Source organism: Devosia sp. XK-2 (genome assembly GCF_037113415.1).
Lineage (GTDB): Bacteria > Pseudomonadota > Alphaproteobacteria > Rhizobiales > Devosiaceae > Devosia.
The window spans coordinates 2372158-2483658 of record NZ_CP146608.1 but is presented as its reverse complement, the minus strand read 5'-3'; the positions used below and the strand labels follow the sequence as shown (position 1 = coordinate 2483658).

113 protein-coding genes and 1 pseudogene (2 of these 114 cut by a window edge) are annotated in these 111501 nt (G+C 61.9%); 46 read left to right on the top strand and 68 right to left on the bottom strand.

Annotated elements, in window-relative coordinates; genetic code table 11:
• The 5 genes from V8Z65_RS12145 to V8Z65_RS12125 form a co-directional block, all read right to left on the bottom strand.
• Window positions 1–379, bottom strand: partial view of an ABC-2 family transporter protein gene (locus tag V8Z65_RS12145; RefSeq protein ID WP_338720375.1) — the beginning only. The gene continues 419 nt to the left of window position 1, outside the view; the window shows 379 of its 798 coding nt (coding positions 1–379); it begins with the start codon at window positions 377–379; its stop codon lies off the left edge, out of view.
• On the bottom strand, window positions 376–1380 hold the full coding sequence (locus V8Z65_RS12140) for an ATP-binding cassette domain-containing protein (RefSeq protein ID WP_338720373.1): 1005 nt from the start codon (window positions 1378–1380) through the stop codon (window positions 376–378). The genes V8Z65_RS12145 and V8Z65_RS12140 overlap by 4 nt, the downstream gene beginning before the upstream one ends.
• Window positions 1381–1490: 110 nt before the next feature.
• Window positions 1491–1844: a YciI family protein gene (locus tag V8Z65_RS12135; RefSeq protein WP_338720371.1), complete on the bottom strand. Its 354-nt coding sequence runs from the start codon at window positions 1842–1844 to the stop codon at window positions 1491–1493.
• 78 nt (window positions 1845–1922) lie between these two features.
• Window positions 1923–3815, bottom strand: a complete 1893-nt coding sequence (uvrC, locus tag V8Z65_RS12130; RefSeq protein ID WP_338720369.1) for an excinuclease ABC subunit UvrC — start codon at window positions 3813–3815, stop codon at window positions 1923–1925.
• Window positions 3812–4600 (bottom strand): SDR family oxidoreductase, encoded by a 789-nt coding sequence (locus V8Z65_RS12125; RefSeq protein ID WP_338720367.1) that lies wholly within the window; start codon window positions 4598–4600, stop codon window positions 3812–3814. Before V8Z65_RS12125 ends, uvrC begins: the two co-directional genes overlap by 4 nt.
• A 180-nt stretch (window positions 4601–4780) precedes the next feature.
• Between V8Z65_RS12125 and V8Z65_RS12120 the strand changes: the two genes are divergently transcribed.
• Window positions 4781–5101, top strand: coding sequence for a hypothetical protein (locus V8Z65_RS12120; RefSeq protein WP_338720365.1), 321 nt, complete (start codon window positions 4781–4783; stop codon window positions 5099–5101).
• Between the two features lie 63 nt (window positions 5102–5164).
• Window positions 5165–6088 carry a DMT family transporter gene (locus V8Z65_RS12115; protein WP_338720364.1) on the top strand — a complete coding sequence of 308 codons (924 nt, stop codon included), beginning with the start codon at window positions 5165–5167 and terminating at the stop codon, window positions 6086–6088.
• Between the two features lie 67 nt (window positions 6089–6155).
• Here V8Z65_RS12115 and V8Z65_RS12110 read toward each other — a convergent pair whose 3' ends face one another.
• Together V8Z65_RS12110 and V8Z65_RS12105 are read right to left on the bottom strand one after the other, a co-directional pair.
• Window positions 6156–6611: an SH3 domain-containing protein gene (locus V8Z65_RS12110; protein ID WP_338720361.1), complete on the bottom strand. Its 456-nt coding sequence runs from the start codon at window positions 6609–6611 to the stop codon at window positions 6156–6158.
• A 125-nt stretch (window positions 6612–6736) separates the two neighbouring features.
• A complete protein-coding gene (locus tag V8Z65_RS12105) occupies window positions 6737–7159 on the bottom strand; it encodes a hypothetical protein (RefSeq protein WP_338720359.1) in 423 nt (140 codons plus the stop codon).
• A 147-nt stretch (window positions 7160–7306) separates the two neighbouring features.
• On the opposite strand from V8Z65_RS12105, the gene V8Z65_RS12100 reads away from it, so the two are divergent.
• From V8Z65_RS12100 to hemH, 3 genes are all read left to right on the top strand, one after another.
• The gene (locus V8Z65_RS12100; RefSeq protein WP_338720357.1) at window positions 7307–8206 is read left to right on the top strand and encodes a LysR family transcriptional regulator; all 900 of its coding nucleotides are present in this window, start codon (window positions 7307–7309) and stop codon (window positions 8204–8206) included.
• 9 nt (window positions 8207–8215) lie between these two features.
• Window positions 8216–9856: a DUF1007 family protein gene (locus tag V8Z65_RS12095; protein ID WP_338720355.1), complete on the top strand. Its 1641-nt coding sequence runs from the start codon at window positions 8216–8218 to the stop codon at window positions 9854–9856.
• 161 nt (window positions 9857–10017) lie between these two features.
• Window positions 10018–11040: a ferrochelatase gene (gene hemH, locus V8Z65_RS12090; protein WP_338720353.1), complete on the top strand. Its 1023-nt coding sequence runs from the start codon at window positions 10018–10020 to the stop codon at window positions 11038–11040.
• A gap of 170 nt (window positions 11041–11210) precedes the next feature.
• Here hemH and V8Z65_RS12085 read toward each other — a convergent pair whose 3' ends face one another.
• The 5 genes from V8Z65_RS12085 to V8Z65_RS12065 all read right to left on the bottom strand — a co-directional run bounded on the left by V8Z65_RS12085 (window position 11211) and on the right by V8Z65_RS12065 (window position 15464).
• Window positions 11211–11579 carry a hypothetical protein gene (locus tag V8Z65_RS12085; RefSeq protein ID WP_338720351.1) on the bottom strand — a complete coding sequence of 123 codons (369 nt, stop codon included), beginning with the start codon at window positions 11577–11579 and terminating at the stop codon, window positions 11211–11213.
• Between the two features lie 728 nt (window positions 11580–12307).
• Window positions 12308–12658, bottom strand: coding sequence for a hypothetical protein (locus V8Z65_RS12080; protein ID WP_338720349.1), 351 nt, complete (start codon window positions 12656–12658; stop codon window positions 12308–12310).
• 218 nt (window positions 12659–12876) lie between these two features.
• Entirely contained in the window at window positions 12877–13167 is a 291-nt protein-coding gene (locus tag V8Z65_RS12075; protein ID WP_338720347.1) for a hypothetical protein, read from the bottom strand.
• Between the two features lie 100 nt (window positions 13168–13267).
• The gene (locus V8Z65_RS12070; protein ID WP_338720345.1) at window positions 13268–13921 is read right to left on the bottom strand and encodes an E2 domain-containing protein; all 654 of its coding nucleotides are present in this window, start codon (window positions 13919–13921) and stop codon (window positions 13268–13270) included.
• Window positions 13914–15464, bottom strand: coding sequence for a guanylate cyclase (locus V8Z65_RS12065; protein WP_338720343.1), 1551 nt, complete (start codon window positions 15462–15464; stop codon window positions 13914–13916). Before V8Z65_RS12065 ends, V8Z65_RS12070 begins: the two co-directional genes overlap by 8 nt.
• Window positions 15465–15510: 46 nt before the next feature.
• On the opposite strand from V8Z65_RS12065, the gene V8Z65_RS12060 reads away from it, so the two are divergent.
• Window positions 15511–16239 (top strand): Pycsar system effector family protein, encoded by a 729-nt coding sequence (locus tag V8Z65_RS12060; protein ID WP_338720341.1) that lies wholly within the window; start codon window positions 15511–15513, stop codon window positions 16237–16239.
• 148 nt (window positions 16240–16387) lie between these two features.
• Here V8Z65_RS12060 and uvrB read toward each other — a convergent pair.
• The 3 genes and pseudogenes from uvrB to V8Z65_RS12045 all read right to left on the bottom strand — a co-directional run.
• Window positions 16388–18736: pseudogene (gene uvrB, locus V8Z65_RS12055) on the bottom strand (excinuclease ABC subunit UvrB); the annotation flags it as partial.
• A 360-nt stretch (window positions 18737–19096) separates the two neighbouring features.
• A complete protein-coding gene (locus V8Z65_RS12050; RefSeq protein ID WP_338720339.1) occupies window positions 19097–19771 on the bottom strand; it encodes a spermidine synthase in 675 nt (224 codons plus the stop codon).
• Window positions 19771–23238: a DNA methyltransferase gene (locus V8Z65_RS12045; RefSeq protein ID WP_338720337.1), complete on the bottom strand. Its 3468-nt coding sequence runs from the start codon at window positions 23236–23238 to the stop codon at window positions 19771–19773. Before V8Z65_RS12045 ends, V8Z65_RS12050 begins: the two co-directional genes overlap by 1 nt.
• A gap of 165 nt (window positions 23239–23403) precedes the next feature.
• On the opposite strand from V8Z65_RS12045, the gene V8Z65_RS12040 reads away from it, so the two are divergent.
• A complete protein-coding gene (locus V8Z65_RS12040; protein WP_338720335.1) occupies window positions 23404–23775 on the top strand; it encodes a DoxX family protein in 372 nt (123 codons plus the stop codon).
• Window positions 23776–23839: 64 nt separating this feature from the next.
• Here V8Z65_RS12040 and V8Z65_RS12035 read toward each other — a convergent pair whose 3' ends face one another.
• From V8Z65_RS12035 to V8Z65_RS12010, 6 genes are all read right to left on the bottom strand, one after another.
• Window positions 23840–24214 carry a hypothetical protein gene (locus V8Z65_RS12035; RefSeq protein ID WP_338720333.1) on the bottom strand — a complete coding sequence of 125 codons (375 nt, stop codon included), beginning with the start codon at window positions 24212–24214 and terminating at the stop codon, window positions 23840–23842.
• A 156-nt stretch (window positions 24215–24370) separates the two neighbouring features.
• Window positions 24371–25024, bottom strand: a complete 654-nt coding sequence (locus V8Z65_RS12030; protein ID WP_338720331.1) for an SH3 domain-containing protein — start codon at window positions 25022–25024, stop codon at window positions 24371–24373.
• Window positions 25025–25200: 176 nt separating this feature from the next.
• On the bottom strand, window positions 25201–25773 hold the full coding sequence (locus V8Z65_RS12025; RefSeq protein WP_338720329.1) for a peptidase inhibitor family I36 protein: 573 nt from the start codon (window positions 25771–25773) through the stop codon (window positions 25201–25203).
• A 108-nt stretch (window positions 25774–25881) separates the two neighbouring features.
• Complete coding sequence (locus V8Z65_RS12020) at window positions 25882–26538, bottom strand: SH3 domain-containing protein (protein ID WP_338720327.1); 657 nt, start codon at window positions 26536–26538, stop codon at window positions 25882–25884.
• Between the two features lie 224 nt (window positions 26539–26762).
• Window positions 26763–27152 (bottom strand): acyl-CoA thioesterase, encoded by a 390-nt coding sequence (locus V8Z65_RS12015; RefSeq protein WP_338720325.1) that lies wholly within the window; start codon window positions 27150–27152, stop codon window positions 26763–26765.
• A gap of 3 nt (window positions 27153–27155) precedes the next feature.
• On the bottom strand, window positions 27156–27749 hold the full coding sequence (locus tag V8Z65_RS12010; RefSeq protein ID WP_338720323.1) for a thymidine kinase: 594 nt from the start codon (window positions 27747–27749) through the stop codon (window positions 27156–27158).
• 355 nt (window positions 27750–28104) lie between these two features.
• Here V8Z65_RS12010 and V8Z65_RS12005 point away from each other — a divergent pair, with 355 nt between their 5' ends.
• Both V8Z65_RS12005 and V8Z65_RS12000 read left to right on the top strand, forming a co-directional pair.
• Entirely contained in the window at window positions 28105–28494 is a 390-nt protein-coding gene (locus V8Z65_RS12005; RefSeq protein ID WP_338720321.1) for a hypothetical protein, read from the top strand.
• Window positions 28491–28871, top strand: coding sequence for a hypothetical protein (locus V8Z65_RS12000; RefSeq protein WP_338720319.1), 381 nt, complete (start codon window positions 28491–28493; stop codon window positions 28869–28871). Before V8Z65_RS12005 ends, V8Z65_RS12000 begins: the two co-directional genes overlap by 4 nt.
• A 114-nt stretch (window positions 28872–28985) precedes the next feature.
• Here V8Z65_RS12000 and V8Z65_RS11995 read toward each other — a convergent pair whose 3' ends face one another.
• The 5 genes from V8Z65_RS11995 to V8Z65_RS11975 form a co-directional block, all read right to left on the bottom strand.
• The gene (locus V8Z65_RS11995) at window positions 28986–29891 is read right to left on the bottom strand and encodes a DMT family transporter (protein WP_338720317.1); all 906 of its coding nucleotides are present in this window, start codon (window positions 29889–29891) and stop codon (window positions 28986–28988) included.
• 156 nt (window positions 29892–30047) lie between these two features.
• Entirely contained in the window at window positions 30048–31280 is a 1233-nt protein-coding gene (locus V8Z65_RS11990) for an aminotransferase class V-fold PLP-dependent enzyme (RefSeq protein WP_338720315.1), read from the bottom strand.
• Between the two features lie 184 nt (window positions 31281–31464).
• On the bottom strand, window positions 31465–32091 hold the full coding sequence (locus V8Z65_RS11985) for a Spy/CpxP family protein refolding chaperone (protein ID WP_338720313.1): 627 nt from the start codon (window positions 32089–32091) through the stop codon (window positions 31465–31467).
• Between the two features lie 169 nt (window positions 32092–32260).
• Window positions 32261–32689 (bottom strand): CBS domain-containing protein, encoded by a 429-nt coding sequence (locus V8Z65_RS11980; protein WP_338720311.1) that lies wholly within the window; start codon window positions 32687–32689, stop codon window positions 32261–32263.
• A 131-nt stretch (window positions 32690–32820) separates the two neighbouring features.
• Window positions 32821–33078, bottom strand: a complete 258-nt coding sequence (locus tag V8Z65_RS11975; protein ID WP_338720309.1) for a hypothetical protein — start codon at window positions 33076–33078, stop codon at window positions 32821–32823.
• Between the two features lie 186 nt (window positions 33079–33264).
• Here V8Z65_RS11975 and V8Z65_RS11970 point away from each other — a divergent pair, with 186 nt between their 5' ends.
• Window positions 33265–33681, top strand: coding sequence for a DUF4864 domain-containing protein (locus tag V8Z65_RS11970; protein ID WP_338720307.1), 417 nt, complete (start codon window positions 33265–33267; stop codon window positions 33679–33681).
• A 75-nt stretch (window positions 33682–33756) separates the two neighbouring features.
• On the opposite strand, the gene V8Z65_RS11965 is transcribed toward V8Z65_RS11970, so the two are convergent.
• Window positions 33757–33957, bottom strand: coding sequence for a hypothetical protein (locus tag V8Z65_RS11965; protein WP_338720305.1), 201 nt, complete (start codon window positions 33955–33957; stop codon window positions 33757–33759).
• 158 nt (window positions 33958–34115) lie between these two features.
• On the opposite strand from V8Z65_RS11965, the gene V8Z65_RS11960 reads away from it, so the two are divergent.
• Window positions 34116–35177 carry a LacI family DNA-binding transcriptional regulator gene (locus V8Z65_RS11960; protein ID WP_338720303.1) on the top strand — a complete coding sequence of 354 codons (1062 nt, stop codon included), beginning with the start codon at window positions 34116–34118 and terminating at the stop codon, window positions 35175–35177.
• A gap of 60 nt (window positions 35178–35237) precedes the next feature.
• Complete coding sequence (locus tag V8Z65_RS11955) at window positions 35238–36440, top strand: pyridoxal phosphate-dependent aminotransferase (RefSeq protein ID WP_338720301.1); 1203 nt, start codon at window positions 35238–35240, stop codon at window positions 36438–36440.
• A 1181-nt stretch (window positions 36441–37621) separates the two neighbouring features.
• Here V8Z65_RS11955 and V8Z65_RS11950 read toward each other — a convergent pair.
• Window positions 37622–38329 carry an HAD family hydrolase gene (locus V8Z65_RS11950; RefSeq protein WP_338720299.1) on the bottom strand — a complete coding sequence of 236 codons (708 nt, stop codon included), beginning with the start codon at window positions 38327–38329 and terminating at the stop codon, window positions 37622–37624.
• A gap of 42 nt (window positions 38330–38371) precedes the next feature.
• Between V8Z65_RS11950 and V8Z65_RS11945 the strand changes: the two genes are divergently transcribed.
• Window positions 38372–38623 carry a hypothetical protein gene (locus V8Z65_RS11945; protein WP_338720297.1) on the top strand — a complete coding sequence of 84 codons (252 nt, stop codon included), beginning with the start codon at window positions 38372–38374 and terminating at the stop codon, window positions 38621–38623.
• Between the two features lie 10 nt (window positions 38624–38633).
• Here the strand turns inward: V8Z65_RS11945 and V8Z65_RS11940 are convergent, their stop codons facing one another.
• From V8Z65_RS11940 to greA (V8Z65_RS11930), 3 genes are all read right to left on the bottom strand, one after another.
• Window positions 38634–39527: a LysR family transcriptional regulator gene (locus V8Z65_RS11940; RefSeq protein WP_338720295.1), complete on the bottom strand. Its 894-nt coding sequence runs from the start codon at window positions 39525–39527 to the stop codon at window positions 38634–38636.
• 116 nt (window positions 39528–39643) lie between these two features.
• A complete protein-coding gene (gene trxB / locus V8Z65_RS11935; protein ID WP_338720292.1) occupies window positions 39644–40594 on the bottom strand; it encodes a thioredoxin-disulfide reductase in 951 nt (316 codons plus the stop codon).
• Window positions 40595–40751: 157 nt separating this feature from the next.
• Window positions 40752–41225: a transcription elongation factor GreA gene (gene greA, locus V8Z65_RS11930; protein ID WP_338720290.1), complete on the bottom strand. Its 474-nt coding sequence runs from the start codon at window positions 41223–41225 to the stop codon at window positions 40752–40754.
• Window positions 41226–41596: 371 nt separating this feature from the next.
• Between greA (V8Z65_RS11930) and V8Z65_RS11925 the strand changes: the two genes are divergently transcribed.
• Window positions 41597–42730, top strand: a complete 1134-nt coding sequence (locus V8Z65_RS11925; RefSeq protein ID WP_338720288.1) for a PQQ-dependent sugar dehydrogenase — start codon at window positions 41597–41599, stop codon at window positions 42728–42730.
• A 55-nt stretch (window positions 42731–42785) separates the two neighbouring features.
• On the opposite strand, the gene V8Z65_RS11920 is transcribed toward V8Z65_RS11925, so the two are convergent.
• The gene (locus V8Z65_RS11920; protein WP_092421346.1) at window positions 42786–42995 is read right to left on the bottom strand and encodes a cold-shock protein; all 210 of its coding nucleotides are present in this window, start codon (window positions 42993–42995) and stop codon (window positions 42786–42788) included.
• Between the two features lie 511 nt (window positions 42996–43506).
• On the opposite strand from V8Z65_RS11920, the gene V8Z65_RS11915 reads away from it, so the two are divergent.
• On the top strand, window positions 43507–44484 hold the full coding sequence (locus V8Z65_RS11915; RefSeq protein WP_338720283.1) for a methyltransferase: 978 nt from the start codon (window positions 43507–43509) through the stop codon (window positions 44482–44484).
• Window positions 44485–44488: 4 nt separating this feature from the next.
• On the opposite strand, the gene V8Z65_RS11910 is transcribed toward V8Z65_RS11915, so the two are convergent.
• Window positions 44489–45409 carry a DMT family transporter gene (locus V8Z65_RS11910; protein ID WP_338720281.1) on the bottom strand — a complete coding sequence of 307 codons (921 nt, stop codon included), beginning with the start codon at window positions 45407–45409 and terminating at the stop codon, window positions 44489–44491.
• 79 nt (window positions 45410–45488) lie between these two features.
• On the opposite strand from V8Z65_RS11910, the gene V8Z65_RS11905 reads away from it, so the two are divergent.
• A complete protein-coding gene (locus V8Z65_RS11905; protein WP_338720279.1) occupies window positions 45489–46052 on the top strand; it encodes a MarR family winged helix-turn-helix transcriptional regulator in 564 nt (187 codons plus the stop codon).
• The gene (gene ltaE, locus V8Z65_RS11900; protein WP_338720277.1) at window positions 46049–47071 is read left to right on the top strand and encodes a low-specificity L-threonine aldolase; all 1023 of its coding nucleotides are present in this window, start codon (window positions 46049–46051) and stop codon (window positions 47069–47071) included. The genes V8Z65_RS11905 and ltaE overlap by 4 nt, the downstream gene beginning before the upstream one ends.
• Window positions 47072–47128: 57 nt before the next feature.
• Here ltaE and V8Z65_RS11895 read toward each other — a convergent pair whose 3' ends face one another.
• Window positions 47129–48055 carry a hypothetical protein gene (locus V8Z65_RS11895; RefSeq protein WP_338720275.1) on the bottom strand — a complete coding sequence of 309 codons (927 nt, stop codon included), beginning with the start codon at window positions 48053–48055 and terminating at the stop codon, window positions 47129–47131.
• Between the two features lie 130 nt (window positions 48056–48185).
• On the opposite strand from V8Z65_RS11895, the gene V8Z65_RS11890 reads away from it, so the two are divergent.
• On the top strand, window positions 48186–49001 hold the full coding sequence (locus V8Z65_RS11890) for an SDR family NAD(P)-dependent oxidoreductase (RefSeq protein ID WP_338720273.1): 816 nt from the start codon (window positions 48186–48188) through the stop codon (window positions 48999–49001).
• 9 nt (window positions 49002–49010) lie between these two features.
• The gene (locus V8Z65_RS11885) at window positions 49011–49604 is read left to right on the top strand and encodes a TetR/AcrR family transcriptional regulator (RefSeq protein ID WP_338720271.1); all 594 of its coding nucleotides are present in this window, start codon (window positions 49011–49013) and stop codon (window positions 49602–49604) included.
• 141 nt (window positions 49605–49745) lie between these two features.
• Here V8Z65_RS11885 and catB read toward each other — a convergent pair whose 3' ends face one another.
• The gene (gene catB / locus V8Z65_RS11880; RefSeq protein WP_338720269.1) at window positions 49746–50363 is read right to left on the bottom strand and encodes a type B chloramphenicol O-acetyltransferase; all 618 of its coding nucleotides are present in this window, start codon (window positions 50361–50363) and stop codon (window positions 49746–49748) included.
• A 292-nt stretch (window positions 50364–50655) separates the two neighbouring features.
• Window positions 50656–53967: a carbamoyl-phosphate synthase large subunit gene (carB, locus tag V8Z65_RS11875; RefSeq protein WP_338720267.1), complete on the bottom strand. Its 3312-nt coding sequence runs from the start codon at window positions 53965–53967 to the stop codon at window positions 50656–50658.
• 301 nt (window positions 53968–54268) lie between these two features.
• Between carB and V8Z65_RS11870 the strand changes: the two genes are divergently transcribed.
• Both V8Z65_RS11870 and V8Z65_RS11865 read left to right on the top strand, forming a co-directional pair.
• The gene (locus V8Z65_RS11870) at window positions 54269–55042 is read left to right on the top strand and encodes a hypothetical protein (RefSeq protein ID WP_338720265.1); all 774 of its coding nucleotides are present in this window, start codon (window positions 54269–54271) and stop codon (window positions 55040–55042) included.
• A 40-nt stretch (window positions 55043–55082) separates the two neighbouring features.
• Window positions 55083–56111 (top strand): hypothetical protein, encoded by a 1029-nt coding sequence (locus V8Z65_RS11865; protein WP_338720263.1) that lies wholly within the window; start codon window positions 55083–55085, stop codon window positions 56109–56111.
• Between the two features lie 64 nt (window positions 56112–56175).
• Here the strand turns inward: V8Z65_RS11865 and greA (V8Z65_RS11860) are convergent, their stop codons facing one another.
• From greA (V8Z65_RS11860) to V8Z65_RS11835, 6 genes are all read right to left on the bottom strand, one after another.
• Window positions 56176–56658, bottom strand: coding sequence for a transcription elongation factor GreA (gene greA, locus V8Z65_RS11860; RefSeq protein WP_338720261.1), 483 nt, complete (start codon window positions 56656–56658; stop codon window positions 56176–56178).
• A gap of 172 nt (window positions 56659–56830) precedes the next feature.
• The gene (locus V8Z65_RS11855; RefSeq protein ID WP_338720259.1) at window positions 56831–57718 is read right to left on the bottom strand and encodes a PAS domain-containing protein; all 888 of its coding nucleotides are present in this window, start codon (window positions 57716–57718) and stop codon (window positions 56831–56833) included.
• 206 nt (window positions 57719–57924) lie between these two features.
• Window positions 57925–58275: a DUF2200 domain-containing protein gene (locus tag V8Z65_RS11850; protein WP_338720257.1), complete on the bottom strand. Its 351-nt coding sequence runs from the start codon at window positions 58273–58275 to the stop codon at window positions 57925–57927.
• 105 nt (window positions 58276–58380) lie between these two features.
• Window positions 58381–58581, bottom strand: coding sequence for a CsbD family protein (locus V8Z65_RS11845; RefSeq protein ID WP_338720254.1), 201 nt, complete (start codon window positions 58579–58581; stop codon window positions 58381–58383).
• A 69-nt stretch (window positions 58582–58650) separates the two neighbouring features.
• Window positions 58651–59271: a VTT domain-containing protein gene (locus V8Z65_RS11840; protein ID WP_338720251.1), complete on the bottom strand. Its 621-nt coding sequence runs from the start codon at window positions 59269–59271 to the stop codon at window positions 58651–58653.
• Window positions 59272–59393: 122 nt separating this feature from the next.
• On the bottom strand, window positions 59394–60503 hold the full coding sequence (locus V8Z65_RS11835) for a class I SAM-dependent RNA methyltransferase (protein WP_338720247.1): 1110 nt from the start codon (window positions 60501–60503) through the stop codon (window positions 59394–59396).
• A 136-nt stretch (window positions 60504–60639) separates the two neighbouring features.
• Here V8Z65_RS11835 and yghU point away from each other — a divergent pair, with 136 nt between their 5' ends.
• The 5 genes from yghU to V8Z65_RS11810 all read left to right on the top strand — a co-directional run bounded on the left by yghU (window position 60640) and on the right by V8Z65_RS11810 (window position 65228).
• Window positions 60640–61506, top strand: coding sequence for a glutathione-dependent disulfide-bond oxidoreductase (gene yghU / locus V8Z65_RS11830; protein ID WP_338724017.1), 867 nt, complete (start codon window positions 60640–60642; stop codon window positions 61504–61506).
• Between the two features lie 185 nt (window positions 61507–61691).
• A complete protein-coding gene (locus tag V8Z65_RS11825; protein ID WP_338720245.1) occupies window positions 61692–62090 on the top strand; it encodes a YciI family protein in 399 nt (132 codons plus the stop codon).
• A gap of 123 nt (window positions 62091–62213) precedes the next feature.
• On the top strand, window positions 62214–63077 hold the full coding sequence (gene motA / locus V8Z65_RS11820; protein ID WP_338720243.1) for a flagellar motor stator protein MotA: 864 nt from the start codon (window positions 62214–62216) through the stop codon (window positions 63075–63077).
• A gap of 25 nt (window positions 63078–63102) precedes the next feature.
• Complete coding sequence (locus tag V8Z65_RS11815) at window positions 63103–64023, top strand: flagellar motor protein MotB (protein ID WP_338720241.1); 921 nt, start codon at window positions 63103–63105, stop codon at window positions 64021–64023.
• A 158-nt stretch (window positions 64024–64181) separates the two neighbouring features.
• Window positions 64182–65228, top strand: coding sequence for a FecR family protein (locus V8Z65_RS11810; RefSeq protein ID WP_338720239.1), 1047 nt, complete (start codon window positions 64182–64184; stop codon window positions 65226–65228).
• Here the strand turns inward: V8Z65_RS11810 and V8Z65_RS11805 are convergent, their stop codons facing one another.
• The gene (locus tag V8Z65_RS11805) at window positions 65229–67529 is read right to left on the bottom strand and encodes an EAL domain-containing protein (protein ID WP_338720237.1); all 2301 of its coding nucleotides are present in this window, start codon (window positions 67527–67529) and stop codon (window positions 65229–65231) included. It abuts the gene before it with no gap.
• A gap of 160 nt (window positions 67530–67689) precedes the next feature.
• Between V8Z65_RS11805 and V8Z65_RS11800 the strand changes: the two genes are divergently transcribed.
• Window positions 67690–67863, top strand: coding sequence for a DUF1328 domain-containing protein (locus tag V8Z65_RS11800; RefSeq protein WP_338720235.1), 174 nt, complete (start codon window positions 67690–67692; stop codon window positions 67861–67863).
• A 31-nt stretch (window positions 67864–67894) separates the two neighbouring features.
• On the opposite strand, the gene V8Z65_RS11795 is transcribed toward V8Z65_RS11800, so the two are convergent.
• From V8Z65_RS11795 to V8Z65_RS11780, 4 genes are all read right to left on the bottom strand, one after another.
• Entirely contained in the window at window positions 67895–68362 is a 468-nt protein-coding gene (locus tag V8Z65_RS11795; protein ID WP_338720233.1) for a GNAT family N-acetyltransferase, read from the bottom strand.
• Between the two features lie 81 nt (window positions 68363–68443).
• Window positions 68444–69985, bottom strand: coding sequence for a permease (locus V8Z65_RS11790; RefSeq protein ID WP_338720231.1), 1542 nt, complete (start codon window positions 69983–69985; stop codon window positions 68444–68446).
• Window positions 69982–70734 (bottom strand): ABC transporter ATP-binding protein, encoded by a 753-nt coding sequence (locus V8Z65_RS11785; RefSeq protein ID WP_338720229.1) that lies wholly within the window; start codon window positions 70732–70734, stop codon window positions 69982–69984. Before V8Z65_RS11785 ends, V8Z65_RS11790 begins: the two co-directional genes overlap by 4 nt.
• Before the next feature lie 77 nt (window positions 70735–70811).
• On the bottom strand, window positions 70812–71264 hold the full coding sequence (locus V8Z65_RS11780; RefSeq protein ID WP_338720227.1) for an organic hydroperoxide resistance protein: 453 nt from the start codon (window positions 71262–71264) through the stop codon (window positions 70812–70814).
• Between the two features lie 104 nt (window positions 71265–71368).
• Between V8Z65_RS11780 and V8Z65_RS11775 the strand changes: the two genes are divergently transcribed.
• Both V8Z65_RS11775 and V8Z65_RS11770 read left to right on the top strand, forming a co-directional pair.
• Entirely contained in the window at window positions 71369–71809 is a 441-nt protein-coding gene (locus V8Z65_RS11775) for a MarR family transcriptional regulator (RefSeq protein ID WP_338720225.1), read from the top strand.
• Between the two features lie 91 nt (window positions 71810–71900).
• Window positions 71901–72116, top strand: a complete 216-nt coding sequence (locus V8Z65_RS11770) for a hypothetical protein (protein WP_338720223.1) — start codon at window positions 71901–71903, stop codon at window positions 72114–72116.
• Between the two features lie 3 nt (window positions 72117–72119).
• Here the strand turns inward: V8Z65_RS11770 and V8Z65_RS11765 are convergent, their stop codons facing one another.
• The 3 genes from V8Z65_RS11765 to V8Z65_RS11755 all read right to left on the bottom strand — a co-directional run bounded on the left by V8Z65_RS11765 (window position 72120) and on the right by V8Z65_RS11755 (window position 76303).
• On the bottom strand, window positions 72120–73097 hold the full coding sequence (locus V8Z65_RS11765) for a ribonuclease (RefSeq protein ID WP_338720221.1): 978 nt from the start codon (window positions 73095–73097) through the stop codon (window positions 72120–72122).
• 65 nt (window positions 73098–73162) lie between these two features.
• Window positions 73163–75148: a bifunctional 2',3'-cyclic-nucleotide 2'-phosphodiesterase/3'-nucleotidase gene (locus V8Z65_RS11760; protein ID WP_338720219.1), complete on the bottom strand. Its 1986-nt coding sequence runs from the start codon at window positions 75146–75148 to the stop codon at window positions 73163–73165.
• A 246-nt stretch (window positions 75149–75394) separates the two neighbouring features.
• Window positions 75395–76303, bottom strand: a complete 909-nt coding sequence (locus tag V8Z65_RS11755) for a sugar kinase (RefSeq protein ID WP_338720217.1) — start codon at window positions 76301–76303, stop codon at window positions 75395–75397.
• Window positions 76304–76434: 131 nt separating this feature from the next.
• On the opposite strand from V8Z65_RS11755, the gene V8Z65_RS11750 reads away from it, so the two are divergent.
• The 3 genes from V8Z65_RS11750 (at window position 76435) to V8Z65_RS11740 (ending at window position 79520) form a co-directional block, all read left to right on the top strand.
• The gene (locus tag V8Z65_RS11750) at window positions 76435–77907 is read left to right on the top strand and encodes a mannitol dehydrogenase family protein (RefSeq protein WP_338720216.1); all 1473 of its coding nucleotides are present in this window, start codon (window positions 76435–76437) and stop codon (window positions 77905–77907) included.
• A gap of 129 nt (window positions 77908–78036) precedes the next feature.
• Window positions 78037–78963, top strand: a complete 927-nt coding sequence (locus tag V8Z65_RS11745) for a neutral zinc metallopeptidase (RefSeq protein WP_338720214.1) — start codon at window positions 78037–78039, stop codon at window positions 78961–78963.
• A 50-nt stretch (window positions 78964–79013) separates the two neighbouring features.
• Entirely contained in the window at window positions 79014–79520 is a 507-nt protein-coding gene (locus V8Z65_RS11740; protein WP_338720212.1) for a cupin domain-containing protein, read from the top strand.
• Between the two features lie 21 nt (window positions 79521–79541).
• Here V8Z65_RS11740 and V8Z65_RS11735 read toward each other — a convergent pair whose 3' ends face one another.
• Window positions 79542–80447 carry an NADP-dependent oxidoreductase gene (locus tag V8Z65_RS11735; RefSeq protein WP_338720210.1) on the bottom strand — a complete coding sequence of 302 codons (906 nt, stop codon included), beginning with the start codon at window positions 80445–80447 and terminating at the stop codon, window positions 79542–79544.
• A gap of 5 nt (window positions 80448–80452) precedes the next feature.
• Window positions 80453–81664, bottom strand: a complete 1212-nt coding sequence (carA, locus tag V8Z65_RS11730; protein WP_338720208.1) for a glutamine-hydrolyzing carbamoyl-phosphate synthase small subunit — start codon at window positions 81662–81664, stop codon at window positions 80453–80455.
• Between the two features lie 190 nt (window positions 81665–81854).
• On the opposite strand from carA, the gene V8Z65_RS11725 reads away from it, so the two are divergent.
• Window positions 81855–82307 carry a GatB/YqeY domain-containing protein gene (locus V8Z65_RS11725; protein WP_338720205.1) on the top strand — a complete coding sequence of 151 codons (453 nt, stop codon included), beginning with the start codon at window positions 81855–81857 and terminating at the stop codon, window positions 82305–82307.
• A gap of 111 nt (window positions 82308–82418) precedes the next feature.
• Here V8Z65_RS11725 and V8Z65_RS11720 read toward each other — a convergent pair whose 3' ends face one another.
• Window positions 82419–83615, bottom strand: coding sequence for a GGDEF domain-containing protein (locus V8Z65_RS11720; RefSeq protein WP_338720203.1), 1197 nt, complete (start codon window positions 83613–83615; stop codon window positions 82419–82421).
• Window positions 83616–83669: 54 nt separating this feature from the next.
• On the bottom strand, window positions 83670–84860 hold the full coding sequence (locus tag V8Z65_RS11715; protein ID WP_338720201.1) for an MFS transporter: 1191 nt from the start codon (window positions 84858–84860) through the stop codon (window positions 83670–83672).
• Window positions 84861–85041: 181 nt separating this feature from the next.
• Here V8Z65_RS11715 and V8Z65_RS11710 point away from each other — a divergent pair, with 181 nt between their 5' ends.
• Both V8Z65_RS11710 and V8Z65_RS11705 read left to right on the top strand, forming a co-directional pair.
• Window positions 85042–85602 (top strand): DUF308 domain-containing protein, encoded by a 561-nt coding sequence (locus V8Z65_RS11710; RefSeq protein WP_338720199.1) that lies wholly within the window; start codon window positions 85042–85044, stop codon window positions 85600–85602.
• Between the two features lie 24 nt (window positions 85603–85626).
• Window positions 85627–86679 carry an endo-1,4-beta-xylanase gene (locus V8Z65_RS11705; RefSeq protein WP_338720197.1) on the top strand — a complete coding sequence of 351 codons (1053 nt, stop codon included), beginning with the start codon at window positions 85627–85629 and terminating at the stop codon, window positions 86677–86679.
• Here V8Z65_RS11705 and V8Z65_RS11700 read toward each other — a convergent pair.
• Window positions 86670–87044 (bottom strand): hypothetical protein, encoded by a 375-nt coding sequence (locus V8Z65_RS11700; RefSeq protein ID WP_338720195.1) that lies wholly within the window; start codon window positions 87042–87044, stop codon window positions 86670–86672. The two genes, V8Z65_RS11705 and V8Z65_RS11700, sit on opposite strands and share 10 nt — an antisense overlap.
• A gap of 76 nt (window positions 87045–87120) precedes the next feature.
• On the opposite strand from V8Z65_RS11700, the gene dnaG reads away from it, so the two are divergent.
• The 6 genes from dnaG to queF all read left to right on the top strand — a co-directional run bounded on the left by dnaG (window position 87121) and on the right by queF (window position 92655).
• Window positions 87121–89061: a DNA primase gene (gene dnaG, locus V8Z65_RS11695; RefSeq protein WP_338720193.1), complete on the top strand. Its 1941-nt coding sequence runs from the start codon at window positions 87121–87123 to the stop codon at window positions 89059–89061.
• Window positions 89062–89248: 187 nt separating this feature from the next.
• Window positions 89249–91300 carry an RNA polymerase sigma factor RpoD gene (gene rpoD, locus V8Z65_RS11690; RefSeq protein ID WP_338720191.1) on the top strand — a complete coding sequence of 684 codons (2052 nt, stop codon included), beginning with the start codon at window positions 89249–89251 and terminating at the stop codon, window positions 91298–91300.
• A gap of 11 nt (window positions 91301–91311) precedes the next feature.
• Window positions 91312–91617, top strand: coding sequence for a hypothetical protein (locus tag V8Z65_RS11685; protein ID WP_338720189.1), 306 nt, complete (start codon window positions 91312–91314; stop codon window positions 91615–91617).
• The gene (locus V8Z65_RS11680; RefSeq protein WP_338720187.1) at window positions 91617–91904 is read left to right on the top strand and encodes an HlyU family transcriptional regulator; all 288 of its coding nucleotides are present in this window, start codon (window positions 91617–91619) and stop codon (window positions 91902–91904) included. The genes V8Z65_RS11685 and V8Z65_RS11680 overlap by 1 nt, the downstream gene beginning before the upstream one ends.
• A 73-nt stretch (window positions 91905–91977) precedes the next feature.
• Window positions 91978–92199 carry a hypothetical protein gene (locus V8Z65_RS11675; protein WP_338720185.1) on the top strand — a complete coding sequence of 74 codons (222 nt, stop codon included), beginning with the start codon at window positions 91978–91980 and terminating at the stop codon, window positions 92197–92199.
• A gap of 3 nt (window positions 92200–92202) precedes the next feature.
• Window positions 92203–92655 (top strand): preQ(1) synthase, encoded by a 453-nt coding sequence (queF, locus tag V8Z65_RS11670; RefSeq protein WP_338720183.1) that lies wholly within the window; start codon window positions 92203–92205, stop codon window positions 92653–92655.
• Between the two features lie 124 nt (window positions 92656–92779).
• On the opposite strand, the gene V8Z65_RS11665 is transcribed toward queF, so the two are convergent.
• Together V8Z65_RS11665 and V8Z65_RS11660 are read right to left on the bottom strand one after the other, a co-directional pair.
• Complete coding sequence (locus tag V8Z65_RS11665) at window positions 92780–93418, bottom strand: glutamine cyclotransferase (RefSeq protein WP_338720181.1); 639 nt, start codon at window positions 93416–93418, stop codon at window positions 92780–92782.
• 39 nt (window positions 93419–93457) lie between these two features.
• Entirely contained in the window at window positions 93458–94675 is a 1218-nt protein-coding gene (locus tag V8Z65_RS11660; RefSeq protein ID WP_338720179.1) for a helix-turn-helix domain-containing protein, read from the bottom strand.
• Between the two features lie 111 nt (window positions 94676–94786).
• Between V8Z65_RS11660 and V8Z65_RS11655 the strand changes: the two genes are divergently transcribed.
• On the top strand, window positions 94787–95233 hold the full coding sequence (locus V8Z65_RS11655) for an SRPBCC domain-containing protein (protein WP_338720177.1): 447 nt from the start codon (window positions 94787–94789) through the stop codon (window positions 95231–95233).
• 284 nt (window positions 95234–95517) lie between these two features.
• On the opposite strand, the gene V8Z65_RS11650 is transcribed toward V8Z65_RS11655, so the two are convergent.
• From V8Z65_RS11650 to V8Z65_RS11640, 3 genes are all read right to left on the bottom strand, one after another.
• Window positions 95518–96204 (bottom strand): tellurite resistance TerB family protein, encoded by a 687-nt coding sequence (locus V8Z65_RS11650; protein ID WP_338720175.1) that lies wholly within the window; start codon window positions 96202–96204, stop codon window positions 95518–95520.
• A gap of 149 nt (window positions 96205–96353) precedes the next feature.
• On the bottom strand, window positions 96354–96758 hold the full coding sequence (locus V8Z65_RS11645; RefSeq protein ID WP_338720173.1) for a hypothetical protein: 405 nt from the start codon (window positions 96756–96758) through the stop codon (window positions 96354–96356).
• Between the two features lie 251 nt (window positions 96759–97009).
• The gene (locus V8Z65_RS11640; RefSeq protein WP_338720171.1) at window positions 97010–99172 is read right to left on the bottom strand and encodes an OmpA family protein; all 2163 of its coding nucleotides are present in this window, start codon (window positions 99170–99172) and stop codon (window positions 97010–97012) included.
• A gap of 255 nt (window positions 99173–99427) precedes the next feature.
• On the opposite strand from V8Z65_RS11640, the gene V8Z65_RS11635 reads away from it, so the two are divergent.
• Window positions 99428–99847 carry a secondary thiamine-phosphate synthase enzyme YjbQ gene (locus V8Z65_RS11635; RefSeq protein ID WP_338720170.1) on the top strand — a complete coding sequence of 140 codons (420 nt, stop codon included), beginning with the start codon at window positions 99428–99430 and terminating at the stop codon, window positions 99845–99847.
• Between the two features lie 2 nt (window positions 99848–99849).
• The gene (locus tag V8Z65_RS11630; protein ID WP_338720169.1) at window positions 99850–100680 is read left to right on the top strand and encodes a sulfite exporter TauE/SafE family protein; all 831 of its coding nucleotides are present in this window, start codon (window positions 99850–99852) and stop codon (window positions 100678–100680) included.
• 434 nt (window positions 100681–101114) lie between these two features.
• On the opposite strand, the gene V8Z65_RS11625 is transcribed toward V8Z65_RS11630, so the two are convergent.
• Window positions 101115–101831 carry an SIMPL domain-containing protein gene (locus V8Z65_RS11625; RefSeq protein ID WP_338720167.1) on the bottom strand — a complete coding sequence of 239 codons (717 nt, stop codon included), beginning with the start codon at window positions 101829–101831 and terminating at the stop codon, window positions 101115–101117.
• A gap of 191 nt (window positions 101832–102022) precedes the next feature.
• Between V8Z65_RS11625 and V8Z65_RS11620 the strand changes: the two genes are divergently transcribed.
• Window positions 102023–103168 (top strand): fumarylacetoacetate hydrolase family protein, encoded by a 1146-nt coding sequence (locus V8Z65_RS11620; protein WP_338720165.1) that lies wholly within the window; start codon window positions 102023–102025, stop codon window positions 103166–103168.
• A 45-nt stretch (window positions 103169–103213) separates the two neighbouring features.
• A complete protein-coding gene (locus V8Z65_RS11615) occupies window positions 103214–104653 on the top strand; it encodes an aldehyde dehydrogenase family protein (protein WP_338720163.1) in 1440 nt (479 codons plus the stop codon).
• Window positions 104654–104725: 72 nt separating this feature from the next.
• Here V8Z65_RS11615 and phoB read toward each other — a convergent pair whose 3' ends face one another.
• The 7 genes from phoB to V8Z65_RS11580 all read right to left on the bottom strand — a co-directional run.
• The gene (phoB, locus tag V8Z65_RS11610; RefSeq protein ID WP_338720161.1) at window positions 104726–105427 is read right to left on the bottom strand and encodes a phosphate regulon transcriptional regulator PhoB; all 702 of its coding nucleotides are present in this window, start codon (window positions 105425–105427) and stop codon (window positions 104726–104728) included.
• A gap of 156 nt (window positions 105428–105583) precedes the next feature.
• The gene (gene phoU / locus V8Z65_RS11605; RefSeq protein ID WP_338720159.1) at window positions 105584–106294 is read right to left on the bottom strand and encodes a phosphate signaling complex protein PhoU; all 711 of its coding nucleotides are present in this window, start codon (window positions 106292–106294) and stop codon (window positions 105584–105586) included.
• A gap of 27 nt (window positions 106295–106321) precedes the next feature.
• Window positions 106322–107104, bottom strand: coding sequence for a phosphate ABC transporter ATP-binding protein PstB (pstB, locus tag V8Z65_RS11600; RefSeq protein WP_338724016.1), 783 nt, complete (start codon window positions 107102–107104; stop codon window positions 106322–106324).
• Between the two features lie 66 nt (window positions 107105–107170).
• Entirely contained in the window at window positions 107171–108541 is a 1371-nt protein-coding gene (gene pstA, locus V8Z65_RS11595; protein WP_338720157.1) for a phosphate ABC transporter permease PstA, read from the bottom strand.
• Window positions 108541–109923 carry a phosphate ABC transporter permease subunit PstC gene (pstC, locus tag V8Z65_RS11590; RefSeq protein ID WP_338720155.1) on the bottom strand — a complete coding sequence of 461 codons (1383 nt, stop codon included), beginning with the start codon at window positions 109921–109923 and terminating at the stop codon, window positions 108541–108543. Before pstC ends, pstA begins: the two co-directional genes overlap by 1 nt.
• 78 nt (window positions 109924–110001) lie before the next feature.
• Window positions 110002–111039: a substrate-binding domain-containing protein gene (locus V8Z65_RS11585; protein ID WP_338720152.1), complete on the bottom strand. Its 1038-nt coding sequence runs from the start codon at window positions 111037–111039 to the stop codon at window positions 110002–110004.
• A 355-nt stretch (window positions 111040–111394) separates the two neighbouring features.
• Window positions 111395–111501, bottom strand: partial view of an IclR family transcriptional regulator gene (locus tag V8Z65_RS11580; RefSeq protein WP_338720150.1) — the 3' end only. 649 nt of this gene lie beyond the right edge of the window; 107 of the gene's 756 nt are visible here — the last part of the coding sequence; the start codon falls outside the window, past its right edge; its stop codon occupies window positions 111395–111397.

Below are 111501 nucleotides of genomic sequence, written 5' to 3'. Positions count from 1 at the left end.
TGATGGCGACGGGCACGGTGATAGTCAGCTGTTCGAAGGCGTTATTGCCCAGCTGATTGAAGAACAGCAAGGCCGGGTAGTGCAGCGGTTTGAGCAGAAATGTGGTGACATCGCCGGTACGGATGGCGTCGCCAACCTCGCGGATATAGCGGGTAGTGTTCCAGTTGAGCAGTGGGCCGGCGATGAGCACATAGGTCACCATGTCGGGCAGGGTGACGCCGTCGACCGTACCTCTACCCAAAAAAGCCGCTGTCCAGACCGCGATGAAGGCGAAGGTGGCGACCAGTTCGCCGAAAAAACTGGACCAGACCTGATTGCGATAGGCGAGGCGCGAGGTGAAGGCGGTTGCCGTAAAGGCGGGGTAAGCATTCACTCTCATGGCGCCGCACCGGCCAGGTTGGGCTTATTCTGGTAGAAGGTGCGGATGACCTCCTCGATGTCGGGTTCCTCGAGCTTGACGTCCTTAAGGCCGTGGCCGCGGCCAAGCTCGGCGAGAACATCCAGTAGCGAGACATTCTCGTCTTCGAGCAGGAAGTGTTTGGCGCTGCCTTCGTCGGCCACCAGGGTTGCTGAAGCGAGACTGATCGGGCCAGGGTCGGCAGCGAATTCCAGCATGAGCCGGCGGCGCGAGCCAAGCGTGGTGCGCAGGCGCTTCAGCTCGCCGTCAAAGAGCAGCTTGCCATCGTCTACCATGATCAGGCGCGGGCAGATTTCCTCGATGTCGACGAGGTCGTGGGTGGTGAGGATGATGGTGGTGCCGCGCTGGCGATTGATCTCGGCGAGGAATTTGCGAACGACATCCTTGGCGACGACGTCCAAGCCTATGGTCGGCTCGTCGAGGAACAGAATTTTTGGGTCGTGCAGCAGCGCCATGGCGATCTCGGCACGCATGCGCTGGCCCAGGGAGAGCTGGCGCACGGGCCGCTCGATATAGGAGGCCATGTCCAGCATCTGGGTGAGATAGGCCAGGTTATCGGCGAAGCGGGGCTCGGGAATGTCGTAGATGTGACGGTTGAGATCGTAGCTGTCGCGCACTGGCAGGTCCCACCAGAGCTGGCTGCGCTGGCCGAAGACGACACCGATCTCGCTCGCATTGATCATGCGGTGGCTATGGGGTTCGCGGCCCAGCACCGAGAGCGCGCCGGCCGTGGGCGTCAGGATGCCGGTCATCATCTTGATCATGGTCGATTTGCCGGCGCCGTTGGGGCCGAGATAGCCGACCGCCTCGCCCGGCTCAATGGCAAAGCTGATGCCGTCGACGGCCCGGATTTCGGTATAGTCGCGCGAGAACAGGCTCTTTAGCGCGCCGCCAAAGCCGGACTGGCGCTTGAGCTGGCGAAAGGTCTTGCCCACGCCAGAGGCGGAAATGATCGGTGGCATCGGGTTGCTCCCCTTGGGAAAGGGAAGCTAGAGCGATTCTTTGTCATGGGGGAGGTCGCACTGGGCATGGGGCGCCTATTGTTGCGTCTTATTTGCAGGCGCCCCGCTATTCAGCCAGCCATATTGAACTGTTGCAGATGAAGGATGGTGACTTCGCCGTCCCATTGGGGCCAATGCTTGCGGTGCAGATCGATGAAGCGCTGGGTCCATTCGACGATTTCGGCGTCGCTGTCGAGCTCATAAATGGCGTAACCGCCGACCATTTCCTTGGCTTCGGCAAAGGGGCCATCGGTGACCATGTGACCCTTGCGGGTGGTGACGGTGCCGGCGAGGGCCATGCCCCCGGTTTCGGTCATTTTCGCGCCGGCCTCCATGCCGAGCTGAACGATGGCGGCCATGAGCTCGGGGGGCGGCTGGATGGCCGTCTCGGGATTGAGAGTCTTGACCATGGTGATGAATTTCATCGGACGCTCCTGTGTTATGCCGATGCGACGAGCGGGCTGGGCGGATTTCGACGCGCCAAGGATCGTGGCGTGACGCAACTAGGTCCGGTTGAAATGATCGTAGATCAATTGTGCCATGGCAGCTGAGATTGTCGGTACGGCCTGCAGGTCGGCCAGGGAGGCGCGGGAGACGGCCTTGGCGGAGCCGAAATGGTTGAGGAGCGCGCGCTTGCGCGCGGGGCCGATGCCGTCGATCTCGTCGAGCGGGTTCTTCACCACATCCTTCTTGCGGCGGGCGCGGTGGGTGCCGATGGCGAAGCGGTGGGCTTCGTCGCGCAGGCGCTGCACGTAGTAAAGGACCGGGTCGCGGTGCGGCAGCATGAAGGCGTCGCGGCCTTCGATGAAGAATTTCTCGCGCCCCGCGTCACGCTCTTCGCCCTTGGCAATGCCGATGAAGGTGACCTCGCGCGGCAGGTTCAATTCGGCAATGACCTCGCGCACGGCATTGAGCTGGCCGGCGCCACCGTCGATGAAGACGACGTCCGGCCAATCAGGCATGCCGGTCTGCTCGTCTTCGGCGTCGGTCTCGCTTTCAGTGGCGAGCCGGGAAAAGCGGCGCGTCAGCACTTCGCGCATCATGCCGAAGTCATCGCCCGGGGTGATGTCGGTCGATTTGATATTGAAGGTCCGATAGTGCTTTTTGGAAAAGCCTTCCTCACCCGCCACGATCATGGCGCCGACCGCATTGGTGCCGGAGATGTGGGAATTGTCGTAGACTTCGATACGGCGCGGCGTCTCTTCCAGGCCGAAGATTTCGGCAACGCCTTCGAGCAGGGTGCGGTTGGACGCGCCTTCGGCCAATTGGCGGCCCAGCGCTTCCTTTGCATTGTTGAGGGCGTGATTGACCAAATCGCGCTTTTCGCCGCGCTGGGGTATTTCAATGCGCACCTTGCGGCCAGCGCGAGACGAAAGGGCCTCCTCGATCAGCGCCGGTTCGGCCATGTCGTGGCTGAGCAGGACCAGTTTTGGCGGCGTGCGATCCTCATAGAACTGGACCAGGAAGGCTTCGAGCACTTCGGCATCGCTGAGGCTGTCATCGGCCTTGGGGCGGAAGGCGTGATTGCCCCAGTTCTGAAAGGCGCGGAAGAAGAAGACCTGCACGCAGAACTGACCGCCTTCGTGATGGATGGCGAAGACGTCGGCTTCCTCGACCGAGCGGGCCGTGGCGTCGCCCTGCGACTGGATCAGTGCCAGGGCCGAAAGACGGTCGCGAATAAGGGCAGCGCGCTCGAAATCGAGGTCTTCGGCCGCCTTGTTCATGTCGGCTTGCAGGTGATTGCGCACAGCGTCGGATTTTCCGGACAGGAATTGCCGGGCGTCCTCAACCAGCTCGGCATAGCCCTCAAGGCTGATCTCGCGGGTGCAGGGGCCGGCGCAGCGCTTGATCTGATATTGGAGGCAGGGACGGGTGCGGGCGGCGTAGAAACTGTCAGAGCAATTGCGCAAGAGGAAGGCCTTTTGCAGGCTGGCAATGGTGCGGCTGACGGCGACTGCCGAGGCGAAGGGGCCGAAATAGTGGCCCTTGCGGCGGCGCGAACCGCGATGCTTGGTGAGTTCGGGCGCCTCGTGATCGCCGGTAATCAGAATATAGGGAAAGCTCTTGTCGTCGCGCAGAAGCACGTTGAAGCGCGGGCGCAGGCGCTTGATGAGATTGGCTTCGAGCAGCAGCGCCTCGGACTCGGTCTCGGTGCGGACGAATTCCATTGAGACCGTGGCCGCGATCATGCGCTGGATGCGGACCGGCAGACCTTCGGGGCGGGTATAGTTGGTGACGCGGGATTTGAGCGAACGCGCCTTGCCCACATAGATCACGCCGCCTTCGGCATCGAGCATGCGATAGACACCCGGGGCGGCCGGCAAGGTGCGCACAAAGGCGCGAATGACCTCGGGGCCGGAGGGCAGGGGGCTGGATGTGTCGGAGGTGTCAGTCATGATCGTGGTGTCGGGCCCCGTCGCGCGGGGTAGCTGAGATGCTGCCCACCATCGAGCGCCAGCATCTGGCCGGTATAGGACGGCATGGAGAGGATAGCCAATACACCCTTGGCGATGGCCTCGGGGCCAGCATTGCGGCCCAGGGGCAGGCCGGCGACTGCCTGGTCGAATTCGGCCTGGCTCTGGCGGGCATTGGGCAGGACCGGTCCGGGACCGATGGCGTTGACGCGTATGGTCGGGGCCAGAGACTGTGCCAGAATCTGGGTTGCCGTCCACAGCACCGATTTTGAAAGGAAATAGCTGAAATAGGCCGGGCTGGGCCGCAGGACGCGCTCATCGACAATATTGACGATATTGCCTTCGAGGCCGGCGGGAAGCTGGGCGGCAAAGTCGCGAGCCAGGAAAATAGGGGCCTCGGCATGGATGGCAAAATGCGTGTCCCACAGCGCCTCGTCGACATCCTGCGCACTGTCTGGCTCGAAGGCGGAGGCATTGTTGATCAGGGTGGTCAAGGGGCCGAAATGTGCTGCCGCATCGGCCATGAGCCGGGCGCGTTGGGGGCGCTGGGTCAGGTCGGCCTGTATCGTCTCGGCGCGGCCGCCCGAGGCCCGAATCTCGTCTCGCACCGCTTCGGCGCCGCTCCGGTCGGACCGGAAGTGGATCACCACGGCGTGGCCGGCTTGGGCCAATGCGGTCGCGATAGCCGCGCCAATGCGGTCGCCGGCGCCAGTGACAAGCGCGACGGCCTGGGGCTGAATCGGGGAATGAGGACGAGAATTGGACATTGCGCAGACCATAGGCCGGAAGGGGTTGCGTCATCAATCGGTTGCAGGGGCCGCATCGGGCGTAATTGTGCCAAGAGACAATCTCTGGCAGCAGGGTTTTTTGCCTTGCCAGAATTTGTAACAGGCGTAGCCTCATCATGTGGCAGGACGGGAGGTTCTGCGCAATTAGAGGGGGAAATTATGGACGTGATCTTGCCCATCCTGGTGCAATTGATCGCTGGCGGCGCCGGCGGCAATGTTATCGGACAATTGGCAAAACAGCTCAACCTCGGCACTGCCGGCAATTCCATTGTCGGCGCGATTGGCGGGCTGGCAGGGACCTGGCTGGCCGGCATGATTCCGGGCCTGGATTCGCTGGTGGGTGCGGCGGCCGGTGCTGCCGGAACGACCGGTGGACTGGACTTTGGTGCTCTGGCCGGGCAGGGCGCGACCGGCCTGGTCGGCGGCGGGCTCCTGACAGCCATTGCCGGTCTGATCAAGTCGAGCATGTCAAAGGCCTGATCGGGGCAGAATTTCCGGCGCCTCGCGGCGCGTTCTGCGGGGCGCTATCGAACCGAGTTTTTCATGTCCGTCTCTCCTGTTTCGCAGGCGACCGATCAGGTCGGTCGTGCCATTGCACTTACCCTGCTCACGATTGGCGTCTTTGGTGTTCAGGACGTGGTGGCCAAGATCCTGATGCAGGATTATTCGCCGTTCCAGATCACCATGATGCGCTATTGGGGCTTTGCCGTTTTTGCGCTGGCGCTGGTGGCGCGGCAAGCGCCATTGCGGCGGGCACTGCAAACGCGCGCACCGCGCCTGCAAGTGCTGCGCGGCGTGCTGCTGATGGCCGATATCTGGTGCTTCGCACTGGCCCTGCAGGTGGTGGCGCTGGGGGATTTGCAGGCTATCGTTATTCTCTATCCGCTGTTGGTGACGGTGTTTGCCATTCCCTTGCTGGGTGAGACGGTTGGCCTGTTTCGCTTTGCGGCGGTGGGTGCCGGTTTTGCCGGGGCGCTGATAATCATGCGGCCCGGCGGCGTGCCGATGGATTTGGGAGCGCTGTTCGCCCTGGCCTCGGCCGCTTTCTATGCGCTTTACATCGTGGTGACGCGCAAGGTGGCGGCGCTCGACAGTGCGGCGACCAGCATGACCTATTCGGCGCTGGTGGGCCTGGTGCTGTCGAGTGGTGTCGGATTGTTTTTCTGGCAGCCCATGGGATGGGCAGATTTTGCACTGGTGCTGGTGGTGATGGCGACGACCTGTGCCGGGCATGGTGTGATGACCGTTGCCCTGACCATGGCGCCAGCGAGCGTTTTGCAGCCGTTCAATTATTTCTCGCTGCCCTGGGCGATTGTGCTCAGCATCGTAGTGTTCGGGCAGTGGATCGACCCTCTGTCCCTCTTGGGTGCGAGCGTGATCGTGGCTGCGGGCCTGGTGGTCATGGCGCGGGAGAGCGTGAGGCGGGTGCCGAAGGTGGCCGAGGAAGCGGTGCCGAATGCGGATTGAGGGCGGGTAGCCGTGCCAAAAGGACAGCGCCGCCCGGAGGCGGCGCTTGCAGTGTATGGGCTGCGGATCAGGTGCCGATGCAGAAATATCCGTTGGGGCCGTTAAAGCACATGCTGGCGCTCGGATTGCTCGGATAGATGGGCAGCGGGCGGGGGCGCGGGTTCCAATGCGGCGGGCGCGGCGGATAAGGGGTCCAATGGGGCGGACGGGGCGGGCGCGGGCGTTCCCAGTAATCGTCATCCCAGTCATTGTCCCAGCTCGGGCGGCCGCTGCTGAGATAATTGGCCGAAACCCAGCCATCGGGGCCGCGCTTTTCGACATAGCACCAGCTACCACGGCAATATTGGACATCGACCTGCTCGCCGCGGCGCAACGTATCCACGACGCGGAAGCCGGTGCCGGGGCCCGAGCGCACATTGACATTGCCCGTGGCGATGGCGGACGCGGCCGATGCGGCCATGGTGGTCGCGAGCACGGCCACGGTGGCAACGCCGGCGGCCATGAGTTTGTTCTTAAGGGTCATGCGGGGACTCCTTCCTGATGGGGTGGCAATCAAGCCTTGGCCTCACTTAAGCGTATCGCGCCTGAACCCAAGCTGAACGACGTGTTAAGCCTTAAGGGGCCCGGCGTCGCCGCACCGGACGGGCGCTACAGGCGGAGCAATTCCACGAAGCGGCCGAGCGCTTCGGCCAGCTTCTTGCGCTGCTTGGTCTTGAGTTCGCCCATCAGCGCTTCCTCAAGCTGTGCCCAATGATCCGCCAGGGCGTTGCGAACGCGCACGCCGCGCGCGGTCAGCGCCAGGCCCGGTTCCAATTCGGGCCCAACGGCCTGGCGCGTGATGAAGTCGCGGCTGGCGAGGCGTTCGAGCCGCGGGGTCAGCATCTCGATCGGCAGGTCCAGTTCCGCGGCCAGATCGGCTTCCGTTGTTCCGGAACGCCCGAGCACGAACAGGACGGCATCGTCGCCGGGTTCGAGGCCCTTCTCGACCAGGGGCAGCAGCAGCGCCTTATGCGCAAGTTGGCCCGCTTCGATGAGCCGGTATAGCGTTGAGCGGGAAGAGGGTCTGGACATGGGCAGGAAAATAGTCCGATCTCCTTGTCGCCGTCGATTGGGCTTTCCATCCTATCGTTAATCGCTCAACGACCAAGAGCCGTTATTGTTCACCCAATGCAGATGAGTTATGCGTCCATTGGTCAGCTCTGAGCAAACGGACGCTTCATGTCGCAGGACCTTTCCCGTATCCGCGCTTTTGTGCAGGTTTTCGACGCGGGTGGATTTTCGGCCGCGGCACGCCAGCATGGCCGCTCCAAGGCCTTGCTGAGCAAATATGTGACCGATCTGGAAGATTATCTGGGCGTGCGGCTGATGAATCGCACGACGCGCAAGCTGAGCCTGACCGAGGCCGGCGAGGCCTATTATCGCGAGGCTTCGGGCCTGCTGCAGCAATTGGACGACCTGGACGCCAATATTGCGGAGCAAACGGCCGAACCGCGCGGCCTGCTGCGCGTCTCGGCGCCGCGCAATTTCGGCGAGAGCACCCTGGCTCCGGCCATATTTGCCTATCTCAGCAAATATCCCAAGGTGACGCTCGATCTCAGGCTCGAGGACCGCTATGTCGACCTGGTCGATGAGGGGATCGACGTGGCCTTGCGCATCTCGACCATGGCCGATTCCTCGCTGATTGCGCGCAAGATCTCGGATATGCATGTCGTGGTGGGAGGGTCGCCCGCACTGTTGAAGCGGGTGGGGACGCCCACCCATCCCGAAGACCTCAGACACATGCCCTGCCTCGTAGACGTCAATCTGCAGGGTCAGTCGAACTGGCGCTTCACCGAAGAGGGGAAGACCATTTCGGTGCCGGTCAGTGGGCCGCTGCGAGTCAATTCGCCGCTGGCCGCGCGCACGGCGGCCGTGATGGGCCTCGGTTTTGTCGTATTGCCATCTTATCTCGCCGAACCGGTTATCCAGACCGGCGAACTCGTGCCGGTGCTGGCCGATTATCTGCCAGTGGGGCAGACGCTGCAGGCCGTCTATCCGCACAGGCGGCATCTGGCGGGCAAAGTGCGGGCATTGATAGACCATCTGGTGGAGTGGTTCGCCGCCCACCCAATCCATTAGGGGCCCAGATTGCCAGGTTTTTGGGGGCGTGCGGCCATTGCCGCCTTGGCGGCAGCACTTTTCGCGCAGCCGGTATTGGCGCATCCACATATTCTGATCGATGCCAAGACGGTCGTGCGTTTCGACGATGCCGGCCGGGTGGCCGGTCTGCACCATAGCTGGACCTTCGATACCGCGTTTTCGGTGTGGATGGTGCAGGGCCTGGACACCAATGGCGACGGCGAGGTGACGCCGGACGAAATGCAGGACCTTGCCGACGAGAACATGGCCGGGCTCGTCGATTTCGGCTTTTACACCTATGCCGGCGACGGCATGACATTTGCGCCGGCGGGCGACCAGGGCATGGCCTACCGGGACAATCGGGTGACGCTGGATTTTTCCATCGACGCGATTGCGCCCCAGCCGGTGGGCGAGCGGTTCGAACTGGGTGTTTACGACCCGGAATATTACGTCGCGATCACGGTCAATGACCCGGCCGATGTGACGCTGGAAAACGCGCCCGAGGGATGCGCGGTGCGGCTCGAGCCGCCGGTGCCGATGGCGCCAGAGGTAGAGCAGCGGCTTTACGCGCTGGGGCCCGAAGTGCTCGAACTGCCCCCCGATCTCGCGGCGGCCATGCGGGGCACGCAGGGCCTGGTCGTGGTGACCTGCGGTGCAGCGGCGGCACCGGCAACGGCCATGGAGGCGGTGACGGATGTGGCGCGCGCCCGGCCCACGGCGCCCTTTGGCGGTCCGCCGCCCGAAGTGGGGCTCAACCTGCCGCGCAGCGGATTTTTCGGATGGCTGCAACAGCAGCAGCGCGATTTCTATGCGGCCCTGACCAATGCGCTGGACGCCTTGCGCAGCGACTGGACGGCCTTTTGGGTGCTGGGCGGGCTGAGCTTTCTCTATGGCATTCTGCATGCAGCCGGGCCGGGGCATGGCAAGGTGGTCATCTCCTCCTATGTGCTGGCCAATGAGAGCCAGTTGCGGCGCGGTATCGCGCTGAGCGGGTTGTCGGCGCTGATGCAATCGGTGGTGGCGATCGGTTTCGTGCTGGTGCTGGCTGGCCTGTTGAACCTGACCAGTACGGCGCTGGGCGATGCGGCGCATTGGGTGGGTGTGGTGTCCTATGCGCTGGTGGCGCTGCTGGGGCTGTGGCTTGTCCTGCGCAAAATATTGGGTTGGGGGCATCACCATCATCACACCAATCTGGCGCACAAGGCGCGTGAGCATCTCCATGGTCATGACGGCCCGGACTTGCACGATCATGCCCAACACCATCACCCGCATGACGACCATGACCACGAACACGACCACAATATGCACCATGCCATTGGACCCGGGGATATCCGCGGCAATTGGCGGGAGCAGCTGGGCGTGGTGCTGGCCGTGGGGTTGAGGCCCTGTTCGGGGGCGTTGGTGGTGCTGGTTTTCGCTCTGTCGCAGGGGTTGCTGGCGGCCGGTATTGCCGCGGTGCTGCTGATGGGGCTGGGCACGGCGATCACGGTTGCCGCATTAGCGACGCTGGCGGTGACGGCGAAGGGGCTTGCGGGGCGCATTGGCGGGGCGGACAGCGCCATTGCCGGGGCGATCTTGTGGTGGGCGGAACTGGTGGGGGCGGTCTGCGTGCTGGGCTTTGGTGTGCTGCTGCTGATGGCCAGCCTTTAGGTCTCCATTCGGTCGCGCTGCCGAACCGCAGAACCGGCACCACTTTTGCGGGCAGCGATCTGGACTGGATCACCAATGCGGCGCGACCCATAGCCGCTTTGCGCTGCGGGCTGAAATGGGTAAGGTGCCGGCCAAACTGGAACATTTCCAAACTGGTCCCAATGTCCGCTCAGCTGCCGCCGAACCATCCGCCCGTACCCAAGCAGAAAATCGGGGTGCTGCTGCTCAATCTGGGAACGCCGGACGCGACCGATTACTGGAGTGTGCGGCGGTATCTGAAGGAATTTCTTTCCGATCCGCGGGTGATCGAAACACCCAAATGGCTCTGGTGGCCGATCCTCAATCTGGTCATCCTTTCGGTCAGGCCGCAAAAGGCGGGGCATGCCTATGCCCAGATATGGGACCGGGAGAAGAATGAGAGCCCCTTGCGGGTGATCACCAGGGAACAGACGGAGAGCCTGGCACAGCGTCTCAAGGGCGAGGATGTCGTGGTGGAATTTGCCATGCGCTATGGCAATCCTTCGACCCAGAGTGTGCTGGAGAAGATGCAGCAGGCGGGGTGCCAGAAGATGTTGCTGGTGCCGCTTTATCCGCAATATTCGGCGACCACGACTGCGACGGCCAATGACAAGGCCTTTGATGCGCTCAAGACCATGCGGTGGCAGCCGGCGGTGCGGACGGCGCCGGCTTATTTTGATGACCCGGGCTATATCAAGGCGCTGGGTGAGTCGATCCGGGAGGGCGTGGCCAAGCTCGATTTCGAGCCGGATGTGGTGATCACATCCTATCACGGCATGCCGGTCGAATACCTCAAGAAGGGCGACCCCTATCACTGCCAGTGCCTCAAGACGACGCGGCTATTGCGCGACTATCTCGGCTGGGAGCAGGACAAGCTGATGGTGACCTTCCAGAGCCGGTTCGGGCCTGCCGAATGGCTGCAGCCCTATACCGACAAGACGCTGGAAGCGCTGCCGGGCAAGGGCATCAAGAAGGTGGCCATTCTTGCCCCGGCCTTCTCGGCGGACTGTATCGAGACGCTGGAAGAGATCGCCATGGGGGGCAAGGATACATTCATGGAAGCGGGCGGGGAGAAGTTCGCCTATATTCCGTGCCTCAATGCCTCGCCGGGCGGCATGGACTTTGTGGAGGCCATGGTGCGGCGCGAATTGAGCGGGTGGCTTTAGGCGCCAGCCATGGCCCCTGCGCCCCCTCGCCCCTCAGGGGAGAGGGTTGGGGTGAGGGGTGAGAGCCCCTCGGCAAGGCCGCAAATCTGAACCCCTCATCCGGCCCTTCGGGCCACCTTCTCCCCTCAGGGGCGAAGGGAAGGCGACCATCCTGCCAGCCATCACTCCCGCTACCACCCCGGGCCGACAAAATCGGGCGGGGTGACGTTGACCAGGCCGCGGCCGACAATATAGCTGCGCTCGACCCAGCCATAATCGGGGATGCGGCACCAGGTGGCGGCGCCATTGGGCCAGAGGGTGTGGCCGGCATCGCCGATCCAGGAGCCGCGGTCACTGTCGCTATCGGTCTGGGTGCAATAGTCGATGGGGATTTCCTGGCCGTCGCGCAAATGGCCGATAATGGCAAAGCGGCTGTCGGGCCCCTCATGCACGGCGATATTGCCGCCCGAGACGCGGGCGGTGATGGTGAGGGCGACAGCCGGCGCGGCGAGGGCGGCGGTAGCGACAAGCGCCAGGGCGAAGGGGGCGAGGGCGCGCATGGGGGCCTCCGAGACTGTTTGCACCTTGATGCGCGGGGTGCGTGGCGGTTTCAAGGCTTCGAACTGTGCCGAAGGCAAATTCGCTCCGGTGGCGCGAATTTCGGTGAGAAGGCCATGAGCGCTCTGCGCGAATGGCGTGCAAAATTGTCGCCCGGCCCGAAGGCGTCGCGAGGACACGGTGAAAAGCGGCTTTCGCCCCGATAGTTTTTAGAAGAGGCGAAAGCCGCTTCCCACGCCCGGGATTTCGGACGCATGCATCGAGCGGCCCCGTTTTGCGGTTGCCCATCCCCGCAGGCGCGGTGCCAGACCGTCCCGGATGCCGAACATCCTTCGCCGCCTGACGCCGGGCCCTTGGCTGGGCGGCCGGTGGTCAGCATACACGCCTCCGCCCGGTCGACACCGAGCGGCCCAGTCTCCCCGCCCGATGCTTCGTGGGCACCGCGTGTTACCGGCGGGAACGAGGGCATTATGGTGCGGGTTTTTTGGGGCGGGGATAAGTTTTTATGCAAGAGGCGGGGGCAAGATTCTATTGCATCTCCAAGCTGTCACCCCGGCCCCCGGGTCGCGTTGCGCCCGAGGTGAACTCCAGCCGGGGCCCATCTTGAGGTGCCGCGATGGGTACCACTCGTCCGTCTGCTTGCATTGCACCACCTCAGGATGGGTCCCGGGTCAAGCCCGGGATGACATCGCGTTTGGTGTCATTTCGGTGCAGGACCGAGACATTCTCCCTAGTCCACCAGCCAGCGATCCTCCCGCTCCGACCAATTGGCCGAATGGGCCTCGCGGAAGTGGGAGAGGGCCAGGCGCGCTTCATCGAGGCTTTGCGCCAGCTGGGCCTGATCGGCACTGTCGGGCAGTGGGCGCTGGAGGGCGCGGCTGCCCGCTTCGCGCGAGACCAGCCGATAGAGATCGACTCGCAAGAGGCGGATCAATTCGACCAGCAGCGGCGAGGGCGGTGTGGCCGGGGGCATATTGCGCAACTGGGCCTGGAGCTGGGTGATCTCGATATCGAGATGCCGCCAGGCGTCGAGCTGGTGAAAGGATATGCGGCTATGCCTGAACCGCCGGACATTGAGCATAAGAGGTCTCCCAAAGGGTTTGGGGAGAGTCTTGCGCGCGCAAACGGGGGCGGGGATTAGTTTTTGTGCTCAGTGCTCCCACATACACAGATTGTCACCCTCGGGCTTGACCCGAGGGCGCTGCACTTCCTCTGCCCTGACTTGTCCGTAGCCCCAAAAGTGCAGTCTCCTCGGGTCAAGCCCGAGGATGACGCGCGGTGGGGTGGATAGGCTTGTGGCTAATACCGCACCCCGCGCCGGGCCACGATCTGCGCGATCCGCTCGCTGTCGCTGGCGTTTAAGTACCGCCCGCGTTCGAGGATTTCGAGGACGTATTCGTCGTAAGTCAGCCCGATCAGCGCGGCGCGCTGGGCGCGGATTTTGGCGATATCGAAGGGCGCGTCGAAGGCGCGCTTCTTCGCCGCCGCCCACTCGAAATAGCGGCCAATGCCATTCCTGCCCCAGGGCGGGGTGTAGCTGTCATCATCATCAAGCGGCGGGCCGCCATTGGAGAGGAGAGAGGTGGTCATGCTGGGAGTTTGGCGCCGGACGAGCACGGCGTCCAACGAAGGATTTTTATTGGGGGGATTGGGCGGGGTTATGCGGTCTGCTCTTGTCGCAGCAAGAAGTTTAGCTTTCACCTGCCTGTATGTTTCTGTTGAGCGGGCAGCCGTCCATAGTTTGGCAGCATGTGTAAGCAATGCATGCTCCAAACCGCTCGTCTGCCTCCCTGCGTCGCTTTTCGAGTTGGAGCAACTCGAAAAGCTCCGGGGATTGGTCCATCCGCGCAGGTGGCCAGGGAGCCCCATGCTCGACGTGTTCTCTGTACTCTACCAGTAGTCCTAATCGTTCGGCGACCGCTTCAGCCTCTAATTGGATCTCTGCTGCGTCACCATGTGACAGTCCACGATTTGGTGGCCAACGACGTGCCAAATGCGCAACATCCTGACACCGCAGGTAGCCCAAGAGTAGTTCCCACCACTTTCCTGCACTTTGCGAATTGGTGACACTCCATGGAGCATCAAGCCCAATGCAGAATGTGCCATCGGTGTTCATGTGCCGCATCAGACAGTTATCTGGCAGAAGTCTCTGCGCGTAATGCTCCCGGGCGAATACGCCGTTATGCCAACCTTTATTAACTTCAATACTGACTTGATACTGACGTAAAGGCTGTCCGCTGAGGTGTTTTCCAGCGGTTGAAATCTCTAAACTTGATTGGGAGAGGCGATTAATTGTCGCCCAATTAGGCACAGCGGCAGCAAGCAATTTGATAGTTTCACTCAATGTGCGCCCTTGGCTCTTCCGTCTCTAATGTGGAAGGTACAGCTGCCGTTGGTACGTTGGCCACAGCCACATCATAAGTCATGTCGACAACGGCCCGTGACCTGAAATAACTTTTTACTGCTGCGTTTCCGGCCTCATACAGCTTGTCACCAATAGCAGTAGTGACTCCGTCAGATACGCTTTGCCGTTCTTCGGCCGAAATTGACGACTTACTAACCGATGTTCTCACGCTCCGGTCGCCCCTCACTCCGATTCTGCTGATTGGTGAAGTTCCTAGTTCAATCCCAATAGCAAGCCCGAGACCGTCGATGCCCGGAAGGACTTCTCTTGCTAGGTTAAAGGAAGACCTCAACGCTCCAGCCAGGTGAATACTTGAGGTAACGGTAGCCTGTTCGCTAATCTTTCCCGAAGATCCTTCGGCAATAATTGAGTGAAGGCAGTCTCCAATAAATCGTACTTTTCGGCCACCAAAATCGTCGCGAACAACAGCGGCCATCTCACCCCTTATTACGTGCAAGTTTCTCACCGCCGTGCCTACGTCAAGCATACTGCGCATGCAAGACTGAATGTAGGAGGTGTACCCGTCGATATCAGCGAACAACGTCGCCATGGGCATTCTTATACTGTGACTTGGGAACAGATCCGCATAATCAATGGTTCTAAGTGGCGGCTCATGCTCGTAGAAATTAAAACTCAAATTTGTACTTCTGGTAGATCGGTCAGCCGCGATGTCCGAGCGCCAACTTTCCAATATTCTGCTTGACGCAGTGTAAGCTTGCCCCCCCGCTATGACGCTTGAAACCTCACTGGCATTGAACGATCGGGCGCCCCGTCTCGAGTACGACTCATTCATAGTGACGGGTCTGCCAGTAAGCGCAGCAATAACTTGAGCGACATGAGTGGAGACGAAGACGCCGGGCTCATCACCATCGGCCAACTTTGCCGCAAAGTTAGCTGGATTGCCCAAGAACAAGGGCTCATGTTCTCCAGCTCTGCCGTTATTGATAGCTACGCAAATGCCAGAATCTATTCCAATGCGGTAGCGACTGGCTAAGCCGCCTCCAAATTCCTCCGTTGCAGCTGCCGCTACAGTACGAATTTGCTCGGCTAGTTCCAGAGCGCGACGGACCCGTTCCGCTTCGTTGTCTGACGGCTCAGTCACGATGGCGTGGAGCCGGTGGCCATGAAAATCCACCCTTTGCGCGCCGACGTCTTCTACGGCGCGATCGCAGGCACTGTAGTGAAAATGGAGAAAGCGAAGGGCTCGGGCGTGTGAAGTCTCTGTCTCGCGTTCGAGATCAGTTAAGCTCGCGTCAAAATCCAAGAGGTTGATGTAAACGTGAACGCCATCAACCAAAATGGCTTCGTTCCGCGCTAGATCAAACAACGGTCGCTGTGCCGAGAGCCCCTGAGTCCGTCGTTCCTCGTTGAGGGTCTGAAATCTTGGCAGGTATTCCTCGCGGTAACTCTGCACATTAACCTCAGGAGCAGTTCGATTTAGCCTGACGATACGAGATAGGGCATTGTCATAGTTCCAGGGCAAGACGCTCACCTTGATAATTTGTAGGGTTCACCTTACGTTCGCTAAAGTGTTACGCGTAACCCGTTGTGATCGCAAGCAACCAGCGTTTTTTGGGGATAATTACTTGGGGACAGCATCGAATAACAGAAGGCGGGAGGCCTCTGACCAGCACGATTTATCGGCTGCGGAAGCCGAAAAAGCGATTGCCCAAGCGGAGGCAGAGGCTGAAGCTCTTCGCATTTCAAAGGCAACCGCGCGTGCTGAACTCGTTCTATCTGGTCTATTAGAATGGGTAGGCAAGACTGATGGGCGAACAGGGTTTCTGTTTGCTGTTAACACGGCCCTAGGCGGTATAGCGTTAACAAATCTCGCCAGCTCAAGATGGTCAATCTTTGAGGTGTTGGTATTTTTTTCGTATTTCGTTCTGTTTGCATTAGCTGCCGTACACTTGATATTGGTTCAGTACCCGAATGTGGCAAGCCCCAATCGGTCAATGCTTTTTTTCGCAACTATCGCTGGCAATGCTTCAGATGATTTTATTGAGCGTTTTTCGTCCATGACAGATGACGATTATCTGCGCGACGTTCTCCACCAGTGTCACGTCAACTCGCTTGTCGTTACAAAAAAATTTCAGCGAATACACAAAGCGACCAGATACCTAATTGCCTCATCATTTTTATGGTTGCTAATCATCGCTGTTCCAACGTTCAATGGCGAGCCAGCAAGGCAGTTTCTTAGTACAGTGTTCGCTTCGCCAATGCTTGGCGCTGTGACCGCCGATGGGCCAGCACAGTGACTTATTTCGGAGTATTATTCGTCTATTCCAGCTGATTGTTCGTTGGTCTTTGCCAAAGGAAAGTGCAGAGCCCTCGGGTCAAGCCCGAGGGTGACGTGCGGTGGGTGTGGGGAGCCCGGGACTAGCTGACCTCCCCCTCCAGCGCATCCAGTTCCATCTCCCTAAGGCGCTTGACCTCATCCCGCAACCTTGCCGCCTTTTCAAACTCAAGGTTCGTTGCGGCTTCCCGCATCTCGCGTTCCAGGTCCTTGATGACCGTGGCGAGATTGTCGCCGGTGACCGTCTTTTCCTTGCCGTCCTTGCCTTTGCCGATGCTGACCGTGACGTGGTCTTTTTCGTAGACGCTGTCGACAATGTCGTTGATGCGGGCTTTCACGCTCTGAGGCGTGATGCCGTTGGCTTCGTTATAGGCGATCTGTTTTTCGCGGCGGCGGTTGGTTTCGGCCAAAGCGCGTTCCATCGAGCCGGTCATGTTGTCGGCATAGAGGATCACCTTGCCGTCGACGTTACGGGCGGCGCGGCCGATGGTCTGGATCAGGGAGGTTTCGGAGCGCAGGAACCCTTCCTTGTCGGCGTCGAGAATGGCGACGAGGCCGCATTCGGGGATGTCGAGGCCTTCGCGGAGGAGGTTGATGCCCACCAGCACGTCGAAGGCGCCGAGGCGCAGGTCGCGGATGATTTCGATGCGCTCGATGGTGTCGACGTCCGAATGCATGTAGCGCACGCGAATGCCCTGTTCGTGCATATATTCGGTGAGGTCCTCGGCCATTTTCTTGGTGAGGACGGTGCAGAGCGTGCGGTAGCCGGCCTTGATGGTCTGGCGGATCTCGTCGATGACGTCGTCGACCTGATGGGTGGCCGGGCGGATCTCCACCGGGGGATCAATCAGCCCGGTGGGGCGGATGACCTGTTCGGCAAAGACGCCGCCGGTCTGGTCCATTTCCCAGGAGCCGGGCGTGGCCGAGACATAGACCGATTGCGGGCGCATGGCGTTCCACTCCTCGAAGCGGAGGGGACGATTGTCCATGCAGGAGGGGAGGCGGAAGCCATATTCGGCCAGGGTCGCCTTGCGGCGCAGGTCGCCGCGATACATGGCGCCAAGCTGGCCGATGGTGACATGGCTTTCGTCGACAAAGACCAGCGCGTCATCGGGGAGATATTCGAACAGGGTCGGGGGCGGCTCGCCGGGCTTGCGGCCGGAAAAGTAGCGCGAATAGTTCTCGATGCCGGCGCAGGAGCCGGTGGCTTCCATCATTTCGAGATCGAAGAGGGTGCGCTGTTCGAGGCGCTGGGCTTCGAGGAAGCGGCCGGCGCCGTTGAGTTCCTGCAGACGCGCGGCGAGATCGGCGCGGATCGTCTTAATGGCCTGGTTCATCGTCGTCCGAGGGGTGACGTGATGGCTGTTGGCATAGATGCGGATGAAGGTGAGGTCGGCGCTTTTCTTGCCGGTGAGGGGATCGAATTCGGTGATCGACTCGATCTCGTTGCCGAAGAGGGAGACGCGCCAGGCGGCGGCCTCATAGTGGGCCGGAAATATCTCAACCGTGTCACCGCGCACGCGAAAAGTGCCGCGGACGAAGCCGGTATCGCCGCGCTTGTATTGCAGGGCGACGAGCTTGGCGAGCAGCTGGCGCTGGTCGATCTGCTGGCCCTTCTGCACGTCGATGGTCATGGCGGTGTAGTCTTCCACCGAGCCGATGCCGTAAATGCAGGAGACCGAGGCGACGATGATGACGTCGTCGCGTTCGAGGATCGCGCGCGTGGCCGAGTGGCGCATGCGGTCGATCTGCTCGTTGATGGTGGATTCCTTCTCGATATAGGTATCGGTGCGCGGGACGTAGGCCTCGGGCTGGTAATAGTCGTAATAGGAGACGAAATATTCGACCGCATTGTCGGGGAAGAAGCCCTTGAACTCGGAATAGAGCTGGGCGGCGAGGGTCTTGTTGGGGGCCAGGATCAGGGCCGGGCGCTGGGTCTGCGCGATGACCTGGGCGGCGGTGAAGGTTTTACCACTGCCGGTGACGCCGAGCAGGACCTGGTCGGTCTCGCCATTTTCGACGCCTTCCACCAGTTCGGCAATGGCTGTCGGCTGGTCGCCGCGCGGCTCATAATCGGTATTGAGGCGGAAGGGTTTGCTCTCGCCGGATTTGGCGGGGCGCTCGGGGCGATGCGGCACCCAGGGGGCGGAGCCTTCCACTTCCTTGCGGCCGTGGAGAATGATCTGCTCGAGCGCTTTCACCGTGGCGGTGACGCCGACAGTGGTGGCGTTCGAGACGTCCTCGTTCTTCCTGGCCTTGTTCTTCTTCACCGAGGCGTCGAGGGCCTCGCGCAGCTTGGCCTGGGTCCCGGGATCAGCGGCGGCGGTGCGGGAAATATCGCGGGCGGTCAGCGGTTTGCTGGGGACATGGCCGAAACCGGCCTGCGGGGCTTCGCCCATGCCATCGAAATCGACGCGGTCGACCGAGTTGATCTTGGTCTTGCCAGTCTTTTTCGCCATGCCGGTGGCGGTGTCATGGCTCGACTTGGTGGTGCGGCGTTTTTCGAGCGGCGTTTTGGGCTCCGCCTTGGCCTTCTCGGCCGCCTCGGCACGATCGAGGGCGCGCTTGTTCTTCATGCGCTCGGCATAAAGCGGCTTGCTCGCGGCAATGTCCTCGGCCTTTTCGATCTCGGCGAAGAACTCGTCGATGGAGAATTCGGCTTTACCGGGGCGTGTCGATTTGGGGGCCATGGCGCGCTCGTGGGATCAGCAAACTGGGGCGGTACAGATGAACCCATAGATGGGGGCTCTGTCACGCAATGTCAGCAGGGAAATGGATCACGGTTGTTAGCATGGCGCGAACGGAATGGGAACAGGGCGTTACCGACCTGCCTTGGTGGCGAACCAGAGGGTGTGGCGGTCGCCCTTGCCATTGTTGCGGGCGCGGACCGTCAGCTGGTCGACCTGCATTCCGGTTTGCTTGAGCCGTTTGGTGAAACGATCGTCGGGGTGGGAGGACCAGATCGCCAGATGTCCGCCCGGGGCCAGCGCTGCCTTGGCAGCGGCGAGACCGGCGGCATTGTAGAGGCGGTCATTGGCGGGTCGAAACAGTCCATCGGGGCCGTTGTCGACATCGAGCAGGATGGCGTCGAATGGCTTGCCGGCGCCGATGGCCGTCGCGACATCGCCCAGGTGAATGCGGACGCGGGGATCGTCCAGACTATCGCCATGCAGCGGCAGGAGGGGACCGCGCGCCCACTCAACGATGTCGGGCACCAGTTCGGCGACGGTGATCTCGCTATCGGCGGCGAAGCATTTGAGGGCCGCTCGCAGGGTGAAGCCGAGACCCAGCCCGCCGATGAGAATGCGGGCCTTCGGGCGCGATCCGACGCGGGCGGCGGATAGGTTGGCGAGCTGTTCTTCGGAATTGCTCATGCGGCTGTTCATCAGGGTGATCGTGCCTGACATGACGGAAAATTCGGTGCCGCGCTGCATCAGCGTCATCGGCCCGCCGCCGGGCATGGTGGTTTCGCCGAGTTTCTGCCAGGGGATCATCAGGCTACCTGTCGCAGTTGGAAGGTCTTGCCGCCGTCAAGCGAGGCGAGGTCGCCGAAGCGGACGAAGGCGTGCAGGGTGAGCGCAATTTCCTTTTCGACCGATTTGCCCTTGCGGAAGCGGGCGGCGATGTCGGCGGGGGAAACCGGGCCGGTGGCGCTGGCCAGAATGGCGAAGATAGCGGCGGTGCGGCGGCGCTCGTCGGTCGGGAAAGCGGGCTTGCCCTTGTCGGCGGGCGCGACGAGATCGAGCTGGCCCTTTTCAGCCTTTTGCGCGGGTGTGCCAAAGCGCGGGCGCTGATAATCGGGGCGCAGCCAGCGGACATGGCCGGCCGCTTCCTCAGCGGCGCGCGCCTTGTTGAGGGCAACGAGGCGGGTGAGGAGGTCGTCGTCCGACAGGCCCTGTGGCCAGCCATAGGCGGCGAGCACGGCGGCGTCGAGTTCCTCGTGCAATTCGCGGAGGATAAGGACAAGGGCGCGGGATTTGACATCGTCTTCGCGCGGGGTGAGGGCGGGAGCCGGAGCGGATGGGCCTTCACCCCTCACCCGCCCTTCGGGCACCCTCTCCCCTGAGGGGCGAGGGGAAGAGGGACCGACGTCTGCCTTGAGCTTTTCGAGGACGTTGTACATTTCGGTCAGGGTGATGTCGGGATGCTCCGCCTGGACGCGCTTGCGGTGGGCGTCGAGGGCTTCGGCAAGGCGGGCGATCTCGGCCTTCTGGACCCCATCAGGATCGGGGAAGGGGAAGGGGTCGAAGCAGCGGGATTTTGAATAGCGCGGGTCATTGCCGACGCCAAGCCAGCCGCCGGCGCGCAGGGCCCAAGTGACGTGGATGCGCGAGGACAGAGCACCAAGGTGGAAGGCGTCGTCGGAGCCGATTGCCACGACCATGTGGTCAGGCGTCGTCGAAGCTTCTAAAAATTGAAACAGTCGATGCTTTGCGGTTTCCGTCGTTCCGATAAATCGACGTATCCCAGCACGGAAGGCACGGATCTCTGGACGTTGGCGGCCAAATAGCCACCAGCGTTCTCTAAAGGCGCGATCTCGGTTAGCGTCACGTTCCGGCTTCACCGTTTCGAGCACATACTGGTATGTCGCTGGCACCTCCAGCCGAAGCCGTTCAGGTTCCGATCCGAAGAAATCTATCACGTAGCGGCCCCGGCCGCCTCGGACCAGCTCGCCGCCATTCACGAATGGCTTTATGTACTTGCCGGCGGGATGGCCATCTGTGGCCACAAGGTGTTCTGCAGTCGCCTTGTCGAGAACGAAGCCCTGGCCCGCCAACATCATGCCGTTGCAGGCCATGCCGTTGTTGGCGGCAAGTGCATGGACAGCAGTGAGGTCCGCACCGATGGTAAGGTCGGCATTTATGGAGCCGCTCTTCTCGCCCAGCCTGATATCAGGAGTATCGGTATCAAGTCCACTTTCGGCCTGCACTTCCAGCAGCTTGCCCTCGGAAGTTCCGGCCAGAGCCATAGTCATGGCAATCCTGACTGCTGCAGCGTCCCGGCTAGCCTTGGTCCAAGGGTGGTCTCCGATGGCGTACCCAATGCTGATGGGTTTTTGAGCGCCGAGATGCCGTTCGACTACCCTGCGATTGAAGACCTGAGTGATCGAGTTCGTCGTAACAAGTCCAAAGCGGCGCAGGATGGTGTTCTTGGCGGTGAGCAATGTGGCCGCATGGTCCCACCAGAACATGACAAAGTCGGCACTCTTGTTCATTTTTGGGTGTGCGGCCCAGAGCGCCGCAAGGTAGGCGTCGCCGAATGCGGTGCGCATTGGTTCGCCTTTCCCGAGGAAAGGCGGGTTGCCGACGATGAAATCGGCCATGGGCCAATCGGGCTTGCGCGGATTGGGATAGGTCTCCTTGCCATCCACCACTTTGGGCAGCGGATAGCCGTCCCAGGTCAACACGGCGTCGCGGCATTCGATATTGTGGAAGGCGCGGAGAATAGGCTCGGCGGGGTGTTCGCTGGTGGCGCGATAGTGGATTTGCAGATAGCCGATCCAGAGCACCAGTTCGGCAATGGCGGCGGCGCGAGGATTGACCTCGATGCCCAAAAACTGGTGCGGGTCGACGGTGTGACCGGCCAGCGCCAGGCTGGCCTGGCCGCCCATGGAGACAAGGGCGTCAATGACCTCGTCTTCGAGCTGCTTGATCAGCTCCATGGCGACATAGAGGAAATTGCCGGTACCGCAGGCGGGGTCGAGCACTCGGGTGAGGCAGAGCTGGTCGTGAAAATCGGTGATGGTCTGGATGGCTTCGTTGCGCTTGCCCTCGGCCATGAGTTTTTCGGCGCTGACGGCGGCATCGCGCCAGTCGGCCCGCAACGGCTCCAGGATCGTGGGGATGACCAGGCGTTCGACATAGGCGCGGGGCGTGTAATGGGCGCCGAGCTTTGAGCGTTCCTTCGGGTTGAGCGCACCTTCGAGCAGAGAGCCGAAAATCGCCGGCTCGACATCACGCCATTCCTTGCCGGCGGCCATGAGCAGTTCGCCGATTTCTTCCTTCTCAAGATCGAGCACGACGGGATTGCGGAAAAATTCGCCGTTGAACCTTTTCACCTGCGCCTCGATGGCAAAGGCGAAGGCTCCGGTATTCATGGCCTCCCAAAGCTGGCTGACCATGGGTTTGAATTTCTGCGGATCGTCGGCGCATTTTTGCAGAACGCCATGGAAGCTGCCCTTGGGCAACAGCTCGACATCTTCGGCAAACATGGTGAAGAGGCAGCGCATGAGAAAATGCGCCACCAATTCAGGATCAAGCCCGCGCCCTTCGAGTAAGCGCGTGACATTGGCCAGGCGCCCGGCCACTTCGCGGGTGGCGCGAGCGGCCTTCTTGGTCGGGTCGAGGGCGGCGGGATCGGTCCAGATCAGCCTGAGGCGCTCGCGGATGTCGTCGCGGCGCAGGTCTTCGAGATAGATGCGAAAGCCCTGGCGATCGGGGAACTGGGTGTAGTTGCGACCCTTGCCGGTGAAATCGGCAAAAATCTCGAAGGCATGACCCACATCGCAGACCAAGATAAAGGGCGGCCATTCGTGGTTTTCGGGCAGGGCGCGGGCATAATCCTCGGCCTGGCGCCGTGCATTGAGCATGAGAATGTCCCAGTTGCGATCAGCTGACCTAACGCCTTGTTTTAAAACGTTAATTTGCGGGGGGGGGGGGTCAAAAGCCAAATCGGGTGTCTTGGGGCCGCCTTTTTGGCGCGACTGCTTGGCTTCGAGCACGAAGTGTCCGCGCTTGTAGAGATCGATGCGGCCATGGCCGACCTTGTCGCCGGCCTCGCGGAAGGACACGACACGCTCGAACACATAGTCGTTGTGCTGATGCTCGGCGGAGGCAGGTTGCGGCGGCGCGACATCGAGAACGGCGCAAAGTTCGGTGAGAAAGAGGGCGTAGTTGGCGCGCTCGGCACCGCCGGTCTGGCCCTGCCAACGCGCGATAAACTGTTCGACTGGTGATGACACGCCCGCCCCCTTGTCGGTGCAACCTAGAGCATTTTTTCTCTGGGTTGAAACATGGAAATCCACCTAGTGCTCGATTTACCAGGCGTGCGAACGGTTGGTCGAAATCGGCATTCTGCGGTCGTCGTTATGTCATTGGGCGAGTGGTTCGCCATAGGGGACATAAAAATGAAAATTGCGGGTTGGGGTTTGAGTGCGCTGATCGGACTGTTTCTGGCGATTGCCTCGGCGACGCCGAAATTCATGGGGATCGAGGCGGCGACCAGCGCCATGGAAGTGGTTGGTTGGCCGATGAAATATCTGGTGCTGATCGGCTGTATCGAGGTGGGATGCGTGATCCTGTTTCTCTTTCCGCGCACGGCACTGCTGGGCGCGGTGCTGACAACGGGGCTGCTGGGCGGGTCGCTGGCGGCCAATTTGCGGGTCGATAATCCGCTGTTCAGCCACACGCTGTTTTCGATCTATCTGGGCATTGCCATTTGGGTGGCGCTGTGGCTGCGCGAGGAAAAGCTGCGGGCGGTTTTCCCGGTGGTGCGCTGAACGGGCTCCAGGAGGCCGGGCGGGATGCGGGCGCGCTGGACAAAACCGGTCCAGCGCGCTGGTTTCAGGTGCGTGCCGGCATGAAGATGATGACGGCGAAGAGCAGCACGCCGGCAAAGGTGACAAGCGAGCTGATGGCGACGACGGGCTCGATGCCGGGATTGCCACTGAGCATCACATAGAGCGAAATGCCCATGGTCAGGACGCCGAGCACATAGATGCCATATTGCAGCCTGGGCAGCAGGCCGGTTGCCTTGGCCGGGTTAAGCGCCAGATAGGCGCCGAACAGGGCGCTGGTGACCCAGCCGAGCAGGTTGATATGGGCATGCGCGCCCACGACGGCATGATTGCCGCTGACGGACATGTGAATGCCCAGGCTGATACCGGCTATCAGGAACAGAATGGCCGTGCGGAAATAGAGATTTGCCAAGCTTGGCATGTGGAAAGTCCCCCCCTTTAGGTGACGCGAGGCGCCGGTGCGGCGATTCTGCGCACGCCTGGAGATTAGCGCGGCCTTTTGTGTGTCGGAAGCTGCATAAAGGGGCAAAGGCGCCACCCCTTGGGATGGCGCCTGAGCTGAAAATGCTGGTGCTGATCAGAAGACCTGATAGCTGGTGACATTGTTGTTGTAGGTCGAGAGCGAGCCCTTGTCGGTCGAGATGGTTGCGCACAGGCCGACATAGTTGGGCTGCTTGCAGATCACTACCTGAGCGCCGCCATAGACCTTGATCGATTCAATGGCATTGTCCCAATTGCCGGCAATGTCCGGATTCTGCTGGCCGGGTGTGGCGCAGAAGCTGGCACCTGCGAAATGCTTGTCCTTGAAGAAACACACTTTGGGCGTTTCAGGAGCTGGCGGGGCAGGGGGTGCCGGCGGCGGCGCATCGCCGATGCCGAAGGAGAAGCTGGGGCCGCCCGGGCCGACAGTGACGCCGAAATTGAGCGGAATGTCGGAACTGCTGCCGCCGCTGCCACCGCCCGAGGGCGGATTGGCGGGGGCGAGATAGCTCTTGGCGACCCAGCCATCGGTGTTCGAGGCGCGGTCGACAAAGCACCAGGAGCCCTGGCACTGCTTGACGTCGACATATTCGCCGGTGCTCAGAACGCCGACCTTGGCATAGCCGGTGCCGGGACCGGTGCGGACATTGACATTGCCGGTGGCGACACCGGGAGCCGCCGAAGCGGCCAGAGTGGTCAGAAGAGTGACGGCGGCCAGGGTGGCGCCGAAAAGCTTGCGATTACTGGACATGGGGTTTCCCTCAGATTTGCTTTGGCGCCCGAGTGTGCGGTGCGCTTTCTGAGGGGGATTAGGCGCTTTTCGCGCTGAACCGGCGCTGAATGTGGCGTTTAGGCGGCACAGTCGCGGGCCCCGGATTGAGGGCGTTTGGGCGGGCGCAACCTGAACGGGATGAGCCGATCCGGCCCTTAGTAGAGCCGGATCGACGAGAGATTGCGGCGCAGATATTGGGTGAGCACAGGCTGGCTCTCGGCAATACGCTCGCAATAGGACTGGAAGAAGCGATCCCGACAAATGGCGGCGCTTGTGGGGGTTATGACCCTGATCGAAGAGATGCGATTGTCCCAGCCCCATGCGGCCATATCGCGGAACACTTCGCCGCTGCTGGCGCAGAAGGAGCGGCCCGTATAGTGCGTGCCTTCGTAGAAGCACATCTCACCACCAGCCAGATCGGGCCAATGATTGTCGGGGTCGAGAATGGGCCAATATGGATCCTTGCCAAAATCGATCGCCGCCATTCTGGTCCAGCCGCGGCCGCCGGAGCCATCGACATTGCACCAGAGCCTTTGGCAGCGAAGGACTTTTATGGCCTGATCACCCGCGATTTCGCCGGTGACAGCATAGGCATCGCCCGGGCCGTTGCGGAGCACCAGAGTTGTGCGGCTCCAGCCATGAGAGCCGGATTCAGAATGGGCATTGGCGGGAAGGGCCGGGAGCAGGGCAGCAATCAGAGCAAGAACAAGGGCAAGAAGCGGGCGCATGGCAATTCCACCGTTGTAAGCTGAAAGGAGGTTAGCCTGCCTTTGAAGATGTTGCAAAGTAAAGCGCCGCCCGTTGCCGAGCGGCGCCTTTTTGTTGCTGAAAGTCTATTATCGCACGCGGACCGAGGCGATGTAGTCGTCGAAATCGCCCAGCGAGGAGGCGCCGGTGGTATAGGTGCGGCAGGAGCGGAAGCCGGGCTGCGAGCAGACCTGTACTTCCAGGCCATCGGGATTGTCGAAAGAGGAAATCCGGTCGGTCCAGCCGCGCAGATCGCGAACCGCTTCGCCCTGTTCCATGCAGAAGCTGTCGCCGCGGAAGCGGGTGCGGTCGTAGAAGCACACATCCTCGTAAACGGGCTGGATCACCGGGGGACGCGGGGGACGCGGCTGGGGCTGGTTGCCAACGCCGATGCTGATCTGTGGGCCATCGGGGCCGCCAATGGTGAAGCCGAAGGAGATGCCGGGATTGGATGGATTGACCGGGCGGCCACCGGCGCTGAGATAGCTGGCGGAGACCCAGCCATCAGGGCCGGGCTTGACCACATAGCACCAGGAGGCCTGGCAGCGCTGCACATCCACCTGTTCGCCACGGCGCAGGGTGTCGACAACCGCGTAGCCAGTGCCCGGGCCGGAGCGCACATTGACATTGCTGGTGGCGGTGCCGGGAGCGGCCTGGGCGGCGGGCAGGAAGACGACGACGGCGGCGGCGGCCACGGCAATGCCGGTGGCCAGATTGAGAAGATTTTTGCGGGTCTGACGGTGCATGACATGTTCCCTCCGGCTCGGCCTTGCCGGTCCCGGACATCCGGGACGACGCTGTTCGGCGGCCGCGCCATTTTGTTTGTGACTCCAGAAACGAAGTCCTGGCGCAAAGAGTTCCGGTGGTGTCCTGGAGAAAGCGCTAGTATTGCATGCTCCAGGCGCCATCTGCGCGCCGGGAACATTTATGCAAACGCTGGCTGAACGCAATCTGAACGCGATGGCGTGGTTTATTGGGCGGGTATGGCCCGCTTTTTTCCGGTTTCGTCCAGCGAGACATAGACGAAGCGCGCCTCGGTGACTTTGGTGCGATCATCGAGCCGGTTGCGGCGCACCCAGGCTTCGAGACCCACAGTGATGGAGGTGGTGCCGACCCGTTCGATGGTGGCATAGACACAGAGCACGTCGCCGACCTTGACCGGGGCAATGAAGGTCATGGCCTCCACGGCCACGGTCACCACTCGGCCCTTGACCCGTTCGACCGCGGCGATGGCGCCGGCAATATCCATCTGGCTCATGACCCAGCCGCCGAAAATGTCGCCGGCCGGATTGGTGTCTGCGGGCATGGCCAAGGTGCGGATGGTCAGGGCGCCGGTGGGCTCGGTCGCGTCATTCTGCATGGTTCAGGGTCCTTTTACCGGCCAGCGGCCAAACGCTTCTTCCCAGTGTTCGCGACAGAGCGAGACATAGTCGGCTTTTTCGGGAGCCACGGTATTACCATCGGTCTGCACCCGTCCATTGGCATCCCGGCGTACGACCATAGTCGCCTTGGCGCCGCACCAGCAGATGGTGCGGATCTCGCGCAGGCTATCGGCGATGGCCAGAAGCTCGACGGCACCGGGGAAGGGGCGGCCGAGAAAGTCGGTGCGCAGACCATAGCACATGACCGGGATATTGAGCCGGTCGGCGACGCGCGCCAATTGCCAGACATGTTCGCGGGTGAGGCACTGAACCTCATCGAGAAACACGCAATCGATCTTGGATTCGAGCGCATAATCGTGGATGCGGACATAGAGATCGACATCGTCGTCATAAAGTTCGGCGGGCTCGGATATGCCCAGGCGCGAGCTGATGACCCCCGGTTTACCGCCGGCATAGGCGGCGCAGGTGAAAAGCAGTACCCGCATGCCGCGTTCGCGGTAATTATAGGCAGCCTGGAGCAGCAAGGTAGACTTGCCGGCATTCATCGCCGCATAGGAAAAATAGAGCTTGGCCATGGTCGCGCCTGAAACAGGGGCTTCACTTTTGGCGCAGGGACGGGGCCGGTGCGAGGCAAAATAGAGCGCGGTCCACAAAAAAAGGCCGCCCTGAGGCGGCCAGGACCGATCCTGTCGGTCGGGAAAGCCGGGGGTTGGCGGTCCGGGCCTTCCGATGCCGGCGCGGCGTTGGGGACGCGGGGCCGACAATCCTGGCCAATGGGGGGAGCCGGGATAGGCGGACCCTAGTAAGGCAAGATGACAGCGGCGTGACGTGCTTGTTACAAGTGCCGTTTTATTGCCTGGACCTGTTGTTCAGCTTGGGTTCAGGTGCCGGGAACCAGGCTATAGGGGCCAGATGTGCAAAAGGTCGACCATGTTCAGTATACCCCGTTTGTTCGCCGCCCTTGTTCTTGCAATTGTGCCGGCTGTGCCCGCCATGGCCTCGCCCGATGGCATCTGGGAGCTGGAAACGCGCGATACGCGGTTTTCGCTCGAAATGTGCGGGGATGGAACGCGGCTTTGCGGTGAATTGGTGTGGCTTTCGGACGCTGACTATAACGAGCAGTACAAGCCCTACCTCAACCGCCCCATGGCCGATGCTCTGGCCCCTTCCGGCCCGGGGCAATGGAAGGGCACGCTGCATCTGTTCGGCCACAAACTGAGCGGCACGATCACCCAGCGCAGCGAGAACCAGATGACCCTGTCGGGTTGCGCGTTCCTGGTGGTTTGCAAGACCTATCAGATGTATCGGCACGCACCGTGATCCGGCTATTATCGGGCTTCGCGCTCGCGTTTCTGGCCGCAACACAGGCAATGGCCTCGCCGGTCGGGCTGTGGGAAATCGAAATGCGGGATTCGCGCTATGAGGTGACCCTGTGCGGGGACGGCACGGAACTTTGCGCCGAGCTGGTCTGGCTGGGCAATGGGGCCGATAATGCGGAAAACCTGCCCTATCTCAATACCATGCTGATCGACCATGCCCGGCAGACGCGGCCGGGGCAGTGGAAGGGTGACCTGCACATCTATGGGCAAAGCGCGGCGGGGACGATTACCCAGGTCAGCGCCGACCAGATCACGCTCAAGGGTTGCGTGGCCTTTGTGATCTGCAAGAGCTACCAGATGTACCGGTATGGCGAGTAGAAATCGCCAGTTGTTCTGATGACCCCAGTGCCGGCCTGGCACGGATCCCCTCACCCTGACCCCTCCCCAGAGGGGCGAGGGCGCGCAGGAGCGCGAGAGCTTTGATCTACCCCCTTAATTGACGGTACGCGGCACGTGGACCTTGCGGCGAGCCCAAAGCGGGGGAATGGCCTCGACCAGGAGGATGGCGGCGAAGATGAGGGCGGCGCCGGCATAGCCGACCAGAGGCAGGCGCTCGCCAAGGACCACAGCGGCGCCGAGAGCTGCAAAGAGGCTTTCTGCCGACAGGATGATCGCCGCATTGGCTGCAGGCACATGTTGCTGACCGATGGCCTGGAGGGTGAACCCCACAGCTGTGGAAAGCACGGCGGCATAGGCGATTTCGAGCCAGCCGGCGGCAATGCCTGCAAAGGTGGGCGCCTCGGTGGGCAGGGCGATGATGCTGGCAGCGATACCGGCGACGAGGAAGCTGACGGAGGACACGAAGATGGGCAGGCCGGTCATCCTGGCGACATGGCCGAGCAGGATGACATGCATGGCCCAGAACATGGCGCTGCAGACGATGAGCCAATCCCCGGCATTGAAGCTGTCGAGGCCCCCGCCATTGAGGAAATAGATGCCGACCAACGCCATGGGCACGCCGACAAAGATGATCGGATGCGGGCGGGTGCGGAACAGGAGGAAACCCAGCAAAGGCACGAAGAAAACATAGAGTCCGGTGAGAAAACCACCATTGGTAGCGGTGGTGGTGGCCAGGCCCGCCTGTTGCAGCCATGAGCCTAGGAAGAAGACCGTGCTCATGGCCAGAATGAAGAACCAATGGGTGCCGGTGAGGCGAATGGCCTTGCGGCGCAATTCATGCAGGGCGAGCGGCAGGATGAGCAGACCGCCGATGAGGAAACGGACGCCGGCAAAGGTCAGCGGCCCCATGGCGTCCATGGCCGATTTCTGGGCGATGAAGGCAAAGCCCCAGAACATGGTGCAGAGCAGGAGGACAAGGGAGGCGAGAGGACGAGACATGGGGGCTAACTCTTTGGAACTTGGCGGACTCTGACCGGGCCGCCCTCGGGCTTGACCCGAGGGCCTCTGGCGATCTGCGCCAAGGTTTCGGCGTCCGCTGAGACTGGCCCTCGGGTCAAGCCCGAGGGCGGTGTCGTGGTTATGACAGCGCCGGTGTCAGAGTTCGGCATCCAACGCGGTGATGAGCTGCTGGATTTCTGCGGGCGTGGTGTAGTGCACGAAGGAGAGGCGGAGGACGCCGTGATTGTGGGGATCGATGTCCAGCGCCTCGAGCAGACGCACCGCATAGAAATTGCCGCCGGAGGCCATGACACCGTGTTTGGCGAGGCGTCGCGCCAGGTCGATACCGGGTTCGGCATGCAGCACTGAAATGGTCGGGGCCCGTTTCTGCGGATCGGATGGGCCGATGATGCGCAAGTCGTTGCGGACTCGCAGATAATCGAGCAATGGGGCGGCAAGCGCAATTTCCTGCGCGCGCATGGCGGCATGGGCGCGGCGGAACGGATCCACACCCTGAACGGTGGCCGGGGCAAGGGCGGCGACCTGTTCGAGATAGTCGACAATGCCGGCGCTGGCGGCGATCTGGGCATGATCAGGACCTGCCGGTGTCAGGCGATAGCGCAGCTTGGCGTCGTTGAAATAGTGCCCCTGATTGGGCAAGGCGCGCGCCAGTTCGGGGCGAACGGCGATGATGCCCTGATGGGGGCCATAGGTCTTATAGGCCGAGAAAAAGTAGATATCGGCACCGAGCGCCTTGAGGTCCGGCAAGCCGTGGGGCGCATAGCTGACGCCATCAACGGCAAGGACCGCGCCCACAGCATGGGCGCGGCTGGCGATGTCGGCAATTGGATTGATATCGCCCACAATATTGGAGCAATGTGGCGCGGCGACCAGCTTGACCCTGTCATCGAGCAGCGCGTCGAGTGCATCGAGCGACAGGCGGGCGGTCTCGGTATCCACCCGCCATTCGCGCACTTCGATGCCGCGGTCGGCCAGGCGGCGCCAATTGCCCGTATTGGCTTCATGATCCTGGTTGGTGACGATGACGGCATCGCCGGGCTTGAGCCAATCGGCAAAGGCCTTGCCCAGCACATAGGTATTGGCGGAGCTGGAGGGGCCGATATGGATCCAGTCGGCGGGCACATTGAGGGCCTGGGCCAGCCGCTCATAGGCATGGTCCATGGCCTGCCCGGCCGCCTCGGAGGCAGCATAGACGCCATAGGGTTGCACCTTGGTGGCGCGATAATAGTGATCGAGAATGTCGAGCGTGGCCTGGGCCGTATAGGAGCCACCGGCATTTTCAAAGAAAGCCTGGCCGGCAAGGCTGGGCTCGGCGAAGGCCGGGAACAGGGCGCGGATGCGCGTGGGGTCGAGGGGAAGAGTGGTCATGGATTGCCCGCAGGGAAATGTCTCTCCTGTCGTATTCGAGGTGCGGGCAAAAGCAAACCCCGGCTGTTGAGAGCCGGGGTCGGTGGCGGTCGCCGGTTTGGGGGCGAGGGCGAACGCCACTGGGACGGCCTGCCGACGAAGGGGCAGCAGGCCGGGTCTGAAGGCCGGTATCGGAGCGCCGGGATTAGCGGTTGCCCTGGCCCATGGGGCGCTGGCCGTCATGCTGGCCAAAGCCGCCCTGGTGCTTGCCCATGCCGACCATGCGGTCGCCGTGCTGCGCCGCCAATTCCGCCTTCTGATCGTCGGTCAGGCTGTCGAAGAAGGCGGTGAAGGCCGGTTGCACAGCTTCAAGCGCGGCGAGGCGCGCCGTCTCGATGGCGATGCGATTGTCGAAGCGCTCCGAAATGTCGGGACGCTCGGCGGTGTCGCCAGCGGCCGGGCGGGCGGGGCGGAGCCCTTCAGTGGCAGCATCGAATGCGGCGGCGGCGGCCAGGGCATCGGACTTGAGGGCTTCGAGCAGTACGGTCTGCTCGTCCGTCAGGTCGATGGCATGGCTGAGGCGGACAGCGGCAATCTCGATGGCTTCGGCGCCGCGCTCAATATTAAACAGGCCGCGTTCGCCGCCGCCCTGGCGCATGCCCGGGCCGTTGCGGAAGCCGCGCTCGGTGCCGTCGGCCGGGCCCATTGGCTGCTTTTGCGCCGCCGGGCCAGCGCCGGCGCCCGCATTCTGGGCCATGGCCGGAGCGAGGGCACCGAGGCCAATGGAGGCCGCAATCAGGGCCACGATGGCGGTGGTGGAAATCGTCTTCATGGTCATTCATCCTTTGCATGGGATATCGCCGGTAACCGGCATGGATGTGACCTTAGGGAAGCTCAACTTTTCGCGACCTTGCGGGCGCATGAAGAGTTGGAGAGGTTGGTAAGGTGGCAAGGGCCGGGGCCTGCGCCGGGCCCGGCCCTGTCACAAGGGGCAATCGATGTCAGCTCGCAATATATTCGCGCAGGGCCTCGGCTTCGTGTTCGACCTCGGCGATCTTGAGCTTGACCACGTCGCCAATGGAAATGATGCCGGTCAATATGCCGTTTTCGGCAATCGGCATATGGCGGATGCGGCGCCTGGTCATGACTTCCATGACCTGATCGATGGTCGTGGTGCGCTCGGCGGTGACGACGCCTTTGGTCATGCAATCGGCAATGGAAAGGGCGAGCGCTCCGGAGGGGTGTTTGCCAAGCTGGCGCACGATATCGCGCTCGGAAAGAATGCCGACGATGCGTTTCTTGTCATCGGTGATGACCACGGCACCGATATTGTGCGCATTGAGCAGGTTGACGGCGTCGGCCAAAGTGCCGGTCGGGGGCAGGGTGTAAACGGAGACCCCCTTGGTCTGCAGGATGGTATCGACATGCATGGGTCAGTCCTCCTGAAAGAGAAGGCGAGTGTGAACCCGCCGCCACCGGTCGGCAATAGGCCGAAAGTCAAAAAGAAACGGCCGGCACAGGGCCGGCCAGTTGGTCGTCAGGGGGAAACAATGTCAGTGGCTTAGCGCTGGCTGTCCTGGGTCGCCCAATCGGTTTGACGGGCGGGACGGGTAGCAGTCTGAGCCGGTACGGGGCCGCGCCAGACAAAACGCGCGACCTCGAATAGCAGGGCAAGGAGCAGAAGCGTCAGCGGCACCATGAAAACCGCGATCTGGGTATCAGGCTGGGCGGCAATATTGGCGGCCTGGACCGGCGCGACACCGATCAACAGAGCGCCAATGGCCACCAGGGCGGTGCCTATGGCACCGAAAACAGCCATGAGCCTGAAACTTTTGCGCCTGGGGGACGTAGATATTTGCATGGGATCGACGTCTTATCCTCGCTTCTAATGGTCGTATGAAAGCAGATAAAAACGGTTCGACTATGAAGTGAAGGCGGTCAGGACGGGACTATTTGAGGGCAGAAGTGTGGCGGGCGGCGCCCGCTGGAAGCGAGGAGACGGCCAATGCGCGTACTCTGGACCCTTATTTTGAGCGTGATGCTCCTCTTGCCCGTGGCGGCGCAGGACGCCCAATATCCATGGCGTGAAACGGTGACAGGGCAGATCCTGGCCTTGCGCAGTGCGGATGGCGAAACCGCGCTGTCTTTTGCCGGGGCCGCGTTCCGGGCCAATTATCAAAGCAATCCGCAGCAATTCGCCGATGATGTGGTGCGGTCCGGTTATGGACCTATCGGACAATCGCGATCGCATAGCTTTGGCGCGTTTCGGGAATTGGCGCCGGGCGTGGTGTTGCAGGAGGTCGAGTTCATCGGGGCCGATGGACGCGTATGGGAAGCGGTCTATCAGCTCGCCGATGAACGCGATGAGGGCTGGCGGGTGCAGGGCGTGGTGCTGCGCAGTACGTCGGGGCTGGGCATTTAGGTTCTTGTTTTATCGCGTGTCCGGACCGGACAGGTGGCAATCCGCCTATTCCAGAAGTGCTCTGGCGCGCGGCCATCAGCCCTGGAAGACGTGGCGGGCCCGGTGGAGCGCCGCCTTGGCAGAACCCCTATTTGCCCTGGCCGGCCAGAACCGCAGCCAGGTGAATATGCCCAGACCGCCGCGGGTGCGCCGATGCCTTTCGACAGCAGTTTCGATATCGGGTTCGTAGAAGGATTGATGGAAGGCGTCCTTGAACAGGTAGCTGGCGGGGATCATTTTTCGACTCCGTGACTCTCCGGTGAAGTTGAATCGATTCAATTGCTGAACATGATCGCTCTTGAATCGGTTCAAAAATGAAGGTTCGGGGTCGTGCTGTCAAGATTAATTGAACCGATACAAAAAATTTGTTATCTGCCGGTCATGGAGAGCGAAAAATGACCAGTCCGGGTGGCCCGGTGAGGTTGCGGGATGTCGCGCGGGCGGCCGGGGTGTCACAGGGGACGGCGTCCAATGTGTTCAACCGGCCTGATGTGGTGCGGCCCGAAGTGCGCGAGCGTGTGCATGAGGCGGCCAGCAAACTCGGCTATGCCGGGCCCAGCCTGACGGGCCGCCTGCTTCGCGCGGGAAAGGTCAATGCCATTGGCGTCGCCACGGCCGAGCCGCTGACCTATTTTTTCGCGGATCAATGGGCCCGGACAGCCATGCTTGCCTTGTCGGCGGCCTGTGACCGGCGCGGGGCGGGGCTCTCGCTGGTTTCGAGCGGCAATGACGAGCGCATGGCCTGGAATATCCAGAGCGCGCTGGTCGATGGGCTGGTGCTTTTATGCGCCGAAGAGGGCCGGGCGCTGGTTGGCGAGACGGAGAAGCGCGAATTGCCCTTTGTTGCGCTCGGCATGGAGGAAGGGCTGGGCGATGCGCCGGGCATTGCCATCGACAATCACGGCGGGGCGGAAGCGGCCGCCAACCATCTGGTGGGCCTGGGGCATAAACGCGTGGCGATCCTGGGTATTGGCGAAATGTGGAACGGACATCTGCCTGCGCCCGAGCAGGTGCTGGAAACGCCCTATCTGACCGTGCGGGACCGGGTGTTGGGCTATTGGGCCGGCCTGGAGCGGGGCGGGATCGACCGGCGCGACATTCCCTATGCCGATACCGACAGTACGCATGAAGGGGTCTGGGCGGCCATGGAGCAGCTTTTTGCGCTTCCGGCGCCGCCGACGGCCATTCTGGGGATGTCGGATCGCGTGGCGCTGTTCGCCATGGGGTGGCTGACCAGCCGGGGATTGCGTGTGCCCCAGGATGTGTCGGTTATCGGATTTGATGGGGTGCCGGAGTCGGCTGACGCGGTGCCGGCGCTCAGCACGGTGCAACAGCCGTTCGAGACCATGGCGGAACTGGCCGTGGCGGCCATTCTGGATGGTGAGCCGATCGATCCGGAGGCGGTTCTGCCGCTGCCACTGATCCTGCGCGACAGCACGGGACCGGCGCCGCAATAAGGGACCTTTCGCAAGGATCGCCGATATTCTAAACCCTTGTCGCACTTGTTGGAGGCGATGATGGGTTTTCTGTCCGATGCATTGGGGCGCGTGGCGCCGTCGGCGACTGTGGCAATCAGCCAGAAGGCGCGGGTCATGGCGGCCGAGGGCAAAGACATTATCGCCCTTTCGGCCGGGGAGCCGGATTTCGATACGCCCGAGCATGTGCGCGACGCCGCCAAACGCGCCATGGACGAAGGCAAGACGCGCTATACCAATGTCGACGGCATTGCCGAGCTCAAGGAAGCAGTGGCAGCCAAGTTCCGGCGTGACAATGGGCTCGAGGTGACGGCGGCGGATTGCTTCGTCGGCTCTGGTGGCAAGCAGATCATTTTCAACGCGCTGATGGCGACGCTCAATCCGGGTGACGAGGTGGTCGTGCCGGTGCCCTATTGGGTGAGTTATCCGGAAATCGTGCGGCTCTGCGGGGCTGAGCCGGTCTTTGCGGTGGCCGATGCGTCCACCGGGTTCAAGTTGACGCCGGCGGCGCTGGAAGCGGCCATCTCGCCCAAGACCAAGTGGCTCATTCTCAATACGCCATCAAATCCGACCGGGGCGGCCTATTCGGCTGAGGAACTCAAAGGGCTGGCCGAGGTGCTGATGCGGCATAGCCACGTGCACATTCTCACCGACGACATTTATGAAGCGCTGGTCTATGACGGCAGGACCTTTGCCACCATCGCCCAGGTGGAGCCCCGGCTGCAGGCCAGGACCCTCACCATGAACGGAGTTTCCAAGTCGCATGCCATGACCGGCTGGCGCATCGGCTATTGCACGGGGCCGAAGGAATTGCTGGCCGCGATGGTGAAGCTGCAGAGCCAGTCGACCACCAATCCCAGCTCGATCTCGCAATGGGCGGCGGTCGAGGCGCTGAACGGTCCGCAGGACTTCCTCAAGGACTGGCGCGAGGTATTCCAGGCGCGGCGCGACATGGTGGTGGCCGGGCTCAACGCCAATACCGGGCTCGATTGCCTGACTCCGGAGGGGGCATTTTATGTGTTTCCGTCCTGCCAGCGCTTGCTGGGCAAGACCAGCACGGGCGGCACCAAGCTGGTGACCGACGAGGATTTCGTGCTGGCGCTGCTGGAGGAAACTGGGGTGGCGCTGGTGCATGGCACCGCGTTCGGCCTGCCGGGGCATTTCCGCCTGAGCTATGCGGCGAGCAATGCGGAGCTGGAAGAGGCAGTGAAGCGCATTCAGGGGTTTTGCGCGGGCATTCACTAGCCCCGAGCCGCTCAGGGCCATCCCAGAAAAGAAAAAGGCCCCGCCCGAGGGGATGGGCGGGGCCGTTCGGTCTTTGGCAGGGCCGCTGACCTTGGAGGGGCGGGTCACCACGAACGCCGCCGTTGGGCGCAATATCCAATAGAGGCGAGGCCAGCACAAACGCGCAATCGGAAGTGCTGCTATGCAGATTCGCGGGCCGTCGGCGGGCAAAAAAAGAGGCTCCAACCGAAGTTGGAGCCTGATGATAGGGCCGAAGCCAAATCGCAAGTGATGGCCCAGATGCAAGGGAGGAGGATTTGCACCAGACCGGTGGATCGTCGCCGCGGGAGGAGGATGCGGTTTCGATCCGGTGTCGACTAACGCGGGTCCGAGGGAGGAGGATACGGAGCGGCGTCCTGTCGACGCTTTGAATATAGGATTTGACCTTTTGGTCAGCAATGCATTCCGCATCATAACTGCTATGCATTAGGCACAGCGACAATCTGTCCGTTTTCTAGGCAGACCGACAGGTTGATGACAGGTTGGCCCAGGTGCCGAAAAAAAAGGCCCCATCCGGAGATGGGGCCTGATGATAGGGCCGAAGCCAAATCGAAAGTGGGGCAGAGGAGCAAGGGAGGAGGAATATGCCGCTCTGCCATGGACCTTGGATCTAGGGAGGAGGAGAAGATCCTTGGTCCGGTATCGCGATGCGGGGTCCGAAGGGAGGAGGAGATCGGAGCGCGCCTCAGCGATGGGTCCTATATGAACTCTACCGGTTTGATAGACAATCCCGAAAGTGACATGTCAGCCATGCGTTTTTGCAGGGCTTGGCCAAACCAGAAGGGCAAAAAGAAAGGCCCCGCTCGAGGGGAGAGCAGGGCCCTAAGGAGGACAGGCACGAGGTCTGTCAGGAGGGAACGCAGCGGGCGCAAGGGAGGGAGGAGAAACACCCGCTGTGATGGGTGGGCATATAGGGGCGACGTGGCGGTACGCCAATCCGCTTCAGGTTATGTCTGCCATGCAAAACATGCATGGGAGGCGAAAAAAGATAACAAAATCAACGATCATGCGCTCCAGTACGGTGGGTTGCCCCGGTTTTGGAGGGTGATTTGTGACCGCGTTTAGGGCGGCGTGCTGCAAATTGATGCAGGCGCTGCGCATTGTTTGTGGTCGAATCCGGGGCGCCGACCCCCAGCCCAGGCTCAGCTCTGCGATTCGAAACGGTCGATGGCGCTCTGCAACTCGCCCAGATGCGCAATGCGGACATAGCGCGATCGGCCCTGGGGCTCTTCGGCATGCTCATAAGACCAGGTGAGGTCGTGCGGGACATAGGCGGCGAAGGCGCCGGCAGCCAGAGCGGGCAGAATGTCGGACTTGAGGGAATTGCCGGCCATGATGGTGTGCTCGGCGCCCTCGGTATGCCGCTCGAAGATGCGGCGATAGACCGGCTCGGTCTTGTCGGAGACCACCTCGACGGCGGCGAAATATTCGGCAAGGCCGGAGGCGGCAAGCTTGCGCTCCTGATCGAGAAGGTCGCCCTTGGTGATCAGGATCAGGCGGTATTTGTGCTGCAGGTGCTCGAGGGCCGCGTCAACATAGGGCAGGGTTTCGAGCGGATAATCGAGCAGTTCGCGGCCGGCAGCGAGAATTTCGGCAATGACCGTGCCGGGGACACGGTGCTCGGTGATTTCCAGGGCCGTTTCGAGCATGGAGAGGGTGAAGCTCTTGGCGCCGAAACCATAGAATTGCAGATTGCGCGCCGTGGCGGTGATCAGGCGGTCATTGAGATCGGGGGCGTCGGTATGGTCGCGCAACAGATCGGCAAAGCGCTGTTCGGTCAGGCGGAAGAATTGCTCGTTTTGCCAGAGGGTGTCATCGGCATCGAGGGCGATGGTGGTGATGCGAGGCATGGCATTGTACCATAGGGCCTAACGGCTCGGCTGGATGTGGAAATGACAAACTACTGGGAGAAAATAGATGGCTTTCGCAGTCCAGGTGAAGTCCTTCGCTTTGAAGCCTGGATTATGGAACAGATAGCAGGTGGAACGGCCATCAAGGTGCCCGTGTCCGCTCCATACAGCGTGGGCGGCTTTGACGAAGAGTGGTTTCAACATCTCGATAGCGGCGAGATATGGCGCCTGGTCAAGCCAGACTTTCCTTTTACTGGACTTTTCGAGCGAGTCGCTGACTGGAACGCAGACTGAAGGCGCCTGCCTAGAAGCTCCACTCGCGTGCTTTCGAAACCAGGAAGTCGCGGAAGACGCCGACGCGTTTGGAGTTTTTGAGGGCGGGCGGATAGACGAAATAGGCCTCATAGGCGGGCAGTTCGATCTCGGGGAGAATCTGGACCAGGCCATCCTCTTTCTCGGTGACGTAGTCGGGCAGCATGGCGATGCCGATGCCGGCGCGGCAGGCCTGCATCATGCCGTAGATGGCGTTGACGCGCAGCGCCGCGCGGCGGGGGCTGGAATCGGCGCGGCCCATGCGCTCGAGATAGTTGATATCGCCCAGATAGGACGGCACGGGCTCGCCGAAGCTGATGATGCGGTGATTATCCAGATCCTCGGGCGAGGACGGCATGCCATGCTCATCGATATAGGTATCGGCGGCATAGAAGTGGTTGTGGACTGTGAACAGCTTGCGCTGGATCATTTCGGACTGGTTGGGGCGGTGCAGGCGGATGGCAACGTCGGCCTCGCGCATGGCCAGGTCCAGCTCGGCATCATTGAGACGGATTTCGAGCTGGATCAGCGGATAGAGCTTGAGGAATTCGTCCAGGCGCGAGCTGAGCCAGGTGGAACCGATACCCACCGTGGTGGTGACGATCAGCGGGCCGGTCGGGACGTCCTGGCTTTCGGACATCTGGGTTTCGACCTGCTGCAGTTCCCAATGCATGCGGTGCGCGGTGCGGAAGAGCTGCTCGCCCACTTCGGTGAGCACCAGGCCGCGCGCATGGCGGATGAAGAGCTTGAGGCCGAGATCATCTTCCAGCGCGGAAATCTGGCGGCTGACCGCCGACTGGCTCATGCCGAGCTTTTCGGCGGCATGGGTGAAAGAACCCGACTCGGCGGCGGTGTGGAAGATCCGTAGCTTGTCCCAGTCGAGCATGTTCGCGGCGCTTTCTTTTGTGTGTTCTCAGCCAGGTCGGGCCGCAACCCAGACCGGAGGCGAGGGAGGCGCAAAAATTGTGACGGTGGTATGACTGACGCGCTGCATGTACGGGATTATTCCGCCGCCTCGGCCAGTTCGTATTCGGCCAGGAACCGTTCGGCATCGAGCGCGGCCATGCAGCCCATGCCGGCAGCCGTGACGGCCTGCCGGTAAACATCGTCGGTAACGTCGCCGGCCGCAAAGACGCCGGGCACATTGGTTTCGGTCGTGCCGGGCTTTACCTGCAGATAGCCGCCAGGCTTCATGTCGAGCTTGCCCGCGAAAATCGAGGTTGCCGGCGCGTGGCCAATAGCGACGAAGACACCGTCGATCGGCTGGTCATAGGTTTCGCCCGTCAGCGTATTGCGCAGGGTGACCGAATTGACCGATGGCGGCGCGGAGGTGCCGCCAACCTCGGCGACTTCAGTGTTCCAGCGCACCTCGATCTTGGGATGCTTGAACAGGCGCTCCTGCAGGATGCGTTCGGCGCGGAACTCGTCGCGGCGGTGCACGACGATAACCTTTTCGGCGAAATTGGTGAGGAACAGGGCTTCCTCGACCGCGGTATTGCCGCCGCCGACCACCAGCACCTGCTTGCCGCGATAGAAGAAACCATCGCAGGTGGCGCAGGCGGAAACGCCAAAGCCCTGGAATTGCAGTTCGGAGGGCAGGCCAAGCCATTTGGCCTGGGCGCCGGTAGCGATGATCAGGCTATCGGCGGTATAGGTGTCGCCGCTGTCGCCGGTCAGCACGAAGGGGCGCTTGTCCAGATCGACCTCGACGATGATGTCATTGACGATGCGGGTGCCGACATGCTCGGCCTGAGCCTTCATCTGGTCCATGAGCCAGGGGCCCTGGATGACGTCGGCAAAGCCGGGATAGTTCTCGACATCGGTCGTGATGGTCAATTGACCGCCGGGCTGCAGGCCCTGGATCATTACCGGTTCGAGCATGGCGCGCGCTGCATAGATGGCGGCGGTATAGCCGGCCGGGCCGGAGCCAATAATGATGACTTTCGCGTGCATCGCGACGCCTCTCCAACAGGTCAGGAATACTCCCTCGTCTCTTACTTAAGAGGCGAAGGCGCACAGTTTCAAGGCAAAGTCACTCCCGCCGCACAGATGCCGGCGGGAGTGAACAGGAAAGACACAGGAATTTCGGCTGGTGCCTAAAGTTTAGGCGCTAGACGTAGCGGATCTTGACGATCTCATAGCTTTTGGCGCCGCCGGGCGCGGCAACCTCGAACGAATCGCCTTCCTCCTTGCCGATCATGGCGCGGGAGAGCGGCGAGGAAATCGAGATGCGGCCAGCAGAGGCATCGGCCTCGGGATCGCCCACGACCTGATAGGTCTTTTCTTCCTCGGTATCTTCATCGATGAAGGTGACGGTGGCGCCAAACTTGACGGTGTCACCACTCAACTTGCTGACATCGATGATATCGGCCAGCGCCAGAAGCGTTTCGAGCTCCTTGATGCGGCCTTCATTGAGGCTCTGCTGCTCCTTGGCGGCGGAATATTCTGCGTTTTCAGACAGATCGCCGTGGGCGCGGGCTTCAGCAATGGCGTCGATAATGCGACGGCGCTCGTTGCTGGTGCGATGTTCGAACTCAGCCGCAAGGGCCTTGTGGCCCTGAACCGTCATCGGAACCTTGTCCATAATTGTGCTGCCTCCAGTGGGCTCGGCATAACAAAAGCCGCCGCATGACCGGGTTATCCGGGCCGCGACAGGCCTGAAATTGATGTTGGACCATGTCCGGCATCCTGTGCCCGGCACGGTGTCTCCCTGCCAAACTCCGTTCGGCCAATCGCGTCACGACAAGTTTAAGTGGGAGATGCAAGCCAGCTTGCCCAACCGCTGCGTTCCGGTCAAGCCGGGGTACGGCAAGGAGATGGGGAGTTTACACAAGGGTGCAAGGGCCAAATGGTGCAAATCTGTTGTGCCCTGAGGATGCGAAACTGCGCATCCTGCCTTGCTGAGGCCATCTATGCCCGGTCCGGTGGCTGGAGATTTCTCAAGGAGGTTTTGCCATGGCCGATTGCATCAGGTTTATCGCCGCGCTGCTGGCGGGTGGCGCTGTTGCCCTGTCTCCGGCGGCCGCGCAGGAAACGGCCGAGAGCAGCGCCGGTCAACTGGAAGCGACGGTGCTGGCTGATGGGCTGGAACATCCCTGGGCGCTCTCCATTCTGCCCGATGGGCGCTTTCTGGTGACCGAGAGGCCGGGGCGATTGCGGATCATCGCCGATGGCGTGGTGGGCGATCCCATAGAAGGGGTGCCCGACGTGGTGGCCCAAGGGCAGGGCGGTTTGCTCGATGTGGAGCTGGCCCCGGATTTTGCCCAGACCGGACAGCTCTATCTGAGCTTTTCCGAGCCGGGCCAGGGTGGCACCGGGACGGCAGTGATGGCGGCAAAGCTGGAGACAAACGGCAATAGCGGCCAACTCGTTGATCAGGCGATCATTTTCCGCATGAACAATTTCGACGGCTCGACGCGGCATTTCGGGTCGCGCATCGTTGTCGGCCATGACGGCAACCTGTTCGTGACGCTGGGCGAGCGCGGCAATGGTGCAAGGGCGCAAAACCCGGCGGACCTGGCCGGCGGTGTGGTGCGGATTGCGCCGGATGGATCGGTGCCGGCGGACAATCCGAAAATCGAAGGCTGGGCGCCGGAATTCTGGAGCATCGGGCATCGCAACCCGCAGGGCGCCACCTTGCGCGAGAGCGATGGTGCATTATTTGCCGTGGAGCATGGTGCGCGCGGCGGGGATGAACTGAACCTGGTCGAGGCCGGCAAGAATTACGGCTGGCCGGAAATCGCCTATGGGACCAATTACGACGGCAGCCCGATCGGTGTGGGGCAGGCACAGCCGGGGCTCGAACAGCCGATATATTATTGGGACCCCTCGATCTCGCCGTCGGGACTGGATTTTTACGAGGGTGAGATGTTTGCCGATTGGCAGGGCGATCTGGTGCTGGGCGGTCTCAGCGGCACCGTGCTGGTGCGGCTGGACATGGAGGGTAACGAGGTGGTGGGGGAAGAGCGGCTATTTGCCGGAACGCTCGGCCGCATCAGGGATGTGACGGTTGGGCCGGACGGGGCGCTCTACCTGATCACCGATGCGGGCAATGGCCAGCTGATCCGCGTGGCGCGGGCGGGCGAATAGACAAAGAAAAAGGCGCACCCGGTTCTGGGTACGCCCGTAATTTGTCGCTCGTGGATCAGGAAGCCGTCAGGTTGTCGGCGGCGGATTTGCCGGTCCGCTTGTCCTTGACGATTTCGTAGGTGACCTTCTGGCCTTCATCCAGGCCATTCAGGCCCGAGCGCTGGACGGCGGAAATATGAACAAAAACGTCCGCCCCACCCTCATCCGGCTGAATGAAGCCGTAGCCTTTTTGGCCGTTGAACCACTTAACGGTACCAGTTGCCATGTTGCGCGTTCCCTCGTGCAGTCGCTGCTGGATCGGTTCAGGCCGTGCACCTGGCCGGAACCTAGTTGATATCGAAATATCGGAAGATGACGTCAGCAGTTGCGAATGGAATTCGCGTCTTCAGATCAGTCGGCCGCAATATTCGATGGCGCGAAGCCTAGCCTGAAAACAGGGAGGCATCAATATGTCGTGTAGACATGACAAAACGCCCGAAAGAATGGCAAATCCTTTCAGGAAAACAAGGTCTTGGCCTAAATTGTCTCCAACACCTGGACGGTGCTGGACGGGCTGGCGCCTGGCGCGCAGTCACCAATGGAAAGGCAGAGAGGGGCAAATGCCACTGGTTCGCCGATATTTAATCGAGTCCGGGCGGATGGAAAGTGAACTTTTGGTCACAGACGGCAAAGCGCACAGGTTTGGCCCTATCCAATTTGCTTGCCTTTGGCCGCGGATTGCGGCAAATCCCGCGCGCCGCGCTGAATGGGGCCGGTTCTCTTGAAAGTTTTTCGTCTTGATCAAGGCGTTCTTTTCTTCCGGCGATGTGATCGCCGACCGGCGCGCGGACTATGCCCGCATGCTGGCCGAACAGGGTGACCATGCGGCTGCGGCCGAATTGATGGATCAGGCGCTCGAACTGGTACCGGACTGGGCTGCCGGTTGGGACATGGTGGGTAGCTTTCACGAAAAGAGCGGCAATGTGTCGGGCGCGATCGCGGCCTGGCGGCGGCTGGAAGCGCTGGACGATGACGGTGTTTTCGGCGCACGGCTGAAGCTGGCTGCCCATGATGCGGGACCGGCGGGCGAGGGCACGGCCATTGGCTATGTCGAGGCGCTGTTCGATCAATATGCGCCGCAATTTGAAGACTCGCTGGTGGGTAAGCTGGGCTATCGGGTGCCGGATCTGCTGATGGACCTGGTCAGCGAGGAGATGGAGCGGCTGGGTCTTGAGGGGTTCGAGCACGCGTTGGACCTGGGCTGCGGCACCGGGCTGATGGGCGAGCGGGTGCGCGCCAAGGTGGCGCATCTCGAAGGCGTGGATATTTCGGCGGCCATGATCGCAGAGACAGCGCGCAAGGGCATTTATGACAGGCTGCAAAAGGCCGAGCTGGTGGCCACGCTCAATGCGCGCCGGGCCGATGTGGACCTGGTGACGGCGGCCGATGTGCTGATTTATTGCGGGGCGTTGCAGCCGGTGCTTGCGGCCCTGATGCCCGCCCTTAAGCCGGGCGGGCTGGTGGCCTTTTCGCTGGAAGCGCATGACGGGGACGAAGCTTTGTTCCTCAGGCCCAGCCTGCGTTATGCCCATGGCATTGCCGCGACACGCGAGGCGCTGGTGGCGGCGGGACTCGAGGTGCTGCGATACGAAACGGCGGTGCTGCGCTTTGACCGTGGCGCACCAATCACCGGCATATTGGTGGTGGCGCGGCGGCCGGACGTGGTGGTGAGCGCTGCCAATGAACTGGCCGGCGATGGCGATCGCGCAGCCTGAGGGTTTATCTGTCGTGGCGCACCAGCAATTGGCCAAGCGTTACGCCCGCGACGCCGAGAGCCAATAGAGCGGCCGACAGGCCGAGCAGGGGTGGCATGACCTCGTGGAACCAGAGTGTGGCCAGGATGGTGCCGAAAACGGCGGCAATTGAGCCGATCTGGCTGAAATAGACCGTTCCGGCATAGCGCTGCACCACGAAATACATGATGTAGAGCGCCGTCATCACCGCGATCTGCAGCGCCAGTATGATGGGGGCGCCGGACGCCAGGTGGGCCGGCACCAGATCTCCGCCACCTATGGTGATTATGGCCAGCCAAAAGCTGGCGCCGGTCAACATGAGAGGCGCCAGGGACAAGGCGGTTGCTCCCTTCGGCCAGGAGCGGGCCCGGTAGATATTGGCGCTGGCCACAATGACCGGCACGAGCAAAGTGACCACGATCCAGACCGGGTCGGCGTCGGCCAGGGTGAATTTGGACCAGCCCAGGACCGCCACGCCCGCGACACCGGCCAGCACGCCGCCAGCCCGCAGACCATTGGGCGGTTCAAACCGCAGCAGAAGGGCCAGGGCGTAGGTAAAAATGGGAGGCAGGGCACCCGTCAGCGTAACGAAGCCGGCCCCGACATGGGGGATGGCCAGGAACAGAATGCCCGAGGGCAACACGACTGTCAGCAGACCGGCGACCAGCCCGTAGCGGATGGTGTGGGTATCAAGGCGCGGCCGATTGCCCGTGGCCCAGGCGACCAGCCAGAGCAGAATAGCGGTGCCGAAGCAGGCTAGAGCGAGATAGTTCAGAGGGGCGAAGCCATAGGTATAGGCCAGTTTGGGCAAGGCGAGGTTGAATGCCAGCAGAAAGCCGGATACCGCCAGAAGTGCAGACGATGACAGAGCAAGCGTCATCGACGGCGTTGCAGCCGAATTGCTCATGAAAAGGGACTCACTGAAGAATGATGCAACTATCTTGATGATAAGTATCTTAATGTCAAGATAGATGAGGGAGAGACGGATGGCATATGTGACCCGCGCCGAGCGGGCAGCCCGGCAATGGGGACTGGAGCGGCCCGATCTGAAAAGCGAGGGCATGAAGCTGGTGGGGCAAATCGCCGAGGCTGCCCTGCTTATCGGCACTCATCACGCACCGCCGCGCCTGGCGGCGCTCGGGATCAAGACCGGCGAATTCGACGTGCTGGCCACATTGCGGCGGGCCGGCGCGCCCTTTGCGCTGACCCCTACCGATCTTTATGGCGCCACCATGCTGTCCTCCGGCGGGATGACGGCGCGTATTGATAGCCTGGCCCGGCAGGGCCTGGTGGAGCGACGGGCCCATCCCACCGACCGGCGCGGTACCCTGGTGGCGCTGACGCAAAAGGGGCTGGCGCTCATAGACGATCTGATGCCAGCGCATGCCGACAACAAGAACCGCACTGTCAGTGCCCTGGCGCCCGAGGAGCGCGAAGCCCTGTCGCGATTGCTGGCAAAGCTCATTGCGTCGGTGGACCCGGACTCACCCCATTATATTGGCGGTCCAGAGCGCCTTTCTGAAACCGGTGAAGAGGACAAAAACGCATGAACACCATCCGCCACGATTTTCGCTCGGATACGGTTACCCGGCCCGGTGCAGGCATGCGGGCCGCAATGGCGGAAGCAGAGGTGGGCGATGACGTTTTTGGCGACGATCCGACGGTCAACCGGCTCGAGCAGCGGATGGCGGGCATGCTGGGCAAGGATGCGGCGCTGTTCGTGCCATCCGGGACCATGTCGAACCTGCTTGCCTTGATGAGCCATTGCGGGCGGGGCGACGAATATATCGCCGGGCAGAAGGCGCACCTTTATGTCAACGAGGCTGGTGGGGCGGCGGTGCTGGGATCGATCCAGCCGCAGCCGATTGCGCATCAGGCCGATGGCACGCTGGCGCTGGATGACATCGAGGCGGCGATCAAACCCGACGACAGCCACTATGCACGCACGCGCGTTATCGCGCTGGAGAACACCTTTGGTGGCCGGGCCCTGCCGATGGACTATATGCTTGGTGTGGCCGATATCGTGCGGCGCCATGGACTGGGGCTGCATCTGGACGGGGCGCGGGCCTTCAATGCCTGTGCGGCGCTGGGGATGGATATTGGCGACTTCGTCGCGCCGTTCGACACGGTGTCGATCTGTCTTTCCAAGGGCTTGGGTGCGCCGGTCGGTTCGGTGCTAATCGGGCGGCGGGACCTGATCGGCATGGCGCGTCGCAACCGCAAAATGCTGGGCGGCGGATTGCGGCAATCCGGCATTCTTGCCGCGGCCGGGCTTTACGCACTCGAGAACAATGTGGGCCGGCTGGCCGATGACCACCGGCGAGCCAAAATGCTGGCCGAGGGGCTGGCGCGGCATGACGCGCTGCGCGTGGCCACGCCGGATACCAATATTGTCTGGGTAGATATGGATGCCGAGTTGGGGCAGCGGTTCACGGCCTTTCTAAGCGAGAATGGCGTGGGCATTACCGGCCATTATGGCCAGCAGCGCTGGGTGACGCATCTGGATGTGGGCGAGGACGATGTCGCCGCCGCGCTGGATCTCGTGGATCGGTTTTTCGGCCAACATTGACCCTCCCCTTGAGGGGGAGGGGGTGACGCGGGGGCGGACAAGTGAGGGCGAAATAAGCTATGGGCGCCCCGGATGGGGTTCGCCGGCACGCATCAGATGGACGCTGCCGGCTATTTCGGCGCGGCGGAAGGTGATGGCGGCGAGCTCGTCATCATTGAGCTTTGTCTCGCGCCAAATGGCGTCGATGCTGGCCTCCTGGCCCAGATGCCGGTCGATGCCGATGAAGCGATAGGGCTCGGCGCCGCGCGCGCCCTCAGGGTGTTCGCCGCCAGTCCATTGATATTGGCCGCTTTCGGCATTGGCCCAATAGCCAAAGACAGCCAGCTCGGCGATGGCATGGGCGGGGGTGGCGACCTCGTCGGAGTGGTCAGAATAGAGGCGCGGCCAATCCGGGACTTGGCCGCCGACCTCTTCCCATTCGGCGGCATCGAAGCCGGCATAGAGATCAAGGCAGGGCCGCCCGGTACAGTCGGACTTGGCCGCCTCCTTGACCGAAATGACGCGGCTGCTGGCTTCGAGCAGCACGGCGGCATTGTTCATGACCGGCTGGAAGACGAAGCGCCAGGCCATGTGCTCGCCAGTGCCGAAATCTTCCAGTGGGGCGGTGTTTTCCGGGCCATAGGCGGCCTCGGTTTCGGCGTGGATGGCGGCGGCGAGATTGAAATGGCGCAATTCGATGAAGCTGACCGGCGTGCCGTCTTCGGTAATCACCTCGCCATAGTCGATGGCCGTCCGGGTGCGGATGCCCTCAATGGCTTTGTCGGCAATCAACATGGCCTTTTCGATGGGGCCGACGGTGCCGCCCGGTGTCATCACTGTCAGATCATACCATTGGTCGATCAGGCTGACCTCAAGCGCGTCGATATCGGCGGCACCAAAGCCGGGCGCATAGACGAAATCGCGAATTTGCTTTTCCAGCGATTGGGCGCCGGCGAGGGATGTGCCGGCCAGCAGCAGGGCCGTGGCGACGAGAAAACGGGTCATGCAGTCCTCCAAAACAGCGACGCGGCTGAATAGCGCGGCCAGCATGAACGGGAGATGACCGCTCGGAAAGGCTTGACAGTGCAAATCAGAAATGAGTTAGTTAAATAACTAAATTGATAGGAGATGAATTGTGGTTGATGGAATGTGGATGACGAGGCTCGATGGCAAGCGGTTCGGGCCCTGGGCGGTGGTGACGGGAGCGAGTTCCGGGATCGGGCAGGAATTTGCCCGGCAGATTGCGGCATCGGGGATCAATCTGGTGCTGGTGTCGCGGCGTGCCGAGGCGCTGGAGGAGACGGGGCAGGCGCTGCAGGTCCAGTATGACATTGCCTATCGGGTGATCGCGGTTGATCTCAGCGAACCGGGCGCGGACGAAGCCGTAGCGGCGGGGACTGCGGACCTGGATGTTGGATTGCTGATCTCTGCCGCGGGAACCGGGCAGCCGGGCGCCTTTCTGGCCTTCGAAGCGGAGCAGCTATTGGCCCAGACGCAATTGATGGGCGTGTCGCATATGCTGCTGACGCATCATTTCAGCCGGCGCTTTGCCGCGCAAAAGCGCGGCGCGACGCTGCTTGTATCGGCGCTGGGCGCCGATAGCGGTATTCCATACCATGCCAATCCGGCCGCGGCGAAAGGGCTGGTCAATGCACTCGGGCGGAGCCTGCATGCCGAGCTGAAAGAGCTTGGCGTCGGGATTACGACCCTGATCGTGACACCGACGGAAACGCCGCTGATCAAGAAAATGGGGCTCGATGCTTCCCCCATGCCGATAAAACCCATGCCGGTGGCGCAATGTGTGGCCGAAGCGCTGGATGGGGTGAAGCGCGGGAAGATGATCGTGGTGCCCGGACGGCTCTATCGGATCATGAACGCATTGATGCCGCATAGCTTGGTGCGGGCGATGACCGCGAATATGATGCGGCAAAGCACGACCTTCGTAGGTTAGGAGCAGCCCTTGGCTGAACAGAGCAAACCGGCCCCTCGCGGTAAGCGCGAGCGGCTGACCCAGGCGGCGGTGGACCTGGCGCATCGTCAGGGCTATCGCAATACGACGCTGGCGCACCTGGCGGAGGCCGCCGACGTGCCGCTGGGCAATATCTATTATTATTTCAAGAGCAAGGACGATATCGGCCGGGCCATCCTGGACCAGCGTATGGGGGAAATTGCCCAGATGCAGGCGGCGCTGGCAGAACTGCCCACGCCGCTGGAGCGGCTTCTGGGCTTTGTAGAGGCGACGATCAATAATGCGCCGCTGGTAGCCGAACGGGGCTGTCCGCTTGGATCGTTGAGCGCGGAAATGGCGCGCGAGGACGGGGACTGGACGGGGCCAGCGAAGGGGCTTCTGGGTGGGCCCATGGCCTGGATGGAAAAGCAGTTTGGCCAGATGGGGCGGGAGGAAGATGCGGCGGATCTGGCGCTGCAATTGCAATCCTCGCTGCAGGGCGCTTCCATCCTGGCGCATAGCCTGGGCGATCCGGCGCTTCTGGTGCGCGAGGGGCGGCGGCTGCAGAAGTGGCTGGGGGCGCTGGCGGCCGATAGCCCCGGCTAGATTTCGCATTCAGAGCGACGTGGTTCTTTCGCGTCCCCCGGTTCGGGGGAGGAATACCCCACCTCGCTTTGCTACGGCCTTTCAGGCCTAGGGCGCTACCTCCCCCTGAAGAAGGGGGAGGGGCACAGGTCGAGGGCCGGTTCAGCGCCAGAAAGCGTAGAGGCCGGCAATGTCGGCGGAGGTCAGCAGCGGCATGGCGGCGGCAAGACGCTCCACAGGCCAGTCCCACCAGGCCATTTCCAGCAGCATCTCGATTTCCGCATCGCTGAAGCGTTTGCGGATGGGTTTGGCCGGATTGCCGCCGACAATGGTGTAGGGCTCCACGTCTTTGGTGACCAAGGCGCGGGTGCCGATGACGGCGCCGTGACCGATGGTGACGCCGGGCATGATCACGGCTTCCGAACCGATCCAGACGTCGTTGCCGATGACGGTATCGCCGGCGGGCTGGAAGGCATTGTTGGCTTCAGCAAATTCGAGCGCGTCCGGGACGAAGGCGAAGGGGAAAGTGGAGACCCAGTCGTTCCGGTGGCCCTGATTGCCCGCCATGATGAAGGCGGCGCCCGAGCCGATGGAGCAGAAGGCGCCGACGATGAGCCGGTCGACGCCGGGCGTCGTCATCAGATAGCGGGCGCAATCGTCGAAGCTATGGCCATGGTAGTAGCCGGAATAATAGGAATAGCGGCCAACCAGGATATTGGGATTGGTGACCTGGCGGTCGAGCGGGATGCCGAGAAACGGGCTTTCGAAGAAATTGGACATGACTGTTCCATGAAGGAGCGCCGGATTGGCGCGAAAATGCAGAGAACCGGATGCGCAGCAGCAATCGCCGGCGCTTCGGCCGGTTAAGATGCGCTCCCTCCCGCTTGTCTGGCGGGCAGAAGCGCTATGCGCTGGTTCGGTCTGCTAGCTTCATGGTGGGGTGGTTTTAGATGAGAGCGTCGGGCGTGTCGAGGCTTCGGTGACACCCCCGCCTAGCTTTGCTACGGCCTTTCAGGCCTAGCGGCGCTACCTCCCCCTAAAGAAGGGGGAGGAGATAGATCGAGGGCCGGTTCTAAGCCGCGAAATAGTCCTGGAGGGCGCGGACCTGCAGACCGCCCTGCTTGAGCGCCACGATCCCTTCCACGGCGGCGAGGGCGCCGTCGATGGTGGTGTAATAGGGGATTTTGGCCAGGAGCGCAGTGCGGCGGATGTCGCGGCTGTCGGAGATGGATTTGAGGCCATCGGTGGTGTTGATGACCAGCTGCACGCCACCATTTTTCATGGAGTCGACGATGTGCGGGCGGCCTTCGAGCACTTTATTGATCTTGGTGGCCGGGACATTGTTATCAACCAGATAACGCTGGGTGCCGCCGGTGGCGAGGATTTCGAAACCGGCTTCGACGAGGTGACGAGCCATATCGACAATGTCGGGCTTGTCGCTGTCGCGCACCGAAATGAAGGCCTTGCCAGAGGTGGGGACTTTTTGGCCGGCGCCCATCTGCGATTTGGCGAAGGCGACCGCGAAATCGGTGTCGAGGCCGATGACCTCACCGGTCGACTTCATTTCCGGGCCGAGCACCGTATCGACGCCGGGGAAGCGGTTGAACGGGAAGACGGCTTCCTTGACGGCGATATGCTTGAGCTTCTTTTCAACCAGGTTGAAGCTGGCCAGGCTCTCGCCGGCCATGATGCGCGAGGCGATCTTGGCGATGGGTTCGCCGATGACCTTGGCGACGAAAGGCACGGTGCGGGACGCGCGCGGATTGACCTCGATGAGATAGATGGTGCCGTCCTTATAGGCGAACTGCACGTTCATCAGGCCACCAACCTTGAGGGCGAAGGCGAGTTCGCGGGTCTGGCGCTTGAGCTCGTCGATGACATCGGGCGGCAGGGTGCGCGGCGGCAGGGAACAGGCCGAGTCGCCGGAGTGAATGCCGGCCTCTTCAATATGTTCCATGATGCCGGCGACGAAGACATCCTTGCCGTCGCACAGGCAATCGACGTCGATTTCGGTGGCGCCCGACAAATAGGCGTCGAACAGCAGCGGGTTGTCGGAGAGGACCGAATTGATCTGGCCGGTCTTGTCGTTGGGATAGCGCTGGAGAATGTCGGGCGGGACGAGGCCGGTCAGCGTGTCCTGCACATAGCGCTCGAACTCGTTTGCCGAATGGACAATGGCCATGGCGCGGCCACCCAGCACGTAGGAGGGGCGGATGACCAGCGGGTAGCCCAGACGCTCGGCAACAAGACGGGCCTGTTCCAGCGAATAGGCAATGCCATTTTTGGGCTGGGTCAGTTCGAGCTTATTGAGGAGCTTCATGAACAGGTCGCGGTCTTCAGCCAGATCGATGGCCTCGGGCTGGGTGCCCAGGATTGGAACGCCGGCCTTGGCTACGGCTTCGGCCAGGTTCAGCGGGGTCTGGCCGCCGAACTGAACGATGACGCCATGGAGCGTGCCGTTCTGCTTTTCGGTGAGCAGGATTTCGATGACATCTTCTTCGGTCAGTGGCTCGAAATAGAGGCGGTCCGACGTGTCATAGTCGGTCGAGACAGTCTCGGGATTGCAGTTGACCATGATGGTTTCGTAGCCGGCGTCAGCCAGCGCGAAGGCGGCGTGGCAGCAGCAATAGTCGAATTCGATGCCCTGGCCGATACGGTTGGGGCCACCGCCGAGAATGACGACCTTCTTGCGGTCGGAGGGGCGGGCCTCGTCCTCGACTTTGCCCGCGAACGGGGTTTCATAGGTCGAGTACATATAGGCGGTGGGTGAGGCGAATTCGGCTGCGGAGGTGTCGATGCGCTTGTATGCGGGCCTAACCTCAAGGCTGTGGCGGAGCTTGCGCACATCCGAGACCTTGAGATTGGCGAGCTGGGCCAGGCGCGCGTCGGAAAAGCCCATGGATTTGAGCATGCGCAGGCTGGCCGCATCCTGGGGCAGGCCAAACTCCTTGACCTTGGCTTCCATGTCGACAATGCCGCGCATCTGTTCGAGGAACCAGGGGTCGATCTTGCAGGCGTCATAAATGTCTTCGTTGGAGACGCCCAGACGCATGGCTTCGGCGACATGGAGCAGGCGCTGCGGCGTGCCGGTGCCGAGGGCCGCCTTGATGGCGTTCTTGTCCTCGCCTTCGCCAAGACCGGGAATGCCGACCTCGTTGAGTCCGGTGAGGCCGGTTTCGAGCGAGCGCAGGGCCTTTTGCAGCGATTCCTGGAAGGTGCGGCCAATGGCCATGGCTTCGCCGACCGACTTCATCGACGTCGTCAGACGGTTGTCGGAGCCGGGGAATTTTTCGAAGGCAAAGCGCGGAATCTTGGTGACGACATAATCGATGGTCGGCTCGAAAGAGGCCGGGGTGGCGCCGCCGGTAATGTCGTTTTCGAGTTCATCGAGGGTGTAGCCGACGGCGAGGCGCGCGGCGACCTTGGCGATGGGGAAGCCGGTGGCTTTCGAGGCGAGCGCGGAGGAACGCGAGACGCGCGGGTTCATCTCGATGACGACCATGCGGCCGTCCTTGGGGTTGATACCGAACTGGACGTTGGAGCCGCCGGTTTCCACCCCGATCTCGCGCAGCACCGCCAAAGAGGCGTCGCGCATGATCTGGTATTCCTTGTCGGTCAGCGTCAGGGCCGGGGCGACGGTGATCGAGTCGCCGGTATGAACGCCCATCGGGTCGATGTTCTCGATGGAACAGATGATGATGCAGTTGTCCTTCTTGTCGCGGACAACTTCCATTTCATATTCCTTCCAGCCAAGGACGCTTTCCTCGACCAGAACTTCATTGGTGGGCGAAGCGTCGATGCCGCTTTCGCAGATGGCGAGATATTCCTCGCGATTGTATGCAATGCCGCCGCCGGTGCCGCCGAGCGTAAAGCTGGGGCGGATGATGGCCGGCAGGCCGATGACCTCAAGCGCCTGCAGGGCTTCAATCGAATTGTGGGCGAGCATGGAGCGCGGGGTTTCGAGCCCGATCTTCTTCATGGCATCGCGGAACAGCTCGCGATCCTCGGCCTTGTCGATGGCCTCGGCGGTGGCGCCGATCATCTCGACGTTGAATTTGTCTAGGACACCCATTTTGCGCAGCGAGAGGGCGCAGTTCAGAGCCGTCTGGCCACCCATGGTGGGGAGCAGCGCATCGGGCCGCTCTTTCTCGATGATCTTGGCGACCACTTCGGGGGTGATCGGCTCCATATAGGTGGCGTCGGCCAGGTCCGGATCGGTCATGATGGTGGCCGGGTTCGAGTTCACCAGAATGATCCGGTAGCCCTCTTCCTTGAGCGCCTTGCAGGCCTGGGTGCCTGAATAGTCGAATTCGCAAGCCTGGCCGATGATGATCGGCCCCGCACCGATGATGAGGATCGATTTGATGTCGGTACGCTTTGGCATTCGGGGCTCGCTCTGGCTCGTTCAACTCATTTTTCGTTGCATTGCCGAACCGAAAAAGTGGGGCCACTTTCTCTAGCAACGCTCGATGCCGGGCGAGGGGAAGAATCGCCCGGACACACCCGTCCGCGCGAAACCCGCGCTGCAGTTGAGCACTGCGCCGCAGGGGAAAAGACCGAACATGGTGGTTAAGCGGGCTGTCTAGCGGAAGAGTCGGGGAAAGGGAAGGGGTGGTGCAGGTTGATTTCTGCTCGCAAGAACCCCGTTTCTCTCTAGAATGACGAATGTGCAGGGAGGGACAAATATGACCGCGCTTCGTCAGTTTTTACAAAGAAACAGCATTTCCAGGGCCAACCCTCTGCCCCTTGTACACACTACTGAAAGTTACTTCATAAAAAAAATCCTCGCAAAGGGCGAGATCGAAGCGCGGCCCTGCAACGTGTTCAGGGGTGAAAACCTCAGTTATTTCTTCGTTGGACGGGCCGCATATAAAAAAGAAGCCAATCAGGAGGCGGACTATTGGGAACTGCCCAGCTGCGTTGTCTTCGAGTATTTTTCCGACGGTGTCAAAAGAGTGTTTCCGTTCGACAGTGGCGCTTTCGACGGCGGGCTGTACCCCAATTACATCAACATGATGGAGCTTTCAGATTTTGAGATAAAAGACGACCCAGAAGCTCCTCAAAAGTTGATAGGAACCTTTTTCAATAATCCTCGCGACTACTATAAGTTGAAAGCGCGCCCTGACGAGCAGTTTAAGTCAGCTTTCGACATCGATGTTCTTGATGAGGAAATTCTAGCGCTTCACAGGCTTATTGGTGACCGAAACGAAAAGTTTGATGATCGTAGGTTCGCAATCGAAGTCCAGGTGAACTCTGCTGTTTCCTTGTCTAGCCGAAAGCCGCTCCTTTTCATTATCCCAGAGACTTACCTCGGCAACAGGCGATATGTCGAAAGTATAGAGGCGACCGGTGCGGAGATATTTTCATATCCCTTATATCCACTTCGAAAGCAATATTACTACTACGCCATATATGACAAGCTTGAGAAGTTTTATATAGAGCGAGGCTATTATGTTTAGGTTGTCTTGTTTTGTTGATGTTTCGGATGGGAATGCTGGAATGATGATACCGGTATTTACAACAGCCGGAACTAACTTACCATATGTGCAAGAAATGGACGAATACTACATATCTACTTCTTTCGTCCCGTTTCTTGACTACGAAAATTATTTGACATGTCCGTGTGTCGGCGAGGTCGTCGCTTTTCCTGGCGACTTAGGACTCGTGGCGTTCCGCCGGCCTAACGGCGATATATTCTCTGGGACCATCGACACAGTTGTTGAGTATTGGGAGGCGAACGAAGAGGAAGTGCGCTCAGACGCCCTCTTTCTAGTGCAGTTCAACCGGTTGATAGGAGCGAACCTACAGCAATCGTATGATCCATGGAGACTTGCCTCGACACTTCTCTTTACTAACCCATCTCAGCAAGCGCTTTGGGTTAGCTCGGAGATGTCCCTATTTCAGAAGCAGGCCACCATCTGGAGGGACATAAATGACGACAAGAAAGAAGAGAAGGAATCTGCGTTCTCTGGAGATATTCGGGAATATAGTGAAGAGTACCTAATACGTTGGCTCGCAAACTCAACTAATATTACATCGCATTCCTGGGTTAGTGTATGGCGTAACGTTGTGGAGCGAAAGCCATTTGATAGTCGCCTGCCAGATGTGGCTTTAGGATGGATTTTCTCCAACCTGGTTGAAAACCAAGATATTGCATCAGTGAAATGGGTCTTGTATTCATTTTTCGAGCTGCAATTGTACAGGGGCGTGGACAGAGCTGAACTTGCCCATTTTTTTTGCAACTCCGCAAGTGAGAGCGAATATATACTTGTAGACTTGGCGTCGTCTCCGAGATTGCTAAATTATGTTTGTGATTTTATCTGTAATTTCGCAGATGACGATCATTTCTTTATGTTTTTAAAGTCCATCGTGGGTGTGGGTGTTTGGAATGCGCGTGTAGTCCCCAAAATTGCGGCATCTGCAAAAAAGCGCAGTGGCTCTGCCATTCCGAATGAGGACTACGATCCGTTTGCTCGATATGGCTTCTCTTATGTCAGCTATGATTTTTGGCGACGAGGCGGCGACTAGCGAACAAGGGTGAAGAATTGGTTTGCGCGTCCGAGGAGCGTCTCCGAACAACCGTGGACGCCAATCACCCAATCCCCACAATCTCCGCCTCTGCTGCGCCCAACACCGCCACATCCCCCACAACCTTGCCCATCAGCGCCCGCGCCAGCGTCGAGGCGAAGGAGATTGTGCCGGATTTGGGGTCGGCTTCGTCTTCGCCCACAATGGTAAAAGTCTGGGTGCGGCCGTCGTCGCGTCGAAACGTGACGCGGGAGCCGAAGGCGACGATGTCGTTGCTCTCCGGCGGCGGCACGAGCTGGGCGGTGCGGATGCGCTCGTTGAGGTAGCGTAGGTCACGGTAGGGATTGGCGGCCTGGCGGCGGCGCTCATTGATGTCTTCAATGGCGAGCGCGTCTTCATAGGCGGCGCTAGCCTCAGCCAGTTGGTGTTGGAGCGCGGCAAGCCCATTGGCGGTCACCAGGTTTGGGCCCTGCGGGACAGGCTTTTCCGGCAGCATGGTTTCAGCCGCCGTCTCGGCACTATCTTCCTTGGTAAAAGCAACACTCACTGAAGCAATCCTGGTTCCGGATGAAGTGAAGGGTGGCCCTTTCAGAGCCGTGTTATCCCGGCGCAGGGCTGGGACCGTCATCATGTAGGCATTCTGACGATGATGCGGAACGGCCGGAGATCAATTCCAAGCGAGCCCAGTTCGGGCACCAGGTTGGCATCTTCGGCAGGCGCTACAACGTGGCCAGAAGCTCGAGGAATTCCTGGCGGGTGGGCAGGGCGCCGGTGGATTTTTCCTGGGGGAGATTGTTGGTGATATCGACGGTGCTGAGCATGATGATCATGCCGCCGACGTCTTTTTCCATGGTGTACCAGGGGCACATGACGCAGGTCTGGCGGATGGGTTTGCCGTTGCGATCCTTGAGGAAGGCGCGCGGTCGGCGGAGCGTAGCGCCGTTTAGTACCTGCACATGTTCGCGTCTGACTTCTTCGGTCAGGTCGGGGTGCTCGTCATAGTGCTTGCGACCCACCAGTTCCTGTGGCGACTTGCGGCCATGGCCCGCGGCCCAATAATTGCTGACGGCCAGGTAGCGCATATCCCGATCCAGCACGGCAATGGCGGCCGGGATGTTGATGAGCAGAGAGCGCAGGAGCAGGCTGCGGCCGGCCGATTGCGCATTGGCGATGGCGCGTTCGGAAATGTCCCTGACCGTACCGACGACGGCGACGGGTTCGCCGAGCTTGCTCAGGACGACATCGGCAAAGCACTCGACGATATGCACCTTTTCCCCATCGGGGGTGACCCGCAGGACGAAGCGGTAGCCGCATTTCTGGGTGATGGCCTGGGTGAGAAGCTCGGCCCCGCGGCGCCTGTCCTCGCGCGCCAGGGAGGCGAGGACCTGGCTGACGGGGAGCCCATCGCGCGTGGGGGCGTAGCCATAGATACGGCAGGCCATATCCGAGAGGTAAAACCGGCCTGCGGCTATATCGAGCTGAAAACAGCCAATGCCCATGTGGTGTTCGAGGATCTGGATAATCGCCAGAGGGTTAGAGTCATGCCGGCCGGAAATGTCCGACAGAACGCTCGGAACAAGACTTGCTGAGGTCAATCCAGAGGCCATTGATGTTCCTCGCTCGGTTAGACAATTGCCGATGCCAGCGAATTGGCTGGTCTAAACGTTCGCCAAGACATGCCGCTATTGCCGTTGTTTGGGCCTATAGATGTCCTGATGAGGTTACTACTAAGTATATCTGCCCGCCCGCTTTTACAGTCAGCGCGCATATGGAAAATTGTGGCCGAACGCGGCGTGTCCGGCCGCCGAATGCCTTAGCTGCGCAATATCTTTTCCATCTTCTTGCCCTTGGCCAGTTCGTCGACGAGTTTGTCGAGATAGCGCAGTTCGCGCATGAGGGGGTCTTCGATGTTTTCGACGCGGATGCCGCAGACGACGCCGGTGATGAGGCTGCGATTGGGGTTGAGCCTGGGTGCGTTGGCGAAGAAATCCTCGAATGTGGTTTTGTTGGCCAGTTCGGCATCGAGGGAAGCCCGGTCGTGGCCAGTGAGCCAGAAGAAGATTTCGTCGACCTCGGCCTTGGTGCGTCCTTTCTTTTCTGCTTTGGCGACATAGTGCGGATAGACGCTGGCGAGGCTGGTGGAAAAGATGCGGTGTCCGGCCATTGCTCTGTCCAGATCGATTGGTGGGGACGCCTCGAGGTTAACATGGATGGGGGCACAAAAAAGCCCGGTCGATGACCGGGCCTTTTTGATCGGGTCGCGAGTCAGTCAGTGCATCTGGCCGGACCAGTGGTCTACTTCCTTGCGGACGTCATCCTTGGTCTTGCCATAACGCTCCTGAAGCTTGCCTTCGAGCTGTTCGCGATTGCCGTCGATCTGGGCGAGATCATCGTCGGTGAGCTTGCCCCATTGTTCCTTGGCTTTGCCCGAAAACTGCTTCCAACTGCCTTCAATGCGGTTCCAGTCCATGCAATTTCTCCTTTCAATTGTGGATGAAAGGGAAACGCCTCGGGCCATCTGGCGTTCCGGTTGGGCCGATCAAATCTGCGCATCGGGCCGGTTCGGGCCGTTCCGGCGGATACGGGTATTGATGGCGTCGAGCAGGAAGCCGAGGGCGACAGCCAGGATGATGGCGGCGAGCATGCCGATGATTGGCTGGGCGCTGAACCAGTGGCCGGCCAGATAGCCCATGGTCACGTTATAGGCCGCCCACAATGTGCTGGCTGCCAGGCAAAAGGGGGCGAAGCGCCAGAATGCATAGCCGGTGCTTCCGGCGGTCAGGTTGACGGCCAGGCGGGCCCAGGGAATGAAACGCGCCGTGAGGATGACCATGCCGGCGCGACGGCCAAGGCGGCGCGAGGCCCAGCGCAGCAGGCGCACGAGCGGACGCAGCCGGGTCGATTGCAGGCGCCGGACGCCAATGAACCGACCCAGAAAATAGGTCAGGGTGTCACCGACCAGCGCGCCCAGCGCGGCGATGAGCAGCAGCAACACGATATCGGGCTCGGCGTGGGACGCGGCCAGGGAGGCCAGGCCCACAATGACCACTTCGCTGGGGAATAGTGGGAAAAAGCTATCGAGGATGACCAGCCCCAGGGCGATGGCATAGACCCAGGGCGAGGCGGCCAGGGGCAGGACGAGGTCGTTCAGAATATCCATTGCGGGTCATCGGCTGGGTCGGGGATGCCCAGGATAGACCGGCATGGCCAAGATGGTGTGACAGTCCCGGCCGTGAGGCACAGGCCTCGGGCGACCCGTTGCGGCAGTGTGATCCTCGGCCGTTATAGAGTGGCGCGATAAAGCGCCACGCGAATGCCGCCATGGAGCACCGGGGGGAGCGGCGGCTCGAAGGTCAGGCCGGTGGCCTGGGCCAATTGCTTGTCGGCGGTGACGATGCCCACTCGCCAGCCGGAGAAGCGGGTTTTGAGAACCGTGCCGAGCGTGCGGTGCAGGCCGATCAGCGGGCCTTTCTGGCCGATGCGGGTGCCATAGGGGGGATTGACGATGACAAGGCCCGGCGGGCCTTCGGGCGGGGTCAATTGCTCGATGGATTGCGGGGTGAAGCTGGTCAGTGCATCGACGCCGGCGCGGGCGGCGTTTTCGTTTGCCATGCGGATGGCGCCGGGGTCGCGGTCAAAGCCGTAAAAGCGCGTGACGGCGGTTCCGGCAGGGCGGCTTGTCTTCAGGCTCGACCAGGCGGCGGCATCGAAGCCGGGGAGTTGCTCGAAGGCAAAATTGCGCGCGCGACCGGGGGCGATGCCGAGGGCGATCTCGGCGGCCTCGATCACAAAAGTGCCCGAGCCGCACATGGGGTCGAGCACCGGTTCGGCGCCGCTATAGCCGCATTGGGCCAGGAACATGGCTGCCATGGTTTCGCGCATGGGCGCCTTGGCAACACCTTCCTTGAATCCGCGCTTGTGCAGAGAGGCGCCGGTGGTATCGATGCTGATGGTGACCAGATCGTCCTCGATCCGCACCATGACGCGCAGGATGGCGTTTTCGGCTATGGGCGCACCCAGTTCGACGCCGATAGCGGTGGCGACGCGCTGGGCGGCGGCGCCGGCATGGTAAATGCGGGAGCGTTTGCAACTGGCTTCCACGTGAACCGGGATATCGGCGCGCAGCCATTGGGCCCAGGGCAGTTTGCGGGCGCGCTTGTCGAGCTGCGCCAGATGCATGGCCCGGAAACTGGTGAGGCGCGCCAGAACGCGGGTGGCGCCGCGCAGGACGAGATTGGCGCGCCAGACATCGGGCCAGGTGCCGGGAAAGGTGACACCACCATCGACGATTGCCGCATTGGCAAATCCGGCGACCCTGGCCTCCTCAGCCAATGGCGCTTCAAGGCCGGGCGTTGCGACAAGGAAAATATCGAAGGGATCGGTGCTGTGCATGGGCGAGCAGTAGCTGTGCGCTGATGTGCTGGCAAGTTTGTGCGGAGGGAGGGTTACGCCGGGAGGGTTTTATGTTTATATCGCCAAATGACGATGAATGATCGTCATCCATCACCGACATCAAGAGAGCTTCGCGATGACCGAATATGTGCCGCCCAAAGTCTGGACCTGGGACAAGGAAAACGGAGGCGCCTTTGCCAGCACCAACCGACCGATTGCCGGGGCGACTCATGAGCAGGTGCTGCCACGGGGCGCGCATCCGATCCAACTCTATTCCCTGGCAACGCCCAATGGCCAGAAGGTGACCATCATGCTCGAGGAGCTGCTGGCCGCCGGGCACGATGCGGAATATGACGCATATCTGATCAATATCGGCAAGGGTGGCCAGTTCGGCTCGGGCTTTGTCTCGGTCAACCCCAATTCCAAGATCCCGGCGATGATGGATTACGGCCCTGAGACGCCGATCCGCCTATTCGAAAGCGGTTCGATCATGGTGTATCTGGCCGACAAGTTCGATGCCTTCCTCAGCAAGGATGTGGCGCAGCGGGCCGAGACTATGAACTGGCTCTTCTGGCAGATGGGCAGCGCTCCCTTTGTGGGCGGTGGTTTCGGGCATTTTTACGCCTATGCGCCTGAGAAGTTCGAATATCCGATCAATCGCTATGCGATGGAAACCAAACGCCAGCTCGACGTGCTCGATCGCCAGTTGGCGGAGCACGAATTCGTCTCGGGCAGCGAATATACGATCGCCGATATGGCGATCTTTCCCTGGTATGGCGGGCTGGTGCTTGGTCGGGCCTATAACGCGGCCGAATTCCTCGATGTGGGGACCTACAAGAATGTCATCCGCTGGGCCCGCCAGGTCGATGCGCGCGAGCCGGTCAAGCGCGGGCGGTGCGTGAACGCAGCTGGTGGGCCGGAAGATGAGCACCTGGCGGAGCGACACTCGGCGGCCGATATCGACAGGGTTGTAGCCCTGCGCAAGGAGCGCGGGACGGTCTAGGCAGGGACAGACATCCCATCCCTCCGGTCTTTCGCCTTCAAACCTCTCCACCGGAGAGGTTTGCCCTTTAGGGCCGGTTCGCAACCCGTCAACGGGAGTGAGGCCATTATTCGTCATTGTCCGCGGACGGTCGAAATCGACCGACATCGTTCGTCGTATGGTCAAACCATGATTGGAGGCGTGCGATGCAGTTTATGGCCCTTGTCTATATCGATCCCGGCGCAATGGACGGAATGAGCGCGGAGGACTTCCGGCGGCTCGACGATGCAACAATCGAACATGACCACAAATTACGGGCCAGCGGCCATCTGATCTTCGCCTCGCCCCTGGCCGCGCCGGAGACCGGTCGGGTATTGCGCTTTGCCAATGGGGAGCTGATCACGCTTGACGGTCCTTATGCGGAAAGCAAGGAAGTGGTCGCCGGATTCCTGCTGCTTGAGGTCGAGAGTGTCGAGGCTTTGACGCCCCTGTTTGAGGACGATCCGATCCTGAAATATGGGCGAATGGAAATCCGGCCCCTGGTGCAGCACACCCATAGCCAGACCGGGCAAGGGCGGCCGGAATTTGCCCATAGCACAGACTGATCGGGGCAATTGAGGCGCGGGCTATACACGCCCTGTTAAGCCTGAGCGGACCATTATGCGAGGCGCGGGGGCTGCGTATCGGCCCCTGATGCCTTGTTTGTATCCGCGTTCGAGTAAGCCCCCATGCGTCTGATTATCGGTATCCTGGTCGTCTTCGGTTGTGTGTTCGGCGGCTATTCGGCGATGGGTGGGCATATCGAAGTGCTCTGGCAGCCCTTCGAATTCGTGATCATTCTGGGCGCGGCGATTGGCGCCTTCATCATTGCCAATGGCGGACCGGTGCTCAAGGCGGTGCCGATGATGTTCGGGACCCTGTTCAAAGGGCCCAAATACAACAAGGCCGCCTATGTCGAGCTGCTGGGCCTGCAGTTCTCGATGTATAAGCTCATCCAGCAAAAGGGCATTCTGGGTATCGAAGCGCATATCGAGGACCCGCATAACTCCACGCTGTTCAACGCCTTCCCGACCTTTGCCAAGAACCACCACGCGGTGGAGTTCGTGTGCGACTACATGCGCATGGTGACCATGGGGTCCAATAATGTGCATGAGATGGACGCGCTGATGGATGAGGAACTGGAGACCCATCACCAGGAGCAGGAGCGCCTGGTTTCGGCTATGCAGGCTATTGCCGATGGTACGCCTGCCCTCGGCATCGTGGCTGCGGTGCTGGGCGTGATCAAGACCATGGGCGCCATTACCGAGCCGCCCGAAGTGCTTGGCCACCTGATCGGCGGCGCATTGGTGGGTACGTTTTTCGGTGTGTTCGTCGCCTATGGTTTCTTCGGCCCGATGGCCCAGTCGCTCAAGAATACGTTCGAGGCGGAGGCGAAATACTTCCTCTCGCTCAAGGTTGGCCTTCTGGCCCATATCGGCGGGCAGCCGCCGGTCATGGCCATCGAGTTCGCCCGCAAGGCACTAATGAGCGAGGTGCGCCCGAGCTTTGCCGAAGTGGAAGCCGCCACCGCCGCCCTGCCAGCGACGGCGTGATAGAGGGAAAAGCGGGTAAGCCAGAATGGCGAATTACGATCAGCCGATCATCATCAAGAAGGTAAAAAAGAACAAGCACGCCCATCATGGCGGCGCCTGGAAGATTGCCTATGCCGACTTTGTGACGGCGATGATGGCCTTCTTCCTGCTGATGTGGCTGATCAGCATGACGACGCCCGAGCAGAAGGAAGGCCTGGCCAATTATTTCGCGCCAGCCTCGCTCAGCACAACGACCAGCGGCGCGGGCGGGGTGATGGGCGGCAGTGCCATGGATAATTCGGGCAGCCAGATGTCCGGCTCGTCAGCGGATGTGATCGAGGACCGACCGGCTTCGCCGCAGAGCTCGGACCAGGGCACCACCGACACCCATATTGGCGGCGCGGCCCGGCAGCAGGGCAGCGAACAGCGCGCCAGCAGCGACAGCGAGTTCAATCTGCAGTCTCTGGAGGCTCAGGCGTTCCATAGCGCGGCGGCCAGCATCAAGCAGGCCTGGCAATCACTGCCCGAGGTCACGCCCTTCATGGACAACCTGCTGATTGAAGAGACCAAGGATGGCCTCGATATCCAGATTGTCGATCAGCAGGGACGGCCGATGTTCCCCGAGGGGTCGAAATATCCGCTGGAGCAGACGCGCGCAGCCATTGCCGCTATCGGCCCCATCCTGCAGCAGCTCAATGCGCAGGTGACGATCTCTGGGCACACGGCCGCGGGCGGACGCTATGACAATCCGCGCTATGGTCCCTGGGAGCTTTCGGCAGACCGAGCCAATGTGGTGCGGTCTATTCTGGGCGAATTCGGTATGAGCGATGATCGCTTCAAGGCGGTGTCGGGCCGGGCTACCGATGAACCCTTCTTCCCCAACGACCCCTATATGGCGGCCAATGAGCGGGTGCGGATCACGGTGCTGCATGCGCCGCCGCCGGTCCCGGCGGGGCTTGAATTCTAGCATATTTGCTAAAATCGGGCAGCAGTGCATTAACCCTTGCATATCACCGAAGGCGAGCGGCAGGCCCGGAAATGGCCGAATTAATGGGTCGTTAGGGGTTTGCATTGCGAAGCTATTTCCACAAGGCGGGCAGGAGCCCGTGATGGAGGTAGGAACCCATGCGCGTCGGCAAGTCCATATTCGCGGTCCTCGTTCTGGCGTCGTTGAGCTCTGTCGCAATGGCAGACGAGTGGATCGCTGAGCGCTTGCGTGGCGGCGTCATGCAATTTGAACATGGCAATTGGGTCGTGCTGCAACGCGGCGACATCGTCCCCGATGGCGGCAAAATCCGCACGGCAGGCGATGGCCGCGTGGAACTGGTTCGCGGGCAGGAGCGGATCGCCCTGGCCGCCGATACCGAGATCGCCGTGCGCGATGCGGCCGGGCAGAAGATGACCAGTGTCATCCAGAGCCGCGGCGAGGTGACGATTACCGCCGAAAAGCGCAATGTGCAGCATTTCTCCGTGCAGACGCCGGTGCTGGCTGCGGTCGTCAAGGGTACGCAGTTTACGGTGACCTATCGGGGCGGCCTGGCGCGCGTGGATGTCGACAATGGCGTGGTGCAGGCGCAGGACGGCGTGCACGGCATGGTGGTCGATGTGACGCCGGGGCAGTCGGCGACGGCGAGCCGGGATGTGCCCCTCGATATTGCCGGGCCGGGATCGGACAGAGCGGTTTTCCTGATCGAGGGTGCGCCGGTGCCGGCTGTGGCCCGCGAAGCGGTGCTGAGCGGCGCACTGGCGGCGACGGATGCCATGGAGGCGGTAAAGACGCGCGCCGTTCCCAATATCAATGCTAGCGTGAATGCCGGCGGGCAGGGCAATGCTGTCAGCGCCAGTGTTCGCGCCAATAACGGGAATGGAAACGGCAATGGCGGCGCCGGTGCTTCCGCCGACCATGGCAACGGAAATGGCCACCGCAATGGCACTGGTCAGGGCGGCGAAAATGGCAATGGCGGCGCGGGCGCTTCTGTGGACCGTGGCGGCGGCAACGGTAATGGCAATGGCAACGGTAATGGCGGTAGCGATGCAAGGGCCGCCGTCGATCCCGGTCATGGCAATGGTAACGGCAACGCCAATGGCCACGACAAGGGCCTTGGCGCCGATGTCGCCGTGAGCGTTGGTAATGGCGGCGGCCATGGTCTCAAGTTGGGGCTGACGCTTTAGTCAGCCAGTCTGCTCGCGCTGTGCGGGCTGGGTCAAAAGATCGCAAAGATCCGTGCCGGAAATTGGCCGGCTGAAATAATAGCCCTGGCCGTAGGTGCAGCCCATCTCCGCCAATAGACGGGCGGCGTTTTCATCCTCCACGCCTTCGGCGATAGTGAGCTTATCCATTTTCGCCGACAGATCGATGATGGCGGCAAGCAGGCTACGGTCCGCCGCCGATGTGCGATCGCGCACAAAGCTCTGGTCGATCTTGACCAGATCGAATGGCAGATCGCGGAAATAGCTCAGCGAAGAATAACCGGTGCCGAAATCGTCAATGGCCAGGCGCACGCCCAGTTTGCGCAATTGCCACATGACGGCATGCACACGGGCCGGGTCGGTGACGCGGCTACTTTCGGTGATCTCGAGTTCGAGCCGGGAGGCAGGCAGGCCGGAGCGATGCAGGGCGGCGGCGACGGTGACGGCAATATCGGCCTGGTGGAACTGGACGGGGGAGACATTGACAGCGACGGTTATCGGGCTGGGCCAGGATGCCGCCTGCTGACAGGCCTCGCGGAGAATCCAGCGGCCCAATTCGACGATAAGACCGGTCTCTTCGGCCAGGGGAATGAACTCGGTAGGGGACACCGAGCCCAGTTCGGGATGGTCCCAGCGCATCAGGGCCTCGGCGCCGATGATATTGCGGGTCCTGAGGTCGACCTGCGGCTGGAAATTGAGCCGTAACTGGTTGCGGCTCAGCGCCCGGCGCAGGTCACGGTCCAGTTGCCGGTGGCGATCGAGCGCGGTCTGGTCGGACGGGCTGAAGCCGCGCGCCTTGACCCTGTCGGCCCGCGCCTGAATGAGCGCGATCTCCGCGCGGTTGAGCAATTCGTCGCGGCTGTCCGCGCCCGACGCATAGCCGGCGACGATCTCCACATGTAGGTGATGTTCGTCGGCGTGATATTCGCCAGACAGGCTCGAACAGAGCTGGCGGGCAATGCGGGACATTTGGTCGGCGTCGCCATTGTCGGGGTTCGCCAGGGCGAAGGTGGAGGGGGCTGTCCTGGCGATTTCGGCAAACCCGGCATGGGAGAGGCGGTGGGCGAACTGGCGGATGACATTTTCCACCACGTCGTGCCCCAGCGTTGCCCGCAGCTCATCGGTGGCCTGGAGTTGCAGCAGCACGAGTAATTGCGGGGTGGCATGGGGTGGTAGTTCGATCAGGCCCTGGCGCGAGAGCAAACCTGTTGCCGCATCGTGGGTTGCCATGAATTGCAGCCGTTGCTGGGCGCTGCGGCGGGCCTGAAGGTGGTGGTAGCCATTGTCCGCCACGGCCAGGCCGAGCAACAGGAAAAGGCCCATATGCAGGCTTGCCGTGCTGATCATCAGCCCGGCCTGCGCAAAGGCAAGTGCGGCCAGTGCTTCGCCAATCAGCGAGATTGCGACCAGCGCAACAAAAATGACGGGCAATCTGGCTTTGCGTAGCCAGAACAGCGATATCAGGACCAGCGCGAAAACGATTACTGTCCCGGGAAGGCTACCCAGATTGGTCAGGACACGACCGGCCTTGAGCGTTTCGAGGGTCAAGGCCTGAAGCACGGGACCGGGGATGACACCATAGCGGGGCACCGTGAAAAAATCGCGCAGTTCAATGGCGCTGGCGCCGACAATGATCTGTTTGCCGGCCAGAATGGCCGGATCGACGCGGCCATAGAGGATATCAGTAAAGCTGACCCGCTGAAGGCCTGCCAGATCGAGGCTGAAATCAATCTCCAGTATATCGGGGAGCGGTCCGGAGACCCGAGCCAGTTGGACTGCAAGTGCCGGGATGGTGCCCTCGGCGTCAGTGGCTGCAATGGGCAGGCTGTGGGCGGTGCCGGTCAGGGGATCGAGCAGCACATTGACCAGGACCGGATCGGCGGCAGCGGCGAATTCGGGCAGTGGGCGGGAAAAATACAGCTGTCCGTCGGCGCCGGTTTGGGCGAAGGCAGCGAGCCAGGCATAACCGCCCGCCCGCTCCAGGGCCGCTGTGAACAGAGCGTCGTCGAAGGGGTCGCTGCTGCTGGAAAAGTCGATATCGAAGGCGACCTCGTCAACGCCCGCTGCCAAGAGCCGGTCGAGCAGGGTGGCATGCAGGCCGCGCGGCCAAGGCCAGACACCGATTTCGGCAAGGCTGGCACTGTCGATCTCGACCACAATGGTGGTGTCGCTCACCGGGTGGGAGGCGATGGTCAGTCGCCAGTCTGTCAGCCGGTGGTCGAGCGAGGCAAGCATGCCTGTCTGTGTCAATGCCAGCAGCACCAGCATTGTCGCAGTGGCCACGCCCCATCTGATCAAGTGCCGCAAAGCGTTCTCCCCATGCCGGGGCATTGTGTGCGAGGTGCACTGATATCCGGTTAAGATCGGATTTGGTCGCCGGGTGGAACAGAGCGAGCATTGGCGACGTTACCAGCCAATACCTATCAAAGGTCAGGACAATCCCATGCTGCAATTGCTGCTTATTCTCGTGATCGTTGCCCTGGTGGCCGGCGCCATGGGATTTACCGGCCTGGCTGGTGCTGCGGCGACGCTGGCAAAGCTGGTGGCCGCTATCATGCTGATCGGGATCGTCATCATCCTGGTGCTGGCGCTGACCGGCGTGGCCGTGCTGCTATAGCCTTGTTTGGCACAGTCAGACGCGCCGGGCGCTAGAGGAAAAGCTTGAATCCCTCGTGGCTGGCCTCGAACCCCAGCTTTTCGTAGAAGCGATGGGCGTCGAGCCGAACCTTGTTGGACGTAAGCTGGACCATGCCGCAACCGGCCTCGCGGCAAAGATCGAGGGCCCATTGTACCATTTTCGTCCCGAGCCCGTTGCCGCGCTGGTCGGCGCGAATGTGCACGTTTTCCAATAGGCCGCGCTTCATGCCGAAGCGCGGAAGGCCGGGAATAATGCTGATCTGCAACGTGCCGACCACCTCACCATTGGTTTCGGCAACGATGAGGCGGTGCTCGGGACTGGCTGCAATCTGGGCGAAAGCGGCCCGATAGCGCGGATCCGAAAGGCTCGTGGGATCGAGCGGAGGGGTTTGGGCGCCACGCGCATCTCCCGCGTGGCTCAATGTCAGAATAACCGGGATGTCGGCCGGTGTTGCGTCGCGGAAGGTCAGTGCGGTCATGGCGGGCTTGTGCATTGCCGGGTGGGGAGCGGTAGCCTTGGCGGTCGCGGCATTATCCGTCAAGGGGCGGAACGCGCGGCTTCAGGCTGAGCGGGGCGCCAGAAGCCTGGCGAGCCCCAGGACGCCCAGGGCCAGAAATGCGGGCGCGAGAGCGAATAGCGGCAAACCGGCGGCCCATAGGGCACCAGTGCCCGCCCAGAGAATGGATGAAAATGCCTCGCTCAGCGTTGCGGCGCGCGACGCGACCTGGCGGCGGCGAAACATTGATCGTTTGGCGGTGACGCGGAACCAGAGCTGGATGGCTGTGGAGGCCGAGGCCGCGGCGGCCGCGCAAATGGCAATTATGGCGGCCATGGGCCAGGCAGCGAAGCTGATCAATACCAGCAACGGCGCCATGACGGCGAGTATGACGATCAGTACGGCCTCGATCTTGGCGCGCAGGATGGTGGCCCGGGTCAATGGCGCGGTAGCAACCAGATCATGGGCATCCTCGCCCGAAATGGCAAGCCAGGCGAGGCCGCCGGCCAATTGACCGCATGCCATGACCAGGACCGGCACGATGACGATGAATGTGCCATCGCCCGATGCGGATCCATAATTGATCCAGAGCAGCAGGGCCGGCGGAACCAGATAGAGCAATTGCATCAGGGTTTGCGAAAGCAGCCACGGGTCGCGCCGGAGCAGCATGAATTCCTTGCGACGAAGGGCCCGCCGCTGGCTGGTTGCCGTAAAGGCGTGGCGCGATGGGCGGCGCTGGTTGCGGATGTGATTGAGCCCCGCGGCGGCCGTGGCGAGGCGTCCATAGCTTGGGGCGATGAAGGCGATGGCGAGAACCAGAATGATGGCGGCCGAACCCGTGAACAGCAAGGCCGGCAGTGGTTCGCCCAAAATGGCGCGGGCGGGAAGCCAAAGCGGGCTGTCGAGTTCCGGCGCGGCGGCGACAAGAGCCTGGGACTGGAAGAAGGCCAGGCGTGAAAAGCCTTCATGGGAGAGAATGGCGGCGGCCTGAATGCCGATGACAAAACCGGCGCCGACAATGCCGGCGACGATCTGGGCGATGAGCCGGGTGCGGCGCGGCCCGGCAATGCGGAAGAGCAGCCGGGTCATGGCCATGGCAAGGGCAACAGAAAGGGCGGCCAGGGCCAGAAGAGCGAGGAACGCGGAGAGCCAGCGCGGTCCATCCTGGGCCACGAGGGCGAAAACCAGCGGACTGATCAACAGCAGGCCGAGCGTGGCGGTGGAGACAAAGACCGTTGCGGCGCGCACGGCAAAGAGGCGGGCGCTGGAGGCAGGGGAGGAGAGGATGAGATCGAGATCGGAGCGGCCATAATAGACGCGGGTGACTGCTTCGAGGGCCTGGGACAGGGTGACGGTCCAGAACAGCAGACCCATGCCGGATATCAGCACCAGGGTCTGCTTGTCGATGAGAATGCCGGCCTCGACCCAGGGGCGGATGGAGAACCAGGCGATCAGCAGCATGAGGCCGAATACTGCACCGCCACCGATAACCCAACCGACCAGGCGTGTGCGGTGGCCGCCCGTCATCATGGCCATGACGTCGCGCCAGGCGAGCCGCAATTCGTGTGCCGCAAGCCAGGGCAGGGAGGCCGGGACGAAGTTCACGCTGCGTCCTGACCGGCCGCTTCGCCCTCGGCCACGAGATCAAGAAAAATCTCCTCAAGCGTGGTTTCGCGGCCGATGCGCGCGCGCAGTTCGGCCAGCGTGCCCTCGGCAATCAGGCGCCCCTCCGCGATAACGCCGATGCGTTCGGCCATGCGTTCGGCGACCTCGAGGATATGGGTTGTCATGATGACCGTGACGCCCGAGGCGGTCTTGCTGCGCAGGACGTCCTTGACCTGACGGGCCGATCCGGCATCGAGACCGGTCAGGGGTTCATCGAGGATGATCAGGTCCGGATCGTGGACCAGGGCGCCGGCAAGGGCCACTTTTTGCAGCATGCCCTTGGAGAAGCCGCCGCAGAGCTGATTGGCATGCGGTGCCAGGCCCAACCAGTCGACGAGTTCGTGGGCGGTCTGGCGGGCGCGGGCCGGTTCCACCTGCCAGAGGCCGGCGACGAAATCGAGATATTCGAGCGGGGTCAGACGGTCGTAGACCATAGGCTCGTCGGAAATCCACGCCATGCGGCGTTTGGCGGAAACCGGATCGGCCAAGGCGTCAATGCCCAATATCGATATTGTACCGGCGTCGGGCTTGAGCAGACCGGCGACCATACGCAGGATCGTGGTCTTGCCGGCGCCATTGGGGCCCAGAAGGGCATAGAATTCGCCGGGTCGAATGGTCAGATCGACGCCTTTGACCACGGGGCGGTCAAACGATTTCTTGAGACCGGAAACGGAGAGGGCGGCGGGCATGGCGAGCTCCTAACTGAGCAGAGACGCTAGCCTTACCGCCCTTTCGGTCAAGTGAATGGCAATCGTTAATGAAAGCCTCAGGCGGCGGCCAGCGCCCTTTCCAGGACGGTGAGAGTCACCTCGACATTGCCGCGAGTGGCGTTGGAATAGGGGCAAACCTGATGGGCCTTGTGAACCAGATCTTCGGCCTGGGCGCGCTCAAAGCCGGGGATGGCGACCTTGAGCTCGACGGCGATGTTGTAGCCGACGCCATTGGCGTTCTCGCCGAAGGAGACGGCAGCGTCGATGGTGGTTTCGTCTGGGATCTTGACCTTTTCGCCGCGGGCGACGGCCTTGAGGGCGCCCAGGAAGCAGGCGGAATAGCCGGCGGCAAAAAGCTGCTCGGGATTGGTGCCGGGACCATCATTTCCGCCCATCGCCTTGGGGGTGTCGAGAGTGACTTCCAGACGGCCGTCATCGGTCCTGCTGGTGCCGGTGCGGCCGCCGGTGGTGTGGGCATGGGCGGTGTAGACTGCAGATTTGATGCTCATTGAGAAAGCTCCTTGCTTGGGATGAAAAATACATAATGCACAATTAAATTGTGCGCAATGGAATTTTGTGTGTTAGTCTGATGCGAGATGAAAGGGCCATGCCAATGGCGGACGAAACCATGCCCACGATCGACCAGATGCTGTGCTTTGCCGTCTATTCGGCGGGGCATGCTTTCACGCGGTTTTATAAGCCACGCCTGGATGCTCTGGAGCTGACCTATCCGCAATATCTGGTATTCCTGGTGCTCTGGGAACGCGATGATCTCACGGTCAAGGCGCTGGGAGATAAGTTGTTCCTCGATTCAGGGACGATTACGCCGCTGATCAAGCGGCTCGAGGCGCGTGGGCTGGTGGAGAGACGGCGCGACGAGGATGATGAGCGGCAGGTGCGCATCAGGCTGACAGCCGCCGGGCGGGCACTGAAAGGAAAGGCGGAGGCCATTCCACTGGCCGTTGTGGAGGGAACGGGATTGCCGCTGGACGGCGTCGAGGCCTTGCGCCGGGAACTCCTGGCGTTGCGCGAGCGGTTGGACAGGATCGGGTAGTACAGCAAGCTTTCGTTCACCATGACGCATCGAACGGAGTAACCAAGTGTTGCGCCCTGTCGAATAAACTTCCGCACGAATGGAGGTCCACATGCAGATTGGTGGCGATTATCCCAAACCTGTCATGGTCAACGGATATGCCTGTCACAATTGCGATGAGGTCAGCGCGGCAAAACGCGGCGAGGACCCATCACGAGCAGCCGCGCGGCTCGACCCGGCGGTGGACTTTGGCGGCAGTCTCGCAGGGCGCAGGGCAATGGTTGCGACTATAGCCGAGCCTCAGGCACTCGTGGATAAATACGCCTGATCGTCAGCGCAGTCCGATTGCATCAACCTGTCCGGACCGGCAGTCGCTGTCGGCGGGCTCGGCGGCGAGCATCAGGCGCGAGAGATCGTCAGGGCCAGTGATTTGTCCAGTCAGGTTGATCTGCAGTTCGGTGACGAGCGTGCGGTTGCCGTCGCGGACACAATTGATGGACACGCGGTCTCCGGTTCCTGCACCAAACGACGCATCGAAGGCAGTGCGCACCTGGTCGAGGGTGATGCGTTTGCCGATATTGCCGGCAAAGAGATCCACCACTTCGGAGGTGTTGAGCGCCAGCATGAGGTCGAGCGAGTCAGCGATATAGTCGCGCTGGTCTGTGCCGTAACAGGTGCCATGTTTGGTCCATTCGTGCCGGTCGAGACCAGATTGGGAGCCTGGCATGACCTCATCGAGATCGCGGCGCTGGGCGATGGTGAGGTCGAGCGGCGGGAGGTCCCGCCAGCGGCCGTCGCGACTGGCCCAGATGTCGCGCTGGGAGACGTCGCAATATTCCCGATCGCGTGGCTGCGGCCAGAGCCCGTGCAGGGTGAAATGGGTCGCCTCAAAGTCATTGGGGCGCTGGTCGCGACATTCGGGCGTATGGGAGGCGGTTTCGCAGAAGGCGGGCTGCCAGTTGACGGCCAGCACATATTGGGTGCCGCGATAGGTTTGGGGCCGGACGGGTTCGTCCGCGGCCGGCGCCAGGGCAATATCGGTGGTACCGCAGGCGATTTCCACCCAACGGCGGTCGGGTTGTGCGCCGGGCACGATGATCCAGAGATGGGTGGCGGGGGTCTTGTTGGCAGCGAGAAGTTCGTAATCCGCGCCCGGCGTCAGGATGACATTGCCTGGATTGGTCTGGCGGCTGATCGATTGGAATGCTGGGCACGCCGATTGCGCGGTGAATGTGCCGGAAAGCGGCGTTTCAGCAGCAGCCGGAAGCGACAGCAGGGTCAATATTGCCAGCGAAAGAAAGCGACGCATGAGCCATCCCCAAAAATATGGGGGAGCCTTAGCGACTCCCCCGACGGTTTGCAAAGCTCAGGAGGTCAAAGCGTGATGCGATAGATGCCGAAGCCGGCCTCGTCGGTTTGGCCGGTCGCCTCAATGCTGACGGCGGTGACGTCGGCGACCTTGTCGGCGGCCTTCGGGCCGGTGGCAAAGAGCACGGTGGTATCGCCAATCGGGGCGAGGGACCAATTGCTGTCGGCCTTGGGATTAATCGTGCCGTTCTCGATGATGAAGCGGACGATGATGTCGCGATTGGTGTCAGGACCGATGAAGATGATGTTTTCAGCACCGGTGCCCGGGAAGGAGCCGCCGCCGCCAGCGCGGTAATTGTTCGAGGCGATGACGAATTTGGCTTCGGGATCGATCGGGGCGCCATCGAACATCAGATCGACGATGCGGTTGGCGTCGGGATTGATTTCTTCCTTGCCGTCCGAGGAATATTTCGAGGGCTGGGTGAGGTCGATCTTGTAGGTCACCCCGTCGATGACGTCGAAATTGTAGGACGGGAAGTCGATATTGATCAGCTCGGCATCCTTGGCGCCGGCTTCGACCTGGTTGAAGATGCCGGCCGAGCGTTCGAGCCAGTTCTTCACATCGGCGCCGGTGACCACCAGGGCCTGGATGGTATTGGGATAGAGATAAAGGTCGGCGACGTTCTTGATGGCGACCGGACCGACGGGGACGTCGGTGTAATAGTCCGGGCCGCCACGACCACCGGCCTTGAAGGGCGCTGCAGCCGAGAGGATGGGCAGGCTTTCCCATTCGGTGCCCTTCATCATCTGGGCGATGTACCAGGACTGGGCCTGCGAGACGATCTGCACCGACGGATCGTCGGCAACGAGAGCGAAATAGGAGTGGAGCGGGGCTGCCGTTTCGCCGACGGGGCGGCGGATATAGTCGAGCGTTTCCTCGTGTTCGACCGCAACTGCATCGGCCACGGTGGCGACGGATTCGACGGTCGGCACATTCTTGTTGTCGACGCGCTCAACGATGGGGCGGGCTTCGGAGGTGTGGGAGACCACATTCCATTTGCCGTCGGCATCGACTTCGAGCAGCAGGTCGACAAGGCCCATATGCGAGCCCCAGAAGCCAGGCATGACGGCCGGCTTGCCATTGAGCGTGCCGGTGACAGTATCGACGCCCTCGATGCCCTCATAATTCGGACCGGGGAAGACGCGGTGGTGATGGCCGGTGAGGACGACGTCGATGCCATCGACGGCGGCCAATTGCAGCGAGGCGTTTTCCATGCCGGGGATGTGCTCGCCACCTTCGATGCCGGAATGGGAAAGGGCCACGACGATGTCGGCGCCTTCTTCGCGGATCCTTGGTACCCAAGCCTGGGCGGTTTCGACAATGTCGCGCACCACGACCTTGCCGGCGAGGTGGGTCGCGTCCCAGGTCAGGATCTGGGGCGGCAGGAAGCCGATAACACCGATCTTGATGGTATGGGTGGCACCCGAACCGTCGGTCAGTTCCTTTTCGAAGATGCGATAGGGCGTGAGGTAGGTGTCGTCATTGGTCGGGTCTTCGCCCAGCTCGGTGCCGCGCACCAGATTGGCCGAGACCAGCGGGAAATTGGCGCCTTCCAGAGCCCTGTCGAGGAATTCCAGGCCATAGTTGAATTCGTGATTGCCCAGGGTTGCGGCATCGTAGCCGAGCGTATTGAGGGCAGCCACGGCGGGGTGGATGTCGCCTTGGTTGAGGCCCTTTTCATAGGCCATGTAGTCACCCATGGGATTGCCCTGGATGAGGTCGCCATTGTCGAACAGGACGGCATTGCCGGCTTCGGCGCGAATGGATTCGATGATGGCCGCGGTGCGCGCCAGACCCATCGTGTCGTTGGGGGCGTCGGCATAATAATCGTAAGGCAGGATGGCGACGTGAATATCGGTGGTTTCGATGATGCGCAGATGGGCCTGGTTGGCCTGCGCCATGACGGCGAAGGGGTGCATGGCGACCATGGCGCCGACGCTGGCCGAACCCGCCAGGAAACTGCGCCGCGAAATGGATGGGAAGAAGTTCATTTTGATCGTCTCCAATGAAGTGCCGCTGTGCCGGGGGCGTGCTCCCGGCTGCCGGTTTTCGACCGGTTCTTGGCGCTTCCCCGTCCGCGGGAAGCAGACCGCTCATGCCTTGCCTAAATGACGCGCAGATGACGGCTGGGCGGAGACGCTATGAAGTTTTTACCGATTGGTCAATTTATGACAGATTGATGACGGTGAAAGGGCGCTGACCTGGTCCCGATGCGGGTGGGGAGGGGAGGTCTGGCTCTACTTGACCAGCTTGGGATCGACGAGTGCGCCCTTATGGCCAATGACGATGCCGGCGGTGCGATGGGCGGCCTCGGCGGCGTCGCGCAGGGACTTGCCGTTGAGGCGGGCGGAGAGATAGGCGCCGTTGAAGCTGTCGCCGGCGCCGGTGGCGTCGACGACTTTGGCGCCGGAGGGCGGGGCAATCCGAATGCGCTCCTCGGCGGTGGCGACAAGCGCTTCCTTGCCGCCGTCCTTGACCACGACTTCTTCCACACCGAGTTCGAGATAGCGATCAGCGGTATCGTCTATGGATTTGTCGCCGAAAAGCGGCGCTTCATCAGTATGGGTGGGCAGGACGATGTCGCACAGGCCAGCGGCGGCGGTGAGGACACCGGCCATGACGCGGGGTGAGGACCAGAGGGCGGGACGGAGATTGGTGTCGAAGGCGATTTTGGCGCCATTGTCGCGCGCCCTGACAACGGCGCCCAACAGGCGGCCACGGGCGCGAGGCGCGAGAATGGCCAGGGTAATGCCCGAGAAATAAACCAGTTCTGCGCCTTCGACGGCCTTGGCCAGGGCCTGCTTGTCGTCGGCCAGGAGCTTGGCGGCGGAGGTGTCGCGCCAATAGGTGAAGTGCCGGTCGCCCTTTTCCTGGTGGATCAGGTAGAGGCCAGGACGGCGATTATGAATGGTCTGGATGTGGCCGGTGCCGATATTATTGTCGGCAAGAAAGGCGCGGATATCGCTCGAATAGCGGTCTTCGCCCAGGGCGGTGGCATAGTCGATCGACCAGTCCTGGCCGAGCAGCGCCCGCAGATACCAGGCGGTGTTGAGCGTGTCGCCGGCATAGCCCAGGCGATAGGTGCGGTCTTCGCCGCCGCTCATCTCGATCATGCATTCTCCGATTGAGACGATACGTTTGGCCACGATTTTCCTCCTGAACCTTATGCGGGTTATGCCGGTGCGGGCTTGCTCCGGCAAGGGGTTCCCACTAAAGAGGCTGCTAAACCGAGCGCAACTTCCATACAAGATGGTGCGTGTCTTTGGAGGAGATTTCTGTGTCCAGCCCCCGCCTCAACTCAGCCAGCCTCGCCAAACTCGCCAAGGGGACCAAGGTGCCCGATTACGATCGGGCCCAGGTCTCGCCGGGTATTGTTCACCTGGGCATTGGTGCTTTTCACCGTGCGCATATGGCGGTCTATGTCGACGACCTGCTGGCGGCCGATCCGAGTTGGGGCATTGTCGGGGCGAGCTTGAGGCGCCCGGACACCAAGGAAGCGCTGGAGCCGCAGGACGGGCTTTACACCATTGCCGTGCGCGATGCGGCAGGTACGCATCCGCGGGTGATCGGCTCGATCCTTTCGGTGATGGACGCCAATAGCGAGCGCGAAAAGCTGCTGGCGCTGATGGCCGATCCGGCCATTCGCATCGTCTCGCTGACGGTGACCGAGAAGGGCTATTGCCACGATCCGGCGACCGGCGAACTTGACCGGAACCATGCCGATATCGTGCATGACCTGAGCAATCCGACGGCGCCCAGGTCGGCGCCGGGTATGCTGGTGGAAGCGCTGGCGCGGCGCAAGGCGGCGGGGATGGCGCCGTTTACGGTGATGAGCTGCGACAACCTGCCGAGCAATGGCGAGACGGCCAAGCGGATCGTGACGGCGTTTGCGGCGCTGCGGGACCCTGAACTGGGCGAATGGATGAAGCAGGTGGCTTTCCCCTCGACCATGGTGGATCGCATCGTACCCTCGACCACAGACGCGGATCGGGATGAGGTTACCGGGCTGATCGGGGCGGAGGACTCCTGGCCGATCATGACCGAACCCTTCACCCAATGGGTTATCGAGGATCAGTTCCCGTCTGGCCGGCCGGCGTTTGAAACGGTGGGTGCGCAGCTGGTCAAGGATGTCGAGCCGTTCGAGCATATGAAGCTCCGCATGCTCAATGGCTCGCACTCGACCATGGCCTATTCGGGCTATCTGGGGGGATACGAATATATTTCCGACGTCATGGGCGATCCGGCCTATGTGCAGCTGATCCACGGCTTGATGACCGAGGAGGCCATGCCGACGCTCAACATGCCGGGTGTGGATCTTGGCGCTTACCGGGACGAGCTGCTGGAGCGGTTTCGCAATCCGGCGCTCAAGCACCGGACCTGGCAGATTGCCATGGATGGATCGCAGAAATTGCCGCAGCGCCTACTTGGTACGATCCGGGACCGGCTGAAGGCCGGACACGGGATTGAGCGGCTGGCGCTCGGCGTCGCCGCCTGGATGCGCTATGTGACCGGGGTGGCCGAAGATGGCAGCGAGATCGATGTGCGCGATCCGCTGGCGCTCAAGATGCATGCCATCGCCGCCGATGCGGGGGACGACCCGGCGGCCTTGTTCGACGGACTGGTGGCGCTGAGCGAGGTGTTCGGGGCCGACCTGGCGGGCAATGCCGTATTCCGGGCAGTGGTCGTTGGGCATCTCGAAAGCCTGTTTGACGAAGGTGCACGGGCCACAGTGGCGAAGGTTGCCGGGTGACCGACCAGTCGCTGCGTGGTTTCACCCCCGGCACCTCCCTCAAGGGGAGGGCGTAGAATGGGGTGGAACCTGTTCCGCAGCGCCGCACTTACTGCTAGCGTCCAACGTGAACTGTGAAAGGCGTCGGCGATGAAGTGGCAGGGTCGGGAGCGCAGCTCCAATATTGAGGATCGGCGCGGGCGGCGCGGCGGCGGCGGACTGGGCGGGCTTGGAGGCCTGGGCGGCAATCGGGGCGGCATCCGCATCCCGACTGGCGGGCGCGGCTCGCGCGGGGGCATTTCGAGCCTGATCGGCATTGTGGTGGTATTGGGGATCATCTGGTTCGCCACCGGGCAGAACCCGCTCGACATGCTGACTGGCGGGTCGGGCATGGGGCCGGCGTCCAGCGCAACATCGCGGCAGCTTCCGGCGGAAGGGCAGGACGAGCTCGCCGATTTTGTCGGCGTGGTGGTCAAGGAGACCGAGGATCTCTGGAACGAGCAGTTCGCCGCGATAGGGGAGGATTATCCGGAGCCGACCGTGGTGCTGTTTACCGATGCGGTGAATACGGCCTGTGGCGCGGCCGATGCCTCGGTGGGACCCTTCTACTGCCCGGGGGATAGCAAGGTTTATATTGACCTGAGCTTTTATGACCAGTTGCATCGCCAGTTCGGAGCGCCGGGTGATTTTGCCCAGGCCTATGTGCTGGCCCATGAGGTGGGGCACCATATTCAGAACCTGACCGGGGTGCTGCCCGAGTTCAACCAGCGGCGGCAGAGCATGAGCCAGACCCAGGCCAATGCCTATTCTGTGCGGGTGGAATTGCAGGCCGATTGCTATGCCGGCGTCTGGGCCAATTATGCCGGGCAGCAGAACCTGCTGGACAATGGCGATATCGAGGAAGCGCTGAACGCGGCCAACCAGATCGGCGACGATACGCTGCAAAAGCGCATGCAGGGCTTTGCCGTACCCAAGACGTTCAACCATGGCACGTCGGCGCAGCGGCAGGCCTGGTTCGAGCGTGGTTACCGCTCCGGCAATCCAGGGGACTGCGACACTTTTTCCGGCGATGTTTAGCTGAACCAGACCCGGCGCTCGCGTGTTGCATGAGATGAATGGAGGATCGCATGCAAGGCAATCTGGCTGTCGTTACGCTTGAGCATTTCGCCGATGACGGCGGCATTCCGAACAATGTGCTGCCGGTGGTGATCTATAAGGGTGCGCTATCGGCGCCGTCGGCCGAGGCGATGGAAGCCCTGTTTGACGGCAATGGGTGGCCGAGTGCGTGGCGCTGGAGCGTCTATGATTTTCACCACTATCATTCGCGTACGCATGAATGCCTGGGTGTGGCGCAGGGATCGGCGCGGCTGCAATTGGGCGGCGAAGGTGGCCGGGTTTTTGCGGTGGAAGCGGGCGATGTGGTCGTTCTACCGGCGGGTACGGGGCACAAGAAGCTGTCGGCCAGCGGCGACTTTCTGGTGGTCGGCGCCTATCCGCCCGGATGCAGCGCCGACCTCTTGCGCGGTGAGCACGGCGAACGGCCGGGAGCAGACGAGCGCATTGCGCAGGTGCCGCTGCCGCAAACCGACCCGGTGGGCGGGCAGGCCGGCCCTGTTCTGGCCAAATGGGGCTGAGCCGGGCGCGCCCGGGCCCGATCAATCTATGGCGATAACGATCTTGCCCCGCCCGTGGCCGGTATCGAGTTCCCGGTGGGCCGCGACGATGTCATTTATGGGGTAGGTGCTGCGAACCGTGGCCAGGAGCTTGCCCTGCGCAGCCAGGTCGAGCAGGCGCGCCAGCCGTACGCCGTCGCGCAGGCCTTCGACGCTGCGCAGACCCAGTTCGGCCACACGGCCCAGATCGCCCAGCGAGGCAATGCGGTCGCGCGGGACGCCCAGGGTGAGCGATTGGTCGAGCGTTTCCCCGCCAACGCAGTCCAGAATGGCGGTGAGGCCGTCGGGTGCCACTTCGGCGATGCGCCGCGGCAAATCGGGCCCGGGGGTCAGGGGGGTGGCGCCGAGCGCGCGCAGATAATCGATATTGGCCGGGCTGCCGGTGCCGATCACGCGGGCGCCGCGGGCAATGGCCAATTGCGTGGCGAAGGAGCCGATGCCACCGGCTGCGCCTTGAATCAGAAGAGTATCGCCGACGCCTATGCCCAGGCTCTCTACGGCGGTGTCGGCGGTTTGTGCGGTGCCGGAAAGGGTCGCCGCCTCGGCAAATGAAACGCCGGCCGGGATCACGGCGAGATCGCCCACGGGGACCACGACATACTCGGCCACGGCGCCAAAGGTCCGGCGGCCGGCCACGGGCGTCCCGGCGGCTGGGCCCGCGGTTTCCGGCCCGAGGCTCTCGACCATTCCGGCGAATTCATTGCCGGTGGTTACCGGCAGGGTGAGGTTGGGCATCAGGCGTCCGGAACGGACGCGGCTATCAAAGGGCTGGATCGCCGCGGCTCGAATCCGAACCAGGGCTTCCCCAGGGCCGGGTTGGGGCCGGTCGACGTCCTCAATAACCAGGACGTCGGGGGCGCCAAAGCTGTGAAAACGAGCCGCGCGCATGTCGGTCAGGCCGCTTCGCCCGGCGCGACATATTCGGGCTTCTCGCTCATGCCCTTCTGCTTGCGCACCAGGTTCAGGAAGCGCGTGAAGAGATAGTGGCTATCCTTGGGGCCGGGGCTGGCTTCGGGATGGTACTGCACCGAAAAGATCGGCTTGCCCTCGACAGCCAGACCGGCATTGGAGCCGTCAAAGAGCGAAATATGGGTCTGGGCGACGCCGGCGGGCAGGCTTTCCGCATCCACGGCAAAACCATGGTTCATCGAGGTGATCTCGACCTTGCCGGTGGTCAGGTCCTTGACCGGATGATTGGCGCCGTGGTGGCCCTGGTGCATTTTGGTCGTCTTGCCGCCAAGGGCCAGGCCCAAGAGCTGGTGTCCCAGGCAAATGCCGAACATGGGCTTGCCCGTTTCCATCAGCTTCTGGATGGTGGGCACCGCATATTTGCCGGTTTCGGCCGGGTCGCCGGGGCCGTTGGAGAGGAAGACCGCATCGGGATTATGCGCCAGCACGTCGGCGGCCGTAGCTGTGGCGGGCACGACGGTAACCTTGGCGCCCTGATCGGCCAGGCAGCGCAGGATATTGCGCTTGGCGCCGAAATCGATGGCCACGACATGGAATTCGGGATTGTCGAGCGTGCCATAGCCCTTGTTCCACTGCCAGCCCGTCTGGTCCCAGTGATAGGTTTGGGCGGTGGTGACTTCCTTGGCGAGGTCGAGCCCTTCCAGGCCCGGGAAGGCGTTGAGCTCGGCCTTGATCGATCCCTCGTCGAACTGGCCGGTCGGCTCATGGGCGATGACGCCATTGGGCATGCCCTTTTCGCGGATCAGCGCGGTCAGGGCGCGGGTGTCGATGCCTGCAATGCCGATAATGTTGCGCTTCTTGAGCCAGGCATCGAGCTTTTCAGAGGCGCGGTAATTGGAGGGATTGGTGATGTCGGCCTTGAGCACGACGCCCCGCACGCCCGAGAGGGCCGCCATGTTCACCGTTTCAATGTCTTCGTCATTGGTGCCGACATTGCCGATATGGGGGAAGGTGAAGGTGATGATCTGCCCCGCATAGGAGGGGTCGGTCAGCACTTCCTGATAGCCGGTCATGGCGGTGTTGAAGCACACTTCGCCGGCCGCGTGGCCAACCGCGCCGATGCCATGGCCTTCAAGGCGCGTCCCATCGGCCAGAATCAGAACTGCGGTCGCGGGGGTCTGTTGCCAGCCGGTCACTTTGGAACTCCAAGCTCGGTTTGTCGGGCGCGCGCGACAAGAGCGGTGGCTTTGGGCCTGCCCTGATGCGCGGCGAAGATGTCGGTTGAGGCCTCCTCTTAGAAGGCCAAAGCGGGTAGCGCAAGTGGCGAAGCCCGCGTTTCTTGCCTATATGGGGGCGACAAATTGCATGGCAAGGAGCCGGAGACATATGCGCGAAGATATCAGCGAAGGGCTCAAGCAGGCGCTCAAGGCCCGCGATCAGCGTCGTACCGCGACCCTGAGGTCGATCAATGCCGCCATCAAGGACCGCGATATTGCCAATCGGGGCGAGGGCAAGGGCCCGGCCACCAATGACGAAATCCTGGCCATGGTCCAGAAAATGGTGAAGCAGCGCGAAGAGAGCTTTGCCATTTATGCGCAGGCCGGGCGGAGCGATCTGGCCACGGTGGAAAAAGAAGAAATCGACATTCTCAACGAGTTCCTGCCCAAGGGACTGAGCGAAGAGGAAGTCGCCGCGGCGATAAAGGCCGCGATTGCCGCGACCGGCGCGGAAGGCCCCAAGGACATGGGCAAGGTGATTGCCCAGCTCAAGGCGGACTATCCGGGACGAATCGATTTCGGCAAGGCCAGTGGCCTGGTACGGGCGGCGCTGAGCGCCTGAATGGACGCTTAGAGCATTTCTCATTCTGATCGAATCAGAATGGAAGCTCTGACGTCTTGTTTTGTCGCGCTTCTTAATCGCAAAACTGTGGCTACTTTTGCTAGAAGCGCTCTAAGCGGCGGAGCGGAACCTGGCCGTGTGGACCTGGTTCCGCCCCGCCTCCTTGGCTTTGTAAAGCGCCGCATCTGCCCGGCGCAGGACCGATGAAAATGTTTCGTTCGTGCCGCTGGTGGCCAAGCCCGCGCTGACCGTGGCGATCTGCCCGGTCTGGCCGATGGTGATGCTGGTTTCGGCAAAGGCTTCGCGGATGCGCTCGGCGACGCTGCGCGCGCCGGCGCGGTCATGGCCGGGCAGAATGGCGCAGAATTCCTCACCACCGAGGCGAGCGACAATGTCGATGTCGCGCAGTTGCGCGCGCATGATGTCGGCGAAGCGCTTGAGGACGAAATCGCCATAGGCATGACCGAGCCGGTCATTGATCTGCTTGAAATGGTCCAGGTCGAACATGATCACGGCCAGGTCCGGCACGATTTCGTTGTCGCCGATGCGTTCGAAAAGGGCGCGGCGGTTAAGGACGCCGGTCAGCGCATCGGTATGGGCCTCGGACTGGTGGTGCCGCGCGGCGCGAGCATGATGCAGGGTCAGGGTGATGGCGCCAATGCCGGTCAGGCCCACCAGGGTCATGATGGAATTGAAGTCTTCGGCCCAATTGTCGGCGGGGGCGGTCAAAACCCAGCTTCCCTCGTAAGCCAATACGGCAGCACAGGCGAAGAACGACAGGGCGACCAGGATATAGATGGTGGTGTTGGCGGCCATGGCGATCCAGCCTTCGTGGCGGATAAGCCAATATTCCCGGGCGCAAAGCAGCAAAACGATGCCGGCCGCCACGTTGAGCACGATGGTGCCGGTGCCCGAATAGCCCATCAGAAATGGTACGGCCTGCACCGGTAGGGCGATTAGCGCAAACAGCAGAGCCGGACGCAGCCTGGCCGCTGTGCTGCGGAACAGACGCGAGCCTGAATAGATCAGGGACAGCCCGATCAGGACGAGGGTGAAGGGCGGCAGCGTGAAGGGAAGGTCATAGCGCCCCTGGCGCAGGCTCATGATCGTTACGGCCACCACGATCAGGCCGATACCCAGGGCGCCGTGGGCAAGATAGGTTTCATGGCGCGAATTCAGCCAGCCAATGAGCAGTGCCACCATCAGAGAGGCGCTGGAAAAGGCGATGCCTATGAGCAAAGTCGCGTTGTCTATCATGTCGTCCACCATGGCCGATTCATCCCGGCCAGGCGCACTTAACGCGCTCAAGGCAAATAGGGCATTATGCAATTGCTCCAAATTGCAGCAATGGTGATCGAAGCGTTACTCGGCAGGCATAGGATTTGGCGCTGGCGGCGTTTGCCGGCTCTTGCGCTCGGCGAAAGCCGACAGGGCGGCAATGGCGACGGCCAGGGCCAGCGCGGCCGCGCCGATAAGGGGCAGGGCCTGATAGCTTCCACCGGCATCGAGCAGGCCGGCGCCAAGCACGGCGCCAATGGCAATACCGACATTGAAACCGGCTGGGATGAGCGCCGAGGTCAGGTTGGGTCCATCGGCAGCCCAGAGCAGCATGCGGGACTGCAGAGGCGAGCCGAAGGCGAAATTGGCGCCGCCCCAAAGGATGACGCCGATCGACATGGCAATGGCGTGGGGTGCGGCGAAATAGAGCCCGACGAACAGCAATGACTGGGTCGTCAATATGGCGATGAGCGAGGGCATGAGCCGCCAGTCGGCGAGCCGGCCGCCGATGAAGACGCCGATGGTCGAGCCGGCGCCATAAAGCAGCAGGATGACCGGGATCGCCTCGGCAGGCAGATTGGTGACGGTGAGCAATAGCGGGGCGATATAGGTGAAGAGACTATATTGTCCGATCATCACCAGAATGGCGATGGCAAAGCCGAGAAAGACCTGTTGGCGGCCCAGGGCGGCAAATTCGCGCCGGAAACTGCCGTTGCCAGAGGTCGCGCCGGCCCGGGCGGGCAATACAGCGGCTATCACCAGGGTTGCAGCCAAGCCGAACAGACCAACCGCCCAGAAGGTGGCACGCCAGCCCAAAGCGGTGCCGATGGCGGTGCCGCCGGGTACGCCCAGGACATTGGATACGGTCAGGCCGGCCAGGATCAGCGCCATGGCAAAGCCGCGCCGCTCGGGCGGAACGATGGCCGTCGCCAGGACAAACGCAATGCCGAAATAGGCGCCATGCAAGGCGGCAACGAAGACGCGCGCCAAAAGCAGCGTCTCGAAGCTGGGCGCGAGCGCGCAGAGCGCCTGGCCGAGCGTGAAACCGGCGCCGAGCAGAACCACGAGCAGCTTGCGATTTATTTTCCGGGCTAACAGGGTGAGCGCCGGACCGCCAATGGCAATGCCGATGGCATAGCCCGATACCAGGTAACCGGCGACGGGAATGGACACGTCCAGACCCAGCGCGACATCGGGCAGGACGCCGGCAATGACGAATTCGGCGGTGCCGAAAGCAAAAGCGGCCAGGAACAGGGCAAGCAGGGGAAGTGACATGTCGGCTGCCGCAAGAGGGGAGGAGTAGGGAGCCACCTTCCATGGCCCCATTGCCGGTTCAATGCACATTTTGCGCATCTGAATTTAGAAAATCTATAGTCACGAGATGCTTGGGCGACTCTGCAAGGCGCGCTAGTCTGGATTGGGAGAAGGCAATGCGGTGCGCCGCAAGGAGGGTGACATGCCTGTTTCGTCTGAAATCAAGAAGCGTTTTGCGCTGGCGACCGCCTTACGCGGGCTGCTGATGCTGGTCGGTGGCATTTATGCCGTGCTTTGGCCCACCGAAGCATTGACGGTGCTGGTGCTTTTCGGCGGTGCCTTGTTGCTGATCGACGGGGCGCTGGGCCTGTGGAGCCTGACATTCGGTGGCGGCAAATCGGGCAATTACTGGTTCGACGTCATTGCCAATGCGGCCTCATTGCTGCTCGGTATTGTGATCCTGATCAGCCCCTGGCTGGCCACGATATTCACAGTGACCTTCATTGCCGTGATGGTGGGGCTGGCAGCGCTGTTCGTGGGCGTCATGCAGATCGTGGTGGTGATCCGCGAACGGGAAAGCTATGCGCGCATCTGGCCGGTCATATTGTCCGGAGCGTCCTATGTGCTGCTGGGGCTGCTGTTCTTGTTCTTTCCGATCTTTTCGGCGGCGGTGGGCGTGGTGATCGGCGGCATCCTGCTGATCACGTTTGCCATCGGCTTGTTCGGCTGGGCCTGGCGGCTCTATCAGGCGAGCAAGGCCTGACCGCGCGACAAAGAGATAATTGCCATGACTATGAATTCAGCGCGCGGCCGCTGGAGCGCGGCGCGCGCCAATGAGTGGTATGCAAACCAGCCTTGGCTGGTGGGCGCAAATTTTGTGCCGTCCACGGCCTCCAACCAGCTTGAAATGTGGCAGGCAGAGACATTTGACCCGCAGACCATCGAGCGCGAGCTGGGATGGGCGGCCGGCATTGGCATGAATTCGATGCGGGTGTTCCTGCACGACCTGGTATGGGCCGCAGACCCCGCGGCCCTGCGCGGACGGATCGAACACTATCTCGAAATCGCATCGGCCAAAGGCATCAGCACCATGCTGGTGCTATTCGACTCGGTGTGGAACCCTGATGTGGCGCTCGGCCCCCAGCCAGAGCCGCGGCCGGGCGTGCATAACTCGCAATGGGTCCAGGGACCGGGCCGCGCGCTGGAAGACAGGAGCCAATGGGCGCGGCTCGAAGACTATGTCGGCGATATTGTTACCGCGTTCGGACGAGACGAACGGGTCAATGTCTGGGATGTCTGGAATGAGCCGAGCAATCTCAATGGGGGCCGGTTCGTTGAGCTGGAAAACAAGCAGGCGCTGATTTCAGAAATCCTGCCGCAAGTGTTCCAATGGGCGCGAGACGCAGATCCCATCCAGCCGCTGACCTCAGGTGTCTGGGCAGGAAAGACGCTCTATGACGACGTGCATGCCCGCATCCAGATCGAGAATTCCGACGTCATCAGCTTCCATGACTATCAGACGCCGGAGAAATTCGAGGCCAAGCTGCTGGATTTACCGCGTGATCGGCCACTGTTCCTGACGGAATTCATGGCCCGTACACCGGGCAGTACATTTGAGGGTATCCTGCCCATTGCGCGGCGCGAGAGGATCGCGTGCTATTGCTGGGGGCTGGTGGCGGGGCGCAGCCAGACGCTCTATCCGTGGGATAGCTGGACCGTGTCCTATGTGGATAATCCGCCGGACCCTTGGTTCCACGACGTATTTCATGCCGATGGAAAGCCCTACCGGGCCGAAGAAGTGGCGCTGGTGCGTGACTTGACGGGACGTGGTCAGCGATAGGTCACGGCGATGCCGGCTACGGTTTCATCCCGGCGGAAGATGTCGGCGTCTTCGGGCAGGTTGATCTCGATGGCGCCATTCTCGGTCCAGGCCGGTTCGAGATCGGCCGCCGCGGCGACCGAGACGAAGCTGGCCGCGTCATAGGGTACGTCTTCGCCCTTGGGTACGAGGGCGGCCTGGATATTGGCCGGTGTGTCTCCGCAGTCGCGCGAAAAGGTGACCAGGTCGAATTGTTCGTCGGGCGAGGTCAGGCGCTGGCTTTCGCTCAGCGTGCAGGCCGGCACCATGTCGTTGACGACCCAGAGCGTTACGCCGATGGCCAGGGCCGGACCTGCCGTCAATGCCAGGAGGACGGCGGGGGGCATTTTTGTCGTGCGGGCCATGGGTGTGGATAAGTTCCTGAGTGATGACTTGGCGCGTTGGAGCGCCTAGATAACATATATGCGCTTTACCGATACGTTCCTGGACGAAATCCGACAGCGCCTGCCGATTACGCAGGTGGTGGGCGAACACGTCCTTTGGGACAAGCGCAAAAGCCAGCCCGGCAAGGGTGATATGTGGGCCTGTTGCCCGTTCCACGCCGAGAAAAGCCCGAGCTTTCACGCCGATGACCGGCGCGGCATCTATCATTGCTTTGGCTGCGGGGCGACGGGCGATCATTTTCGGTTTTTGACCGAAAAGGCCGGGATGAGTTTCCCCGAGGCGGTGGAGAAGCTGGCCGGCATGGCTGGGGTGCCGATGCCGGCACGGGACGAGCGGACTGAAAAGCGCGAGGCGGCGCAACGCGGTCTGGTCGATGTGATGGAGCTGGCCGCTAAATATTTCGAGGCGGCGCTGAGCCACAATATTGGGGCGCGGGCACGTGGTTATCTGTTCGAGCGCGGGGTGACGCCGGCGAGCCAATCCCGGTTCCGTATCGGCTTTGCGCCGGATAGCCGCAACGGGCTCAAGGAGCATCTGGCAGCCAATGGGGTGTCGGCCCAGGCCATGGTGGATACAGGGCTGGTCACCAGCCGGGATGATGATCCGCTGACCTATGATCGGTTCCGCAACCGGGTGATGTTCCCGATTACCGATTTCAGGGGACGGGTGATCGCCTTTGGCGGACGAGCCCTGTCGCCCGATGTGCCGGCGAAATATCTCAATTCGCCGGAAACGCAGCTCTTTTCCAAGCGGCAGACGCTTTACAACGGTCAATCGGCGCGGGCGGCGGCGCGGGACGGCGCGACGGTAATTGTCGTTGAGGGCTATCTCGACGTGATCGCGGCGGTGGCGGCGGGCTTTGAGGGCACGGTAGCGCCGTTGGGCACCGCGTTGACCGAAGAGCATGTGCAATTGCTCTGGCGCATGGCCGATACGCCTGTGTTGTGCTTTGACGGCGACAAGGCGGGCCTGAAGGCGGCGGAGCGTGCGGCCGATCTGATCCTGCCCCATCTCAAGCCCGGCAAGACGGTGCGGATCGCGACCCTGCCGGAGGGCCAGGACCCGGACGATTTGATCAAGGCGCAGGGTAGGGGCGCTTTTGCCGAGGTGATCGACAAGGCGCGCAGCCTTTCGGACATGATCTGGAGTTTTGAGACCGGTGGCCTAGTGCCCGAGGCGCCCGAAGAGCGAGCCGCCTTGCAGGCGCGGCTACGCGAGCGGGCCAATTCCGTTCAGGACTCCACCGTGCGCTTTCACTATGCGCAGGCCTTTGACGAGAAGCTCAAAGCGTTCTTCGCGCCCCTCAGGCAGGGCGGCGGGCGCGAGAATTGGCGCGGCGGCAAGCCGGCCTATGGGCAGAGCGGGGCCTATGGCTATCCGGGGCGGGGGACGCCGCGGCTGGTGGTATCCGATACGCTAAGAAATTCGCGCCTGTTGCGAAGCGGGGCCGGCGCCGATGTCAGCCCGCGCGAGGCCACGATCATTCTGACGCTGGTCAATCACCCGACGTTGGTGGAAGACCAGTTCGAGGCGTTGGCGGCGCTCGATTGCGAAACGCCGGTGGCCCAGAAGGTGCTGGGCGACATTCTGGCGCTGGCGGTGCGGCATCACGATATTTCGGCGGATGACCTTCGCTCGGCGCTGGGCGTGCGCGGGCATGGGCCCGCTTTGGCGCGTATGACCGAGATATTGACCCGGCAGGGCGTGTGGCAGGTGGGCGCGGAAACCGCGCTTGTCGATGCCGAGACAGGATTAAGCCACGCGCTGGCCTTGCATAACAAGAAAGTTCAGCTAAATAGGGAATTGAAGGCAGCCGAAGCCGCGCTGGGCGAAGACCCGAGCGAAGAAACCTTTGAAAGGCTGCGGGACATCAAGAACCAGATTACCACTGTCGATGGCACAGAGGCATTGATCGAAGGATTTGGTTCGCTATCGGGACGCGCAACTCGCAGTTTTTGAGGGGAAACCCGAGAGGCTTGCGACGCTGCGCGATTTTGCGTTGTGGCGAATCACTGCCACAAGCCCCGACTGCGATCCACGTCACGGGGCGTTAACGCTCTGGTGATGGAACCTTTACCTTGTCTTGAGTTGTCACCACCTAAGACACAGCCGGGACCATCCGCCCATGGGTCCCGAGGAGTACCAGATGGCCACCAAGGCAGCGAACAAAGCCTCCAAGGAAACCGAGAAGCCGGAAAGCGGCGCACCGGAGACCTCCAATGACAGCCCGTTGATCGATCAGAACGATGCGGCCGTCAAAAAGCTCATCAAGGTCGCCAAAAAGCGTGGCTATGTCACGTATGAAGAGCTCAATGCCGTTCTGCCCTCCGACGAAGTGAGTTCGGAACAGATCGAAGACTTCATGTCCATGTTCTCGGAAATGGGCATCAATGTCGTCGATGAGGACGAGGTCGAAGAGACCGAGGTCGAAAAGGACGAGGAAGACAGCGGCACCGAGGTCGCAACCTCGACCGGCACGGCTGTGGCCAGCACGTCCAACGCCAAATCCGGCTCGGATCGCACCGATGATCCGGTGCGCATGTATCTGCGCGAAATGGGCTCGGTGGAACTGCTCAGCCGCGAAGGCGAAATCGCCATCGCCAAGCGCATCGAGGCAGGTCGCGAGACCATGATCGAGGGCCTTTGCGAAAGCCCGCTGACCTTCCAGGCCATCATTATCTGGCGCGAACAGCTCGCTCAGGGCGAAATTCTCCTGCGCGACATTATTGATCTGGAAGCCACCTATGCCGGGCCGGACGCCAAGCAGGCGGCGCCCGAAGTGCAGGTTGCGCCCAAGCCGGAGCCCGAACCGGTCAAGGAAAAGCCCAAGGCCGCGCCCAAGCGCGCCACATCGGGCGACGATGACGATTACGTGCCTGAGGAGCCCGAGGCCCCGCAGGATCCGCAGGACGACGACGACGACGAATTCGACAACGCGCTGTCGTTGTCGGCCATGGAAGCCGAGCTCAAGCCGCAGGTGGTCGAGACCTTCGACCGGATCGCCGATGCCTATGGGCAGATGCGCGAAATGCAGGACCGGCACGCCGAAGACCGCACCGCCACGGTTTCGGAAGCCGAGACCAGCAGGCTCAGTGCCCTGCGCGCCGAAGTGATTGCCGATGTGAAGTCGCTGTCGCTCAATAATGGCCGTATCGAAAGCCTGGTCGAGCAGCTTTACGACATCAACAAGCGCCTGGTGCGCCTCGAGGGCCGCCTGCTGCGCCTGGCCGAGAGCTATGGTGTCAAGCGCGAGCAGTTCCTCGAGAACTATTATGGCCGCGAACTGGACCCGAGCTGGGAATGGTCGCTGGAAAATTTCGAGGGCAAGGGCTGGGCCGAATTTGCCCGCCGCGAGACCGACACCATTGCCGAAATCCGCAATGACATTGCCACGCTGGCGACCGAAGCGGGCCTGGATATCGGCGAATATCGCCGCATTGTGCACAAGGTGCAGAAGGGCGAGCGGGAAGCGGCCATTGCCAAGAAGGAAATGGTCGAGGCCAATTTGCGCCTGGTGATCTCGATTGCCAAGAAATATACCAATCGCGGGCTGCAGTTCCTGGACCTGATCCAGGAGGGCAATATCGGGCTGATGAAGGCCGTCGATAAGTTCGAATATCGCCGCGGCTACAAGTTCTCGACCTATGCAACCTGGTGGATTCGCCAGGCAATCACCCGCTCGATTGCCGATCAGGCACGCACCATCCGTATTCCGGTGCATATGATCGAGACGATCAACAAGATCGTCCGTACCAGCCGCCAGATGCTGCATGAAATCGGCCGCGAGCCGACGCCAGAAGAGCTCAGCGAAAAGCTGCAAATGCCGCTCGACAAGGTGCGCAAGGTTCTCAAGATCGCCAAGGAGCCGATCTCGCTCGAAACGCCGATCGGCGACGAGGAGGATTCGAACCTTGGGGATTTCATCCAGGACGTGAATGCGATCCAGCCGATCGATGCGGCGATCCAGTCGAACCTGCGTGAAACCACCACCCGCGTTTTGGCCTCGCTGACGCCGCGTGAAGAGCGCGTGCTGCGCATGCGCTTCGGTATCGGCATGAATACCGACCATACGCTGGAAGAAGTGGGCCAGCAGTTCTCGGTGACCCGCGAACGTATCCGTCAGATCGAAGCCAAGGCGCTGCGCAAGCTCAAGCATCCGAGCCGGAGCCGGAAGCTGCGGAGTTTCCTCGATAATTAAGGAGCTGCCTCATGGCGGCTCCCCGTCTCAAACTCACCTCTTTGCGCACCGCCATTCCGTTCAAGCTGGTGGTGACGTTCTCCGATGGCACCTGGGGCACGTTCAATGCGGCGCCGATGCTGGCCGAGCGGGGCGAGGGGACGGAACCTTTGCGGGACCGCGCCTATTTTGCCAAGGTCGACCTGGTCAATGGCAAGCCGATATGGCCGAACTATTTTGACATCTCGCCGCTTTGGTTGCAGGAGGAGATGGACAAGCGCGGTGAGCTGAAACGACCCCGGCCCGCGCGCAGAACAGGACAGGCAGGAGGCTCATAATGTCGTTTTTCAAGAAGCTCTTCGGTGGCGGTGCCGCCTCTGAACCGGAAGGCGACAAGGTTCTGGGCGAAGAGGGCTACAAGGGTTATCTGATCAAGGCCATCGAGATGCGGGCGGGCAGCGAATTACAGCTTGCCGGGCTGATCGAGAAGGAAGTCGAGGGCGAAACCAAGACCTATCGGTTCATCCGGGCGGACAAGATGAGTTCGCGGGAGGACCTGGTGGCGCTGGCGCTGAGCAAGGGTCGCCAGATCATCGACGAGCAGGGCGACCAGATCTACCGCTAAGACCCGAATGTTGAAATGCATGGACGACCGCGGGCCGAACGGCCCGCGGTTTCATGTTTGAAAGGAGGCCGCAATGGCCAAGAAACCAACTGCCCGCACGGAATTCGTGATGTTCGACGTCGTCTATGAGGATGGCTCGCAGCGCTCCAATCGCAAGGTGGACGCCAGCCTGCTCGGCGGGCTGGACGGCGACGAGCCGGCGCGCACCGCCATTATGGAGCAGGACCGTGCCATCTCCGAAAAGTCCGGTGTGCCGCCGCTGGCGATCAAGACGATCAAGCGTTCGGGGAAATAAGAGATGAACAGCGAAACCCTGCAACTGGGCAAGGATGTCGGGGTGCCGCAGCGCCCGGAAGACGCGGTGCTGGACCCCGTGCCCAATCCGCATCCGGACATAAATTATGTCGCGCGCTATGTGGCGCCCGAATTCACCTCGCTTTGCCCGGTGACGGGGCAGCCGGACTTTGCGCATCTGGTGATCGACTATGTGCCGGACCAGTTTCTGGTCGAGAGCAAGTCGCTCAAGCTGTTCCTGACCTCGTTCCGCAACCATGGCGCGTTTCACGAGGGCTGCACCATCGATATCGCCAAGCGGATCATCGAGACCGTCAAACCGCGCTGGCTGCGCATTGGCGGCTATTGGTATCCGCGCGGCGGCATACCCATTGATGTGTTCTGGCAGAGCGGCGCCCCACCGGCCGATATCTGGCTGCCGGATCAGGGCGTGCCACCCTATCGCGGACGGGGCTAGAGCATTTCACCGTTTCGCTGAAACGCTGAAATTGCTCTAAGTTCTTGTTTTATCGCGTTTCCGGACCACAAAACCGTTGCCACTTTTGCTGGAAACGCTTTAGGGCGCTTTTCGCGCCCGCCGTTCAATCTGATGCGGTTGGGCGGCGGATAGCGCGGAGTTTGCCGCTGCTGCCCCCGCCGCAATAGAAGCGCTCGCCGCCGTCGCTTTCCATGCCCGACACCCCCATGCCGGGCGGCATTTCGATGATCTGCAGCACATCGCCGTTCTTCGGATCAACCTGGCGAATGTCGCTGGCGTCGTCCTGCCAGGTTCCGTGCCAGAGCTCGCCATCGACCCAGGTGACGCCGGTCACGAAGCGCGTGGCTTCGATGGTGCGCAGCACCGCGCCGGTTTCAGGATCGACCTGGTGGATGCGCTTGGCGCGATATTCCCCGACCCATAGAGAGCCTTCGGACCAGGCAAGGCCCGATGCACCGTTCCCCGGGGCGGGAATGCTGGCGAGAATTTCGCCGGTCTCGGGGTTCAGCCGGTTGATCTGATCTTCGCCGATCTGGAAAAGGTGTTTGCCGTCAAAGGCAGTGCCGGCGTAGGCGGGGGCGGTGATTGCGCGGGTTGCTCGGCCGGTGGCAGTGTCCAGGGCATTGAGCTTTTCGCCCGACGCGAACCAGACATCGCGGCCGTCATAGGTGACGCCATGGATGTTGTCGACATCCGGATAGGGACCATATTCCGCAATGACTTCGGCAGGCAGGATCTTCATGGGCACGGGTTCTCCTTGGCTATATCGGGCCTGATGAACCTAACCGCCGGGCAGCGGACCGGGGAGTAACAACAATGTCGGGAAGCCTGGCATAGGGGGCGTAATCCACCGCCTGGCCGGACCCTTGCCGAAATTCTGGACCTTGCCTCGCTCGGACAGCTCATCGAGCGCGCGCTGGACGGTTCGGGCGCTGGTGCCCAGGGCGAGCGCTAGAGCCGAACTCGACCATGCTTCGCCATCGGCGAGAAGCGCCAGGAGATTGGCATGTTTCTCGTTTTCGATGGGCGCAAGGATAATCACATCGGCACCGTGCGATAGCAGGCGAAAGCCATCGGCCGTCGCCTCGATCCGCGCCATGGGGGCGAGCAGGGCCCGCAGACGCGCAATTTCCACCCGCAGGCGGGCGCGATGCGACTCGTCGACGAAGCGGGCGCCAAAGGCGCGGGTCAGGAGCACGTCGCGTGTCCGTCCATCCGGCCAGGACTCGGCCAGCGTGCGCAGGAGCGCGAAGAGGACCGGCCGGCTCGCCAGCGATAGGCTTGTGCCGGATTGGCGCGCGAGATTGCGGCAGGCGTCGACGATGAGCGCGTCGGATGCGAGCACTGTCTCGATCTCGTCGACGGAAAGCCGTGTCGAGCCGCCAGCCTGCAGCAATTGGACGGATTGGGTCTCCATATTGCGGGTGGCGGCGACCACTTCGGCAACCAGGCCAGCAATACCGGAGCGCTCACCCGCGATCCGGGCCTCGGCCAGGGCGGCGCGCGCGGAGCGAATATGGAGACGGCGCATGGCGATGCCGGCGCGCAGGAGCCAGCGGGCGGATGCCAGGGCCGGCGGCAGGGCCGCCGCATCGTCGCCATCGAGCAGAGTTTCGGCCTGATCAGGCTGGCCCAGAAGCAGGGCGCGCCGGGCCGCCAGATGCAGGGCATGGGTGGCATTGGCCCGGTCCCCATGGCGCAGCAGAACCGTGCGGACCTCAGGCAGGCGCCTGGCTGGCCAGTTGAGGTCGCGTGAGACCAGGGCAATCTCGGTTTCGGCCAGCCTGCAACGCGCCCGGGCGATGGCTTCGCCGGGACCAAATCGCTGTGCTGCGGACTTCAGCAAGGCGCGGGCGCGAGGCAGGTCGCCCAATTGCGCCATGGCAATGCCGCGCAGAGCGAGGGCTGCCGGGTCATCGCGCAAGGACACGCGCTTGAGCGCGCCGAGGATATCGCCATGGGCCAGGGCATGTCCGGCGGCGGCGATCACGGCATCCATGGCAATCCCGACACAAGTGTCACTCCCAGCATGATCAATATCGGCACTAGCCTGGTTTCGGGCCGCAAAGAGGCGGCGCGTGAATAGGACAAGACAAACAGGAGAGTTTCAATGCCCGATATTTTGCACCGGGTCGCCATGAAGTCCCCCAATGCCGAGGCCAGCTACAAGGCCCTGGCATCGATTGGCGGGCTAGCCGATTGGTGGACGAAGGAGACGGAGGGCGAAAGCGTCGTGGGTGGTCAGATCCGCTTCACCTTTGGCCAGAAGGGCTTTTTCCTGATGCGCGTGCTCGACCTGGTGCCGGGTCGCAAGGTGCTTTGGGAGGTTATTGACGGCCCGGAAGAATGGATCGGCACCAAGGTGCGGTTCGAGATCGACCAGCAGGACGACTATACCGTGGTGCTGTTCAAGCATGAGGGGTGGCGCGAGCCCGTGGAGTTCATGCATCACTGCAGCACCAAATGGGCGATGTTCCTGATGAGCCTCAAATCGCTGGTGGAAACCGGCAAGGGGCAGCCGGCACCTGGCGATGTGAAAATCGACAACTGGAACTGAGAACGCGGTCATCACTGCCGGCGCCATCGCGTCGCGTCGGCAGTGACGGTCCCGAGACAATGGAGCGGAAAATGATACCGTCCACCTACCAGTTTCAGAACATATGTGGGGAGCCGGGCATGCATCCAGGCGTGGTGGCGGAAATCGAGGCGGCGCGGCGCCGGACCCTGCCAGCGCCCCGAACGCACCGTCACATCTGGAGCGCCTGGCTCAGGCGGCTTTTGCGGAACCGGCACCCGCACAACAGGACGGTGTCCCTACCTGCCGAGTAAGTTGCGGCGGCCTCAGACGTTGCTGGTGTCGGGCGTATAGGCCCATGGCGAGGGTGGTGTCGCAGTGGGTGCAGGTGCCTTTTCGCCGGCCTGCCGGTGGATTTCGGTGACCAGGGGCGGGTCGAGCTTGAGCTTGGCCGCAAGGGCTTCGAGATAGGCCTGTTCGGCCGCTGTGTCGGCGCTGATGGCCACCAGCGATGCCGCATAGATTTCGGCGCCATGTTCGGGCGTGTCGGCTCGCGCGACGACGGCATTGATGTCGAGCGGGGCCGACAATTCATCGAAAACCCAGGCTTTTTCTTCGGCCGAAAGCGGCATGGCCTTGAGCTTTTCGAAGATTGCGTCCTTTTCCTCGGCATCGATACGGCCATCGGCCTTGGCGGCGGCGATCATGGCGCGGACCAGCGACTTGCCCAGTTCCTCCTGTCCAGCAGCGTCGGCGGGTGTAGGGATAAACGCATCTTCGCGTGGGGCGGGAGCAGAATTGGCCTGGTCCTGCTGATGGTTCTGCCAGGCCTTATAGGCGAGGCCACCAATTGCGGCCAAAGCGCCGACCTTGACCGCATTGCCAAGGAGCTTGCCCGGTTTTCCGCCCGAAAGCAGCATGCCTGCGGCCAATCCCGCGGCGCCGGTCATGGCCGTGCGCTGGACATTCTTGTCGGTCTGCAGGGTTTTCAGGATCTGGTCGATATTGAACACGGGCGGCTCCCTTGGCGGTTTCGATGCAGATGGGGATTTGCCCGACAATTGGCAACGGGCACGGCTAACTTGTAATGGCAAAAAAAGGACCCCGGTCTTGCGCCGGGGTCCCTTACAGACCTTGAGGGAGGGACAAGGCCTTAAGGAGATCAGGTGCTGGGAGCAGCCGGATCAGCGACCGGAGCGGCCTCGGTTTCGGCCGGGGCGTCAACCGGAGCAGCGGGTTCGGCGGCCGGAGCAGCATCGGTCATCGGGGCTGCATCAGTGACCGGGGCCTCGGTTGCCGGAGCCGGAGCCATTTCAACGGCCGGTGCTTCGGTCATCGGGGCCGGCGCGGTTGCCGGATCGGTCATCGGGGCTTCAGTGGCCGGGACGCCGTTCACGTCGACAGTGGTCGCCGGACCAGAATTGGCCGAGAAGACGAGGTACCCGATGGCCAGCAGGGCCAGAGCAACGATGATGCCGACGAACCAGCCGGTACCATTGCTCTCACGGGTATAGACGGTGCGGTTACCGTCACGGGTGTAAACAGTATCGCGTTCGGGGGTAGCCATCATTTGCTCCTATGTTTCAACGCTGGCTAATAAACGCGGCCTCGAATGGAGAGTTCCCGAGGTTGTGATAGGGCGTGAAAAAATCTCTCTGACGCCATTAAGGCCTTTATTTTCAGTACTTTAGATGGCGATAACTTCGTTCCTGGCCACAGAATCTTTGTGGCTTTTTCAAGATTTCGTCATCGCCGACCGCCGGTGGATATGAAAAGGCCGGGCGCTGAGCCCGGCCTTCTGGTCTGGATTTGCCCGGATCAGCGGGATGCGACCGTGATCAGCGGCGTGATGCGGCGGATGGTGACGCGACGATTTTCACGTTCGGCCGCCTGGGTGCGGATCTTCAGATAGCGCTCGCCGTAACCCTGGGTTGCCAGGTTTTCGGGCGGCACACCATAGAAGTCCGTCAGTACGCGGGCGACGGTCGCTGCACGCAGGTCCGACAGGCGCAGGTTGGAGATATCCGAACCGATGGCATCGGTATGGCCTTCAATCAGGAAGGTTTCGTTCGGATTGCGCTCAAGCAGGGTCAACATGGCATTGGCCACGCCAGAGAGCGCCCGCACCTGATCGCGGCCAATAGTGGCAGCGCCCGTGTCGAAGGTCAGATTGCCCACTTCCAGGCGGCGCACGCTGTCGCGCAGGCGGGCCGAACGCTTCACCTCATCAATGGAATAGAGGCGGGCGACCTGTTCGACCGGCGGCTGGCTGAAGAAGGCCTCCAGCTCATTCTCGTCGGCATAGCGGGCATCGAGCACATATTCGCGCACCGGAATATTGAGACGCAGCGGCGGCAGGTCCGCGGCCGGGTCGCGCCATTCGGCGAGGTCGTCGTAATAACGATCGTCGAAATAGGCCAGCACATATTCGCGGCCATCCGGGGTAATGCGCGAACGGCGCAGGATATCGCCATTGCGGTTGCGGATGGTGACGATCTGGGTGCCATCAGGACGGGTGATTACCTCGCGCACCCGGCCATTGCTCAGGCGTTCATAGTAGATCTCGTCTTGCTGCGGATTGTAGAAGCGATCGGTATCCAGGCCCACGGAGTTGACGATGAGTTGGGTGCCCACCTGCAGTATCAACTGGGTGAACGCGTCACCGGCATCGGTCTGGACCACAGGGGCTTCGACCACGGTGACCGGCGTCTGCTGCGACCCTATTGTGACCGTATTGTTGTCACCGGTCACATTGGTCGTGATGTTGGTGACATAGTTGTTCACGATGGTCTGGTTGACCGTGGTGCTTTCCTCGGCCGTGACCGCTTCGCCTTCCTCAGCAGTCACCGCGGCGAGGGGCTCGGCGGCAAGTGTGCGGGTGGCTTCGGATTGCGCTTCTTCGTCGGTGGCTGGAGGCGGGGCTGCCGGTTCTTCGGCAGGTGCTTCGGCCTGGACTTCGGTCTCACCCTCAATAGCAGCTTCGCCTTCAATTGTGGCCTCGCCTTCGACAGGCTGGGCACTTTCGGACGGCGTTGCTTCCTCGTCCTTGGCGCTATCGAGCACGGGGGCGATCTGTTCTTCGGTCACGCCTTCAGGCAGTTCCTCGACCATTTCGGCCGGCTCGCCTTCGGGGGTGACCTCTTCAACCGGCTGCGGCTGTTCATCGCCCGGCGCGGCAGTGGCAGGCTGTTCTTCGGCCGGCATGGCGTCGTCCTGAGGAAGCGGCGCGAGTTCCAGGCCGAATTCGGTGGTGCAGGCGTTGACGTCATCATAGCCGATGACGCCGCAGATCGCGGTGATTTCGGCCAGGGCGGCGTCTATGCGCGACTGCGCTTCGGCATTGCCCGCGGCCAGATCGGCCACGGCGGTATTATAGGCGTCGACCTGGGCCGCCAGTTGCGCTTCGATGCTGGCTTCGGCCTCGACTTCGGGTTCGACGGCGGGCTGTTCGACAGGCTGTTCCTCGGCGGCGGGAGCGGGCTCCTCGGCGACAGGTTCTTCGGCCATAGGCGCTTGTTCGGCGGCCGGCGCTTCTTGTGCCGGAGCCGGCTCCTCGATGGGCTCTTCGGCAACGGGCTCTTCGGTAACCGGTTCCTCAGCGGCGGGGGATTCTTCCATCGCGGGTTCTTGCGGGGCTGGCGCTTCCTCGATCGCGGGTTCCGGTTCGGGGGCCGGTTCTTCTGCCATAGGCTCTTGGGCCGGTGCTTCTTCTACGACTGCAGGTTCTTCGGCGGCCGGCGCGGCAGCGCCGGCTTCCAAAGCGGCGATGCATTCTTCCAGGTTGGCAAAGCCGCCGACAATGCACAGTTCGGCCAGCGCAGTTTGTGCCTGTTCAAGGGCCGCAGCGTCACCGGACGCCTGAGCATCGAGATAGGCCTGATAGACCGATTGCAGTTCCGCGTCCTGGGCATTGGCCGTGATCGGTGCAAAGGCCATGAGGCCGATGCTGGTTCCGGTAAGGAGCCAGTTCTTGAGGCGCATTGTTCTTATCCTTTGTGTTTGACACACTTCCTGCCGAGCATTGTGGGCCGTTCCTGAACGCGTCATGAACGATACTCCAGGCCCAGATTCCGTCCGACAGTCCCCGCATTCCCCAGAACGCGGGGCAATGCGAAGGGTTCCGCCGTGGGCTTTATTGCCATGGGTATGGGGGATTGCGGCGCGATTGCGGCGAGCTGGACGGATCGGGGCGGCTTTGGCTTTCCTCCACGGCTGGCGGCGTGCTAGGCGGGACATATGCAGCAGGCCATCGAGAGCGCGACAATCGAGACCCGAGGGCAGGGGCTTTACGAGGTCTCCCGGCAATTGCGTGGCTTTGTCTCTGCCACCGGCATCGAGACGGGGCTGGCTACGGCCTATGTGCGGCACACCTCCTGTTCGCTGCTGATCCAGGAAAATGCCGACCCCGATGTGCAGACCGACATGATGGGATTTTTCGCCCGGCTGGTGCCCGAGGGTATGGATTGGCTGATCCATACAATGGAGGGACCGGACGATATGCCGGCCCATATCAAGGCGGCTCTTACGCAGACGTCGATCGGCATTCCGGTCAGCGGCGGGCAGCCGGTCCTGGGCACGTGGCAGGGACTTTATCTCTTTGAACACCGGCGCCGTCCGCATCGGCGCGAGCTGGTGTTCCACATTATTGGGGAATGAACATGGATTGGGGCGCGTTGATCGGCTATTGGCCGTTCATCCTGGGGCTGATGGCGACCGGCGTGATCTCGGGGATCGCGGCAGGTCTATTGGGGATCGGCGGGGGTGCCGTCATCGTGCCGGCCCTCAGCAATGCGCTGCTGCTGATGGGCTATGACGCCGAAGTGGTGCAGCATGTGGCCGTCGGCACGTCCCTCGCCATCATCATTCCCACCGGCATCATGAGTGCGCGGGCCCATCACAAGCGTGGTGCGCTCGATATCAACGTGCTCAGGCTCTGGACACCCTTCATCGTGGTGGGGACCTTTGTGGGCGGGCTGATGGCCGGCTGGTATTCAGGCGATGTCCTACGCATCGTCTTTGCCGTCATGGCCTTTGTCATTGCGGCCAATATCGTTTTTGCGTTCCAGACCCGGCTAATGGGGCATCTCAAGGGATCGAGCCTGACGCACCGCCTCTCGGCGCTGGTGGTGGGCTATGTCTCCTCGCTGATGGGCATTGGCGGTGGATCGCTGACCGTGCCAACCCTGGTGGCCTTTGGCGAAACCATGCACAAGGCCGTGGGGACTTCGGCCGCCATTGGCGTTGCCATCGCTCTTTCGGGCACTGCCGGCTTCCTGATTTCCGGTTGGGGCGTCGAAGGCCTACCGCCGTTGAGCCTTGGTTATATCAACCTTTTGGCGTTGGCTCTGGTGGGTGTGCTGGCAGCGCTTTGCGCGCCCTGGGGCGCGGCCCTGGCGCATCGGATGGACCAGAAGACGCTGAAATATGTGTTTGCCGTGTTCCTGGTGGCCGTGGGGCTGAACATGCTGTGGAAGGTGCTGGCGGGGTAAAGAGCCTGGCACCGAGCATGCCACTCGAGCCGCCACTCGACCTTAGGTCTCGTGGCCTTCTCGCCTCCGATCTCGCCGCCGGCGAGCTTGGCCCTACAGTGCGGCTCGAAGTCTCATGGCCCCTAAATCTCAAATCGCTCCACCGGAGCGATTGGCGGCGCGGCCGCCCTTGCCACTCAGGCGTAGCCTTCGTGGCCTCCTTGTCTCGTCGGGCTCCACCGGAGCCCGTCGTCGGCCTTGCCGACCGACGGCGGAGGGGTTGGTGGGGACGGAGTGACTACGGTGGAACCGTCCCCACCGCCCAAGCCCCCTCAAGGAGGGGATCGGGGAGCTCAAAGGCGGACCGGCCAGCGATCCGCCTATGAAAAAAGTCAACGCGCGATTGGCCGTTCGGGTTTGGCCAAATCATGGCAAATTCGCCGTTTCTGCACCGATTATTCGGCGCTGTTGTCCAAATCCCACGAGACATTGACCGTGATGGCAAAGCTCATTTCGCCCGCTTCCACGGGGACCGGCGCGGCGCTGGCCATCTCGGCCCGGGCGTACATGGGGTAGGGCTGGGGCGAATTAAAGTCCTGCCGCTCGGAAATGGATTCAAGATCGCCCAGTGTTGCATTGGCGACACCGGCATAGAGCTCGGCCTTTTCGCGCGCGTCGGCAAAGGCCTGTTTGCGGGCCTCGTCGAGCAATTCAGAAGGATCGGCGACGGAGAAGCTGACGCCATTGACGGTATTGGCGCCGACGGTCACCGACCTGTCCAGAATGCTGCCCAGTTCCTCTAGATCGCGCACGATCACCGTGACGGAATTGGAGACCTGGTAGCCGTTGATCTTGGGAGGCAGGGAATAGCCCAGATCGTCGCGGGCGTCGGAATAGACATAGTTCGGATTGACCGAGAAGCCCGAGGTCTGGATGTCGCGCGCCTCAATGCCGGCTTCCTTGAGGGCGGCGATCAATTCGGACATGGCGGCGGTATTGGCGTCGAGCGCTTCGCGCGCGCTTGCACCCTGGGTGGTGACGCCGGAATTGATCGTCGCCATGTCAGGAGCGGCACGTACTTCGCCGCGCCCCTCGATGGTGATGGTGCCGGCATAGGCAGGCAATGCAGTGGCAATCAGAGCGAAAGGAACAAGGACGCTAAAGGCACGCATGGAAAACTCCTTCAATCTATGCAGGGCAGAGATGTCTCGGCCCAATGCGTCAGTATTGCGGCGCAGATGAACCGGAGTTGAACGGAACATTCCGTGGCAGCCTTGTCAAAAAGTATGACTTAAGCGCTTCTGCACTTGCCCCCGGACGACAGCTTGGGCTAGTCACGTGGCTGACAAGCCAGGGGGCAAGAATGAGCGTGAACGACATTCCCGGCGGTATCCTTCTGGGCCGGGCCCGGATCGAAGGATTTGACCACCCTCGGATCGTGACGGTGCGCGACGGGCAATTGGTCGACATTACCGCGCGAGGCATGGCCACGGTGCGCGATATTGCCGAGAGCGGCCGTGCTGCCGAGCACGTCAAGACGGCCCCCGGAAGGGCCGTGGGCGATATCGAGACGGTCATGGCCAATGCGGCAGCGGGCAAGGCTGATATGCCGCAGCTGCTCTGCCCCGTCGATCTGCAGGCGCTCAAGGCGTCGGGCGTGACTTTCGTTGTTTCCCTGCTCGAGCGGGTGATCGAGGAGCAGGCCCGCGGCGATAATTCGCGCGCCGATGTGCTTCGCAGTGAAATTCTCGACCTGATCGGCACCGATCTGAGCCAGCTTGTGCCGGGCTCCGAGGCGGCCGTGAAGGTGAAAGCGGCGCTGATCGAGAAGGGTGTGTGGAGCCAGTATCTGGAAGTGGGTATCGGGCCAGACGCTGAAATCTTCACCAAGGGTCAGCCGATGAGCGCAGTAGGCCATGGCGCCGAGGTCGGCCTGCATCCCATTTCGAACTGGAATAATCCCGAGCCAGAAGTGGCATTGGTCGTCACCAGCGCGGGCGAGATTATTGGCGCCACGCTGGGCAATGACGTCAATCTGCGCGATGTGGAAGGCCGCTCGGCGCTGCTGCTGGGCAAGGCCAAGGACAATAATGCCTCCGCTTCGCTGGGGCCGTTCGTGCGGCTGTTTGACGGCGATTTCACGCTCGAGACGATCAAGCAGGCAGAGATCGCCCTGCGTGTTGAGGGAACCGATGGTTTCGTGCTCGAAGGCCAGTCGAATATGGCGCAGATTTCGCGAACGCCGGAATCGCTGGTGGCGGCGACCGTCGGCGCACATCATCAATATCCGGACGGGCTGGTGCTTTATCTGGGCACCATGTTTGCTCCGGTGAAGGATCGTGACGGCGCCGGCAAGGGTTTTACCCACAAGCTGGGTGATGTCGTCTCCATTTCGACACCGAGCCTTGGTACCCTCACCAATCGGGTCAATCTCTCCACCAAATGTCCGCCCTGGACCTATGGCACCAGCCATTTGCTGCGCGACCTCGCGCGCGCCAATCTTCTCTAATTCCGCGCTTCATCCTCCAGAGCGCATCAAACGAAAGGCCTCACCATGAGCGAATTGCACAAGAACCTGATCGATGGCGAGTGGGTCGGCTCGGATGGGGTCGAGAACATCAACCCGTCCAATCTCAAGGAAGTGGTGGGCGTCTATGCCCGCGCCACGGTTGAGGAAACCAAGCAGGCCATCGCCGCCGCCAAGGCAGCTTTCCCGGCCTGGTCGCGTTCGGGCATTCTCGAACGCCACGCGATCCTGAGAAAGACGGCCGACGAAATCACTGCCCGCAAGCAGGAATTGGGCGAGCTTCTGAGCCGCGAAGAAGGCAAGACCCTGCCCGAAGGCATTGGCGAGGTCACCCGCGCCGCGCAGATCTTTGACTTTTTCGCTGGTGAAGTGCTGCGCCTTTCCGGTGAAGTGCTGCCCTCGGTGCGTCCGGGCGTCGGCGTGGAAATCACCCGCGAGCCTATTGGCGTTGTCGGCATTATCACGCCGTGGAACTTCCCGATTGCTATTCCGGCCTGGAAGATGGCTCCGGCCTTGGCCTATGGCAACACTGTGGTCATCAAGCCGGCAGACCTGGTGCCGGGCTCGACCTGGGCAATCGTGGATATTCTGGTTCGCGCCGGCCTGCCCAAGGGCGTGGTTAATCTGGTCATGGGCAAGGGTTCGGTCGTTGGCCAGACCATGCTGGACAGCAAGGATGTCAATGCCATCAGCTTTACCGGCTCGGTCGGCACCGGCAAGCGCGTCGCGGCGGCCTCAATCGAGCATGGCCGCAAGTTCCAGCTCGAAATGGGCGGCAAGAACCCGACGATCGTGCTCGACGATGCCGATCTCAAGGTTGCCGTGGAAACGGTGGCGCAATCGGCCTTCTTCTCGACCGGGCAGCGCTGCACCGCCTCGAGCCGCGTGATCGTGACCGAGGGTATTCACGACAAGTTCGTCGATGCCCTGTGCGAGCGCACCAAGAACCTGCGGGTGGGCGATGCGCTTAGCAAGGATACCGAGATCGGACCCGTGGTCGATCCGAGCCAGCTCAAGCAGGACATGGACTATATCGAGATCGGCCGCAATGAAGGCGCTGAACTGCGCGCTGGCGGCAACCGCGTCAATGCGCCGACCGAGGGTCACTTCCTGCAGCCGGCCCTGTTCGTGGGCGCCACCAACCAGATGCGTATCTCCCGCGAGGAAATTTTCGGGCCGGTGGCTGCTGTCATTAAGGTCAAGGATTATGAGGAAGCCCTCGCCACGGCCAATGACACCGAATTCGGCTTGTCGGCTGGCATCGTCACGACCTCGCTGAAATATGCCACGCACTTCAAGCGCAATGCCGAGGCCGGCATGGTGATGGTCAATGTGCCGACCGCCGGCGTCGACTTCCACGTGCCGTTTGGCGGCCGCAAGGGCTCGTCTTATGGTCCGCGGGAGCAGGGCAAGTATGCTGCCGAATTCTTTACGGTGGTCAAGACGGCTTACACTGCTGCCGGCTGACCGGAAGCGGGTGCTGGATAGTGGAACGGGGCCCTGGTGGCCCCGTTTTTCGTTTCCAGGCGGTGATCAGGTTCAGGCGTTGGCGGCGAACCGCTCGTCAAAGGCATAGCCGGCGCCACGCACGGTGCGGATGGGATCAGCTTCACGGCCGCGATTGATGGCGCGGCGGAGGCGGCCGATATGGACGTCGACGGTGCGCTCATCGACATAGACATCATTGCCCCAGACGCCGTCGAGAAGCTGCTCGCGCGAATAGACGCGACCGGGATGGCGCATGAGATATTCGAGCAAGCGGTATTCGGTGGGGCCGAGATGGACGTCGCGATTGGCGCGGCGCACGCGATGGGTGGTGCGGTCCAGTTCGAGATCGCCGACCTTGAGGGCCGTGGTGACCAGATTGGGATTGGCGCGGCGCAATAGCGCGTGAATACGGGCAACCAGTTCGGGTACCGAGAAGGGCTTGACGACATAGTCGTCGGCGCCGGTCGAGAGGCCGCGGACGCGTTCCTCCTCTTCGCCGCGGGCGGTGAGCATGATGATCGGGACGCGCGAGGTTTCCTCGCGAGCCCGCAGACGGCGGCAAAGTTCGATGCCGGAGATTTCGGGCAGCATCCAGTCGAGCAGGATCAGGTCCGGGAGCTTTTCGGCGATGGCTTGCTGGGCCTCGTCGCCACTTTCGGCCGTGACGACCCGGAATCCCTCGGCTTCCAGGTTATAGCGCAGCAGGATGGCGATATCGCCTTCGTCTTCGACAACAAGAATCGTCGCGGGCATATGGATGTGCTCCGTCGGTCGGCTGCCCGTGGCAGGAGCCGGGCGTTGAATTATGGTGGTGGTCATCCCACCTTCGCGCCACTCGACCGTAGGTCTCATGGCCGTCTCGGCTTGAAAGGCTCCACCGGAGCCTTTCATCTGCTGCGCAGCACGCCTCTAAGCCTTGATCTGCTGGCGTTGCAGTTCCTGGACGTCGCTGGTGAGCTGTTTGCCGGTGGCCAGATAATAGGCGCGCTCGGCGATATTGGTGGCATGGTCGCCCACGCGCTCCAGGCTTTTCGCGCAGAACAGAAGATGGGTGCAGGTGGTGATGTTGCGCGGATCCTCCAGCATATAGGTCAGGAGTTCGCGGAAAAGCGAGGTATACATGGCGTCCACCTCGTCGTCGCGGTTGCATACGTCCACCGATGCGGCCGCTTCGCGATTGCCGTAGGCGTCGAGCGCGTCCTTGACCTGGCGCATGACCAGGGCGGTCATGTTTTTGACGCCATTATAGAAGGTCGGCTGCAGGTTGAGGCCTTCGAGCTTGAGCGAGCGGCGGGCAAGCTGCTTGGCCATGTCGCCAATGCGTTCCAGATCGCTGGCGACGTGGATCGATGTGACAATGGCGCGCAGGTCGCTGGCCATAGGCTGACGACGGGCGATCATGGAGACGGCCATCTCGTCGATATGGCGCTGCATGTCGTCGATGCGCTGGTCGGCGATGATGGTCAGGTCGGCCAATTCGCGGTCGAGCTTGAGCAGAGAGCGGGTGCCATTTTCGATGGCGACCTCGACCTGACCGCCCATTTCGGCAATGGCCTGCGCCAGGGAAAGCAGCTCTTCATTATAGGCGGTGACGATGTGGTCGGTGCCGGTATTGGGCATTTGCTACGTCCTTTTATGGCTCGCCGGTCAGCCGATACGGCCCATGATGTAGTCCTGGGTCTGCTTGTTCACCGGATTGGTGAAAATGTCCTCGGTATCACCATGTTCAATCAGATTGCCCAAGTGGAAGAAGGCGGTCTTCTGGCTCACACGGGCCGCCTGCTGCATGGAGTGGGTGACGATGACGATGGTGTAGTTTTCGCGCAATTCGTCGATCAGCTCTTCGATGATCGCGGTGGCAATGGGGTCCAGGGCCGAGCAGGGCTCATCCATCAGAATGACTTCGGGGCCGACGGCAATGGCGCGCGCGATGCAGAGGCGTTGCTGCTGGCCGCCCGAAAGACCGGTGCCGGGCTCATTGAGGCGATCCTTGACCTCCTCGAAAAGGCCCGCCTTGCGCAGCGAGGAAATGACGATCTCGTCCAGATCGGCCTTGTTGCGGGCCAGCCCATGAATGCGGGGGCCATAGGCGACATTGTCATAGATGGATTTGGGAAAGGGATTGGGCTTCTGGAAGACCATGCCGACGCGGGCACGCAACTCGACCACATCGAGCTTGGGATCATAGATGTCTTCGCCATCGAGTTCGATGCGACCGCCAACCCTGGCCCCTTCGATGGTATCGTTCATGCGGTTGATGCAGCGCAGGAAGGTCGACTTGCCGCAGCCCGAGGGGCCGATAAAGGCGGTGACGGCGCGGTCGGGAATGTCGATAGAGATGCCGTGCAGAGCCTGCTTGGCTCCATAATGCACGGTCACGTCGCGGGCAGTAAGACGGATCGGATGGTCCATCAATTCAGCGGGATTCATTGTCTGATCCAATGTCTTTTGGGTCACTTTAACCTGGCCGGCGAGCACGTCCATTTCGGTGTCTCCTTAAGCGCGCTTTTCGAGGCGGGACCGCAGGAAGATGGCGATCGCATTGAGGGTGATCATGAGCGCCAGCAGCACCATGATGGCAGCCGAAGTCCGCGCCTCAAAGAAGTTTCGGTTTTCATTGCCCTGCCAGAGATAGATCTGGACGGGCAGAGCGGTTGCCTGGTCCATGGGCGTTGCCGGGACGGCGGCCACAAAGGCGTTCATGCCGATCAGCAGGAGCGGGGCGGTTTCGCCCAGGGCCTGCGCGACGCCGATAATGGTGGCGGTCAGGATGGAGGGGAATGTCACCGGCAGCACGTGGTGGAACACCATCTGCGTCTTTGATGCGCCCATGCCCAGCGCGGCCTGGCGCAGGGAGGGCGGTACACCCTTGAGTGCGGCGCGGGTGGCAATGATGATGGTGGGCAGGGTCATCAGCGTCAGCACCAGACCGCCGACGAAGGGCGCGGACAGGGGCAGGTGCAGGACATTGATGAAGACCGCGGCGCCGAGCAGGCCGAAGACAATGGAAGGCACCGCCGCCAGATTGTTGATATTGACCTCGATGAGATCGGTCAGGTGGGTCTTGGGGGCAAATTCTTCGAGGTAAATGGCGCTGGCCACCCCGATCGGCACGGCCAGGACGATGACCACCAGCATCATATAGACTGAGCCCATGAACGCACCGGCCAGGCCTGCGGCCGCAGGCGCAGCGCGGCTGTCGACATTGAAGAACAGGGTCCAGGCGAAGTCGCGGGTGATGGTGCCGTTCTGGGCAAAAATATCGGCCAGTTCGCGAGCTGGAGCCGACAATTGCTGCTGGCCATCGCCCAGCGAGCGGTCGATGGTGCCCTTGAGCCAATTGTCGACATTGGCCGATGCGAGAAGGGTGACCGGGACGGTCTGACCCAGCAGGCCGGGATCACGCACGAATTGTTCGCGCAAAGTGTGACGTTCGCTGGTTTCGGGGATGGACAGGGCCTGGCGGCTGTCGATCTCAAATCCCTCCGGCGCGGCGCGGCGGATAGCGTCTTCGACGATACGGTTCCAGTTCACCAGGGCCAGGTCGCGTTGCCATTTGAGGCTGGCTGCGTGGTAGTCAGCATCGGACTGGCCGGCCTGGTGCTCGGGGGCAGGGCCCACATCGATAACGGCCGGGTCGAAGAAGACCTCCATATGCAGCTTGGACTGCTGGAAGGAGGGCAGACCCTTGGAAATGATCGTGGTGAACAGGATCGCCACGAAGCCCAGAGCAAGCACCACGGCGGCAATGCCGATGCCCCGGAAGATGGCTTCGCCGCGATGGCGGCGGCCCAACCCGGCCCGCACACGTTCTTTGGTTGCAGCGCCCGGGCTGGTCTGGCCCGATGTCAGAGTGGTGTCGGACATTATTCGTACTGCTCCCGGAAGCGACGGACGATGTAGAGGGCAACAATGTTGAGCACGAGCGTCATGGCGAAGAGTGTCAGGCCAAGGGCAAATGCGACCAGCGATTGTGGTCCGGCAAAATCGGTGTCGCCGGTCAATTGGTTGACGATGGAGACGGTGACCGTGGAGGTCGGCTCGAAAGGATTGGCGCGCAGGATGGGCGCATTGCCGGCGGCCAGCACGACGATCATGGTTTCGCCGATGGCCCGGCTGACGGCCAGCAGGAAGGCACCGACAATGCCGGGCAGGGCCGCGGGGATCAGTACATTGCGGATGGTTTCAGACTGCGTAGCGCCAAGACCATAGGCGCCGTCGCGCATGGCGCGCGGAACCTGGTTCAGAATGTCGTCGCTGAGCGAGGAGATGAAGGGAATAATCATTACGCCCATAACCACACCGGCCGTCAGCGCGCTGGTGGCGCGAATGTCGATGCCGATGGCATCACCGAAACCGGCAAGGAAGGGGCCGACCGTGACCAGGGCGAAAAAGCCATAGACGATGGTCGGGATGCCGGCGAGAATTTCGATGACCGGCTTGACCAAGCCGCGAATGCGGGCCGGCGCATATTGGTTGAGCCAGATGGCCGACATCAACCCGACCGGCAGAGCGACCAGCATGGCAATGGCGCTGACCATGATGGTGCCCCAGAGCAGCGGCAGGATGCCGTAGCCGCCCGAGGCAGCATTGCTGGTAGTCGAGAAGCCAGGTTGCCAGACAGTGCCGAAGAAGAAGTCCAGCGGATTGACGAAGCTGAAGAAGCGCAGCGCCTCGGTGAGCAGGGACACAACGATGCCCACCGTGGTCAGGATGGCCACGGCCGAGCAAGCCAGAAGCAGGATGCCAACCACCCGCTCGACCTGATTGCGGGCGCGCAGCCTCGGGGTGATGCGTGACCGGGCGATCAGCAGGCCGGCAATGCCCAGACCGGCTGCGGCCAGAACGACCAGCAGCGTGGCCATCAGGTTGAACTGGCTCAGAGCGTCACCGGCATCCTGTTCATAGGGAGCCAGTTCGCCGGCGACGCCGAAGCCCGAGGCAATCGAGCGAACGCGCTGAATGGCTGTTTCAAGCGCGGGGCCGGTCTGGCTGGTCATATCGGCGGGCAGCAGGCCCATAATGTATGAGCGGCTGATGGCCTCACCGAACAGGCCCCAGACGACCAGCACGGCAATGGCGGGGACCAGGGTCCAGATCGCGAGGCGCGCACCATGATATTGCGGGCGGGAATGGGCGCGCGTGGCGGTGGCGCTGCCAGAGGCAAAGGCCTTGGCCTTGGACCAACCCAAAGAGTAGCTCAGGCTGAGAAGGACGAGCAGCAGGGCTGCAATGATCCACGCGTTCACGTCACTGAACTCCTGTCTGGAGTGGCAAGCAATAAAGGGCGTGGGAGGCGCCAGGCGCCTCCCGGAACTTGTCGATCTTTAGAGATCGGCCGCGGTCAGCGAGACGCCGTTCTCGAAGTTCGAGATGACTTCGGCGGTCTTTTCGGCCGGCTGCGGGATCATGCCAGCAGCTTCCAGGATGCCGCCATTGCCGGCAATGGCATCGGACATGAAGAACTGGACATAGTCTTCAATGCCGGGAACGACGCCGATATGTTCGCCCTTGACGTAGAAGAACAGCGGACGCGAAACCGGATACTCACCGGCAGCAACGGTTTCCAGCGAGGGCGTGACGCCTTCGACGGTGGCAACCTTGAGAGTGTCGCGGTTCTGTTCGTAGAAGGAGAGGCCAAACACGCCGATGGTGTCCGGATTGGCCGAGAGGCGAGCCAGGGTCTCGGTGTAATCACCGGCGATTTCGACCACCACGTCCTGGCGGAAGGTCAGGCAGGCTGTTTCCATCGCGTCTTCGTCCATCTCGGGCAGCTCAGCGGCTTCGCAGCCTTCCAGCACAACCTTTTCCTCGAAGACTTCGCGGGTGCCGTGGTTGGAAGCGGGGATGGCCAGGGCAATGGCCTGATCGGGCAGCGAAGCGTCGATTTCGGACCAATTGGTGTAGGGGTTGTCGACCATTTCACCATCGACCGGAACCTGAGCGGCAATGGCCTTGTAGACGTGGATGGGCTCGAGAGCGAAGTCACCCTTGTCAGCAGCGGCCGCAAAGACGATGCCGTCGTAGCCGATCTGGATTTCGCGGATGTCGTTCACGCCAGCGGCGTTACAGGCTTCGATTTCGCTGGCCTTGATGCGACGCGAAGCATTGGCGATATCAATGGTGTTTTCGCCGACGCCTTCACAGAACTGGCGCAGGCCGCCCGAAGAGCCGCCCGAACCGACGACGGGGGTGTTGAATTCGGGGTAAGCGGCGCCAAATTCTTCGGCAACGATAGACGCGAAGGGAAGCACGGTGGAGGAGCCGGCGATCTGGATGGTGTCGCGCGACTGGGCGTAGGCAGCGGTGGTGCCGAACGCGGCAAGAGCGATAACGGCGGCACTGGCGTAGAGTGCGGTCTTCATGGAATGTCCCTTCCGGAATTCATTTGCAAGCCTGGCCAGCCATTCACGGGCGGCCCTCAGACGCGGCAGACCATAGGAGCGCCTGGCGACAGTTTTATTTCAGTTGGTTGACTGATTTGTGACAGTCTAATGTGTTGTAAATAAAGTGGTTAATTTACGGGCCTGACCATATTTGGGCAAAGATGACAGGGCCCTGAGTGACGATTGTCACAGTGGCCCCAAGGGACTCTGTCGCGCGGCGCGAAGCCGACCGTAGCGAGCCCGTATGACAGTTGTCGGACAGTGGCAGGATTGCCCGGGGAGCCATGCGGGAGGTCCGTGACGTTGCCTTGGCGCGGACGAAAGGGTGCGCTTCCTAGCGCAGGAGCGGCCGGACCTCGGCCTGAACCTTGCGCATCAATGGCAGGAAGTGCGCGATCATGCGCGAGGTCGGCGCGCGCGCCGTATGTGCGCCAATATTGA

Coding starts and splice junctions, on each gene's coding strand:
- V8Z65_RS12140 (WP_338720373.1), bottom strand. CDS start 1,380: ATGCCACCGATCATTTCCGCCTCTGGCGTGGGCAAGACCTTTCGCCAG.
- V8Z65_RS12135 (WP_338720371.1), bottom strand. CDS start 1,844: ATGAAATTCATCACCATGGTCAAGACTCTCAATCCCGAGACGGCCATC.
- uvrC (WP_338720369.1), bottom strand. CDS start 3,815: ATGACTGACACCTCCGACACATCCAGCCCCCTGCCCTCCGGCCCCGAG.
- V8Z65_RS12125 (WP_338720367.1), bottom strand. CDS start 4,600: ATGTCCAATTCTCGTCCTCATTCCCCGATTCAGCCCCAGGCCGTCGCG.
- V8Z65_RS12120 (WP_338720365.1), top strand. CDS start 4,781: ATGGACGTGATCTTGCCCATCCTGGTGCAATTGATCGCTGGCGGCGCC.
- V8Z65_RS12115 (WP_338720364.1), top strand. CDS start 5,165: ATGTCCGTCTCTCCTGTTTCGCAGGCGACCGATCAGGTCGGTCGTGCC.
- V8Z65_RS12110 (WP_338720361.1), bottom strand. CDS start 6,611: ATGACCCTTAAGAACAAACTCATGGCCGCCGGCGTTGCCACCGTGGCC.
- V8Z65_RS12105 (WP_338720359.1), bottom strand. CDS start 7,159: ATGTCCAGACCCTCTTCCCGCTCAACGCTATACCGGCTCATCGAAGCG.
- V8Z65_RS12100 (WP_338720357.1), top strand. CDS start 7,307: ATGTCGCAGGACCTTTCCCGTATCCGCGCTTTTGTGCAGGTTTTCGAC.
- hemH (WP_338720353.1), top strand. CDS start 10,018: ATGTCCGCTCAGCTGCCGCCGAACCATCCGCCCGTACCCAAGCAGAAA.
- V8Z65_RS12085 (WP_338720351.1), bottom strand. CDS start 11,579: ATGCGCGCCCTCGCCCCCTTCGCCCTGGCGCTTGTCGCTACCGCCGCC.
- V8Z65_RS12080 (WP_338720349.1), bottom strand. CDS start 12,658: ATGCTCAATGTCCGGCGGTTCAGGCATAGCCGCATATCCTTTCACCAG.
- V8Z65_RS12075 (WP_338720347.1), bottom strand. CDS start 13,167: ATGACCACCTCTCTCCTCTCCAATGGCGGCCCGCCGCTTGATGATGAT.
- V8Z65_RS12050 (WP_338720339.1), bottom strand. CDS start 19,771: ATGATCCCCTGGCAGAAACTCGGCGAAACCACCATGCCCGGCGGCGGG.
- V8Z65_RS12040 (WP_338720335.1), top strand. CDS start 23,404: ATGAAAATTGCGGGTTGGGGTTTGAGTGCGCTGATCGGACTGTTTCTG.
- V8Z65_RS12035 (WP_338720333.1), bottom strand. CDS start 24,214: ATGCCAAGCTTGGCAAATCTCTATTTCCGCACGGCCATTCTGTTCCTG.
- V8Z65_RS12030 (WP_338720331.1), bottom strand. CDS start 25,024: ATGTCCAGTAATCGCAAGCTTTTCGGCGCCACCCTGGCCGCCGTCACT.
- V8Z65_RS12025 (WP_338720329.1), bottom strand. CDS start 25,773: ATGCGCCCGCTTCTTGCCCTTGTTCTTGCTCTGATTGCTGCCCTGCTC.
- V8Z65_RS12020 (WP_338720327.1), bottom strand. CDS start 26,538: ATGCACCGTCAGACCCGCAAAAATCTTCTCAATCTGGCCACCGGCATT.
- V8Z65_RS12015 (WP_338720325.1), bottom strand. CDS start 27,152: ATGCAGAATGACGCGACCGAGCCCACCGGCGCCCTGACCATCCGCACC.
- V8Z65_RS12010 (WP_338720323.1), bottom strand. CDS start 27,749: ATGGCCAAGCTCTATTTTTCCTATGCGGCGATGAATGCCGGCAAGTCT.
- V8Z65_RS12005 (WP_338720321.1), top strand. CDS start 28,105: ATGTTCAGTATACCCCGTTTGTTCGCCGCCCTTGTTCTTGCAATTGTG.
- V8Z65_RS11995 (WP_338720317.1), bottom strand. CDS start 29,891: ATGTCTCGTCCTCTCGCCTCCCTTGTCCTCCTGCTCTGCACCATGTTC.
- V8Z65_RS11990 (WP_338720315.1), bottom strand. CDS start 31,280: ATGACCACTCTTCCCCTCGACCCCACGCGCATCCGCGCCCTGTTCCCG.
- V8Z65_RS11985 (WP_338720313.1), bottom strand. CDS start 32,091: ATGAAGACGATTTCCACCACCGCCATCGTGGCCCTGATTGCGGCCTCC.
- V8Z65_RS11980 (WP_338720311.1), bottom strand. CDS start 32,689: ATGCATGTCGATACCATCCTGCAGACCAAGGGGGTCTCCGTTTACACC.
- V8Z65_RS11975 (WP_338720309.1), bottom strand. CDS start 33,078: ATGGCTGTTTTCGGTGCCATAGGCACCGCCCTGGTGGCCATTGGCGCT.
- V8Z65_RS11970 (WP_338720307.1), top strand. CDS start 33,265: ATGCGCGTACTCTGGACCCTTATTTTGAGCGTGATGCTCCTCTTGCCC.
- V8Z65_RS11965 (WP_338720305.1), bottom strand. CDS start 33,957: ATGATCCCCGCCAGCTACCTGTTCAAGGACGCCTTCCATCAATCCTTC.
- V8Z65_RS11960 (WP_338720303.1), top strand. CDS start 34,116: ATGACCAGTCCGGGTGGCCCGGTGAGGTTGCGGGATGTCGCGCGGGCG.
- V8Z65_RS11955 (WP_338720301.1), top strand. CDS start 35,238: ATGGGTTTTCTGTCCGATGCATTGGGGCGCGTGGCGCCGTCGGCGACT.
- V8Z65_RS11950 (WP_338720299.1), bottom strand. CDS start 38,329: ATGCCTCGCATCACCACCATCGCCCTCGATGCCGATGACACCCTCTGG.
- V8Z65_RS11945 (WP_338720297.1), top strand. CDS start 38,372: ATGACAAACTACTGGGAGAAAATAGATGGCTTTCGCAGTCCAGGTGAA.
- V8Z65_RS11940 (WP_338720295.1), bottom strand. CDS start 39,527: ATGCTCGACTGGGACAAGCTACGGATCTTCCACACCGCCGCCGAGTCG.
- trxB (WP_338720292.1), bottom strand. CDS start 40,594: ATGCACGCGAAAGTCATCATTATTGGCTCCGGCCCGGCCGGCTATACC.
- greA (WP_338720290.1), bottom strand. CDS start 41,225: ATGGACAAGGTTCCGATGACGGTTCAGGGCCACAAGGCCCTTGCGGCT.
- V8Z65_RS11925 (WP_338720288.1), top strand. CDS start 41,597: ATGGCCGATTGCATCAGGTTTATCGCCGCGCTGCTGGCGGGTGGCGCT.
- V8Z65_RS11920 (WP_092421346.1), bottom strand. CDS start 42,995: ATGGCAACTGGTACCGTTAAGTGGTTCAACGGCCAAAAAGGCTACGGC.
- V8Z65_RS11910 (WP_338720281.1), bottom strand. CDS start 45,409: ATGAGCAATTCGGCTGCAACGCCGTCGATGACGCTTGCTCTGTCATCG.
- V8Z65_RS11905 (WP_338720279.1), top strand. CDS start 45,489: ATGGCATATGTGACCCGCGCCGAGCGGGCAGCCCGGCAATGGGGACTG.
- ltaE (WP_338720277.1), top strand. CDS start 46,049: ATGAACACCATCCGCCACGATTTTCGCTCGGATACGGTTACCCGGCCC.
- V8Z65_RS11895 (WP_338720275.1), bottom strand. CDS start 48,055: ATGACCCGTTTTCTCGTCGCCACGGCCCTGCTGCTGGCCGGCACATCC.
- catB (WP_338720269.1), bottom strand. CDS start 50,363: ATGTCCAATTTCTTCGAAAGCCCGTTTCTCGGCATCCCGCTCGACCGC.
- carB (WP_338720267.1), bottom strand. CDS start 53,967: ATGCCAAAGCGTACCGACATCAAATCGATCCTCATCATCGGTGCGGGG.
- V8Z65_RS11870 (WP_338720265.1), top strand. CDS start 54,269: ATGACCGCGCTTCGTCAGTTTTTACAAAGAAACAGCATTTCCAGGGCC.
- V8Z65_RS11865 (WP_338720263.1), top strand. CDS start 55,083: ATGATGATACCGGTATTTACAACAGCCGGAACTAACTTACCATATGTG.
- V8Z65_RS11855 (WP_338720259.1), bottom strand. CDS start 57,718: ATGGCCTCTGGATTGACCTCAGCAAGTCTTGTTCCGAGCGTTCTGTCG.
- V8Z65_RS11850 (WP_338720257.1), bottom strand. CDS start 58,275: ATGGCCGGACACCGCATCTTTTCCACCAGCCTCGCCAGCGTCTATCCG.
- V8Z65_RS11845 (WP_338720254.1), bottom strand. CDS start 58,581: ATGGACTGGAACCGCATTGAAGGCAGTTGGAAGCAGTTTTCGGGCAAA.
- V8Z65_RS11840 (WP_338720251.1), bottom strand. CDS start 59,271: ATGGATATTCTGAACGACCTCGTCCTGCCCCTGGCCGCCTCGCCCTGG.
- V8Z65_RS11835 (WP_338720247.1), bottom strand. CDS start 60,503: ATGCACAGCACCGATCCCTTCGATATTTTCCTTGTCGCAACGCCCGGC.
- yghU (WP_338724017.1), top strand. CDS start 60,640: ATGACCGAATATGTGCCGCCCAAAGTCTGGACCTGGGACAAGGAAAAC.
- V8Z65_RS11825 (WP_338720245.1), top strand. CDS start 61,692: ATGCAGTTTATGGCCCTTGTCTATATCGATCCCGGCGCAATGGACGGA.
- motA (WP_338720243.1), top strand. CDS start 62,214: ATGCGTCTGATTATCGGTATCCTGGTCGTCTTCGGTTGTGTGTTCGGC.
- V8Z65_RS11815 (WP_338720241.1), top strand. CDS start 63,103: ATGGCGAATTACGATCAGCCGATCATCATCAAGAAGGTAAAAAAGAAC.
- V8Z65_RS11810 (WP_338720239.1), top strand. CDS start 64,182: ATGCGCGTCGGCAAGTCCATATTCGCGGTCCTCGTTCTGGCGTCGTTG.
- V8Z65_RS11800 (WP_338720235.1), top strand. CDS start 67,690: ATGCTGCAATTGCTGCTTATTCTCGTGATCGTTGCCCTGGTGGCCGGC.
- V8Z65_RS11795 (WP_338720233.1), bottom strand. CDS start 68,362: ATGACCGCACTGACCTTCCGCGACGCAACACCGGCCGACATCCCGGTT.
- V8Z65_RS11785 (WP_338720229.1), bottom strand. CDS start 70,734: ATGCCCGCCGCCCTCTCCGTTTCCGGTCTCAAGAAATCGTTTGACCGC.
- V8Z65_RS11780 (WP_338720227.1), bottom strand. CDS start 71,264: ATGAGCATCAAATCTGCAGTCTACACCGCCCATGCCCACACCACCGGC.
- V8Z65_RS11775 (WP_338720225.1), top strand. CDS start 71,369: ATGGCGGACGAAACCATGCCCACGATCGACCAGATGCTGTGCTTTGCC.
- V8Z65_RS11770 (WP_338720223.1), top strand. CDS start 71,901: ATGCAGATTGGTGGCGATTATCCCAAACCTGTCATGGTCAACGGATAT.
- V8Z65_RS11765 (WP_338720221.1), bottom strand. CDS start 73,097: ATGCGTCGCTTTCTTTCGCTGGCAATATTGACCCTGCTGTCGCTTCCG.
- V8Z65_RS11760 (WP_338720219.1), bottom strand. CDS start 75,148: ATGAACTTCTTCCCATCCATTTCGCGGCGCAGTTTCCTGGCGGGTTCG.
- V8Z65_RS11745 (WP_338720214.1), top strand. CDS start 78,037: ATGAAGTGGCAGGGTCGGGAGCGCAGCTCCAATATTGAGGATCGGCGC.
- V8Z65_RS11740 (WP_338720212.1), top strand. CDS start 79,014: ATGCAAGGCAATCTGGCTGTCGTTACGCTTGAGCATTTCGCCGATGAC.
- V8Z65_RS11735 (WP_338720210.1), bottom strand. CDS start 80,447: ATGCGCGCGGCTCGTTTTCACAGCTTTGGCGCCCCCGACGTCCTGGTT.
- V8Z65_RS11725 (WP_338720205.1), top strand. CDS start 81,855: ATGCGCGAAGATATCAGCGAAGGGCTCAAGCAGGCGCTCAAGGCCCGC.
- V8Z65_RS11715 (WP_338720201.1), bottom strand. CDS start 84,860: ATGTCACTTCCCCTGCTTGCCCTGTTCCTGGCCGCTTTTGCTTTCGGC.
- V8Z65_RS11710 (WP_338720199.1), top strand. CDS start 85,042: ATGCCTGTTTCGTCTGAAATCAAGAAGCGTTTTGCGCTGGCGACCGCC.
- V8Z65_RS11705 (WP_338720197.1), top strand. CDS start 85,627: ATGACTATGAATTCAGCGCGCGGCCGCTGGAGCGCGGCGCGCGCCAAT.
- V8Z65_RS11700 (WP_338720195.1), bottom strand. CDS start 87,044: ATGCCCCCCGCCGTCCTCCTGGCATTGACGGCAGGTCCGGCCCTGGCC.
- dnaG (WP_338720193.1), top strand. CDS start 87,121: ATGCGCTTTACCGATACGTTCCTGGACGAAATCCGACAGCGCCTGCCG.
- rpoD (WP_338720191.1), top strand. CDS start 89,249: ATGGCCACCAAGGCAGCGAACAAAGCCTCCAAGGAAACCGAGAAGCCG.
- V8Z65_RS11685 (WP_338720189.1), top strand. CDS start 91,312: ATGGCGGCTCCCCGTCTCAAACTCACCTCTTTGCGCACCGCCATTCCG.
- V8Z65_RS11680 (WP_338720187.1), top strand. CDS start 91,617: ATGTCGTTTTTCAAGAAGCTCTTCGGTGGCGGTGCCGCCTCTGAACCG.
- V8Z65_RS11675 (WP_338720185.1), top strand. CDS start 91,978: ATGGCCAAGAAACCAACTGCCCGCACGGAATTCGTGATGTTCGACGTC.
- queF (WP_338720183.1), top strand. CDS start 92,203: ATGAACAGCGAAACCCTGCAACTGGGCAAGGATGTCGGGGTGCCGCAG.
- V8Z65_RS11665 (WP_338720181.1), bottom strand. CDS start 93,418: ATGAAGATCCTGCCTGCCGAAGTCATTGCGGAATATGGTCCCTATCCG.
- V8Z65_RS11660 (WP_338720179.1), bottom strand. CDS start 94,675: ATGGATGCCGTGATCGCCGCCGCCGGACATGCCCTGGCCCATGGCGAT.
- V8Z65_RS11655 (WP_338720177.1), top strand. CDS start 94,787: ATGCCCGATATTTTGCACCGGGTCGCCATGAAGTCCCCCAATGCCGAG.
- V8Z65_RS11645 (WP_338720173.1), bottom strand. CDS start 96,758: ATGGCTACCCCCGAACGCGATACTGTTTACACCCGTGACGGTAACCGC.
- V8Z65_RS11640 (WP_338720171.1), bottom strand. CDS start 99,172: ATGCGCCTCAAGAACTGGCTCCTTACCGGAACCAGCATCGGCCTCATG.
- V8Z65_RS11635 (WP_338720170.1), top strand. CDS start 99,428: ATGCAGCAGGCCATCGAGAGCGCGACAATCGAGACCCGAGGGCAGGGG.
- V8Z65_RS11630 (WP_338720169.1), top strand. CDS start 99,850: ATGGATTGGGGCGCGTTGATCGGCTATTGGCCGTTCATCCTGGGGCTG.
- V8Z65_RS11625 (WP_338720167.1), bottom strand. CDS start 101,831: ATGCGTGCCTTTAGCGTCCTTGTTCCTTTCGCTCTGATTGCCACTGCA.
- V8Z65_RS11620 (WP_338720165.1), top strand. CDS start 102,023: ATGAGCGTGAACGACATTCCCGGCGGTATCCTTCTGGGCCGGGCCCGG.
- V8Z65_RS11615 (WP_338720163.1), top strand. CDS start 103,214: ATGAGCGAATTGCACAAGAACCTGATCGATGGCGAGTGGGTCGGCTCG.
- phoB (WP_338720161.1), bottom strand. CDS start 105,427: ATGCCCGCGACGATTCTTGTTGTCGAAGACGAAGGCGATATCGCCATC.
- phoU (WP_338720159.1), bottom strand. CDS start 106,294: ATGCCCAATACCGGCACCGACCACATCGTCACCGCCTATAATGAAGAG.
- pstB (WP_338724016.1), bottom strand. CDS start 107,104: ATGAATCCCGCTGAATTGATGGACCATCCGATCCGTCTTACTGCCCGC.
- pstA (WP_338720157.1), bottom strand. CDS start 108,541: ATGTCCGACACCACTCTGACATCGGGCCAGACCAGCCCGGGCGCTGCA.
- V8Z65_RS11585 (WP_338720152.1), bottom strand. CDS start 111,039: ATGAAGACCGCACTCTACGCCAGTGCCGCCGTTATCGCTCTTGCCGCG.